At 70.0% G+C, this 111286-nt stretch carries 105 protein-coding genes and 2 tRNA genes (1 of these 107 cut by a window edge); 40 read left to right on the forward strand and 67 right to left on the reverse strand.

Features of this window, described 5'->3' with window-relative positions; all coding sequences use genetic code 11:
• The 5 genes from D9599_RS12870 to D9599_RS12890 all read right to left on the reverse strand — a co-directional run.
• The coding region (locus tag D9599_RS12870) for a hypothetical protein (RefSeq protein WP_198381641.1) at positions 1-309 on the reverse strand (309 nt) is incomplete at its 3' end.
• A 10-nt stretch (positions 310-319) separates the two neighbouring features.
• A complete protein-coding gene (locus tag D9599_RS12875; protein ID WP_198381642.1) occupies positions 320-1291 on the reverse strand; it encodes a tripartite tricarboxylate transporter substrate binding protein in 972 nt (323 codons plus the stop codon).
• Positions 1292-1495: 204 nt separating this feature from the next.
• Positions 1496-1819, reverse strand: a complete 324-nt coding sequence (locus tag D9599_RS12880; RefSeq protein ID WP_198381643.1) for a hypothetical protein — start codon at positions 1817-1819, stop codon at positions 1496-1498.
• 1 nt (position 1820) lies between these two features.
• Positions 1821-3152: an acyclic terpene utilization AtuA family protein gene (locus D9599_RS12885; RefSeq protein ID WP_198381644.1), complete on the reverse strand. Its 1332-nt coding sequence runs from the start codon at positions 3150-3152 to the stop codon at positions 1821-1823.
• Between the two features lie 4 nt (positions 3153-3156).
• Positions 3157-4155, reverse strand: coding sequence for a tripartite tricarboxylate transporter substrate binding protein (locus D9599_RS12890; RefSeq protein WP_232480461.1), 999 nt, complete (start codon positions 4153-4155; stop codon positions 3157-3159).
• Between the two features lie 93 nt (positions 4156-4248).
• Here D9599_RS12890 and D9599_RS12895 point away from each other — a divergent pair, with 93 nt between their 5' ends.
• From D9599_RS12895 to D9599_RS12905, 3 genes are all read left to right on the forward strand, one after another.
• Positions 4249-5151: a LysR family transcriptional regulator gene (locus D9599_RS12895; RefSeq protein WP_198381645.1), complete on the forward strand. Its 903-nt coding sequence runs from the start codon at positions 4249-4251 to the stop codon at positions 5149-5151.
• A gap of 128 nt (positions 5152-5279) precedes the next feature.
• Positions 5280-6524, forward strand: coding sequence for a hypothetical protein (locus D9599_RS12900; RefSeq protein ID WP_198381646.1), 1245 nt, complete (start codon positions 5280-5282; stop codon positions 6522-6524).
• Positions 6525-6579: 55 nt separating this feature from the next.
• Positions 6580-7005: a cupin domain-containing protein gene (locus D9599_RS12905; protein ID WP_198381647.1), complete on the forward strand. Its 426-nt coding sequence runs from the start codon at positions 6580-6582 to the stop codon at positions 7003-7005.
• Between the two features lie 40 nt (positions 7006-7045).
• Here the strand turns inward: D9599_RS12905 and D9599_RS12910 are convergent, their stop codons facing one another.
• A complete protein-coding gene (locus D9599_RS12910) occupies positions 7046-7546 on the reverse strand; it encodes a hypothetical protein (RefSeq protein WP_198381648.1) in 501 nt (166 codons plus the stop codon).
• Between the two features lie 147 nt (positions 7547-7693).
• Between D9599_RS12910 and D9599_RS12915 the strand changes: the two genes are divergently transcribed.
• Together D9599_RS12915 and D9599_RS12920 are read left to right on the forward strand one after the other, a co-directional pair.
• Complete coding sequence (locus tag D9599_RS12915) at positions 7694-8683, forward strand: aldo/keto reductase (protein WP_198381649.1); 990 nt, start codon at positions 7694-7696, stop codon at positions 8681-8683.
• A 132-nt stretch (positions 8684-8815) separates the two neighbouring features.
• Positions 8816-9781, forward strand: coding sequence for a tripartite tricarboxylate transporter substrate binding protein (locus D9599_RS12920; protein WP_198381650.1), 966 nt, complete (start codon positions 8816-8818; stop codon positions 9779-9781).
• 36 nt (positions 9782-9817) lie between these two features.
• On the opposite strand, the gene D9599_RS12925 is transcribed toward D9599_RS12920, so the two are convergent.
• The 4 genes from D9599_RS12925 to D9599_RS12940 all read right to left on the reverse strand — a co-directional run bounded on the left by D9599_RS12925 (position 9818) and on the right by D9599_RS12940 (position 13842).
• Positions 9818-10309, reverse strand: a complete 492-nt coding sequence (locus tag D9599_RS12925; protein ID WP_198381651.1) for a GNAT family N-acetyltransferase — start codon at positions 10307-10309, stop codon at positions 9818-9820.
• 61 nt (positions 10310-10370) lie between these two features.
• Positions 10371-11825: a phospholipase D family protein gene (locus tag D9599_RS12930; RefSeq protein WP_198381652.1), complete on the reverse strand. Its 1455-nt coding sequence runs from the start codon at positions 11823-11825 to the stop codon at positions 10371-10373.
• Positions 11826-11827: 2 nt separating this feature from the next.
• Positions 11828-12571, reverse strand: coding sequence for an endonuclease/exonuclease/phosphatase family protein (locus D9599_RS12935; RefSeq protein WP_232480462.1), 744 nt, complete (start codon positions 12569-12571; stop codon positions 11828-11830).
• Positions 12572-12936: 365 nt separating this feature from the next.
• On the reverse strand, positions 12937-13842 hold the full coding sequence (locus tag D9599_RS12940; protein ID WP_198381653.1) for a LysR substrate-binding domain-containing protein: 906 nt from the start codon (positions 13840-13842) through the stop codon (positions 12937-12939).
• Positions 13843-13942: 100 nt separating this feature from the next.
• Between D9599_RS12940 and D9599_RS12945 the strand changes: the two genes are divergently transcribed.
• Both D9599_RS12945 and D9599_RS12950 read left to right on the forward strand, forming a co-directional pair.
• Positions 13943-15646 carry an acyl-CoA dehydrogenase family protein gene (locus D9599_RS12945; protein WP_198381654.1) on the forward strand — a complete coding sequence of 568 codons (1704 nt, stop codon included), beginning with the start codon at positions 13943-13945 and terminating at the stop codon, positions 15644-15646.
• On the forward strand, positions 15643-16605 hold the full coding sequence (locus tag D9599_RS12950; RefSeq protein ID WP_198381655.1) for a tripartite tricarboxylate transporter substrate binding protein: 963 nt from the start codon (positions 15643-15645) through the stop codon (positions 16603-16605). The genes D9599_RS12945 and D9599_RS12950 overlap by 4 nt, the downstream gene beginning before the upstream one ends.
• A 208-nt stretch (positions 16606-16813) precedes the next feature.
• On the opposite strand, the gene D9599_RS12955 is transcribed toward D9599_RS12950, so the two are convergent.
• Positions 16814-16906, reverse strand: a tRNA-Ser gene (locus D9599_RS12955).
• 95 nt (positions 16907-17001) lie between these two features.
• A complete protein-coding gene (locus D9599_RS12960; protein ID WP_198381656.1) occupies positions 17002-17631 on the reverse strand; it encodes a glutathione S-transferase family protein in 630 nt (209 codons plus the stop codon).
• 102 nt (positions 17632-17733) lie between these two features.
• On the opposite strand from D9599_RS12960, the gene D9599_RS12965 reads away from it, so the two are divergent.
• The 3 genes from D9599_RS12965 (at position 17734) to D9599_RS12975 (ending at position 20620) form a co-directional block, all read left to right on the forward strand.
• Positions 17734-19185: a cytochrome P450 gene (locus D9599_RS12965; protein WP_198381657.1), complete on the forward strand. Its 1452-nt coding sequence runs from the start codon at positions 17734-17736 to the stop codon at positions 19183-19185.
• 4 nt (positions 19186-19189) lie between these two features.
• The gene (locus D9599_RS12970; protein ID WP_198381658.1) at positions 19190-19528 is read left to right on the forward strand and encodes a TM2 domain-containing protein; all 339 of its coding nucleotides are present in this window, start codon (positions 19190-19192) and stop codon (positions 19526-19528) included.
• An 81-nt stretch (positions 19529-19609) separates the two neighbouring features.
• Positions 19610-20620 carry an NAD(P)/FAD-dependent oxidoreductase gene (locus D9599_RS12975; RefSeq protein ID WP_198381659.1) on the forward strand — a complete coding sequence of 337 codons (1011 nt, stop codon included), beginning with the start codon at positions 19610-19612 and terminating at the stop codon, positions 20618-20620.
• On the opposite strand, the gene gatB is transcribed toward D9599_RS12975, so the two are convergent.
• The 3 genes from gatB to gatC are packed head-to-tail and all read right to left on the reverse strand — an operon-like array spanning position 20547 to position 23763.
• Positions 20547-21998, reverse strand: a complete 1452-nt coding sequence (gene gatB, locus D9599_RS12980; protein WP_198381660.1) for an Asp-tRNA(Asn)/Glu-tRNA(Gln) amidotransferase subunit GatB — start codon at positions 21996-21998, stop codon at positions 20547-20549. The two genes, D9599_RS12975 and gatB, sit on opposite strands and share 74 nt — an antisense overlap.
• Positions 21995-23476: an Asp-tRNA(Asn)/Glu-tRNA(Gln) amidotransferase subunit GatA gene (gatA, locus tag D9599_RS12985; RefSeq protein ID WP_198381661.1), complete on the reverse strand. Its 1482-nt coding sequence runs from the start codon at positions 23474-23476 to the stop codon at positions 21995-21997. Before gatA ends, gatB begins: the two co-directional genes overlap by 4 nt.
• Positions 23476-23763, reverse strand: coding sequence for an Asp-tRNA(Asn)/Glu-tRNA(Gln) amidotransferase subunit GatC (gene gatC / locus D9599_RS12990; protein WP_198381662.1), 288 nt, complete (start codon positions 23761-23763; stop codon positions 23476-23478). Before gatC ends, gatA begins: the two co-directional genes overlap by 1 nt.
• Before the next feature lie 128 nt (positions 23764-23891).
• On the opposite strand from gatC, the gene ruvX reads away from it, so the two are divergent.
• The 4 genes from ruvX to D9599_RS13010 all read left to right on the forward strand — a co-directional run bounded on the left by ruvX (position 23892) and on the right by D9599_RS13010 (position 28548).
• Positions 23892-24353, forward strand: a complete 462-nt coding sequence (ruvX, locus tag D9599_RS12995) for a Holliday junction resolvase RuvX (protein ID WP_198381663.1) — start codon at positions 23892-23894, stop codon at positions 24351-24353.
• A 225-nt stretch (positions 24354-24578) separates the two neighbouring features.
• Entirely contained in the window at positions 24579-26717 is a 2139-nt protein-coding gene (locus D9599_RS13000) for an acetate--CoA ligase family protein (RefSeq protein WP_198381664.1), read from the forward strand.
• A gap of 18 nt (positions 26718-26735) precedes the next feature.
• Entirely contained in the window at positions 26736-27536 is an 801-nt protein-coding gene (locus tag D9599_RS13005; RefSeq protein ID WP_198381665.1) for a crotonase/enoyl-CoA hydratase family protein, read from the forward strand.
• A gap of 31 nt (positions 27537-27567) precedes the next feature.
• On the forward strand, positions 27568-28548 hold the full coding sequence (locus D9599_RS13010; RefSeq protein WP_198381666.1) for an ABC transporter substrate-binding protein: 981 nt from the start codon (positions 27568-27570) through the stop codon (positions 28546-28548).
• On the opposite strand, the gene D9599_RS13015 is transcribed toward D9599_RS13010, so the two are convergent.
• Positions 28509-29480 carry a LysR family transcriptional regulator gene (locus tag D9599_RS13015; RefSeq protein ID WP_198381667.1) on the reverse strand — a complete coding sequence of 324 codons (972 nt, stop codon included), beginning with the start codon at positions 29478-29480 and terminating at the stop codon, positions 28509-28511. The two genes, D9599_RS13010 and D9599_RS13015, sit on opposite strands and share 40 nt — an antisense overlap.
• Before the next feature lie 252 nt (positions 29481-29732).
• Here D9599_RS13015 and D9599_RS13020 point away from each other — a divergent pair, with 252 nt between their 5' ends.
• Genes D9599_RS13020 through D9599_RS13045 form a run of 6 tightly spaced genes read left to right on the forward strand, consistent with a single transcriptional unit; the run spans position 29733 to position 35189 of the window.
• The gene (locus D9599_RS13020; RefSeq protein ID WP_198381668.1) at positions 29733-30572 is read left to right on the forward strand and encodes an ABC transporter permease; all 840 of its coding nucleotides are present in this window, start codon (positions 29733-29735) and stop codon (positions 30570-30572) included.
• The gene (locus D9599_RS13025) at positions 30572-31354 is read left to right on the forward strand and encodes an ABC transporter ATP-binding protein (RefSeq protein ID WP_198381669.1); all 783 of its coding nucleotides are present in this window, start codon (positions 30572-30574) and stop codon (positions 31352-31354) included. The genes D9599_RS13020 and D9599_RS13025 overlap by 1 nt, the downstream gene beginning before the upstream one ends.
• 55 nt (positions 31355-31409) lie before the next feature.
• The gene (locus D9599_RS13030; protein ID WP_198381670.1) at positions 31410-32576 is read left to right on the forward strand and encodes a thiolase family protein; all 1167 of its coding nucleotides are present in this window, start codon (positions 31410-31412) and stop codon (positions 32574-32576) included.
• Positions 32577-33020, forward strand: a complete 444-nt coding sequence (locus D9599_RS13035) for a Zn-ribbon domain-containing OB-fold protein (protein ID WP_198381671.1) — start codon at positions 32577-32579, stop codon at positions 33018-33020.
• The gene (locus tag D9599_RS13040) at positions 33007-34158 is read left to right on the forward strand and encodes an acyl-CoA dehydrogenase family protein (RefSeq protein ID WP_198381672.1); all 1152 of its coding nucleotides are present in this window, start codon (positions 33007-33009) and stop codon (positions 34156-34158) included. The genes D9599_RS13035 and D9599_RS13040 overlap by 14 nt, the downstream gene beginning before the upstream one ends.
• Positions 34158-35189 (forward strand): acyl-CoA dehydrogenase, encoded by a 1032-nt coding sequence (locus D9599_RS13045; RefSeq protein WP_198381673.1) that lies wholly within the window; start codon positions 34158-34160, stop codon positions 35187-35189. The genes D9599_RS13040 and D9599_RS13045 overlap by 1 nt, the downstream gene beginning before the upstream one ends.
• A 19-nt stretch (positions 35190-35208) precedes the next feature.
• Here the strand turns inward: D9599_RS13045 and D9599_RS13050 are convergent, their stop codons facing one another.
• Positions 35209-35820, reverse strand: coding sequence for a UbiX family flavin prenyltransferase (locus D9599_RS13050; RefSeq protein ID WP_198381674.1), 612 nt, complete (start codon positions 35818-35820; stop codon positions 35209-35211).
• A 14-nt stretch (positions 35821-35834) separates the two neighbouring features.
• Between D9599_RS13050 and D9599_RS13055 the strand changes: the two genes are divergently transcribed.
• The gene (locus D9599_RS13055; RefSeq protein WP_198381675.1) at positions 35835-36338 is read left to right on the forward strand and encodes a TIGR02444 family protein; all 504 of its coding nucleotides are present in this window, start codon (positions 35835-35837) and stop codon (positions 36336-36338) included.
• 5 nt (positions 36339-36343) lie between these two features.
• On the opposite strand, the gene D9599_RS13060 is transcribed toward D9599_RS13055, so the two are convergent.
• From D9599_RS13060 to D9599_RS13095, 8 genes are read right to left on the reverse strand one after another with little or no spacing between them, the layout of a single operon-like run.
• Positions 36344-37141, reverse strand: a complete 798-nt coding sequence (locus tag D9599_RS13060; protein ID WP_198381676.1) for an enoyl-CoA hydratase/isomerase family protein — start codon at positions 37139-37141, stop codon at positions 36344-36346.
• The gene (locus tag D9599_RS13065) at positions 37138-38694 is read right to left on the reverse strand and encodes an AMP-binding protein (protein WP_198381677.1); all 1557 of its coding nucleotides are present in this window, start codon (positions 38692-38694) and stop codon (positions 37138-37140) included. Before D9599_RS13065 ends, D9599_RS13060 begins: the two co-directional genes overlap by 4 nt.
• Positions 38687-39196, reverse strand: coding sequence for a (2Fe-2S)-binding protein (locus D9599_RS13070; protein ID WP_198381678.1), 510 nt, complete (start codon positions 39194-39196; stop codon positions 38687-38689). Before D9599_RS13070 ends, D9599_RS13065 begins: the two co-directional genes overlap by 8 nt.
• A complete protein-coding gene (locus tag D9599_RS13075; protein WP_198381679.1) occupies positions 39184-40011 on the reverse strand; it encodes a xanthine dehydrogenase family protein subunit M in 828 nt (275 codons plus the stop codon). The genes D9599_RS13070 and D9599_RS13075 overlap by 13 nt, the downstream gene beginning before the upstream one ends.
• On the reverse strand, positions 40008-43001 hold the full coding sequence (locus D9599_RS13080; RefSeq protein WP_198381680.1) for a molybdopterin cofactor-binding domain-containing protein: 2994 nt from the start codon (positions 42999-43001) through the stop codon (positions 40008-40010). Before D9599_RS13080 ends, D9599_RS13075 begins: the two co-directional genes overlap by 4 nt.
• Positions 42998-44320 (reverse strand): MFS transporter, encoded by a 1323-nt coding sequence (locus D9599_RS13085; protein WP_198381681.1) that lies wholly within the window; start codon positions 44318-44320, stop codon positions 42998-43000. Before D9599_RS13085 ends, D9599_RS13080 begins: the two co-directional genes overlap by 4 nt.
• 54 nt (positions 44321-44374) lie before the next feature.
• Positions 44375-46102 carry a thiamine pyrophosphate-requiring protein gene (locus D9599_RS13090; RefSeq protein WP_309228618.1) on the reverse strand — a complete coding sequence of 576 codons (1728 nt, stop codon included), beginning with the start codon at positions 46100-46102 and terminating at the stop codon, positions 44375-44377.
• A complete protein-coding gene (locus tag D9599_RS13095) occupies positions 46099-47505 on the reverse strand; it encodes a UbiD family decarboxylase (RefSeq protein WP_232480464.1) in 1407 nt (468 codons plus the stop codon). The genes D9599_RS13090 and D9599_RS13095 overlap by 4 nt, the downstream gene beginning before the upstream one ends.
• Before the next feature lie 126 nt (positions 47506-47631).
• Here D9599_RS13095 and D9599_RS13100 point away from each other — a divergent pair, with 126 nt between their 5' ends.
• The 10 genes from D9599_RS13100 (at position 47632) to rpmG (ending at position 60703) form a co-directional block, all read left to right on the forward strand.
• Positions 47632-48546, forward strand: a complete 915-nt coding sequence (locus D9599_RS13100; protein ID WP_198381682.1) for a LysR family transcriptional regulator — start codon at positions 47632-47634, stop codon at positions 48544-48546.
• A gap of 223 nt (positions 48547-48769) precedes the next feature.
• The gene (locus D9599_RS13105; protein ID WP_198381683.1) at positions 48770-49741 is read left to right on the forward strand and encodes a tripartite tricarboxylate transporter substrate binding protein; all 972 of its coding nucleotides are present in this window, start codon (positions 48770-48772) and stop codon (positions 49739-49741) included.
• A gap of 199 nt (positions 49742-49940) precedes the next feature.
• Entirely contained in the window at positions 49941-50882 is a 942-nt protein-coding gene (locus tag D9599_RS13110; RefSeq protein WP_198381684.1) for an aspartate carbamoyltransferase catalytic subunit, read from the forward strand.
• Positions 50879-52159 (forward strand): dihydroorotase family protein, encoded by a 1281-nt coding sequence (locus D9599_RS13115; RefSeq protein ID WP_198381685.1) that lies wholly within the window; start codon positions 50879-50881, stop codon positions 52157-52159. The genes D9599_RS13110 and D9599_RS13115 overlap by 4 nt, the downstream gene beginning before the upstream one ends.
• Complete coding sequence (gene plsY, locus D9599_RS13120; RefSeq protein ID WP_232480465.1) at positions 52156-52773, forward strand: glycerol-3-phosphate 1-O-acyltransferase PlsY; 618 nt, start codon at positions 52156-52158, stop codon at positions 52771-52773. Before D9599_RS13115 ends, plsY begins: the two co-directional genes overlap by 4 nt.
• A 23-nt stretch (positions 52774-52796) precedes the next feature.
• Entirely contained in the window at positions 52797-53918 is a 1122-nt protein-coding gene (dprA, locus tag D9599_RS13125) for a DNA-processing protein DprA (protein ID WP_198381686.1), read from the forward strand.
• Between the two features lie 23 nt (positions 53919-53941).
• Positions 53942-56683 (forward strand): type I DNA topoisomerase, encoded by a 2742-nt coding sequence (gene topA / locus D9599_RS13130; protein ID WP_198381687.1) that lies wholly within the window; start codon positions 53942-53944, stop codon positions 56681-56683.
• A gap of 1 nt (position 56684) precedes the next feature.
• Positions 56685-58940 carry a ribonuclease R gene (gene rnr / locus D9599_RS13135; RefSeq protein WP_198381688.1) on the forward strand — a complete coding sequence of 752 codons (2256 nt, stop codon included), beginning with the start codon at positions 56685-56687 and terminating at the stop codon, positions 58938-58940.
• An 80-nt stretch (positions 58941-59020) separates the two neighbouring features.
• Positions 59021-60418 (forward strand): S41 family peptidase, encoded by a 1398-nt coding sequence (locus D9599_RS13140; RefSeq protein ID WP_198381689.1) that lies wholly within the window; start codon positions 59021-59023, stop codon positions 60416-60418.
• Between the two features lie 117 nt (positions 60419-60535).
• Entirely contained in the window at positions 60536-60703 is a 168-nt protein-coding gene (rpmG, locus tag D9599_RS13145; protein WP_043831064.1) for a 50S ribosomal protein L33, read from the forward strand.
• Positions 60704-60806: 103 nt separating this feature from the next.
• Here the strand turns inward: rpmG and D9599_RS13150 are convergent, their stop codons facing one another.
• A complete protein-coding gene (locus D9599_RS13150) occupies positions 60807-61868 on the reverse strand; it encodes an alcohol dehydrogenase (protein WP_198381690.1) in 1062 nt (353 codons plus the stop codon).
• 118 nt (positions 61869-61986) lie between these two features.
• On the opposite strand from D9599_RS13150, the gene D9599_RS13155 reads away from it, so the two are divergent.
• Positions 61987-63096, forward strand: a complete 1110-nt coding sequence (locus D9599_RS13155) for a TRAP transporter substrate-binding protein (RefSeq protein ID WP_198381691.1) — start codon at positions 61987-61989, stop codon at positions 63094-63096.
• 57 nt (positions 63097-63153) lie between these two features.
• Here D9599_RS13155 and D9599_RS13160 read toward each other — a convergent pair whose 3' ends face one another.
• The 17 genes from D9599_RS13160 to D9599_RS13240 form a co-directional block, all read right to left on the reverse strand.
• Complete coding sequence (locus D9599_RS13160; RefSeq protein WP_198381692.1) at positions 63154-64209, reverse strand: toxic anion resistance protein; 1056 nt, start codon at positions 64207-64209, stop codon at positions 63154-63156.
• Positions 64206-64967: a hypothetical protein gene (locus D9599_RS13165; RefSeq protein WP_043831070.1), complete on the reverse strand. Its 762-nt coding sequence runs from the start codon at positions 64965-64967 to the stop codon at positions 64206-64208. The genes D9599_RS13160 and D9599_RS13165 overlap by 4 nt, the downstream gene beginning before the upstream one ends.
• Positions 64964-65110, reverse strand: a complete 147-nt coding sequence (locus D9599_RS13170; RefSeq protein WP_156963523.1) for a hypothetical protein — start codon at positions 65108-65110, stop codon at positions 64964-64966. The genes D9599_RS13165 and D9599_RS13170 overlap by 4 nt, the downstream gene beginning before the upstream one ends.
• 87 nt (positions 65111-65197) lie before the next feature.
• Positions 65198-66190: a branched-chain amino acid ABC transporter permease gene (locus D9599_RS13175; protein WP_198381693.1), complete on the reverse strand. Its 993-nt coding sequence runs from the start codon at positions 66188-66190 to the stop codon at positions 65198-65200.
• A 3-nt stretch (positions 66191-66193) separates the two neighbouring features.
• Entirely contained in the window at positions 66194-67051 is an 858-nt protein-coding gene (locus tag D9599_RS13180) for a branched-chain amino acid ABC transporter permease (RefSeq protein WP_043831417.1), read from the reverse strand.
• Between the two features lie 78 nt (positions 67052-67129).
• On the reverse strand, positions 67130-68368 hold the full coding sequence (locus D9599_RS13185) for an ABC transporter substrate-binding protein (protein WP_198381694.1): 1239 nt from the start codon (positions 68366-68368) through the stop codon (positions 67130-67132).
• Between the two features lie 33 nt (positions 68369-68401).
• Positions 68402-69130: an ABC transporter ATP-binding protein gene (locus D9599_RS13190; RefSeq protein ID WP_198381695.1), complete on the reverse strand. Its 729-nt coding sequence runs from the start codon at positions 69128-69130 to the stop codon at positions 68402-68404.
• Complete coding sequence (locus D9599_RS13195) at positions 69123-69905, reverse strand: ABC transporter ATP-binding protein (RefSeq protein WP_309228619.1); 783 nt, start codon at positions 69903-69905, stop codon at positions 69123-69125. The genes D9599_RS13190 and D9599_RS13195 overlap by 8 nt, the downstream gene beginning before the upstream one ends.
• Positions 69906-70007: 102 nt before the next feature.
• A complete protein-coding gene (locus D9599_RS13200) occupies positions 70008-70922 on the reverse strand; it encodes a transglycosylase SLT domain-containing protein (protein WP_198381697.1) in 915 nt (304 codons plus the stop codon).
• A 170-nt stretch (positions 70923-71092) separates the two neighbouring features.
• Positions 71093-71169 (reverse strand) — tRNA-Pro (locus D9599_RS13205).
• 75 nt (positions 71170-71244) lie between these two features.
• A complete protein-coding gene (locus D9599_RS13210) occupies positions 71245-71679 on the reverse strand; it encodes a MerR family transcriptional regulator (protein ID WP_198381791.1) in 435 nt (144 codons plus the stop codon).
• Positions 71680-71756: 77 nt separating this feature from the next.
• Positions 71757-72065 carry an integration host factor subunit alpha gene (locus D9599_RS13215; protein ID WP_198381698.1) on the reverse strand — a complete coding sequence of 103 codons (309 nt, stop codon included), beginning with the start codon at positions 72063-72065 and terminating at the stop codon, positions 71757-71759.
• A 159-nt stretch (positions 72066-72224) separates the two neighbouring features.
• Positions 72225-73169, reverse strand: a complete 945-nt coding sequence (locus D9599_RS13220) for a beta-ketoacyl-ACP synthase III (protein WP_198381699.1) — start codon at positions 73167-73169, stop codon at positions 72225-72227.
• Positions 73169-74203, reverse strand: coding sequence for a phosphate acyltransferase PlsX (gene plsX / locus D9599_RS13225; protein ID WP_232480478.1), 1035 nt, complete (start codon positions 74201-74203; stop codon positions 73169-73171). Before plsX ends, D9599_RS13220 begins: the two co-directional genes overlap by 1 nt.
• A gap of 200 nt (positions 74204-74403) precedes the next feature.
• Positions 74404-74607, reverse strand: a complete 204-nt coding sequence (gene rpmF / locus D9599_RS13230; RefSeq protein ID WP_043831083.1) for a 50S ribosomal protein L32 — start codon at positions 74605-74607, stop codon at positions 74404-74406.
• Between the two features lie 127 nt (positions 74608-74734).
• On the reverse strand, positions 74735-75241 hold the full coding sequence (locus tag D9599_RS13235; RefSeq protein ID WP_198381700.1) for a DUF177 domain-containing protein: 507 nt from the start codon (positions 75239-75241) through the stop codon (positions 74735-74737).
• Complete coding sequence (locus D9599_RS13240) at positions 75238-75774, reverse strand: ubiquinol-cytochrome C chaperone family protein (RefSeq protein WP_198381701.1); 537 nt, start codon at positions 75772-75774, stop codon at positions 75238-75240. The genes D9599_RS13235 and D9599_RS13240 overlap by 4 nt, the downstream gene beginning before the upstream one ends.
• A gap of 97 nt (positions 75775-75871) precedes the next feature.
• Here D9599_RS13240 and D9599_RS13245 point away from each other — a divergent pair, with 97 nt between their 5' ends.
• The gene (locus D9599_RS13245; protein ID WP_232480466.1) at positions 75872-76444 is read left to right on the forward strand and encodes an outer membrane protein assembly factor BamE; all 573 of its coding nucleotides are present in this window, start codon (positions 75872-75874) and stop codon (positions 76442-76444) included.
• A gap of 19 nt (positions 76445-76463) precedes the next feature.
• Here D9599_RS13245 and D9599_RS13250 read toward each other — a convergent pair whose 3' ends face one another.
• The 10 genes from D9599_RS13250 to rpiB form a co-directional block, all read right to left on the reverse strand.
• Positions 76464-77657 carry an MFS transporter gene (locus tag D9599_RS13250; RefSeq protein ID WP_198381702.1) on the reverse strand — a complete coding sequence of 398 codons (1194 nt, stop codon included), beginning with the start codon at positions 77655-77657 and terminating at the stop codon, positions 76464-76466.
• Positions 77657-78619 (reverse strand): thiamine-phosphate kinase, encoded by a 963-nt coding sequence (gene thiL, locus D9599_RS13255; RefSeq protein ID WP_198381703.1) that lies wholly within the window; start codon positions 78617-78619, stop codon positions 77657-77659. Before thiL ends, D9599_RS13250 begins: the two co-directional genes overlap by 1 nt.
• An 8-nt stretch (positions 78620-78627) precedes the next feature.
• Positions 78628-79152, reverse strand: a complete 525-nt coding sequence (gene nusB, locus D9599_RS13260; RefSeq protein WP_198381704.1) for a transcription antitermination factor NusB — start codon at positions 79150-79152, stop codon at positions 78628-78630.
• Entirely contained in the window at positions 79149-79634 is a 486-nt protein-coding gene (gene ribH, locus D9599_RS13265; protein WP_198381705.1) for a 6,7-dimethyl-8-ribityllumazine synthase, read from the reverse strand. The genes nusB and ribH overlap by 4 nt, the downstream gene beginning before the upstream one ends.
• Positions 79631-80746, reverse strand: coding sequence for a 3,4-dihydroxy-2-butanone-4-phosphate synthase (ribB, locus tag D9599_RS13270; protein WP_198381706.1), 1116 nt, complete (start codon positions 80744-80746; stop codon positions 79631-79633). The genes ribH and ribB overlap by 4 nt, the downstream gene beginning before the upstream one ends.
• Entirely contained in the window at positions 80743-81366 is a 624-nt protein-coding gene (locus D9599_RS13275; RefSeq protein ID WP_198381707.1) for a riboflavin synthase, read from the reverse strand. The genes ribB and D9599_RS13275 overlap by 4 nt, the downstream gene beginning before the upstream one ends.
• 112 nt (positions 81367-81478) lie before the next feature.
• Positions 81479-82588: a bifunctional diaminohydroxyphosphoribosylaminopyrimidine deaminase/5-amino-6-(5-phosphoribosylamino)uracil reductase RibD gene (gene ribD, locus D9599_RS13280; protein ID WP_375373049.1), complete on the reverse strand. Its 1110-nt coding sequence runs from the start codon at positions 82586-82588 to the stop codon at positions 81479-81481.
• A gap of 21 nt (positions 82589-82609) precedes the next feature.
• A complete protein-coding gene (gene nrdR / locus D9599_RS13285; RefSeq protein ID WP_198381709.1) occupies positions 82610-83062 on the reverse strand; it encodes a transcriptional regulator NrdR in 453 nt (150 codons plus the stop codon).
• A 13-nt stretch (positions 83063-83075) separates the two neighbouring features.
• Positions 83076-84380, reverse strand: coding sequence for a serine hydroxymethyltransferase (gene glyA, locus D9599_RS13290; protein ID WP_198381710.1), 1305 nt, complete (start codon positions 84378-84380; stop codon positions 83076-83078).
• A complete protein-coding gene (rpiB, locus tag D9599_RS13295) occupies positions 84377-84835 on the reverse strand; it encodes a ribose 5-phosphate isomerase B (RefSeq protein ID WP_198381711.1) in 459 nt (152 codons plus the stop codon). The genes glyA and rpiB overlap by 4 nt, the downstream gene beginning before the upstream one ends.
• A gap of 135 nt (positions 84836-84970) precedes the next feature.
• On the opposite strand from rpiB, the gene hemB reads away from it, so the two are divergent.
• The gene (hemB, locus tag D9599_RS13300) at positions 84971-85966 is read left to right on the forward strand and encodes a porphobilinogen synthase (protein WP_198381712.1); all 996 of its coding nucleotides are present in this window, start codon (positions 84971-84973) and stop codon (positions 85964-85966) included.
• A gap of 175 nt (positions 85967-86141) precedes the next feature.
• Here the strand turns inward: hemB and D9599_RS13305 are convergent, their stop codons facing one another.
• The 4 genes from D9599_RS13305 to D9599_RS13320 are packed head-to-tail and all read right to left on the reverse strand — an operon-like array spanning position 86142 to position 90819.
• Entirely contained in the window at positions 86142-87260 is a 1119-nt protein-coding gene (locus D9599_RS13305) for an alpha/beta hydrolase (protein WP_198381713.1), read from the reverse strand.
• Between the two features lie 43 nt (positions 87261-87303).
• Positions 87304-88197, reverse strand: coding sequence for an alpha/beta fold hydrolase (locus D9599_RS13310; protein ID WP_232480467.1), 894 nt, complete (start codon positions 88195-88197; stop codon positions 87304-87306).
• A complete protein-coding gene (locus D9599_RS13315; protein ID WP_198381714.1) occupies positions 88184-89392 on the reverse strand; it encodes a CaiB/BaiF CoA-transferase family protein in 1209 nt (402 codons plus the stop codon). The genes D9599_RS13310 and D9599_RS13315 overlap by 14 nt, the downstream gene beginning before the upstream one ends.
• A gap of 2 nt (positions 89393-89394) precedes the next feature.
• The gene (locus D9599_RS13320; protein WP_198381715.1) at positions 89395-90819 is read right to left on the reverse strand and encodes a malonyl-CoA decarboxylase; all 1425 of its coding nucleotides are present in this window, start codon (positions 90817-90819) and stop codon (positions 89395-89397) included.
• Between the two features lie 291 nt (positions 90820-91110).
• Here D9599_RS13320 and D9599_RS13325 point away from each other — a divergent pair, with 291 nt between their 5' ends.
• A complete protein-coding gene (locus D9599_RS13325) occupies positions 91111-92622 on the forward strand; it encodes an aldehyde dehydrogenase family protein (RefSeq protein WP_198381716.1) in 1512 nt (503 codons plus the stop codon).
• A gap of 46 nt (positions 92623-92668) precedes the next feature.
• Here the strand turns inward: D9599_RS13325 and D9599_RS13330 are convergent, their stop codons facing one another.
• The 8 genes from D9599_RS13330 to D9599_RS13365 form a co-directional block, all read right to left on the reverse strand.
• A complete protein-coding gene (locus tag D9599_RS13330) occupies positions 92669-93433 on the reverse strand; it encodes a hypothetical protein (protein ID WP_198381717.1) in 765 nt (254 codons plus the stop codon).
• Positions 93434-93515: 82 nt separating this feature from the next.
• Complete coding sequence (locus D9599_RS13335) at positions 93516-94688, reverse strand: CynX/NimT family MFS transporter (protein ID WP_198381718.1); 1173 nt, start codon at positions 94686-94688, stop codon at positions 93516-93518.
• Complete coding sequence (locus tag D9599_RS13340) at positions 94681-95472, reverse strand: ABC transporter permease (RefSeq protein WP_198381719.1); 792 nt, start codon at positions 95470-95472, stop codon at positions 94681-94683. The genes D9599_RS13335 and D9599_RS13340 overlap by 8 nt, the downstream gene beginning before the upstream one ends.
• A gap of 1 nt (position 95473) precedes the next feature.
• On the reverse strand, positions 95474-96442 hold the full coding sequence (locus D9599_RS13345) for an ABC transporter substrate-binding protein (protein ID WP_198381720.1): 969 nt from the start codon (positions 96440-96442) through the stop codon (positions 95474-95476).
• Between the two features lie 17 nt (positions 96443-96459).
• A complete protein-coding gene (locus D9599_RS13350) occupies positions 96460-97251 on the reverse strand; it encodes an ABC transporter permease (protein WP_198381721.1) in 792 nt (263 codons plus the stop codon).
• Positions 97217-98002, reverse strand: a complete 786-nt coding sequence (locus D9599_RS13355) for an ABC transporter ATP-binding protein (protein ID WP_198381722.1) — start codon at positions 98000-98002, stop codon at positions 97217-97219. Before D9599_RS13355 ends, D9599_RS13350 begins: the two co-directional genes overlap by 35 nt.
• A gap of 10 nt (positions 98003-98012) precedes the next feature.
• Positions 98013-99464, reverse strand: coding sequence for a glutamine synthetase family protein (locus D9599_RS13360; protein ID WP_198381723.1), 1452 nt, complete (start codon positions 99462-99464; stop codon positions 98013-98015).
• A complete protein-coding gene (locus tag D9599_RS13365) occupies positions 99461-100789 on the reverse strand; it encodes an aromatic ring-hydroxylating dioxygenase subunit alpha (protein ID WP_232480468.1) in 1329 nt (442 codons plus the stop codon). The genes D9599_RS13360 and D9599_RS13365 overlap by 4 nt, the downstream gene beginning before the upstream one ends.
• A gap of 135 nt (positions 100790-100924) precedes the next feature.
• Here D9599_RS13365 and D9599_RS13370 point away from each other — a divergent pair, with 135 nt between their 5' ends.
• From D9599_RS13370 to D9599_RS13385, 4 genes are all read left to right on the forward strand, one after another.
• A complete protein-coding gene (locus D9599_RS13370; protein ID WP_198381725.1) occupies positions 100925-101725 on the forward strand; it encodes an IclR family transcriptional regulator C-terminal domain-containing protein in 801 nt (266 codons plus the stop codon).
• Positions 101726-101887: 162 nt separating this feature from the next.
• Positions 101888-103768, forward strand: coding sequence for a PAS domain-containing hybrid sensor histidine kinase/response regulator (locus D9599_RS13375; RefSeq protein WP_198381726.1), 1881 nt, complete (start codon positions 101888-101890; stop codon positions 103766-103768).
• Positions 103769-103821: 53 nt separating this feature from the next.
• Positions 103822-106197, forward strand: coding sequence for a penicillin acylase family protein (locus tag D9599_RS13380; RefSeq protein WP_198381727.1), 2376 nt, complete (start codon positions 103822-103824; stop codon positions 106195-106197).
• 80 nt (positions 106198-106277) lie between these two features.
• Positions 106278-107042 (forward strand): arginyltransferase, encoded by a 765-nt coding sequence (locus D9599_RS13385; RefSeq protein WP_198381728.1) that lies wholly within the window; start codon positions 106278-106280, stop codon positions 107040-107042.
• Here D9599_RS13385 and D9599_RS13390 read toward each other — a convergent pair.
• Positions 107039-107857, reverse strand: a complete 819-nt coding sequence (locus tag D9599_RS13390) for an acyltransferase (protein WP_198381729.1) — start codon at positions 107855-107857, stop codon at positions 107039-107041. The two genes, D9599_RS13385 and D9599_RS13390, sit on opposite strands and share 4 nt — an antisense overlap.
• A 10-nt stretch (positions 107858-107867) precedes the next feature.
• Positions 107868-110099, reverse strand: coding sequence for a DNA topoisomerase IV subunit A (gene parC, locus D9599_RS13395; RefSeq protein WP_198381730.1), 2232 nt, complete (start codon positions 110097-110099; stop codon positions 107868-107870).
• Between the two features lie 155 nt (positions 110100-110254).
• Here parC and D9599_RS13400 point away from each other — a divergent pair, with 155 nt between their 5' ends.
• Positions 110255-111286, forward strand: partial view of a hypothetical protein gene (locus D9599_RS13400; RefSeq protein ID WP_198381731.1) — the 5' portion only. It continues 552 nt past the right edge of the window; 1032 of the gene's 1584 nt are visible here — the first part of the coding sequence; the start codon lies at positions 110255-110257; its stop codon lies off the right edge, out of view.

The raw sequence follows: 111286 nt of genomic DNA on the forward strand, positions 1-111286 counted from the left end.
TAGCCCGCTGCCCGGGCCGAAGAAGTTCACGATGCCCTGCGCCGTGCACCAGTCCCGCAAGCTGCGGTGTGTCTGATAATGGTGCGACCCCATGGCGGCGGAGGTGGAGTGGTCGATGACCATCACCGCCTTGTCCGGGCGGGGGATTCGGCCCACGCCGATCCGCTCCAGGTTGCGCTGGTGGCCGGGCCAGAAGAGTTCCTGACAGACCGTGTGGTCGGCCGAGACAGTGACGTACTCGCCCACCTCGACTGCGTCCCGCCGCAACGCGCGGGCGAGGATCTTCTGGGCAACCGATTGTCCGGCCATGCGGTCCCCTTCAGCCCGGCCGGGTGCCGGCAGCGCGGGAGACCTCGCCCCAGCGCGCGATCTCGCGACGGATGTGATCCATCAGCGCCTCGGGCGTGCCCGGCGCCGCGCTGGCGCCCTGGGTCGCGAAAACCCGCTGCACCTCCGGTTCCGCCAGCGCTTCCGTCACGGAACGGCGCAGCAGGTCCAGCCGGTCCGTGGGCACGGCCGCGGGGGCGAGGACGCAGTACCAGTTCATGAGCTCGATGTCGGGAACCCCGGCCTCCGCAAGGGTGGGCAGGTCCGGCAGAGCCGCGATGCGCTCGCGCGTCGTCACGGCCAGCGCGCGAAGCTGGCCGGATTGGATGAAGGGGAGCAGCGCCGGCCCCTCGCCGATCATCATTTGGATTTGTCCGGAGACGAGGTCGGTGGTGGCCGGTGCCGCGCCGCGGTAGGGCACGTGGACGATGTCGATCCCGCCATGCAGTCGCAGCAGCTCCCCGGCGAGGTGCGGCCCCGTGCCGTTGCCGCCGGACCCATAGGAGATCTTGCCAGGGTTGCGCTTCGCATAGGCGATCAGCTCCGCCACGCTGCGCGCAGGCAGGCCTGGATTCACGGCCAGGATTTCCGGCACCGCCGCCATCATGGAGATGGGCGCGAAATCCTTCAGCGGGTCATAGGGCATCTGCGGCATGAGGCTGAGCGCGCCGGCGAGCGAGCCCGTGCCGCCGATGCCGATGGTGTATCCGTCCGGCGGCGCCTTCGCCACGATCTCCATGCCGAGCACGCCTCCCGCGCCGCCGCGGCTGTCCACCACCACCGGCTGGCCCAGGCGTTCCGTCATCGCGCGCCCCATAGCGCGGCTGAAGGCATCGGCAGGACCGCCGGGCGCGTAGGGAAGCACGAGGCGGATCGGCCGGTTGGGGAAGGTTTCGGCACGGGCGGCGCCCGCGCGCACCAGGCTCAGCGCGACGCCCAGCTTCAGAAATTCGGCCCGACGCATCCATTCCTCCTGACATGCGCCCGTTGGCCGGGCTGTACCGGCCTTCATGGGCTGATCAGGAAGAAAAAAGCAATAGGTCAGTCCATAGAGCTTTATCAGCCCACCGCCTGCCCTTCTCCATGCAGAAACCCGCGACGGCTCGGCCTAGGGATGCCAGGGCGCGTCGCCATCCGGGGCCTCGCCTCCTCAGGCGGACCGGGTGCCCTACCCCGCTTCGCTTTCGTCTACCGGAACCTCAAGCTCCAGCATCCGTGAGGCGAGGCACTTGCCGTGCGCATCGAGGGCAAGCGATCGGGTGACGCCGCCGCCGAGCGCGCCCTCCAACACGAAGTTCAGCGCGCCGATGCCGGGAAGCGTGTAGCGGCGCACCTCTCCCTGCACGATGCCTGCGAAATGCGCGGCGACGCGCTCGGCCGTCACTTCGCGCTCCAGCCGCGTGTACTCGGCCGGATCGTAGGCGATGACGGAGATGCAGGAGATGTCACCCTTATCGCCCGCGCGGGCATGGGCGAGGTCGCGGAGGATCATCTCAGGCTTCCACCCAGGTCAGGCCGATGCGCGGCTCGGCCTCGGGAATGAGGCAGGAGCGGATGCCGATCACCTCTCGTACCGATTTCACCACTCCTCCCCCGCTCGCGGGGCCGTTGAGGTAGAGGCTGTCCACCTCATGCCCGATCCGCTCCGCCTCCTCGGGCGAGGCGCAGCGGCCGATGACGCGCACGCGCACCTCGCGCGGCTCGGGTGCACCGGCGGCGTGGCCGAGGATGGAATCCACCCCGATCAGCTCGAAGCGCAACTCCTCCGCCTCATGGCCGATCAGGCGCAGACGCTCCCGAACGATCTCAAGCGCCAGCCGTCCGCGGGCCGCGGCGCCGGGGCCGGCATAGGAGATCTGCCCCTCCCCAAACCAACCCTCGTGGCAGCCGACGGACACCTTGAGCGTGCCCGTCCGCGCCGTGCCATCGCCGCCGGAGACGCGCACCGCGTCCTCGCCCGCCGGCTCGATCCTGACGCCGGAGAAGTCGGCGACGACATCGGGCTGGAGGTAGCGCGCGGGGTCGTGCACCTCGTAGAGAAGCTGCTCCTTGACGGTCGCGGCCGTCACCCGCCCGCCAGAGCCCGGCACCTTCGTGATCGTCGCCGTCCCGTCCTCGGAAACCTCGGACAGCGGGAAGCCGAGGCGCGCGAGGTCCGGCACCTCCTTCAACCCTGGATCGGCGAAATAGCCGCCCGTCACCTGGCCCGCGCATTCAAGAAGATGACCGACGACCGTGCCGCGGCCGAGGCGGGTCCAGTCGTCCGCCGCCCAGCCGAACTCGTGCATCAGCGGGCCGAGGAACAGCGCCGGGTCGGCGACGCGGCCGGTGACCACCACCTCCGCCCCGGCCGCCAGCGCCTCCATGATCGGCTGCGCGCCGATATAGGCATTGGCGGAGACGAGGCGGTTGCCGAGGGCCGCGACGGTGCCGCCCTCGTCGAGCGCGGCGTCCGTCCCGCGCAAGCTGTCCGTCACGTCGTCACCCGTCACCGCGGCGATCCGCAGGCCGGAGAGACCCAGGCCGCGAGCCACTTCCGCCACGCGGCGGGCGGCCGCGAGCGGGTTGGCAGCGCCCATGTTCGTGACGATGCGGATGCCTTGTCGGCGGCAGGCCGGAAGCACCGCGCGCATGCGGGCCGCGAGCAGCGTGTCGTAGCCTGCCTCGGGGTCGCGCCGCCTTGCGAGCTGAGCGAGGGCGATGGTCCGCTCCGCCAGGCACTCGAAAACGAGGTAGCGAAGGCCGCCGTGCTCGGCCAGTTCCACCGCGGGCTCGATCCGGTCGCCGGAGAAGCCGGAGCCGGCGCCGATGCGGACCGTCTTCACCCGCTCAATCCGGCCTGATGTTGCCGGCGCGGACCACCTCACGCCACTTCGCGATGTCGGCCTCCAGCCAAGGGCGGAAGTCGGTGGGGGACATGCCGACGGGTTCCAACCCCTGCTCGTTCAGCTTCGGCCGCAGCTCGGGGTCGTTCAGCGCCACCGTCAGCGCGCGATAGAGGCGGTCGAGGATCGGCGCGGGCAGGTTCGCCGGTGCGAAGAGCCCGTGCCAGGCCGCGACATCGAAGGGTTTCACCCCCTGTTCCTCTACGGTCGGCACCTCGGGCGTCCATTCGAGGCGGCGCGAGGAGGTGGTGGCGAGCGCACGCATCTTGCCGTCGCGCACGAAGGGCAGCACGGCCGTCACCTGATAAACGGTCATCGCCACTTGGCCCGAGATAATGTCCGTGAGCGCCTGCGCGCCGCTGCGATAGGGCACGTGCTCCAGCGGCACGCCGGTCAGCTGCTTCAGAAGCTCCCCCGCAAGATGGCTGGAGGTGCCGTTGCCGGCCGAGGCATAGGAGGCGCCGCCCCGCTGCCCCTTCGCCCAGGTGAGGAATTCCTGCAGGTTCCGCGCGGGCACCCCGTTGCCGACGACCAGCAGGTTCGGCGCGTTCGTGACAAGGGAGACCGGCGTGAAGTCACGCAGCACGTCGTAAGGCAAACGCGGCATGAGCGAGACGTTCACGGAGTGGGAGGCGATGCTTCCCATGCAGAGGTTGTAGCCGTCGGGCGCGGACTTCGCGACGGCCTCGGAACCGACCACGCCGCCGGCGCCCGGCCGGTTCTCGACAACGATCGGCTGGCCCAGCTCCTGCGACATCCGCGGCGTCACGAGGCGTGTCATGATGTCGGTGCTCGTACCGGCACCGAAGGGAACGATGACGCGGATGGGCCGATCGGGCCAGCTGGCCTGGGCGAGGGCTGCGCGGGAGAGTGCGGGAAGCGCCAAGCCGCTGCCTGCGGCAGCCAGTATCCGACGCCGCGGGAACCCGGGTGACATGGCCATGCTGGCGTCTTCCTCCATCGTTGCGGGGAAGAGAGCCGGAAGGAGACGGATAATACAATTGAAAGTTCTTTAGGCCGCCCATAATGAACCTCTATGAGTGTTTCGCTGCGGCAGATGCGCGCCGTCGTCGCGGTGGCCCGGACAGGAAGCCTCGGCCGAGCGGCGGCGTTGCTCCACCTTTCCCAGCCTGCGCTCACCGTCCAGCTGCGCGAGGCCGAGACCGCGCTGGGGCTGCGGCTCTTTGACCGTGGCGCGCGGGGAGCGGTGCCGACCGATGCGGGGCAGGGACTGGTGGAGGCCTTCGCACGGGTACTGGAGGATCTCGACGCCGTGGTGGCCGGCGCGAAGGAGGCCGCTGCGGGGCGGGCCGGGCTTGTCCGCCTTGCCGTCCTGCCCTCGGTCGGGACGACGGTGCTGCCTGCTGTCCTCCTCCGCCTGCGCGCGGCCCATCCGGGCATCAGGGTCATCGTTCGCGACGCGGTGGCCGGAGGGGTCGTAGCGCTAGTGAGGAGCGGCACCGTCGAGCTTGGGATCGGCACCGAGATCGAGCGCGATCCCGAAATCGAGGTCACGCCACTTTTTGAGGACCAGATGGTCGCCGTGCTGCCCTCCGGTCACCGGTTCGAGACCCGCCGCGCAATCCCGGTGTCGGAGCTGGCGGGGGAGGCGCTCGTGCTGATGGACCCGGAGAGCAGCGTGCGCACTCTTTTCGACCGGGCCTGCCGCGCGGCGGGCACGATCCCGCTGCCCGCCTATGAGGTGACCTACATGAGCACCGCGGTCGCCCTCGTGCGGGCCGGCCTCGGCGTGGGTGTCCTGCCCTCCTCCGCCGTTGACCTCCGCGTCGCCCCGGTCCTCCACACCCGGCCGATCAGGGCGCCGGAGATCAGGCGCTCGATCAGCCTCATCCAGCGCGCCGGGCGCAGCCTTTCGCCCGCGGCCGAGGCGCTCAGGAGCAGCCTGCTCCCCAGGGAGGGCGACCCGAACCCGTCGTAAGGGAGCCCCGGGGCGTGCCCCTGGCTCCGGGTGGGTGCCTTTCCAGCCTGCTTCCCCTCATTCTACAAGGCGCCCGCCCGGCGTGGTGAAGGTGCGGCCCCGATGATCTCCAGACTTCCCCGTCGTCGATGAGGGCACCTCTCCGGCGCCGTTTCCGGCCCCTCCTGTGCCTGGCCCTGGCCTTCCTGGCCGCCGGATGCTCGCTCGGCGACACGATCGGGCGGCACGGCATCGCCTATAATGGCAGCGTGCAGACGGCGACGGATACCGTGCTCCTCCTGAACGTGCTGCGCGCGCGGGACCAGGCGCCGCTGCACTTTACCGAGGTGGGCGCCATCCACGGGTCGCTCAGCCTGTCGGCGGCGCTTGGTTACGACCTCTCGAACGTCAACGGCGGCACGGAACCGGCACTCATCGCCACCACCAGCCCGAGCTTCGACATCGCGCCGCTGGACCGGCAGGAATTCGCGCGCGGCCTGCTGCGGCCGATCGACCCGGCGCTGCTGCGGCTGCTCTCCGACCAGGGATGGCCGGCGCAGTTGCTGCTCCACCTGCTGGTGTCGCGCTTCGACGAGGGGCCGGGCGGGCGGATCGCGGTGAACGACCCTCGCCGCCGGCAGGACCTGGACCCGGCAACGCGCGCGGCCTGCGCCCGCGAGGGGCTCGCGGCCCGCGCACCCTGCGATCCCTTCCAGGCGATGGTGGACGCGATCACCGGCCACGGCCCACTGCAGTTCAACGGCTACACGCGCCTCGTGCCCGTCGGGCCCCGCCTGACGAGGGCCGAGGCGATCGCCCCGGAGAACCTCACCACGGCCCGGCAGCCGGGAATGACGATGCGGCAGGACGGCACGGGCTGGCAGCTCTACCGCGCCCTGCCCCAGCTCGTTGTCTGCGTGCCCGGCGGTGCCGGCAATGGGACGCCGGGGCGCTACACCGCGCTCGCCCTCGACAACGACGCCCCCCAGGCCTCCCCCATGTCGCAGGAGGGCTCTCCCTGCACGGCGGACGAGGTGGCGGACCGGCCCTCCGGCGCGGGCGAGGCGGCAACGCCCGGCGTTTCCTGGTACCTGCGCTCGGTGGACGAGGTGCTGCGCTACCTCGGCGAGGTGCAGCGGCGCGAGGAGGCGGGGATCCCCTACCGCATCAACATCGGCGCCGCGGGCACGCCCCGCCTCTTCCGCCTTTGGTCCGAGAGGCCGACCCGGCCGCGGCTCTCGGCCGAGTACCAGGGACGGCCCTGGTGGGTGGCCGAGTACGACGAGGGCGAGGACCTGACGCTGCGGGTGCTGGCCCTGACGACGCAATTGCTGAACCTGCAGAAATCCGCCTCCGAAATCCCATCGGCTGGAACCCTGCGGCTCGTTCGATAGGGGCGCTTGCGCGTTGCCGTCAGGCTTGCGCCGCCATGGCGCAAGGGAGCAGATCATGTCCGACGACCCCACCGCTTCCCACGGCCGCTTCAACATCATGGCGATCGCCGGGAGCTTTCCGGAAAGCGCCGACACGCTTCTCCTGGATCGCTACCTCACCAACGAGGCGGCCGCGAGCGCGCGCGTGTTCCGTGTCTATCGCCCGACGCCGCCGCACTACCACGCGACCTGCGACGAGTACCTTTACGTCGTCTCGGGGCGCGGCACCTTCTGGATGGAGAGCGCGGACACGCAGGAGGAATTTCGGCCGGGCCAGCTTCTCTTCTTCCGGCGCGGCACCGTGCACGCGATCCCGGACCTCCTGGAGGGGCCGGTGGTCTTCCTCTCGGTGGACACACCCCGGCGAGATCCGAAGGACATTATCTTCGTGAATCCCGCGGACGGCACGCCGGAGAGCTTCATCAGCCAGCACGGGGCTTGAAGGCTCTGGCCGTCGCGGCGCCAACGGCAGGCGACGGGTATCAGGTGAAGCGGCGCCGAATCATGTCGCCTACACCGGCACCGCCGGAGGATCGGCTCAACCCACGTAGGATGGCCACGGCACCGAGGATGACGAGGGCGTCCTCGACGAGACCGGTCGGCGTCTGGCCGTAGCGCGGCATGGTCGCGACCCGCGCGCGCCAGCCGAAATAGGAGGCGACGACGGCCGTGGAGCCGCCGAGCAGCGCGGCAGGCCAGCGCTGCCGAAACGGAGCGAGCGAGGCGCCCGCGATGGCGCAGGTGATGAACCGCGTCGCCAGGCCGATCGGCACGATACGATCGGGAGCGGATTTCAGCTTGTCACCGGCGAGCTCGGCCGCTGCGAGAGCCAGGGTGGCAGTGGCGACCGCCGGATGCCCCAGAAGACGGGGGGCGCCGTTGCCTGGGAGCAGGCCGCCGCGCGCTGCCGCCACGGAGACCGCTGCCAGCGGGGTCATTCCGCGCTGTCCGCCGACCAGGCCCATCAGGAAGGAGGCGAGCATGTCATCATCTCCGAACGATCAGCCGGGAGAACTCGTGCCGCGCGCGGGAGTTCCGGGCGCCTGATTGCCGATCAGGAGGCAACCGCGCCCGCGCTAGGTCCTTCTCCCCCCTGCACGCCGACGCTCCGGCGGAAGGAGACGCAACACATGCCAGCCAGCAAGCGCTTCGCGCCGCCGGGCCCCCTCGGCTTCGGCGGCGCCCCGCTCGGGAACATGTTCGAGGAGGTGACGGACGACGTCGCCGCGGCCACCCTCGGGGCCGCCTGGGACGCCGGCATCCGGTATTTCGACACTGCGCCGGAATACGGGCCAGGCATCTCCGAGCACCGCTTCGGCCATGCCCTTCGCGACCGCCCGCGCGACGACTTCGTTCTCTCCACCAAGGTGGGCCGCCTGCTGCGGGCGGACGCGAGCAAGGGCGGCAAGCACGGCCCCTTCGTGAAGGGCCTGCCCTTCCGGGTGGACTACGACTACACGGCCGATGGCGTGCGGCGCTCGATCGAGGACAGCCTCCAGCGCCTTGGGCTGGCCCGGATTGACGTCGCCTATATCCATGACTGCGCGGAGGACGCGCATGGCGAGCGCTGGCGTGAGGTGTTCGACATCGCCATGAAGGGCGCCGCCGTGGCGCTGACGAGGCTGCGGGAGGAGGGCGTCATCCGTGGATGGGGCCTGGGTGTGAACCGGGTGGAGCCCTGCGTGCTCGCGCTGGAGCGCGCGGACCCCGACGTCTTCCTGCTCGCAGGGCGCTACAGCCTGCTGGACCACCCGGCCCTCGACGTGTTCTTCCCGCGTTGCGCGGACCAGGGTGTCAACGTGGTGGTGGGCGGCCCCTACAACTCAGGCCTCATCGCGGGCGGCAGGACCTTCGAGTACCAGGAGGCCCCGCCCGAGAAGGTGGCGGCGCGCGACCGTCTTGCCGCGATCGCGAAGGATCACGGCGTGGACCTGCGTGCGGCTGCGCTGCAATTCTGTGCCGCCCACCCGGTGGTCGCCTCGGTCATCCCCGGCACCAAGAACCCGGCGCGCGTGCGGGAGAACGTCACCCTGATGAGCCAGCCGATCCCGGCTGCCTTCTGGCAGGAACTGAAGCGGACGGGCGTGCTGCCGGAGGGAGCGCCGACGCCGGCGGGGTAAGCCCCGCCCGCGTGCGGCCGCGGCTTGCGACACGCTTGCGCATCGGGAATGCTCCGTTTCCCAGGCGTGAGACGCGGCGCCGTCCGCCACCAGCGCGCCCCTCTCCCGGGCAAGCAAGCGAGGAAGCGTTCCATGACCACCATCCGCCGCTCCGAATTCATCGCGCTGGCTGCCGGGGCAGCTGGCCTCGGCCTCGCGCCGCGGGCACGCGCCGCCGACTATCCCACCCGCCCGATCGAGCTGATCGTCCCCGCCTCTGCCGGCGGCGGCACCGATGTGCTGGCCCGCGCCTTCGCCGAGGCCGCGAAGAACCACTCGCCCCAGCCCTTCATCACGGTGAACCGCCCCGGCGCGAGCGGCGCCATCGGCTTCGCCGAGACGCTGAATGCCCGGCCGGATGGCTATAAGGTCTGTGTCGTCTTCGTCGAGTTGGCGATCCTGCCCTTCCTGAACCAGATCAAGTTCACCGCCGACGACTTCCGCATGATCGCGCAGCTCAACGCTGATCCTGCCGCCATTATGGTGCGCACGGAAGCGCCCTGGCAGACGATCGAGGACTTCCTGGCCGAAGCCAAGCGCCGCCCGGGTGGGGTGACCCTCGGCGATTCCGGCGTGGGCTCCATCTGGCATCTCTCCGGCGCCGCCATGGCCGAGAAGACCGGCGTGCGCTTCCTTCACGTTCCTTATCCCGGTGCGGCGCCGGGCCTGACGGCGCTGCTCGGCGGCCACGTGGACGCCATGTGCTGCGGCCCCGGGGAGGCGAATGCCTTCGTGCAGGGCGGCAAGATGCGCGCCCTGACCGTAATGGCCGACTCCCGCGTTCCCGGCTTCGACACGGTACCGACGCTGAAGGAGCGCGGCGTGGACCTGACCATCGGCACGTGGCGCGGCCTGGGCGTGCCGCGCGCGACCCCCGCGCCGGTGGTGGAGGTGCTGGGCGACATTGCCCGCAAGGCCGCCGCCGAGCCGGGCTTCAAGGAGGCCCTGGCCAAGGTGAATCTCGGCTACAGCTACGCCGACGCGCGGACCTTCGACGCGCATATCGCGAAGGATCGGGAGTTCTTCCGCGAACTGGCAGGGCGCCTGCAACTGGGCTGAGGGCGCCAGGGCACCGCGGGCGTGATCCCTTCCGGCTCAGTCCGCAGCGTCGCTGAGGACCAGGTGGCGCTGCCCCGCGAAGGGGAACTCGCCCACCACGCGCATGCCCAGCTTTAGGTGCGCCTGAAGGGAGCGAGGGTTGTCCGCGCGAATGAACAGGACGGCCTCGCGCCCTGGGTAATACCGCCGCGCCTCAGCATGGAGGGCGGCCAGGAGGCCCCTGCCCCGCTCCCGCGCGTCGATGCAGACCGGGCCATAGACGTAGGCAGACGGACCTCCGGGATAGGCGTCGAGCATGGCGGCGACTGCCGGCCCTGCGGCTTGCGTCCCCTCGCTCGTGAGCAAGGCACCGACCAGCCGGTCCCCGTCGCTGGCCACGATGATGGCATCGCCGCGGGCGAACCATTGCTCGACCCGGTCCAGCGACCAGTCGCCGGTCAACGCCCCGCCATTTGCGGAGGAGTTTTCGACGATCAGCGCTGCAACGGCTTCAAGATCGCCAGTGCCGGCCAGCCTCGTCCGGATCATCAATCTCCCCTTCTTCGATGAGCTTCCGGTGCCCGATGCAACACGATCCGTCCGGCGGGATCTACAACTGGGATTCGACTGGGGCTTGGCGAGCAAGCCAGGCCAGCGCGCGCCGCGCTGTGGACGCATCGGGCTCGGTCCGGCAGGCCGCCTGCGCTCCGCCGATCGTCGCCGCCCACCGGAGGCTCCCCGCTCGGTCGATGGTCACCTGCCAGCTGCGGTCCGGGCGCGCCAGGCGCGCATGCTCCTCGCGCACTCCTTGCGCGACGACCACGTCGTCAACAAAGGTCCCCATCTCCGTGTTCAGCGCCCGCGAACGAGGATCGAGGTTGAACGAACCGACGAAGGCGCGCGCGCCATCGACGGCGAGCGCCTTCGTGTGCAGGCTCGCGCCACGCGAGCCAAGCATGCTCGTGCCCTCCCCGCCGGACGGCCGAAGTTCGTGCAGTTGCACGCCGGCACGCAGAAGCCGCTTGCGATAGCGTGCATATCCGCCATGAACGGCAACGACATCGGTTGCGGCGAGCGAGTTCGTCACGACCGACACATGCACTCCGCGCGCCGCGAGATCCTCCAGAAGCGCCGCGCCTTCCTCGCCCGGAACGAAGTAGGGGGAAATGAGCAGCGCCTCCTTCTTCGCCCCTTTGAGGAGCCGGACAACGTCCGTGACGAGCCATTCGGCCGCAGTCCCCTCGCGGGCTGCTTTATCCGGCGGGTCCGCAGTAACCCGTACATCCGCCGCTGGCGCCGAGACCAGGCGGGCCGGCTTGCCGTAACATTTCGACGTGGAGGCACTCTTGAGGATTTCCGCGAAGAAGGGCTCTGCCGCCGCCAGCTGGGTCGCCCGATCCAGCCGGTGGGAAAGCCTGCGCAGCCCGCCCCGGCGGTTGTGCGGTGCCCGGCTCACCTGCGCGACCGGGCGCGACAGGCGGTGGTGCCAGTAAGCCTCGAAGATCGATTTCGCATCGCGCGCCGCGGCGCCGGTCACGGCAAGGTCGAGGTCGCGGAAGTTGAACGTGTCTGAGGCGTCGAAGTACTCGTCGCCAACGTTGCGCCCACCGAGGATCGCCAAGCGCCCGTCGGCGACCCAGGCCTTGTTGTGCATCCGCCGGTTGAGATGCCATCCGCCGAAAAGCATCTCCAGCAGGAAACCGAGGTGCCCGAAGCGCCGCCACTGCGTCGCATTGAAAAGGCGGACCTCGATATGCCGGTGCGCGTCCAGGGTCGAGAGCAGCCTCTCCCGGCCGATCGCATACATGTCGTCGAGCAGTAGCCGCACGTGGACGCCTCGATTGGCGGCCTGCAATGCCTCGCGGGCGAGCAGCTTGCCGGTCAGGTCGTCCCGCCAGATGTAGTACTGCAGATCGAGCGTCTGCGTGGCGAGCCGTGCGGCACGTGCGCGCGCCGCGAAGGCCGTTCGCCCGCTGACAAGAAGCCCGAGGCCGGTTTGTCCCCACCCGGCCTCGGCGCGGATCGATGCCGGTTCATCGCTCCGGCCGGGTAGGGCAAGGACCATGGCTAGGCTACCTCCGGGATTGCATCCTCGGACAAGCGAGCTCTCGCGACCATGCCCAGGTTGAGCGTCGCGCTGAGTGGTAGATGGTCAGAGGCAATCCGCGCGAGCGCGGTGTTGTGCACCTCCACGGCCTGGATCAGGCCGCGGCGGTTCACAAGGATTCGGTCGAGCGGCAGCGTCGGGAGGCGGCTCGGGAACGTCGGAACAACAGGCCCCGTCTCACCGAAGCTTTTCTCCAACATGCAGAGCGAGGAGCGGCGGCCCAGGCGCCATTCGTTCAGGTCACCGATAACGACGCTGGGCGCGTCCGTTCCCTCGGACAAGGCGGCGAGAATGGCGGCGGCTTGTCCCTCGCGGTGCCGCTTGAGCAGGCCAAGGTGAGCGGCGACGAGGCGCAGGCGCCCCATAGGCAAGTCCAGATCAACCATCACCGCACCGCGGGGCTCGCCCCCGGGCAGTGCAAGGCGACGAACGGCGGCGACCCGGCCGACCCTGATCAGCAGAGCGTTACCGTGCCAGCCGTGGCCGCCCGGTGCGCTCGATATCGGCACCATCCGAAGGCCTGTGCGCCGCTCGATCGCCGTCATGTCCAGCAGGCCGATGCGGCGTCCGAAACGGCGATCCGCCTCCTGCAACGCAACGATGTCTGCGTCGAGTTCTGCGATGACATCAGCCACGCGCGAGGGATCGAAGCGCTTGTCCACGCCAATGCATTTGTGAACATTGTAGGACGCGATCGTGATCAAGCCATCTGCGTGCCGCCCTCTCGCCGGCTCCCTCGGTGTAGGCGCCGGCCGTCGACGAACCGTCATATGCACGCCATGTGGAAGCGAAACCCCTTCACGCGCGAGACGCGCGAGGAGCCGATCCATGCTGCGGTCGGCCCAGGTTGAGAGGTCCATCATGGGCCGCATGAGCTAGTCTTCCGTGCCATCACTGCCAAGGGGAATATGTGCCGGCATCAACCGGATGACCACCGCACCGGTTTCGCGCCGCCATGGCGGTAGCCGCGCATCGCCGGCCGCGCTTCAAAGGTGCACGGCTCACCGGACCTCTCGCTACCGAGGCGTCGGAGAGGCGGATCAGGTGCATGAGCGACGGTCCGCAAGCCTCACGGATGGGTTTGCCGCGGATCATCGATGCCCTCCCGCGCGGCCTCCGTCGCCAGCCAGGCGCGCAGCGCGGCGAAGGCCGGATCCGCCTTCCGCTCCGCGTCATGCAGCAGGGTGAAGCTGCGGGTGGTGCTGCGGATGAAGGGGTGTGGCGCGGCCACGCGACCGGCTGCGATATCCGCACCTACCAGGGCGCGTATGGCGAGCGCGACGCCGAGCCCCTCGGCGGCCGCGTCGAGCGCGAGGGCGATGCTTTCGAACCGGGGCCCGCGGGTGGGGTCCGGCACCTCGATTCCGGCGGCCGCGAGCCAGCGTGGCCAGTCATCCGGCCGCTGGCGTGAGTGCAGCAGCGTCGCGCGGTGCCAGTCGAAGCCGGGCAGGAGCGCGGGGGAGATCACCGGCATCGTCTCGATCGGCACGAGCGGCAGGGAGAAGAGGCCCAGCCGGGGACGGGCATCCGCCACGGCGATCACAGCGTCGAAGGCGCCGGGCAGGAGTTCCAGCGGATCGGCGCTGGTCTGCAGGTCCAACTCCAAGCCTGGATGGCTCTCCCGCAGGCGGTTCCAGCGAGGGATGAGCCACCGGCTGGCGAAAAGCGTGTAGGCACCGATCCGCAGCCTCCTTGGAGGCGCCGCCTGACGCATGGCGACAAGGCCGGCCGCAATGCGGTCCAGCCCCTCCTTCGAGGCGGCAAGGAGCGCCTCCCCGGCAGGGGTGAGAACGAGCCCGGCAGCGCTACGGGTGAAGAGAGCCGTGCCAACCTCCTCCTCCAATGCACGCACGCCGCGGCTGACGGCCCCGGGCGTGACGTGAAGCTCGCCGGCCGCGCGGGTGACGCTGCGGTGGCGCGCCGCAGCCTCGAAGTTGCGGAGTGCGACGAGGGAGGGAAGACGCCGGTAGGTCATGCTCCGTTGAGCCTAACTCAACGAAGATGCCAAACAAATCGATTGGAGCCCCGGGTCGCCGGTACCACCCTCGGGGCAACCAGGCATCGAGAAACGCTCCATGCACATCCGCCCTCCCGGCCCTCCGGCCGGTGCTGCCGCGATTCCCGATAGCCAGGGGCTGAACCTGTTCCGCGCCGACCCGGTGCTGGCGCGGATGGCCTCGCTCTACCTGCCGGAGGGGCTCGCCGCGCATCTGGCCCCGCATCTGGACCGACTGGGCGCGCTGGCGGGCGGCAGGCTGGACCGGCTGGCCATGGAAGCGGACGGGAACCCTCCGGTGCTGCACCACCGCAACCGGCGGGGCGAGGACGCGCAGTCCGTCGAGTACCACCCGGCCTATCGCGAGATGGAGCGGCTGGCTTTCGGGGAATTCGGCCTCGCGGCCCTGTCGCATCGAGGCGGGGTGCTGGGCTGGGATGCCCCTATGCCGCCGGCCGCGAAGTACCTACTGACCTATCTTTTCGTGCAGGCGGAATTCGGCCTTTGCTGCCCCGTCTCAATGACGGACAGCCTGACGCGAACGCTGCGAAAGTTCGGCGCGCCCGAGTTGGTGGCGCGCTACCTCCCGGCGCTGACGAGCCAAGACCTAGATGCCCTGCACCAGGGCGCGATGTTCATGACGGAGCAGGGCGCGGGATCGGACATCGCTGCCACCGTAGTCAGCGCGGCGCCCCGCGAGGATGGCACCTGGGCGCTGAGCGGGGACAAGTGGTTCTGCTCCAACCCGGATGCGGAGCTGGCGATGGTGCTGGCGCGGCGCGAGGGCGGCGCGCCGGGCTTGAAGGGTGTCTCCCTCTTTCTCCTGCCGCGCGAGTTGCCGGATGGCACGCCGAACAGCCATCGGATCGTTCGTCTGAAGCCGAAGCTCGGCACGCGCTCCATGGCCTCCGGCGAGGTGACGATGAACGGCGCCGTTGCCTGGCTGGTGGGGGAGCCGGAGGCCGGCTTCCGCCAGATGGCGGATATGGTGAACAACTCCCGACTTTCGAACGGCGTGCGCGCGGCGGGGATGATGCGACGCGCGGTGACGGAGGCGCTGTTCATCGCGCACCGGCGCGTTGCCTTCGGCCGGCGACTCGTCGAGATGCCGCTGATGCGGCGACAACTCCTGAAGATGTCCGTTCCGATGGAACAGGCGCGGACGATGGTATTCCAGACCGCCGATGCCCTGCGCCGAGCCGATGCCGGTGAGGAAGGCGCCTACGCGCTGCTGCGTATCCTGACGCCATTGCTCAAGTTCCGCGCCTGCCGCGACGCCCGCAAGGTGACGGGCGACGCGATGGAGGTACGCGGCGGCTGCGGTTACATCGAAGAGTGGTCCGACGCCCGGCTGCTGCGCGACGCCCATCTCGGAAGCATCTGGGAGGGCACGAGCAACATCGTCGCGCTGGACGTGCTGCGCGCCGCGACGCGAGAGGGATCGCTGCCTCTGCTGCGCGACCATGCCCGCGGGCTGCTGGGGAACAACGAAGCGCTGCCCGAGGCAGCGGCGGCGCTGGAACGCGCGATCGCCCTCGCGGAAGCGGCGCAGGACGATCCGGCGCTCGCGCGGCAAGCGGCCTCGGCGCTGTATCACGTGACCTCCGCCGCCGCGATGGCCTGGGAAGCGGGACGGCTGGGCCTGCCGGAACGGCTGGCGCTGGCACGGCTGGTGCTGCGGCACCGCGTGCTACCGCGCGACCCGCTGATGGCGGAAGAAAGGGATGAGGCCGACCGGGACCTGCTGAACGATCCCGGCGCAGGAATGGAGAGGAACGCATGATGGATCGTCGCACCCTTATGGCCGCGGCGTCGCTCGGCGCCCTGGCACGGCCCGCACGGGCGCAGCCGGGCGCAAGGCCCGTCACGCTCGTCGTCCCCTTCTCGCCCGGTGGGCCGACGGACCTTATCGCTCGGCGGCTTGCGGCAAGCCTCGGGGAAGGCCTGGGGCAGACAGTCGTGGTGGAGAACCGCGCGGGCGCAGGCGGGAACATCGGGGCGGAGTTCGTCGCGCGCTCCGCGCCGGACGGGCACACGATCCTCTTCGGCACCTCGGGGCCGCTTACGATCAACAGGATGCTCTATCCCGGGCAGTCCTACGATCCGGCCAAGGATTTCACGCCTGTCGCACCGCTCGGGCGCATCCCGAATGTGCTGGCGGTGAACGCGAACGTTCCTGCCGGGAACGTGCAGGATCTGATCGTTCTCTCGAAGCGCGAGCGGCTGGCCTTCGGCTCCTCGGGGAACGGGGCGTCCTCGCATCTCGCGGGGGCGCTATTCAACTCGATGGCGGGCACGAGCATCGAGCACATCCCCTATCGCGGCACGGGACCGGCGCTGAACGACCTGGTGGCCGGGCACGTGGCCATGGTGTTCACCGACGTGCTGACCGCGCTCCCTCACCTGCAGGGCGGCCGCGTGCGGGCGCTTGGCATCACGACAGCGGAACGCTCCGCCGTGTTGCCGGACCTGCCGACCGTGGCGGAGCAAGGACTGCCGGGCTACGATGCCTCAGTCTTCTTCGGCTTGGTATTGGCGGCAGGCACGCCGGAACCGGTGCGGGAGCGGCTTCGTGCGGTGTTTGCCACGACAATCGCTCAGCCCGAGATGCAACGCTTCCTCGAGAACCAGGGCATGCAGGTCGCGCCAGAGCTGACACCGGCGGCGCTGACCGCACTCATGGCGTCAGAGACCGCGCGCTGGGCGCGGGTCATCCGTGAGGCGAAGGTGAAAGCTGATTGAGGGCCAGTAGCGGCTGTCGGGAAGCCTTCCCAGCCCATACCTCTCCCTCCGCCGTCCCCGACGGGCCTCGCCTCTCCGGCGCAGGCCGCACCACCACCATGTTCCATAAGAAATTGCCCAGCCCTTACGAGGGCTGGTCAGACTCGGCGGCCGAGTGGCGGCGCACTCGCACACCAACCCACAACATCGACGATTAAAACGGAGAAAATGGCGGAGGGGATGGGATTCGAACCCACGATAGGACTTGACATCCTATAACGGTTTAGCAAACCGCCGCCTTCGGCCACTCGGCCACCCCTCCGCAGGAGTGGAAGTCACACGGCGTTGCAGAAGGCGCTTCTAGCGATCCCCTCGCGCCGCGTCAAATCCTCCCCGCAGGACATTCGGGCGTTCGCCTCAGGAAAGCGCCACCTCAAAGCCGCGCTGCACGGCGGGCCGCGCCATCATCCGCTCGTACCAGGCACCGACATTCGGCAGGTCGTCGAAGGGCACCATGTGCCGCTCGTGCCGCCACGCCCAGCCGAGGATGGCAAAATCCGCGATGCTCGGCTCTCCCTCGGTTGCCACGTAGTCGCGGCCCGCCAGGCGCTTGTCCAACACGCCGTAGAGGCGCCTCGTCTCCTTGCCGTAGCGGGCAAGCCCGTAGTCCCGCGCGGGCCCCTCGGGCTGCATGAGGAAGTGATGCACCTGGCCCGGCATCGGCCCGAAGCCGCCCATCTGCCACATCAGCCACTCCAGCACGGGCACTCGCGCGCGGAGATCACGGGGCATGAAGCGCCCCGTCTTCTCCGCCAGGTAAAGAAGGATCGCGCCGGACTCGAAAATGCTGATCGGCTGCCCGCCTGGTCCCTCGTCGTCCACGATGGCCGGGATGCGGTTGTTCGGGCTGATTGCCAGGAACTCGGGCCGGAACTGCTCGTCCTGCCCGATGTTCACGGTCTTCACCGTGTAGGGCAGCCCCATCTCCTCCAGCGCCACGCTGATCTTGCGGCCATTGGGCGTGTTCCAGCTGTGCAGGGTGATCATCGGTCTCTCCTCTGCCGGGAGCATCGCCTCCCCTCGTGCGCCTGGAAAGGGACCCCACCCGGGCCTGGAAGCACCGCGGCCGGCGAACGATATCCGGACCCCATGCCCGCCGCCCTCGAGCCACCCGCCGGCCTCGCACGCCCCTGCCCGCCCGAGGCGCCGCTGGTCGGCCTTGCCTATCTGCGGGCCATCATCCGCAACCCGCTAGACGCCATCCCGCAGGCCGCCTTCGAGCGGCCCATGCTCCACCGCCGCGTGCTTGGGCGGGAGCGGCTCCTCGTCATGGCGCCAGAGCTGATCGAGCGGGTCCTCCTCACCGACGCAGCTGCCTTCGCGAAGTCGGACACCATGCGCCGCGCCCTCAGCCCCGCGCTCGGCGAGGCGATCCTCACGGCCGATGGGGAGCGCTGGCGCCGGCAGCGCCGGGCCGTCGCGCCGATTTTCCGCCCGGAGCGCCAGCGCGCCTTCCTGGGCCCGATGCTGGAGGCCGCCGCCCGCACCTGCGACCGCTGGCTCGCCCTGCCCCCCGGCACCGAGGTCGAACTCGGCCACGAGATGATGCGAACCACCTTCGACATCATCGTGGAGACGATGCTCTCTGGCCAGGGCGCCATCGATGTGGCGCGAGTGGAAGCGGGCATCACCGAGTACCTGGCGAGCACCGGCTGGGCCATCGCCCTGGCCATTCTCGGCGCCCCGGCCTGGACGCCCCATCCGGGCCGCCGCCGCGCCGCCCGTGCGCGGGATCACCTCCGCGCCGAATTGCTGCGGCTGGTCGCCGAGCGCCGGCGCCTCGGCTCCGGCCGCGACGACCTGATCGCCCACCTCCTGGCCGCGCGCGATCCGGAGAGCGGGGCGGCGATGGACGACCGCGATATCGCCGATAACCTCCTCACCTTCATCACCGCCGGGCACGAGACCACGGCCCTCGCCCTCACCTGGGCCTTCCACCTCCTGGCTCACTATCCGGCGGAGGAAGCGCGCCTGCTGGACGAAATCGCCGCCGTGACGCGCGGCGCCCCGTTGAGGCCGGCCGATATCTCCTCTCTCACCCGTACGCGGCAGACCATCCAGGAAGTCCTGCGCCTCTACCCGCCCGCCCCGATCATCGCCCGCACGGCGCAGCGGGCGACGAACCTCGGCGGCGCGGCAGTGGAGGCGGGCACGACCGTGCTCATCCCTGTCATCGCCACCCATCGCCACCGGGCGCTCTGGGAGGAACCGGACCGCTTCGAGCCGGGCCGCTTCACGCCCGAGGCCGTGAAAGCCCGCCACCGCCACGCCTGGATTCCCTTCGGCGCCGGGCCGCGCACCTGCATCGGCGCCGGCTTCGCGATGGATGAGGCGACCGCCATCCTCGCCACACTCCTCCCTGCCGTCGCGCTGCGGCCAGAGCCGGGCTTCGATCCTGGCCTGTCCATGCGCATCACCTTGCGCCCTGCGCGCGGCATGCCGATGCGCGTTCTCCCCCGTCGCCCGGCGGCCGCGGGCGAAGCCCTGGCCCCGGCCGGCGCCACGCCCCATCATGCCGATGACCGCCGAGGATTCGCTTGACGCCATGCCAGTCCCCATCACCGGGCCCGGGCCGAGCCGCCCCGCAGGGCTCGACGACGCCACCGCCCTCATGCGCTACGATGCCAACAAGCGATCGACGCTGGTGGCCTATCTTCTCTGGTTCTTCCTCGGCTCCTTTGGCGCCCACCGCTTCTACGCGGGCCGCACGGGCAGCGGCGTCGCCCAACTCGTCATCACGCTGCTCTCGATGCTCATGACCTTCGTGCTGATCGGCTATGCGGGCCTCTTCGTCGTCGCCCTCTGGGTCCTTATAGATGCCTTCCTCATCCCCGGCATGATCCGGAATCACAACAACCGGCTCATCGCCTCGTTGGGGCGCTAGGCGGGCGACCATTCTGTCTGACTGAATGAAACGGTGACGATCCTCGTGCGTCCTCCTCTCAGACGGAGGGGTAGCAGCAACATGGCCGATGACGGCGTCCTCGATTGCCTGATCATCGGGGGTGGTCCCGCTGGCCTTACCGCGGCCCTCTATCTCGCCCGCTTCAACCGCCGCATCGCCCTGGTGGACGGCGGCGCCAGCCGGGCCGCCTGGATCCCCAACACCCACAACTTCCCCCTCTTCGCGGAGGGGATCGCCGGCCCTGCCCTGCTCGATCGCCAGCGGCAGAACCTCGCGCAGTACGGTGTCGAGCCCCGGCTCGTCCGGGTTGCGGCGATTGAGAAGCGGGAGGGCCACTTCGTCGCCGCGCTCGAGGACGGCGGCCCCCCGATCCTCGCCCGCCGTGTGCTGCTCGCCACCGGCGCCGTCGACGTCGAACCCGCCCTGCCCGACCACCCCGATGCCCTGCAGCGCGGCCTCATCCGATACTGCCCGATCTGCGATGGCTACGAGGCGCGCAACCGCCGCGTCGCCGTCCTCGGCCACGGCGCCCGGGGCCTGGGGGAGGCTGTCTTCGTGGCGCGCAGCTACACGAAGGACGTGACGCTGCTCACCCTCGGCCAGCCCCTCTCGAATGATGACGAAGCCCGTGCCCGCGAGCACGACATCACCGTCATCACCTCTCCTATCGAAACGCTGGAGGTGGAGGGCGACCGCATCGCCGCGCTGCGCGCCGGGGGCGACGAGTACCGCTTTGATACTCTCTACTCCGCGCTCGGCCTGAAGGTCCGCTCCGACCTCGCCCTCGCGCTGGGTGCGGAGCACGACGAGGTCGGCGCACTGATCGTAGACGATCACAACCGTACCAGCATCTCCGGCCTTTACGCTGCCGGGGACGTGGTGCGGGGTCTCAACCAAATCGTCGTGGCCATGGGCCACGCCGCCGTCGCCGCCACCGACATCCACAACCGCTGCGAGCTGCCGACCGAGGACGAGCCGGACAAGCCCGTCCGGCCGGTCAGGCTTCCAGCTTCGCCTTCAGCACCTCGTTCACCAGAGCCGGGTTGCCCTGCCCCTTCATCGCCTTCATGACCTGACCAACGAACCAGCCGAACAGCGTCGGCTTCTCCCGGTACTGGGCGATCTTGTCGGGATTGGCGGCCAGGATCGCGTCCACCGCAGCCTCAATGGCGCCGGTATCCGTCACCTGTCGCAGCCCGCGCTCCTCCACGATGGTGCCGGGCGGCTTGCCCGTTTCGCCCATCGCCTCCAGCACCTCCTTGGCCATCTTGCCCGAGAGGGTGCGGTCCGCGATCAGGTCCAGCAGCGCCCCAAGATGCTTGGCCGTAACCGGGCTATCCACGATCCCCTTGCCCATGCGGTTCAGCATGGCGAAGAAGTCGCCCATCACCCAGTTGGCCGCCACCTTCGGGTCGCGCCCCGCCGCCACCTCCTCGTAGAAGGCGGCCGTCTCCCGCTCGGCCACCAGCACCGAAGCGTCGTAGGCCGAGAGGCCGAACTCGTTCACGTAGCGCGCGCGCCGCGCGTCCGGCAGCTCCGGCAGGCCCTGGCGCAGCTGCTCGATCCAAGCAGGATCGATCACCAGCGGCGGCAGGTCCGGATCGGGGAAATAGCGATAGTCGTGCGCGTCCTCCTTGCTCCGCATGGAGCGCGTCTCGCCGCGCGTGGTATCGAAGAGCCGCGTTTCCTGCTCGACGGTGCCGCCCGACTCCCAGACCTCGATCTGCCGCCGCGCCTCCGCTTCCACCGCCTGCATGACGAAGCGGATGGAGTTGACGTTCTTCACCTCGCAGCGCGTGCGGAACTCCTCGCCCGCCTTTCGGACAGAAACATTCACGTCCGCCCGCAGCGACCCCTCCTCCATGTTCCCGTCGCAGGTGCCGAGATAGCGCAGGATCTGCCGCAGCTTCGTGACATATGCCCCCGCCTCCTCCGGCGAGCGCATGTCAGGCTCCGACACGATCTCCATCAGTGCGACGCCGGAGCGGTTGAGGTCGATATAGGACTTCGACGGATGCTGGTCGTGCAGCGACTTGCCCGCGTCCTGCTCCAGGTGCAGGCGCGTGATGCCGATCTCCTTCACACTGCCGTCCGACAGCTCGACCGTGATCACCCCCTTACCGACGATTGGGTGGGCGAACTGGCTGATCTGGTAGCCCTGCGGCAGGTCCGCGTAGAAGTAGTTCTTCCGGTCGAAGCGTGACCAGGGATGCACCTCGGCATTCAGCCCGAGCCCCGTGCGAACGGCCTGGGCCACGCATTCCCTGTTGATCACCGGCAGCATGCCCGGGAAGCCCGCGTCCACGAAGCTCACCTGGCTGTTCGGCGCGGCGCCGAAGGCGGTCGCCGCCCCGCTGAACAGCTTCGCGTTGCTGGTCACCTGGGCATGCACCTCAAGCCCGATCACCAGTTCCCAGGGGCCCGTCTCGCCCTCGATGGTGTAGCTCATGCGAAGGCCCTCACCTGCGGCAGCGCCGTGATTCCGGCCGCGCGCTCGATCGCCGTCCCCACCGCGAAGACGGTCTCCTCGTCGAAGTTCCGCCCCAACACCTGCAGGCCGAGCGGCAGGCCCTGGCGGTCGAAGCCCGCCGGCACCGCGAGGCCCGGGTTTCCCGCCAGGTTCGCCGTCACGGTGAACACGTCGTTCAGGTACATCGCCACCGGATCGTCCTGCTTCTCCCCGGCCGCGAAGGCGGCGGAGGGCGTCGCCGGCGTCACGATCGCGTCCACCTTGGCGAAGGCCTCGTCGAAGTCGCGCTTGATCAGCGCTCGCACGCGTTGGGCGCGGACGTAATAGGCGTCGTAGTAGCCGGCGCTCAGCACATAGGTGCCGATCATGATCCGGCGCTTCACCTCGTCCCCGAAGCCCGCCGCGCGGGTGCGCTCGTAGAGGTCCTTCAGGTCAGCGCCTTCCTGCCGCATGCCGTACCGCACGCCGTCGTAGCGCGCGAGGTTTGAGGAAGCCTCGGCCGGCGCCACGATGTAGTAGGTCGGCAGGGCGTATTTCGTGTGCGGCAGGGAGATGTCGACGATCTCCGCCCCCTCGGCGCGCAGCCAGTCCAGGCCCTGCTGCCAGAGCGCTTCGATTTCGTCCGGCATCCCCTCCAGGCGATACTCCCGCGGCACACCGATCCGAAGGCCCTTCACGCCGCGCGCGCAGGCGGCGGCGAAGTCCGGCACGGGCACATCCGCGCTCGTCGCGTCGCGCGGGTCATAACCCGCCATGCTCTCGAGCAGGAGCGCGCAGTCCTCCACCGTGCGGGCGACGGGGCCCGGCGTGTCCAGCGAGGAGGCGAAGGCCACCACGCCCCAGCGCGAGCAGCGCCCATAGGTCGGCTTGATCCCCGCGATCCCGCAGAAGGCCGCGGGCTGCCGGATGGAGCCGCCCGTATCGGTCGCCGTGGCGCCCATGGCAAGCCGCGCCGCCACCGCCGCCGCCGAGCCGCCAGAGGAGCCGCCGGGCACCAGTGTCGTGCCGTCGTCGTTCCCGCGCTTCCAGGGGTTCTCCACTCCCCCGAAGGCCGAAGTCGCGTTGGAGGAGCCCATCGCGAACTCGTCGAGATTAGCCTTGCCGAGGAACACCGCCCCGTCCCGTAGCAGGTGGGAGGTCACGGTGCTCTCATAGGGCGGCACGAACTCGCCAAGGATCCGGCTGGCGGCGGTGGTCCGCACCCCCTGCGTGCAGAAGAGGTCCTTGATGGCCAAGGGAATGCCCTCAAGCTTCCCGGCCACGCCATTTGCCCGCCGCGCGTCGGAGGCGCGCGCGGCCTCCAGGGCGCGCTCGGCCGTCACGGTGATAAAGGCGTTCAGGCGGGGGTTCAGCGCCCCGATCGCCTCCAGATGCGCCGCCGTCAACGCCTCCGAGGTGACAATCCCCTCCGCCAGAGCCTCCAGGGCGCCGCGGATCGTGAAATCAGTGGGATGCATCACTCGACAACCTTCGGAACGGAGAAGAACTCGCCGGCGCGGTCCGGGGCATTGGCGAGCACCGCCTCCGCCTGGCCACCATCGGTCACCACGTCGTCACGCATGGGCATGGCCGTGCCCCCGCCACCCGAGAGGGGTTCCACGCCCGAGACATCCACCGCCTGCAGCTGCTCGATCCAGCCGAGGATACCGTTCAGCTCCGTCTGCAGGCGCTGGTCCTCCCCTTCCTCCAGGTGCAGCCGGGCGAGCGAGGCCACGCGCCTCACGGTCTTCAGGTCGAGCGACATGGTCGGGCGAGTTTCCCAGGGTTATCCGAATTGGGGTCAGGAAGCCGCCACGCCCCCGCAAGTCAAGGGCCAGGAGCCGGCCCGCCCTACGACGGGCGCGGCGTGGCCGCTCGCGCTACACTCCGCCCATGCCCATTACCCCCCTTCCCGCCCTACGGGCCGCCTTGCCCCGCCACGCGCGCCTTATCGGCCTGGACCCCGGGAGCAAGATCATCGGTATCGCGTTGTCGGACGTTCTGCTGATGCTCGCCTCCCCCTATGCCGCCCTGCCCCGCGGCAAACTCGCGCCCACCGCCGCGGAGATCAGGCGCATTGCAGAAAAGGAGGGGGCGGCCGGTCTCGTCTGCGGCCTGCCGCTGGGGATGGACGGATCCTTCGGCCCCGCCGCCCAGGCCGCCAAGGACTGGGCCATGGCTGTCTCGGAGGCGGCGGGCCTTCCCGTCGCCCTCTGGGACGAGCGCCTCTCCTCCTCGGCCGTGAACCGCATGATGATCGAGGCGGACCTCACCCGCGCCAAGCGCGCCCGGGCCGTGGACGCGGCCGCCGCCGCCTACATGCTCCAAGCCGCGCTCGACGCCACGCGGCCGTGATGCCGGCACGGGCGGGGGCCGCCCGAACGCGGCCGCGCCTCGCTCGCTGATCCTCCTGTTGCCGAACTGGCCAGGCGGGGCCGGAGCGTCCCAGCTTTGGAACAACTCGGGACAAGACTGGGGTGCTTCCGCTTCCGAAGGGCCGTTGATACGCAAAGGGCAAGAACTTGCCGGCCCGCGGTCGCGTCCCAGCCGGCACCGACCAAGAATAGCGGGAGGAGCCTCATGGCCGACGGGTACACGCGCCTGGAAAATGGGCAGCCGCGAACGATCGGCCGGCTGCTGAACCCGCGATCCGTCGCGATCGTCGGCATGTCCTCGAAGCCGAACACCGCGGGCCATATCGTTCTGCAGAACCTCCAGGCGAACAGCTTTGCGGGAGACATCCACCTCATCGGCCGCAATGCCGGAGAGGTCTCGGGGCTTCCGATCAGGACCGACATCGCCTCCCTGCCCGCGGGCGTGGACCTCGCGGTTCTCACCGTCCCCGCCGCCGCCGTGGAGGAAGCGCTGGCCGGCTGCGCCTCCCGCGGCGTCGGCGCGGCCGTGGTCTTCGCCTCCGGCTTCGCCGAGACGGGCGAGGCGGCGCGGCAGGAGCAGGAGCGGCTGAGCCGCATGGTGCGGGCCAGCGGCATGTCGGTCGTCGGGCCCAACTGCATCGGCTACACGAACTTCGTCGAGGGCTTCAACGTCGCCTTCGTGAGCGTGAACGAGGTTCCCCGCCTCGCCCCCGGCACCACCGACGCGGTGGCGATCATCGCGCAGAGCGGCGGGCTCGGGAACCATATGCGGCTGGGCCTGAACGCCCGGAACGTGCCCGTCTCCTACAGCGTCTCGACAGGCAACGAGATGGACCTCGGCCTGGGCGACTTCGTCCTGCACCTCATCGACGATCCCGCCACGCGCGTGATCATGATCTATGCTGAGCACATCCGGCAGCCCGGCGCTTTCCTGCGCGCGGCCGCAAGGGCGCGGGAGGCCGGCAAGCCGATCGTGCTGATGCATCCCGGGCGCGGGCAGCGGGCGAAGGAGGCGGCCAAGTCCCACACCGGCGCCCTTGCCGGCGACCACGCGGTCATGCGGGTGATGGCGGAGCGCGCCGGCGTCGTGCTGGTGGATACACTTGACGAGGTGCTGGACACGGCCGAGATCCTCGCCCGCTACCCTCGGCCCTCGCCCGGCGGCGTCGGCATCCTGACGTTCTCCGGCGCCTTCTGCGGCATCGCGCACGACTTCTGCGACGATCTGGGCATCGCCATCCCGCCCCTCTCGACGGAAACGGAAGCAGCGCTGCGGCCCCAACTGCCCTCCTTTATCCCTCCCCGCAACCCGCTCGATCTCGGCACCGAGGCGGTGTGGCGGCCCGACCTAGTCGGGATGGGTGCGTCCGCCCTGCTCTCCGAACCCTCTGTCGGCGGGGTCGTGGTCTCGATCCCCGTGGTTTCGCCTAAGCTCTCCCTCGCTTACCTGAACAATATCCTCGAGGCACGGCGGGGCAGCCACAAGCCGGTGGCCCTCGCTCTCCTCGGCGATGGATCGCCGCTACCGCCCGAGTTGCTGGCGGCGGTGCGGGAACACGGCGTCGTTGTTTCCCGCTCCTCCGACCGGACGCTGCGGGCCATGGCGCATGTGCTGCGGCGCAGCCCGCCGCCAGCGCCATCGCAAGCTGATCGGCCGCGCGCCCCCGAACTGCCCGCGATGAGCGGCGCCGGGCCTCAACCGGAGTGGCTGGGCAAGGAAATCCTCGCGACCCTCGGCATCTCCGTGCCAGGTGGCCGGCTGGCCGGCACGCTCGAGCAAGCCATCCTGGTTGCCGGGGAGATCGGCTATCCCGTGGTGCTGAAGGCCCAGGCCGCAGCGCTGGCGCATAAGACGGAGGCGGGCGGCGTCATCCTCAACCTCAAGGATGAGGCGGCGCTACGTGCGGGCTGGGACCGGCTGATGGGCAATCTCCGCCAAGCCCAACCGGACCTGCGCCTCGACGGCGTGCTGGTGGAGGCGATGTCGCCGCCGGGGCTGGAACTCGTCATCGGTGGGCGGCGCGATCCCCAATGGGGACCGGTGCTGCTGGTGGGCCTGGGCGGCGTCCTCGTCGAAGCGCTCGGCGACGTGCGCCTCCTCCCGGCAGACTGTTCGGAAGGGGAGGTTCTCACTGCGTTAAACCAACTGAAGGCCGCGAAGCTGCTGCACGGCTTCCGCAACAGGCCGGCGGTGGATCTCGGCGCGGTGGCGCGCGCAGTGCGCGCAATCGGGCACCTTCTCCTCGACCACCCGGAGATCATCGAGATCGACGTTAATCCCCTGATGGTGCACGCGCAGGGCGAGGGTGCGGTGGCCCTCGACGCCCTTGTCGTCACCGCGTGAACAAGAGCGGAGAACGGCATGTCCTCGGATCTAGTGACCTACGAGCTTGACGGGAAGGTCGCCCTCATCGGCCTGAACAGGCCGGACAAGCGCAATGCGATGAACGACGCCGCGATCACCGCGCTGCGCGACGCCGTGCTCCGGGCCGGCGAGGAAGCAGATGCCGGCGTCATCTTCGGCCATGGCGGGAACTTCTCCGCCGGCCTGGATCTCGCGGAGTTGGCAACACGCCTGCAGCCGGACGCGCCGCGCCCGCGCAAGCGGCTGCCGCGGCACCTCTGGCACTCCACCTTCGACCTCATCGCCCGCGGCTCCATCCCCTTCGTCGCGGCCCTGCACGGCGCAACTATCGGCGGAGGACTGGAACTCGCCGCGGCTGCCCATATCCGGGTCGCGGATGAGACAACCTTTTTCGGCCTGCCGGAAGGCCAGCGTGGCATCTTCGTGGGCGGTGGCGGCTCGGTGCGCATTCAGCGGATCATCGGCTACGCCACCATGGCCGACATGATGCTGACCGGTCGCCTGCTCTCGACTGAGGAAGGGCGGGAGCACCGCCTGGCGCAGTACGTTGTCCCGCCGGGCGAGGCCCTCGGGAAGGCGAAAGAGCTCGCCGCCAAGATCGCCGGCAACACGGCGAATACGAACTGGATGATCACCAACGTCCTGCCCCGGGTGAACGACCTGTCTCACGACGACGGGTTGTTCATGGAGTACCTGAATTCCTCCATGGCGCGCCCGCCGGAATCCCTGCAGCGGCTTAACGACTTCCTGCAGAAACGCGCGACGCCGCTCGCGCGCCCGGCCAGCGCAGCGGAGTAGCGCTCAAGAACAAGATAAGGGAGAGAGGCGAATGTCCTGGAATCTGAACCGCAGGGGCTTTCTCGGTGGCGCCGCTGCTCTGGCTATGCCACCGCCACTCGCCCTGGCCCAGGAGGCACGGGCCACGCGCTGGGCCTATCTGGTCCCGGGCTTTACCGTCCTCATCGCCCGCACCATCGCCGCGAAGGGCTTACCAGGGCGCTTCGGCCTCAATCTCGCGTCGCCCACCGAGTATTCCACCGTCTCGACCTATTACAACGACTTCGCGGCCGGCAACTACGACGTCTGCATCGGCAGCTGGGATGTCTTTGCGGCGCGGCAACAGGCGGGCGTGCCCATCCGCCTTCTCTGCACCATCACCACGGCCGACATGATCCTCGTCCTCACCGGTGACAGGTCGGTTCGTGGCATCGAGGATCTCCGCGGGAAAACGCTGGCCGCGGCACAATCCACCGGCACCTACCGCATGGTCTCCGGCTTGATCCGCGAGCGCTACAACATGGAGGTCGGCAAGGACATCACCGTCCAGGGCGTGGATAACCCCGCCGCGGCCGTGACGCTTGTAATGGCCAACCGCGCCGAGGCCGGCCTCTCCTGGGAGCCGAATATCAGCGCTGGGCTGAAGCGCCGATCCGACCTTCGCGTGATCTTCAACGCGGGCGAGGCCTATCGCGAAATGAACCAGGCGACGCTGCCCTATTTTGGCGTGGCCGTTCGGAACGACTGGGCGGAGCGTAACCCGCAAGCCGTGGCACAGGTCCGCCAGGTCTTCGAAGCCTGCATCGCCGGCATCAACGCCGATCCACAGGAAGCCGTCCGGAGCGTCGGCAGCGCAACAGGCTTCCCGCCCGAGGTGATCACAGACTCCTTGACATCCAAGCGGCTGAGCTTCCGCTTCGGCCCTATGACGGACGCAAGCGAACGCGACGCCGTGGTGAAAGCCGGCGAATTCCTCAAGCGCAACGGCCTGGTTCAACGCTCCGTAGACCAAGACTTCTTTATCACCAGCTGAGCATCGGGACGGGCAGCGGGCAGATTGCGTTGCGAGGAGGCGTCCTCACGAGCCGGCCCGTCTGAGGCAAGGAACTCCGCCACATGGTCGAGGAAGACCTTTGTCTTCCTCGGCAGATAGCGACCCGAGAAGAACGTGGCTGACGCTTCAAGGGCGGGAACCTCGCGCTCCATCTCCAGCCGCACCAGCCGCCCGTTCCGCACGTCGGTGCGGCACATCACGTTGGGCAGGACACCGACGCCGATCCCGGAGAGCACAAGCTGCCGGGCAATGCCGATATTGTTCACCACAATTCTTCCTCGCCTTGCCTGCGATGGGCCTGCCACCGACCCCCAGATCCCCTCGGCCAACTGCTGCTCCGTAAAGATGCACTCCTGCTCCTCCAGTCGACGCGACATGACAGGGTGGCGCGCCAGGTACTCGGGGCTGGCGTAAACACCGCGGGTTAGGGCCGTCAGCCGACGGAAGGGCACCTGCGTGTTGAGCAGCGGGCCGAGATGGATGGCGACATCATAGGTCTCCTCGGAGACATCGACCCACCGCCCGTTCACGTGCAGCTCCAACTCAATGGACGTGTACTGCGCTGCAAAAGATGCGACGGCGCGGCTCAGCCAGCCCGTCCCGAAGTCGATAGGCATGCTCACGCGCAGCTTTCCCGTGAGACTGCCGCGCCGCTCGCTTGTCTGCAGCCCGGCATCCTCCACCTCCGCCGCGATCCGGGCGCAGTGGCCATGCAGGCGGTGTCCTTCTTCGGTGATGCGGATACAGCGGTTGGCGCGCTTCAGGAGCGGTGATCCGACCTGGCTCTCAAGGTGCATGATCTTTCGACTAACGGTTGATTTCGGAAGGCCGAGCGTTCGCGCAGCGCGGGTGATGCTCTGCGCATTCACCACCTCGTGAAAAACAAGCAGCGCATTCAGGTCGAGGTTCATTGGAACGCCTCCTCCTTCATTACGGCGATCCTATGATCGTCCCATATTTAGAACAAGGCGCGGCCGTACTCCGTGCTTTTGCGGAGGCTCTGCCGGTTGTTAGCCTCCACCCAGAATAGCGTCGAAGCGGTCGCATGAGCCGCGGACCGGGCTGTCCACAGCGCGGAAGAAGAGACGGGAGGTGAGAGTGGACGCGTTCCAGGACTACGCAGCCTCGCCCCTTTCAGTCACCAATAACAGGACGAGAGGCTGATGACCGACGACAAGGCCGCCACCCTCGCTCTTCCCGCTCCAGCGGCGCTGCGCCCTAGCGCCTTGCCGAAGCGCGGCAAGTTCAAGATGGGCCAAGCCGATGCCCTCTCCACAGCCGCCGTCGTAATCGTGCTGCTCGGGGCCATGCAGATCGCGAGCAACTTCGTTCCTGACTACATCATGCCACCGCCGGCCACCGTCCTCCGCGCCACCTGGGACATCGTGACAGCTGACGAATTGCACGTCCTGATCACGCTCGTGCGCCTCTTCGCCTCGGTCGCGTTCTCCATGCTTCTCGGCATCGTCATTGGCGGCGCCATGGGGATGTTCGGCACCATCCGCCCTGCGCTCAGGGCCGTCATCGTCATCGACACCGGCATTCCCGCGCTCTCGTGGATGCTGCTCGCTGTCTTCTGGTTCCGCGACCCAGAGACACGGATCTTCTTCATTCTGACGGTCATCCTGGTCCCCTTTTTCGCCCTGAGCATCTATGACGGTATCCGCGCGCTGCCGCGCGATCTGGTGGACGTGGTCGAGAGCTTCCGTCCCTCGCGTTGGCAAGTTCTGCGCTTCCTCGTGATTCCTCATGTCGTGCCCTACGTGTTCCTCACGATGAAATCGGTGATCGGCTACGCCATCCGAATGGTCGTCTTCGCGGAGCTCGTCGCCTCGGCCTCCGGGATCGGGTCGCGCATGAGCCTCGCGCAATCCACTTTCCGGATCGATCAGGTCTTCGCCTGGACCTTCCTTCTCGTGCTCCTGAACATCGGGCTTCAGACCGGCGTATCCATGTGCGAAAGGATTGCTCTGAAATGGCGCCCCGAGGTGGAGGTCCGTTGATGGCCGCGGCGGGAGCACCCCTGATCGAGCTGCGCGAGGTCACCAAGCGCTTCGCCAGCTTCCTGGCCGTGGACAAGCTCAGCTTCTCCGTCGGGGAGGGCGAGATCGTTGCCCTGCTTGGCCGCACCGGCGCCGGCAAGAGTACCGTCCTCAACCTCGTCATGGGCTCCATTGCCCCTGACAGCGGCTCCATCAGCGTTGCCGGCTGTGACCCGTCCAGACAGTTCAAGCAACTGCGCGGTCGCATCGCCGTGAGCTTCCAGACCGATCGACTGCTGCCCTGGCGCACGGCGGTCGAGAATGCAGAATTGGGCCTGCTGATCCTCAACGTTCCAAAGGACGAGGCGCGGCGCCGCGCGCTGGCATGGCTCGACCGCGTGAAGCTGCGAGGCGCCGAGCACAAGTATGTTCATGAGCTGTCAGGTGGCATGCGGCAACGCGTCTCCCTCGCCCGCGCACTGGCGGTCGATCCATCGATCATCTTCCTGGACGAGTCCTTCAGCCAGCTCGACCACGCCACCGCCCGCGCCCTACGCACCGACTTCAAGCGGATCGCCGCCGAGTTCGGCAAGACGTGTCTCTTCGTCACTCACCGGATTGAAGACGCGATTGAGATTGCGGACCGCGCGCTGATCCTGACCCAGGGTGCCCGGATCGCACTGGTGGAACACGTCACCGCAGCCACCCGCGCCGACCCAGCAGCCACCGCCGCGATGCACGAGCGCATCGCACAGGTCCTCGGCCACGAGGACGCGGACACGCTGGCGGACGCCGCGGAATGAGTTTGCACGAGGCAAATGCGGCTCCGCACCACATCCTCATTGCCAAGGCATTCTGATGACCCGCCCCGAAATCGTCATCACCGGATATGCGGAGACAAAGGTCGCCTTCCGGAGCGGCCGCAGTGCCTACGACATCGCAGGCGAGGTGCTCGCGGATCTGCTGGACCGCTACGGGCTGGAGAAGGCCGATATCGACGGCCTTTCCGTAACCCTCGCCTTGAGCGAGGCCTCGAACCCGTTCTTCGCGGTCTACATGGCCGATGCGCTCGGCCTGACGCCGACATGGCTCAACGCGGGGGGCATTGGCGGCTGTTCCGCATCCGGTGGCGTCGCGCGGGCCTGTTCAGCCATCCGGGACGGCATGTGCCGCATCGCCGTCGTGCTCTCCGCCGACGCGCCCAGCACCGCCTGGCGCTCAGATTATGGCGCCTATCGAAGCGAGTTTCAGGATCCTGTCGGCGTGCAGGGCCCGCCCGCCGCCTTCGGCCTGCTGATGAACCGCTACGACCACCAGTACGGCCTGGATCCCGAAGCGCTCGGCAAGATCGCCATCACTCAGCGATCCCACTCGCTTCAGAACCCGAACGCTCTCGACAAATTCCGTAAGCCGCTGACGATGGACGAGTATCTCAGCTCCCGCATGATCGCCGACCCTCTGCGTGTGCTGGATTGCGTGATGTTCTGCGACGGCGGCAACGCCTTTCTCGTGATGAGCGAAACCGAGGCGCGCGCGCGGGGCTTCGGAACCTACGTGCGTCCGGCTGCCTATGCCGAAGTGACGAACTATGCCGGCGATCAGTCCTGCCCCGACATGACGGAGAGCGGCTTCTGGAGGATCGCGCCGGAAGTTTATCGCCAATCGGGCCTGCGTCCCTCCGAAATCGCCATGTTCCAGCCCTATGACGACTTCACTATCGCCGTGCTGATGCAGATGGAAGCATTCGGCTTCTGCGGTCGCGGAGAGGGCTCCGCCTTCGTGCGCGACACAGACCTGTCGGTCCGTGGTTCGCTTCCCCTCAACACCGGCGGCGGACAGATCTCTGCCGGACAACCCGGACTGGCAAGCGGCGGCCTCAACCTAGCGGAAGCGGTGCGGCAGCTCTTCGGTGAGGCGGGCGAGCGTCAGATCGACGCGCCGCGCAACGCGCTCGTCACGGGCATCGGCACCATTCCCTACGGGCGGAACTGGGGAACGAGCGCCGCGATGATCCTGGAGGTCTGAATGCCCGATCATACGAGCCGCCCGGTCCCCAAGCCCGACATCTACGTACCGACGCAGCCTTTCTGGCAAGGCGCCCGGGAAGGCCGGCTGATGCTGCAGTACTGCCGTGACACAGGCCGCTTTCAGCATCACCCCAGGCCGGTGAGCATCCATAATGGGCGGCGCAACATTGAATGGCGCGAAGTCTCAGGCAACGGGTTTATCTATGCCTTTACAGTGCTGCGCGTGCCTGGGCCGGGCATCGGTGGCCGCCTACCGCTTCGCATTGCGCTCGTGGAGCTCGATGAGAAGGTCAGGATCCTCGGGAATGTCTTCGGCAAGGAGGAGGACTCGCCGCAGATCGGCCGGCGCGTCGCGCTCGCCTGGGATCATCTCGATGGTGGCATCCCCTACCCCGCATTCCGGCTCGTCGCGGAACAGGAGGCGGCCGGTGCTACGCCCTGAATCAGCAGCAGAATCCGCCTTCCGGGATGAGGTACGGACTTGGCTTGAGGCCGAGCTGCCGGCTGAGCTGCGCGATCTCACCTTCCGGCCGGCGCCGGCAGCAGCTCTTTCTTGGTACCGGAAACTCTCCGCGCGCGGCTGGATCGCACCACATTGGCCACGTGCCTTCGGCGGCATGGAGGCCAGCCCAGTGCAGCAGCTCATCCTGATGGAGGAGGCCGCACGGATTGGCGCGCCGGAACTACCGACACAGGGCCTGAATCAGATCGGCCCCATCTTGCAGCGCTTCGGATCGCCGGAGCAGAAGGCGCAACACCTCCAGGCGATCCTCTCAGGGGAGGTGATCTGGTGCCAAGGCTATTCGGAGCCGGGCGCCGGGTCGGACCTTGCCTCCCTGCGAACGCGCGGCCGTCTGGAGGAGGATGCGGTCGTCATCAGCGGGCACAAGATCTGGACGACCTGGGGCCATCACGCGGACTGGATGTACGCCCTTGTTCGCACCGATGAGGACGCGCCGAAACGCGAGGGGATCAGCTTCGTGCTGATCGATCTCACGAGCCCCGGGATAACGCGGCGCCCAATCCTCACACTTGCCGACGAGCGTGAGTTCTCCGAGATTTTTCTCGACGAGGTGCACGTGCCGAGGGCGAATATCGTCGGCCGACCTGGTAGTGGCTGGACGGTGGCAACGGCCCTCCTGGATCAGGAACGTGTCCTGATCGGCTCTCCCTCCAATGCACTCCGGGCGCTCGAGCGCCTGCGCCGCGTTGTCCGGGCGCTCGGTGAGGGGCTCGATGCCGATGGCCGGGCTCGGCTGGCCGAGGCGGAGACGGAGACAGAGGTGCTCGTTGCCGCCTATCTCCAGCTTGTCGAGGATCAAGGCTGCGGCCGCCCCGTCGATGCGGCCACCCTTAAGCTGCTCGGCTCCGAGACGACCCAGTTCATCCTGGACGTCGAGCAGGAGATCTGCGGTGCGGCGGCAGCGCTCAAATACCCGGAGGTGTCGGGCGGTGAAGTCATCGACTTCAGCGAGCTGTTCCTGCAGTCGCGCCGACTGTCGATCTACGGCGGATCGAACGAGATTCAGCGCGGCCTCGTCGCCACGCGCGTGCTCGACCTTCCGAAAGGGCGCGCCTGATGTCCGTAGGCAGCGACGGCTTGCATCTGATGGCGGACAGCCTGGCCAGGATGCTCGACACCGGCAGCCGGCGGGAGCGGGCGCGCGCCGCGGCCGACTTACCCGCCGCAAGTCGAGGTCTGGGCAACGAGCTGCTCGAGGCCGGCTGGCTCCGTCTTCTACTCGGGGAGGATTCCGGCGGATGGGGCGCCGATCCCGGTGAGTTCGCGATGCTCCTCGAGAACCTGGGTGGGATGCTCGCGCCGGAACCGCTTGGTCCGGCCATTGTGGCGGCGAGGTTGCTCTCTGACTGCGACACCAGCGCGACCAGCGCGCTCCTCTCAGATTTCGCAGAGGGCCGGGCAACGCTTCTCGTCGCCCAGCGCGCCGATTTCCCACTGGCGGATGCTCCGTCCCACGTGCTGGCGGATGCACAATGGGCCAGTCAGGTACTTTGCGCCCAATGGCAGGACGATCACTTCCACCTCCTTGCCGTTCCCATCACGCAGCAGGCGCGCGGCCGCTGGCCGATGCGGCGGGCCTTGGATGGCGGGGCACTCTGGTTCTTCAATCCCGCCGAGGCCGGGGGCACGAGGATCGCAGAAGGACCTGCGGCGGAGCGCGCGTTTGCCACAGCCCAGAACCTGCTGCGGCTTGCCGCCGCCGCCAGCCTCGTCGGCATCGGGCAGCGCGTGCTCGACCTGACCACCGAGTACCTGCGCCTGCGCCGCCAGTTCGGGGTTCCGATTGGCTCCTTTCAGGCGTTGCAGCACCGCGCCGCGTCAATGCACGTTACCATTCACGGCACGCGCAGCCTCGTCCGCGAGGCGGCGCAGGCCATTGGCACGGGCAAGGAGACGCGTGCCTGCGCCATGGCAAAGGCGAAGGCTTCGACCGCCGTTCGCGCGGTGCTGAAGGAGGGGGTGCAGATGCACGGCGCGGTAGGCTTCTCCGACGAGCTGGAGTTGGCCCTGCACTTCCGCCGCGGCGTGGTTCTGGCAAGCCTTTTCGGAAGCCCAGCCGAGTGCAGGCGGGACCTGGGTCAGCGCTGAAGCGGCTCTTTGGAAACGGTTACGCCGAGGGCCGCGACCGCTCCCCCGTCCATCGACGCACCGTGCCGAGGTCCACATCAAAGAGGTCGAGGACCCGCCCTAGCGTGTGGTCCACCATATCCTCGATGGACGCAGGGCGCGCGTAGAAGGCCGGCACGGGCGGATACACGATGGCGCCCGCCTCCGTCACAGCCGCCATCGAACGGATATGCCCGAGATGAAGTGGCGTCTCCCGAAGCATGAGAACCAGCCGACGGCGTTCCTTCAGTACGACATCGGCCGCGCGCGACAGGAGATTGCCCGTTACTCCCGTGGCAATCTCCGACATCGTCTTCACTGAGCAGGGAGCGACAACCATGCCCAGCGTGCGGAAGGATCCGCTGGAGCACGCCGCGCCGATGTCGCCGATCGGGTGCACGGTGCCCGCCAGCGCCTCAACGTCCGCGACCTTGAAGTTCGTCTCGTGAGCAAGTGTAATCCGTGCCGCCTGGGACATGATCAGGTGCGTATGGATCGAAGAACCGCGCAGAAGCTGAAGCAGCCGTATGCCGTAGAGCGCGCCCGAGGCGCCACTGATCCCGACGATCAGGCGCCGAGGCGTTTCCGGCGAGGCAGGGGAAGCGGAGGTCATGAGGTGCCACCAGGATGACAGGGCAAGGACTGAATATCAGTAATGATTTATGGCGCTTTTCCTGCACGGTCTACGCGGCACCCGGCGTTGCGGAGGCCTGTCTTTACCTCCAGGACCGATACGGCGCTGACGTAAACTTGCTCCTGCTGGCAGCTTGGCTCGGCTCGATGCGCGGCGTCCGGATGGAAATGCCGCTGCCAGACGCGATAGCGGATGCCTCCTGGCAAGAAGCGGTAATCAGGCCTCTCCGTGCTGTCCGCCGCAGGGTGAAGGCGGGGGGTCTCGATGATCCCTCGTTCAGAGAGTTCCACGCCCAGCTTCTCGCGACCGAGCTCGCGGCGGAGCGGATCAGGCAGGCCCAATTGTTCCACTGGGCAGAGCATCACTTTCCGCCGCGACCTGCGGTGGCGGGGCTGGCGCGCGCCAACCTCGCCCTGCTCACCGGCAGCCCGCCCGAAGCCGCCGCGGCGCTGGACCAGCTGGCCGAGGCCGCCGAGGCCCGCGGGCCGGAGAGCTGACCTGCTCACCGGCCGGTAAATTTCGGGTCGCGCTTCTCGTGGAAGGCCGCGACGCCCTCGCGAAAGTCCTCAGAGGTGCGAAGCCGACTATAGCAATGGCCCTCCAGCTCGATGGCGATGGACAGGCTCGCGTCCTCGGTATCGTTCAGCAGCTTCTTGGCGGTACGCTGCGCGAGCGGGGAGAAGGTCACCAGTTCCTTCACCAGCGCGCCCGTCGCCCTTTCCAACTCGCTATCCGCGACGACCTCTGTCGCGATTCCCCAGTCCAGCGCCTGCTTCGCCGGAATACGCCGGGAGCGCATAACGATGTCCTTCGTCCGCGTGATGCCGACGATCTTCTGGAGCCTGGCAGAGCCACCAGAGCCGGGGATCTGCCCCAGCTTCTGCTCCGGCAGCGCGTACTGCGTCGTCTCCGAGGCGAGGCGGAAGTCGCAGGCGAGCGAGATCTCGAAGCCGACCCCGAAGCAGTAGCCGCGGTTGGCGGCGATCACCGGCTTCGTGCAACGCGCGGGCGCGGCAATGTTCCAGGCAAGCTTCGAGACATGCTCGGGCGAGGCATCCATGAACCCCTTGATGTATCCACCGGAGGAGAAATGCTTGCCAAGCGAACGCAACACGATCACCCGCACCGCCTCGTTCTCGTCCAGCGCCTCGAAGGCGCGGCGAAGCTGGTCGCGCTGCGGCATTTCGATGACATTATAGGGCGGCCGATCGAGAATGATGTCGCCGCGCCCCGCGGCAGCATCGATCTCGACATGGAACCCGTCCAACCCGGTCAGGCGGGAATCGGTGGTATCGCTCATGCAGTCGGCTCCTCAGCCGGGTTTTTTGCAGGAAAGGGGGTGGCGGGAATGTAGTCACCCTCCACCAGCTTGCGGCGCAGCAGCTTCCCGACGGGCGAGCGCGGCAGCTCCCCGACGATGACGAAGCGCCGCGGGCGCTTGAAGTTGGCGAGGCCGGACTCGCGGCAGTGGCGGTCCAGCTCGTCCGGGCTCGCCTCTGCATTCAGCCGCACGAAGGCGACGACGATCCTGCCCCAGCGCTCATCGGGCAACCCGACGACCGCGACCTCCGACACGGCGGGATGCAGAGAGAGGCAGCTCTCGATCTCCACCGGCGAGACATTCTCGCCGCCGGTGATGATCATATCGTCTACCCGCCCCGTAACGAAGAGATCGCCCTCGGCGTCGAAGTATCCTGTGTCACCTGTTAGATACCATCCATCGCGCAGCGACTTCGCATCGGCGTCCGGCCGCCGCCAATAACCTTCGAAGGCTTCGTCGCCAGCCAGCGCGGCGGCAATTTGCCCCTCCTCACCGGGCGCGGCCGGTGTGTCGGGACTGCCGAGCTTCACGACCCGGATACGCTGGTTCAGCCCCGATTTCCCGGCGCTTCCCGGCTTGCGCACGGCATCCTGCTCGATGGTGCAGGTATAGACCTCCGAGGATCCGTAATGGTTGACGAATAGCTCCGGCCGGAAGGCCTCGGCGAGCCTGTTCAGCAGCCCGTCCGTCATCGACGCGCCGGCAAATCCCAGTTTGCGAACCGAGGAAACATCGCTGGCGGCGAAGCCCGGATGAGCGAGCATGTCGTGATAGAGAGTTGGGACGAGGTAGAGATTGGTGATCCGCTCCCCCTCGATGAGCTTCAGCGCCGCGGCGACGTCGAAGCGCGGAAGGCAAACGAAGGTTCCGCCGATCAGCGACATCGCGAGAAGCGAGCGCACGCCCATGGTGTGATAAAGCGGCATCACGCCGAGCGTCCGCTCGGCGCGGCGATAGAGGTTCTGAGCGACATGCGCGATCGCGCCAGCGCGCTCCGCCCGGTGCCGGCGCGGCACGCCCTTCGGCCGCGACGTGGTGCCGGAGGTGTAGAGCATCACGGACCAGTCTTCCGCTGTGGCGCGCGGCAGGGCATCGGGCGCGCCGCTCGCGCACAAGGCATCAAAGCCCATCTCCGCCGCGCCCGGCGCACCGAGGACGATGCGGGGCAAGCCGCCCACCCCCTCCGCTCCTGCAATGGCCGCGGCGGAGGATTCCTCGTAGACCACGGCACGAATCTCGGCGTCGGAAATGCAGTAGGTCACGTCCTCCGCAGTCGCGCGCCAATTAAGCGGCGTCATGATGATGCCGTTCATCTGGCAGGCCCAGTGCAGCGTCGCCGCCTGCCAGCGGTTCTGCAGCAAAGTGAGGAGATGGTCCCCTTTCCGAAGCCCAAGCGCCTCTAGCCCGGCCGACAATGAGGAGATGCGCCGGTACCATTCGGCATAGCTCAACCGCAGATCGGCATCCACGATCGCCACGGCGCCGGGATCGCGTTCCACGGCCGCCAGGAAGCTGGTGCCGAGATCAAGCATGGCTGACGTCCTCCCGAAGGCGTTCGGCCGCGGCCAGCGCGGCGCGCAGAATGGGGGCATAGCCGGTGCAGCGGCACAAATGGCCGGAGAGCACCTCGCGCAGTTCCCGCTCGTCCGGTGAGGGGTGGTCGCGCAGATAGGCATCCAGGGTCATCAGGATGCCCGGGGTGCAGAAGCCACATTGCAGTCCATGGTGCTCACGAAAGGCCTCCTGCAACACGGACAGCCGATCGGGCGCCGGCGCGAGCCCTTCGACCGTGCGGATCGATGCTCCTTCAACCTGCACAGCCAGCATGAGGCAGGCGCGCGCCATGCTGCCATCGACCTGGATGGTGCAGGCGCCGCAGACGCCGTGCTCGCAACCGGCATGGGTGCCGGTCGCCGCCAGCGGACCGCGCAGCGTGTCGAGCAGCGTCGTCCGCGGCTCGACCTCCGCCTCCACCGCGCGTCCATTGAGGGCAAAGCGGACGCGGTGCCTCGCACCGGCGCTCAGGCGCGGCATCGCGCGGCCTCCTCGATCGTGGCGCGCCCGAGGCGGCGTACCAGCTCCCGGCGATAACGGGCGGTGGCGTGCAGGTCGTCGCGGGCGCCAAGGTCCCAGGCGAAGGCGTCCAGCGCCTCTTCCAGCGTCGGATCCCCTGGCTGCGGCAGGCTGCGCATCATTGGCCGATCCGCGACGCCACCGACGGCCAGACGCAGTACCGCCCCGTCCGCCACCGCCGCGCAGGCGACGATGGCGTAGTCCCCATGGCGCCGGCCGATCTCGCGGAAGGCCTGCCCGACCCCGGGCTTCGCCGCAGGGATGAAGACAGAGTCAATCATCTCGTTCTCGGCCTTGGCCGTATTCATCAGCCCCGTGAAGAACTCGCCCGCCGGCAGGCTGCGCGCCCTGCGGTGCGAGCGCAGCCTTACCTCTCCACCGAGCGCCAGCAGCAGCAGCGGAATTTCCGCGCTCGGGTCCGCATGCGCGACCGAGCCGCAGACAGTTCCGCGCGACCGCGTTTGCGCGTGCCCGATCCAGGGCAAGGCGGCGGCTAGCATCGGATGGCGCTGGGCAAGGTCCGGAAGCGCGCCCAGCGCCGCTTGGCGGACGCCGGCGCCGATCGTGAGCCCTGCCGCGTCATCCGACAGAATCCGGAACTCCGGCACCCCCATCACGTCCACCAGCACGCCGGGCCGTGCAAGGCGCATGGCCAGCATGGGCATGAGCGACTGACCGCCCGCCAGGATGCGCGCCTCCGTTCCCTCGCGGCGCAGCACGTCCAGGACCTCCTTACGATCCTCCGCACGCACGTAGTCGAAGGACGCCGGCTTCATGCGCGCCCTCCGGTCCGCAGCAGCCGCCGCAGCCAGGCGAGCAGGCCTAGACGCTTTGCCCCACCGCCGCTCGCGTGGTTTGCAAGCGCGGTGAAGAACTGCCCGATCACCACGCGCGCCGCGCCATCCAGCAGCCGGCCGCCGACGGCCGCCACCTTGCCACCGACCGCCGCGTCGTAGTGGTAGCGGATGATCGTCCCGCCCTCCGGTGTCGGCTCCAGCGTCACCGTGCCGCTGCCCTGGCCGGAGCCAAGCCCGCCCTCGGCCGAGCCGGTGAGCACGACCGAACGGGGTGGCACCGGCTCCGCCAGTTCCAGCTCCACGACGTAGCGGCCCCGCACAGGTCCGACACCCAGCGTCACCTCCGCACGGAAATGGCTGTCAGTCAGCCGCTCCACACTGTGGGCGCCGGGAACGATTGCCTGCAATGTCGCGGGATTGAAGAGGATGTCCCACAACACCTGCGGCGGCGCGTCCACCACCGCCTCGCCCTCGCCCGAGAGGCCGCGCTGACCTGTGGCGGTCGGCCTTGTGGTGGGACGCACCCTCGCGGGAGGCTCGCTCTCCGGTGGGAATACATGCTCCGCCAGCCGCGCGGGCGTGACCGGCAAGGTAATGCTGGGGAGGCCCAGTGCGTCGGCCACCGCATTGGCGATGCAGACCGGCGTGGACATGCAGTTGCCCTCCCCCACCCCCTTCGCACCGAGCGGCGTGAAGGGCGAGGGCGTCTCGTGATGCAGGATGCGCAGGTCCGGCACCTCGGTCGCGGTCGGCACAAGGTAATCGGCGAAGGTGCCGGTCTGGAAGGAGCCGTCCGGGGCATAGGCGTGCTCCTCGTAAAGCGCCGCCCCAAGGGCGTGGGCAAAACCTCCCGTTACCTGTCCTGCAACCATGCCGGGGTGAAGCACGCGGCCGCAGTCGTGCATGGTCACGTAGCGGTCAATGCGGATACCGGCGGTCGCCGGATCGATCTCGACAGCACAGATATCGAAGATAAAGCCATGGCAGAGGGAGGAGTTCACCTCATCCGCCTCTGTCGGCGCGGTGAGTTCGGGCGGCGTCCAGAACACCGTTTCGCGGATGCCGCCCTCCATCTCCGGGGGCAGCGTACCGGGCGCCCAGTGGCTCGCCGAGGCGACGCGCGCGAACGGCAGCGCGTTGTCGGGATTGCCCCGTGCACGCACGCGCCCGCCAGCGAACTCCACCTCCTCTGGCAGCAGGTTCAGCCCGGAGGCGGCGATGCGGGCGAGCTTGTCGCGCAGCCGCGTGGCGGCCAGATGCGCGGCTCCCGCGACGGCCGGCGCGAAACGGCTGGCATAGTTCCCCGACGCGATGGACCAGGCGTCCTTTGCCGTATCCATCTCAGACGTCACACGGATCTCTTCCGGCCGCAGACCCAGCACGTCGGCGACAACCTGCGCCAGCACCGTGCGGTGGCCCTGGCCCTGCGGCACGGAGGCGACCTGTACGCTGATGGCACCCAGCGGATCTGCCGAGACGGTGGCCGTGGCCTGGGCGCCGTTCTTCGGCCCTGCGCGCTTGCGCTCCGCCGGCGTGAGGACGGCGCTGATGTATCCCATATTGGAAACGGAGGGTTCCACCACCGCGGCATAGCCGATGCCGTAGAACCGCCCCGCCGCACGCGCGGAGTCCCGGCGGCGCAAAAGCTCCTCATGCCCGCCGTCGCGCAGGGCGGCCTCCATGGCGGCGCCGTAGTCGCCGGAGTCCAACAGCGCGCCGGTCGCGCTGCGGTAGGGGAAGGCATCGGCCGGCACTAGGTTGCGGCGGATCACTTCGAGCGGGTCTAGTCCCAGTTCCAGCGCAATTCGCTGCACCAGCCGTTCCAAAGCAAAGTAGACTTGCGGCCCTCCGAAGCCGCGGTTGAGCCCCGTCGGCGTCTTGTTCGTCAGCACCACGCGGTTGCGGATGGACACGTTCCGCACGGCATAGGCGCCGGTCATGTTGCCGTGCATGCGGTAGAGCGTCGCGGGCTCCGGCGCCCGCAGATGCGCGCCGCAGTCCTCGATCTGGTCCCAGGCCAGGGCAGTGATGCGCCCATCCGCCTCTACCGCCGCGTCCAGCTGCGTCGCGCGGTTGGTGGCGCAGGTGGAGGCGGCGAGGTGTTCCAACCTGTCCTCGATCCACTTCACCGGCCGCCCGGTGATCCGCGAGGCCGCGGCCATCAGGACCATATAGGGGAAGACGCCCTGCTTGACGCCGAAACTACCGCCGGAATCACGGGGCGTCCGTAGGCGCAGGCGATTGCCCGGCACTTTCAGCGCGCGGGCGATCACGGCGTGGATGCTGAAGGGACCCTGGAAATTGGCGAGGATGTCGTAGGATTGGGTTCCGGGCTCGTATTCCGCCACCACGCCATAGGTCTCGATCGGCGTGCAGGCGTTGCGCGGATAGTCGATCACGACGGAGACACGATGCGGCGCCGCGGCGAAGGCGGCCTCCGGATCGCCATAGCGGAAGCTGCGGTCGCTTGCGAGATTGCCCCTCAGCCCCTCGTGCAAGACGGGCGCATCCGGCGCGAGCGCCGCGCGCGGGTCCAGCACGGGTGGCAGGGGCGCGTAGCGGACCGAGATGAGATCCATCGCGTCCTCGGCCAGGTAGCGGTCGCGCGCCACGACCACCGCCACCGGCTCGCCCATGTAGCGCACGCGGTCAGTAGCAATTGGCCAACATTCCACCGGCGCCTTCACGCCAACGACGAGGCTCGTGGTCAGCGCCTGGATATCGTCGCGCGTCAGCACCGCCTCTACGCCCGGGAGTGCCAAGGCCCTGGTGGCGTCGATCGATTCAATCCGCGCGTGGCCGTGTTGGGATCGCAGGATTGCAGCGTGAAGCGTGCCCGGCGGCGCGCCGAGATCGTCAATATAGCGCCCGCGCCCCGTGAGCAGCGCGGCATCCTCCACCCGCGGCAGGGATCGCCCCGTCCAGGGCGCCGTTCCGCCATTCGCTTGCAACGGTGCTTCGGCGTTCATTCGAAGCGCCCGCGCGTCTCGGGGGTCACCAACGCACCCACGAGGTAGAGGAGGAACAGCACGACCGCAAAGGCCGAAAGGGCCATTGGAATGCCCGCCGGTCCACCGGCGGTCAGAGAGACGAAGGTGGGCATCATGCCTCCAATGGCGAAGCCGATGTTCCAGGAAAGGCCGGTGCCGCTCGCGCGCAGCTCTGTCGGGAAGCGCTCGTTGAGGAAAATGAGCACGGGTGCGTAGCCCGCATTGCCGAGGAAGGCGAGCGCGAAGCCATAGGCAAAGATGGTGGAAGACGAGGTCGCGGCCGCCAAGCCGAGGAAGCAAAGAGGCAGCAGCACCAGCTCGCAAAGGCCGACGATGATGAAGGTTGGCTTGCGCCCGATCACGTCACTCATCCAGCCCACCACGAGGGCCGCGATCAGTGCCCCGACGCTCGCCACAATCAAAACCTCCGAGGCGAGCGCGTTCGGCACCTTGTTCACCAGCTTCAGGAAGGAGGGCAGGTAGCCCGAAGTCAGGTAATAGCCAGCGCCACCTCCTGTGGTGATCAGGAGATTCAGCAGCAAGACGTTACGGTACTCGCTTCCGAAGACCATCCGCAGAGGCGAGGCGACCGCCTTCGGCCGCGCCGCCTTCTCCGCCGCCAGGCGCTGGTAGAAGGGCGACTCCTCAAGGCTACGAAAGACGAAAAGCCCGAGCAACGAACTCATGATGCCGGAGAAGAACATCACTCGCCATCCCCAGCCCGCGAAGGCCTCGTCGGGAAAGACCGCGGAGGTGATGAGGAAAACTACCGAGGCCAGCAGCGCGCCGATTGCCGCACCGCCGCCGCCCACCAACCCCGACATCAATCCGCGATACCGCGCAGGCACCGATTCCGTCCCGATCGTGTGCGTGGAAGCGACCACACCACCGACGAAGATTCCCTGCACTAAGCGCAGCACGAGGAACATCACCGGCGCCAGTAGCCCGACCTGCGCCACCGTCGGCAAAAGCCCGAAGGCGGCCGTTGCCAGCCCGACGCCCGTTACCGCCACGACCATCGCGCCTTTCCGCCCATGGCTATCCGCGTAGGAGCCGAACAGCGCCGAGCCGAGCGGCCGCATCAGCAAGGTCACGGCAAAGGAACCGTAGACGGCCGCGAGGGAAAGCGTCGGGTAATCGGAGGGGAAGAACAGCGCCCCGACCACAGGCGCCACGTAGAGCAGGATGAATAGATCGAACAGGTCGAGCGACCAGCCGAGTACCGAGGCAAGCACGGCATAGATGGTCTGGCGCCGGCTTACTGTCGTCTCGCCGATCCCGAGGGTAGCGTCAGACATGCCCCTCTTCTCCCTGTGAGCCCCGTGGCGCGCGTGTGCTTTCCGCCACGCGCCTCAATAGTTGCAAATTACGTTCAGCAGAGCCTGCCGCCCGTCCCGCACGGCCGCGACGGCGCGAGCCAGCGCGGCCGGCAGATCCGCCGCGCGCTCGACTCGTTCGCCGTGCCCGCCGCTCGCCCCGACCAGCGCTTCGAAGGCTGGGGCTGGGCCGAGCTCCGCCAGGATCCGCCCACCGTCGCGCGCGGCAGCTCCTTCGCGGTACATGGCAAGGGTGGAGTTCCGCACGGCGCCGTAGAGCGCGTTGTTGAACACCACTGCCAGCACGGGCAAGCCGTGCGCCTGCGCGACCCAGTGGCAGGCCGTGGGATTGGCGAAGATGTAGGCGCCGTCCCCGAGGGTCGCGACCACCAGCCGCTCCGGCGCGGCCAGCTTCGCGCCCAGGGCTGCGCCCAATCCCCAGCCGAGCCCGCCCGCCGGGCTGAGCCCGAAGAAGGTGCCCGCTTTCTGCCGTGGGCAATGCTCCTGTCGCAGCGGATACTCGTTGACGATGATCGCGTCCTCGCCCACCGCATCGCCGATGCAGCGGCTGAGGTATTCCGGCGAGATCGTGGAACCCGGCACGGCCTTGGCGCGCACCACGCTCCGCCGAGCCGTGGATTGTGCCGCCAGCCTTGAGCGGCGGACCTCGATTTGGCCGACGTCCACTCCGACAGCATCGAGCGCGGCTTCGAGCGCCACGAGTCCGGATGCCACCTCCGATGTGACAGCCAGATCCATGCGGAAGGAGCGCATGGGGTAGCGCTGGAAGGCCGGGTCTTCCGCCAGGTGCACCACGCGGCAGGCTGCCGGCGGCGCCTCCTGGTGCGGGATCCACGGCACGTCGCAATCCACCACCAACACCAGGTCCGCCTCGTCCAGCAACGGGCGCGGCAGGAAACCCATATGCATGGGGTGGTCGCCAGGGAGGTTGGCGTAGCGCGGGTGGAACTCCACCACAGGCAGGGCGAAGCGCTCCGCGAGCCGCGTTAATGCGGTGAAACCCTCGGGCGTGCGGCCAGCTGAGGCGGTCACGACCAGCGGACGCTCGGCCGCCGCGATCCATTCCGCGGCCTGCCGGATCGAGGCCGGGTCAGGATAGGGCGAGGCCGGCGCAACGCGCTCCCGACCTTCCACCAGCGGCGCCTCCGTCGCCGCGGCGAGGATGTCGCGCGGCAGCGTGGCGTAGACAGGGCCGCGCGGGGAGGACATCGCCACCTGCATGGCGCGCGCCACAAGGTCGCCGGCCTGCTCGGGCAGCCGCAGCTCGCCATCCCACTTCACGGCCTCGCGCAGCATGCCGGCCTGGTCGAACATCTCCTGCGCCCAGTGAATGTAGCGCGTGCGAGCACCCTGGCGGCCACCTTCGCTATAAGGCGTCTTGCCGGCGAAGAGGAGCAGCGGCACCTCGTCGCGCCCTGCATCCATCAGGGCGTTGATCGTGTTGGCGGTGCCGACGTTCACATGCACCATCACCGCCTGCGGCCGCCCGGACACCATGTACACGCCGTGCGCCATGGCCACCGCCGCGTTCTCGTGCGGCACCACCATCGGCACGGGCACGGGCCGGTTGCTCTCCGCCGCGCGCGCGAAGGCCTCGGCGATGGGCGGGAAGTCCGTGCCGCCGTTGGCGAAGAAGTAATCCACACCACAGGCGCCAAGCTGATGAAGGAACAGCTCCGCCGCGCTTTGCCCGCCTGGCGCCCCCGCCGGTTGACCCACGGTCATGTCCTGCCCCTCGCTCACGCCAGCTCCTCTCGCCAGGAAACTCCGTCCTGCAGGACATCCTCCAGCACCACCTCGCGCTCGCCCGGCACCGCGATCCGCTTGAACCGCATCGGCGGCGCGTCCAGTGGCATGGTCGCGTCCAGCCCCATCTTCGCCCCCAGCCCGTCGCGCGTGGAGGGATCCAGCTTCGAGCATTGGGAGTCTCCGATCACCACGAGGTCCCGGTCCGCCTGGAACCGCGTCGCAACGGCCCATTCCACCTCGCGCGGGTCGTGGATGTTCACGTCCGCATCCACGACGATCACCTGCTTGATGTCGTAATGCCCGCCGAAGGCGCCGAGGATAACGTTCTTCGCCTCGCCCTCGGAACGCTTCTCCATCTGCACGTAGAGATGATACCGGCAGACCCCGCCCTTCGAGAGATGCACGTCGCGCACGGAGGGAAAGGAGCGCTTCAGATGGGAAAGCAGCGTCGCCTCGCGCGGGATGCCGCCCAGCAGCAGGTGCTCCAGCCCACCGCCGACGATGGTGTGGAAGATTGGCGCCTTCCGGTGCGTCACCGCGTCCACCTGGATCACGTGGCGCGGGGCGCGCTCCCCGTAATATTGCGGGAACTCGCCGAAAGGCCCCTCTTCCTCGCGAACCTCGCGCAAGACGCGCCCCTCGATCACGATCTCCGCCTCGGCCGGCACGCGAACCCCGTTGGTGCGGCAGCGGACCACCGGCAGTGGCGCGCCGTGCAGGGCGCCCGCGATCTCCAGCTCGTCGGTGTCGATCGGTGCGATCGCCTGCGAAGCGAGCAGGCTCATCGGGTCGACCCCGACTACCACCGCGACCTCGAGGTCCGTTCCTGCCTCCTCGGCCATCTGGAGGTAAGACATGGTGTGCCGTGGCAGCAGCAGCACGCCCAGCCGATCCGGCGCGTTGAGCTGCAGGCGGTGGATCGAGACGTTCTGGATGCCGTTGCGCGGATTACGGGAGATGAGCAGCCCCGCGGTGATATAGGGCCCGCTGTCGTGCTCGTTATGCGTCGGCAGCGGCAGGATGCGCCGCAGATCCACCTCTGTGTGCACGACTTCCTGAACCGGCGCCTCCGCCACCTCCTCGCAGGGGATGGGATTGGCCGCAGCGTGCTGGAAGCGCGGCAGCAGCCCCGATGGCGGCACGCCCATCGCTTCCGCCATCCAATCACGATCGGAGGTAAGGCCGGAAACGACGCGCACCGGGTGGCCACCAGGGCGCGGGAAGAGACTCGCCTTGCGCCCGTCCAGCCGGTTCGCCACCGCCGCCAGCTCGTATTCGAGGGCTATTCCCGGCCGGGCCACGGCCAGCCGATCCGTAGCCGCCAGCCGGTCGAGCCAGGCGCGCAGGGTCCGGCAGGGCGCAGCGGCAGTTTCGGCGGCGTTCGGCGCCATCGGCATGAGTTTCCCTCCCGGTTCTCGTCTCACGCGAGCCCCGACGGGAACGCTACCCGCCGCCCCCATAGCGGAAAAATACAGATTAATGATAACCCCATCGCCAGACGCGATCACGAAGGAACGCGCCCGGTGGACCTGCGCCAAATCGAATGTTTTCTGCGCCTCTACGAGGAGGGCTCCGTCACACGGGCCGCGCGGCGCCTGCACATCGTCCAGCCCGCGCTGAGCGCCCGCATCGCGCGGATGGAAGCCGATCTCGGCGAGCAGCTCTTCGAGCGAAGCCCTCAGGGCATGCGCGCGACCCTTGCCGGCCATCGCGCCTACGAGGTCTTCTCGCCGGTGCTGGCAAGCTTCCGGGAAGCCCAACGAAGCTTCGAGCAGCGCAGCGACAGCACCAGCGGACGGCTGACGACCGGCTTCGTAGCCACCGTCGCCAACAGCGCCCTCGCTCCCTCCGTCTCGGCCTTCGTCGCACGCTTCCCCTCCGTGGAGCTCACGGTCTTTGAAGGCTACAGCAGCCTTCTCTACGACTGGGTAAGAGCGCAGCTGCTCGACTTTGCGGTGATCAATGACGTCGTGGACGATCCAGAACTGAAGACCTTGCCGCTGCTCGAGGAGCCCTTCCTCCTCATCGGCGCGGCGGGCGCCGATCTGCCGGCGGGCCCTGCCCTGCCGCAGCAACTTGAGGGCCGCCGCCTTGTGCTGCCCACCAAGCGCCACGGCCTGCGTCTGAGCATCGACCGCATGACAGAGCGGGAGAAGCTCTCCCTCAATGTCGCGCTGGAGATGGACGCGATGCCCGCGATTGGCCGCCTGGTCGAAGACCCCAGCTGGTTTACCATCCTGCCCCCGACCGCCCTTGGGGACCTCCTCGGCACAGGCCGCCTCCGCGCGGTCAGGGTGGCAGCCAGCGGCTTACAGCGCCGCCTCGTCTGCGCCCATGGTGGCCGCCGCCCCCTGAGCCTCGCCGGCCACTGCTTCGCCGAGATCCTGGGCGAGGAACTGCGCCGCAAGTCGGAGGACCTGCTGCGGCGGAGCACATGAAAGGGCATCGCGCCGCATGATGGCTTCGATCATGCGGAACGATTTGAAGTGATGGGGCCTGGCCCATAGCCTTCATGTCAAAGGCACGACCCGCTCGTGCCAGGGAGCAGGAGACGTCCGGCAACACGAGGGAGGAGCGGCCACCGGCACGCCGTCTCGCTCGCGCCAGGTCTTCCGCCCCCGACATCGGCGCCCACGCGCCGCAGGCAGGAAGGCCGCAGGAATGCTTCATCGTCGCACCCTTTCCGCCGGTCTCCTGGCGGCGCCGCTGATTGGTCGGGCCTGGGCACAGGAAGCCTTCCCGAGCCGCCCCGTCCGCCTCATGTGCGGCTACCTGCCGGGCGGCACGACCGACATTATCTGCCGCATCGTGGCTGAGCGCCTGAGCGCCGTCTTCGGCACGAACGTCGTGGTCGAGAACCGCTCCGGCGCGTCCGGCCTCATCGCCGCCGACGCGACGGCAAAGTCGCCGCCCGACGGCTACACCGTTTTCCAGAACTCGCTCGCCATGCACGCGATCATGCCGCAGCTTCCCGGCCAGATCATGCCGATCGACACCAACCGCGACCTGCTGCCGCTGTCGAACGTGGCCGGCGTGTACAACACCCTCGTTGTCTCCGCCCGCAGCCCGGTGCGCAGCGTCGCCGAGCTGATCGACCTGGCGAAGCGCCGCAGGAACGAGCTCACCTTCGGCTCAGCCGGCCTCGGCACCACGCACCACCTGGCGGGGGAGCTTTTCATGAAGCTCGCCGGGGTGGAGATGGTGCACGTGCCCTACCGGGGCGGCCCGGCCGCGATCCTCGACATCATCGGCGGCCGCTGCGACATGATGTTCGGCAACCTGCCGGAGTTGATCGGCTACATGCGCGACGGCACGCTCCGCCCCCTCGCCTTCGGCTCCGCCCGCGTCAGCCCCCTCTTCCCGGATGTGCCGCTGATGTCCGCGACGCTGCCGGGCTTCACCTTCACCAACTGGTTCGGCTTGGCCGGACCTGTCGGCCTGCCGCAAGAGGTGCAGCGGGCCTGGAGCCGTGCCCTGCTCCAGGTGGCCAAGGACCCCGATCTCGACCGCCGCTTCACCGAGGCAGGAATTGAGAACCTCATCGGCACGCAGGAAGCCATCCGGGACAGGATCCGCGAGGATATCGGCTTCTGGGGCGAGTTGATCCGCAGTTCGGGCATCCGCGCGACCTGAAGGCCGCCACCAGCTTCGGCCCTGGCCGGAACGAGCGGTCCTTCACCTTCCCCGGGGCATGACCAGAGGGCCATGCCGGGGGCGGCCCTGCTCCTGGCCCTGCCGGCGGCATCTTCCCCACCACCGCGCCCTCCCCTAAACAGCCTCGGAGGTCCCGCGCCGCCCGCCGAAGGACCGGCCCCCGCAGCCCAGAGGCCCCATGCCCCTCTACCCGCACCGGCACCTCCTCGCGCTGCAAGGGCTGGAGCCGCCCTATATCGCGGAGCTGCTGGACCTCGCCGAGTCCTACGCCCTGCTGAACCGCGGCGGGAAAGCCCAGCGGGACCTGCTGCGCGGCCGCACCCTCATTAATCTCTTCTTCGAGGATAGCACCCGCACCCGAACAAGCTTTGAACTAGCCGGCAAGCGCCTTGGCGCTGATGTCATCAACATGTCTGTCAGCACGAGCAGCGTGAACAAGGGCGAGACGCTTCTCGACACCGCCGCCACGCTGAATGCAATGCAGACGGACCTGCTGGTCATCCGGCACTCCCAGTCCGGTGCCCCCGCTCTCCTCTCCCAGAAGGTCGATGCCGGCGTCATCAACGCGGGCGATGGCACGCACGAGCACCCGACCCAGGCCCTGCTGGATGCCCTCACCATCCGCCGCCGCAAGGGAAGGTTGGAGAACCTGACCGTCGCCATCTGCGGCGACGTGCTCCACAGCCGCGTCGCCCGGAGCAACATCCACCTCCTGCTGGCCATGAACTGCCGCGTCCGCATCGTCGGGCCGCCCACCCTCATCCCGGCGGAGGCGGAGTCGCTGGGCGTCGAGGTATTCCACGACATGCGCGCCGGCCTGAAGGACGCGGACGTCGTCATGATGCTGCGGCTCCAGAAAGAGCGCATGCAGGGCGGCCTCGTCCCCTCCGCGCGCGAGTTCTTCCGCTTCTACGGGCTGGACGCTGCGAAGCTCCGCCTCGCGAAGCCGGACGCCATTGTCATGCATCCAGGCCCGATGAACCGCGGCGTGGAGATCGACAGCGCCATCGCCGACGACCCCGCCCGCAGCGTGATCGGGGAGCAGGTGGAGATGGGCGTCGCCGTCCGCATGGCCGTGCTCGATATCCTCTCCCAGAACCAGCGGCGGAACGCCCGATGAGCCCCGGCACCAGCACGGTTTTCCGCAACGCCCGCCTCCTCTGCCCCGCCACGGGCCGCGACGCCGCCGGCAGCCTGCTGGTCGAGGGCGGCCGCATCGTCTCCCTCGATGGAACCGGCGCTCCCGAGGGCGCCGAGGTCATCGACTGCGGCGGCGCCATCCTCGCTCCCGGCCTCATCGACATCCGTGCCTCCCTTGGGGAGCCCGGCCACGAGCACCGCGAGACCATCGAGAGTGCGGCGGAAGCGGCGGCGGCCGGCGGCATCACCACCCTCTGTGCCCTGCCAGACAGCACCCCTGCGCTCGACGACCCCGCCCTGGTGGGCTTCATCCTCCGCCGCGGCGAGTCCACCGGCAGCCTCACCATCCTCCCGTACGGCGCCGCCACGCGCGGCTGCCTGGGCACGGAGCTCACCGAGTTCGGCCTGCTGAGCGAGGCTGGCGCCATTGCCTTTACGGACGGCGCGCGGGCCATCGAGAGCGCCCGCACCATGCGCCTCGCCCTTTCCTACGCCCGCGCCTTCGGCAGCTTCATCGTCCAGCACCCGGAGGAGCCCTCCCTCTCCCGTAACGCCGCCGCCACCGAGGGCGAGATGGCGACCCGCATGGGCCTTCCCTCCGCCCCAGCCGCCGCCGAGGCCATGATGGTCGCCCGCGACATCGCCCTCGCTCGCCTCACCCGCGGCCATGTCCACTTCGCTCATGTTTCAACCGCGGCGGCGCTGGACCTCATCCGGGCCGCAAAGGAGGAGGGCCTGCGCGTCACCTGCGACACGGCGCCCCCCTATTTCGACCTCAACGAGACGGCGATCGGCGACTTCCGCACCTATGCAAAGCTCTCCCCGCCGCTTCGCCGCGAGGAGGATCGCCGCGCCGTCGTCGCGGCTCTGGCCGACGGCACGATCGACGCCATCGCCTCCGACCACCAGCCGCGCGACGCCGACGACAAGCGCGTGCCCTTCGCCCAGGCCGAGCCTGGCGGCGCGGGGCTGGCCACCCTTCTCGGCGTCACCCTCGCCCGCCACCACGCCGGCGACCTGCCGCTGATGCGCTCCCTCGAACTCCTGACCGCCGCCCCCGCGAAGCTCCTCGACCTCGAATCCGGCCGCCTCGCCCCGGGCGCCCCGGCGGACCTCGTCCTCATCGACCTCGACCGAGCCTGGAAGGTCGAGGCCGGTCGCTTGCCGGGCAAAGCCCAGAACTCCCCCTTCGACGGCCGCGCCCTGGAAGGCCGTGTCCTCGGCACCTGGAAGGCGGGAGCGCGCGTCCACGGATGACCCCCTACACAGCCGCCACCATCAGCATGGCCATGCTCGCCGCCGCTTTCGTCGCGGGCTTTCTCCTTGGCTCCATCCCCTTCGGTCTGATCCTCACCCGTGCGGCGGGGCTCGGTGATATCCGCGCCATCGGCTCCGGTAACATCGGCGCCACGAACGTTCTCCGCACGGGCAACAAGAAACTTGCCGCCGCCACCCTTGCACTCGATTTCCTCAAGGGCGCCGCCGCCGTCTGGATCGTCGCCGCGGCCATTGGCCCAGGTGCGGCCGGCCTCGCGGCCGTCGGGGCCGTGCTCGGCCACTGTCATCCGCCCTGGCTCCGCTTCCGCGGCGGCAAGGGGGTTGCCACGGCCCTCGGCGTCTTCCTCGGCCTTGCCTGGCCCGTTTTCCTCGCCGCAGCCCTCACCTGGCTCGCCATGGCGAAGCTCGTGAAGATCTCCTCCGCCAGTGCCCTCACCGGCCTCGCGGTCGCAGTGGTCGTCGCGGCCTTCTGGGGCGGCTGGGCCCTCTTCTGGCCGGTGGCCCTCATCACCGCCTATGTCTATGCGCGCCACCACGCGAATATCCGCCGCCTGATCGCCGGCATGGAGCCCCGGATCGGCCAGGGGAAGTGACCCCCGGAAGTGACGCCCCGTCCATGACCCCGGCCGAGTCCCTCGCCCGCCTGCGCCTTGCCCGCACCGAGGGGATCGGCCCGCAGAACTTCCGCCGCCTGCTGGTCCAGCACGGCAGCCCTGTCGCCGCCCTGCGCGCCCTTGCTGCCGATCCCTCTCGCCGCTTCGCTCCTCCCAGCCTTGGCGCGGTCGAGCGCGAGTACGACGCCGTCCTCGAACTCGGCGGCGCCTGGCTGCACCTGGGCACCCCGGCCTACCCGCCCCTCCTCGCGCAGTTGGAGGACGCCCCGCCGGTCCTCGCCGCCCTCGGCAACCTCGCCCTCCTCCCCACCCGGCAGGTCGCGCTCGTCGGTGCCCGCAACGCCTCGGCCGCCGGGCGGCGCATCGCGGAGGACATAGCGGAGGCGCTCGCGGAGGCCGGCGTCACCGTCACTTCGGGCCTTGCCCGCGGCATCGACGCCACCGCGCACGAGGGCGCGCTCCGCTATCGCCGCACCATCGCCGCCGTCGCTGGCGGGCTCGACATCGCCTACCCGCCTGAGAACCGTGACCTGCAGGACCGCATCGCCGAGGGCGGCCTCCTCCTCGCCGAGGCCCCGCTGGGCACCGCCCCGCTCGCCCGCCATTTCCCCCGGCGCAACCGGATCGTCGCGGGCCTTTCGCTCGGCGTCGTGGTGGTGGAGGCCGCGCCGCGCTCCGGCACGCTGATCACCGCCCGGATGGGCGCGGAGGCGGGGCGGGAGATCTACGCCGTCCCCGGCTCTCCGCTCGATCCCCGCTGCCGCGGCTCGAACGACCTTCTCCGCCAGGGCGCCCACTTCTGCGAGACGGCCGCCGACATCCTGGAGACCCTGCCCGCGACCGCCGAGGCGGTGCCGGTCTTCACCCCGCCCAGCGGCCGGCAGGCGCCGCGCGCCCCCTCGCGTGTGCCCGCGCCACGCGAGGAAGGCGCTCCCTCCGACCTCCTCTCGCTGATCGGCCAAACACCCGTCACGGTTGACGAGGTGCTTCGCCGCTGCCACCTAACCGCGTCAACCGCCCGCGCCGCGCTTCTCGAACTGGAGCTGGAGGGCCTGATCGAAGCGCTTCCCGGAAACCGCGTCGTGCGTTCCGGCATTCAGCGCGCAGATGAACCGGAGGCCTGAGCGCCCCAAATGACTGACGCCCAATGACCGATGTCGTCGTCGTCGAATCGCCCGCCAAGGCGAAGACCATCAACAAGTACCTGGGCGACGGCTACACCGTCCTGGCCTCCTTCGGCCATGTCCGCGACCTCCCTCCCAAGGACGGCTCCGTCCGTCCGGAGGAGGACTTCGCGATGGACTGGTCCTCGGAAGAGCGGGGCGAGAAGCAGGTCCGCGAGATCGCCCAGGCCCTGAAGGCCGGCCACTCCAAGCGCCTCTATCTCGCCACCGACCCCGACCGGGAGGGCGAGGCCATCTCCTGGCACGTGCGCCAGATGCTCGAGGGCCGCCGCGCCCTGAAGGGCATCGAGGTCCACCGCATCACCTTCAACGAGATTACCAAGCGCGCCATCCAGCACGCGATCGAGCACCCGCGCGACCTCGACGTCCCGCTCATCGACGCCTATCTCGCCCGCCGCGCGCTCGACTACCTCGTCGGCTTCACCCTCTCCCCCGTCCTCTGGCGCAAGCTGCCGGGCAGCCGCTCCGCCGGCCGCGTTCAGTCGGTCGCGCTCCGCCTCATCACCGACCGAGAGGCGGAGATCGAGGTCTTCAAGCCGCGCGAGTACTGGTCGATCGAGGCCGCCTTCCGCACCCCGACCGGCGCCCCTTTCACCGCCCGCCTGACTCACCTCGACGGCAAGCGCCTCGACCAGTTCGACCTTCCGGACGAAGCGACGGCCACCCGCGCGAAGGGGACTGTCGAGGCCGGTAGCTTCACCGTCTCGGCCGTCGAGAAGAAGCGCACTCGCCGCAACCCGCCGCCGCCCTTCACCACCTCTACCCTCCAGCAGGAGAGCAGCCGCAAGCTCGGCTTCGGCGCCCAGGCGACCATGCGCCTCGCCCAGCAGCTCTATGAGGGCGTGGATATCGGCGGCGAGACCGTCGGCCTCATTACCTATATGCGAACCGACGGCGTGCAGATGTCGCGCGAGGCCATCGGCGAGATCCGCGAGCACGTGAAGTCCGCCTTCGGCGACCCCTACCTGCCCTCCGCCGCCCGGGAATACGCGACGAAGGCGAAGAACGCCCAGGAGGCTCACGAGGCCATCCGCCCAACCGACGTGCGGCGCACGCCAGGGGACGTCGCGCGCTATCTGAACCCCGAGCAGCGCCGCCTCTACGACCTCGTCTGGAAGCGCGCCGTCGCCTCCCAGATGCAGTCGGCCGAGATGGACCAGACGGCGGTCGACATCGACGACAAGGCCGGCAAGGCACGCCTGCGCGCCACCGGCCAGGTCATCGCCTTCGACGGCTACCTCAAGCTCTACCGCGAGGACATCGACGACCCCAAGCAGGCCGCCGATGACGAGAACCGCACCCTTCCCCCCATTGCCCAGGGCGAGGAGCCGAAGCGTGACACTGTCACTGCTTCACAGCACTTCACCCAACCCCCGCCCCGCTACTCCGAGGCGTCGCTGGTGAAGAAGATGGAGGAGCTCGGCATCGGCCGCCCCTCCACCTACGCCTCCATCCTGCAGACCCTGCAGGACCGCGAGTACGTCCGCCTCGACCAGCGCCGTTTCGTGCCCGAGGACCGCGGCCGCCTCGTCACCGCCTTCCTCGTCTCCTTCTTCGAGCGCTACGTCGACACGAACTTCACGGCGGCGCTGGAGGAGAAGCTCGACGACATCTCCGGCGGCCGCGCCGACTGGCGCCAGGTCATGCGCGACTTCTGGGACCAGTTCCGCGCCGCCGTGGACGCCACGAAGGATCTCAAGATCAGCGACGTCATCGACGCGCTGGACGAGGATCTCGGCCCCCATTTCTTCCCGGCCAAGGAGGGCGGCACCGACCCCCGCGCCTGCCCGAACTGCATCAACGAGCACCGGATGGGCGGCCGCCTGGGCTTGCGCCTTGGCCGCACCGGCGCCTTCATCGGCTGCTCGAACTATCCGGAATGCCGATACACCCGCCCCCTCGTCGTCCCCACCGGCGACAGCGAGGACAGCGGCAACGAGGGCCCGCGCGCCATTGGCACCGACCCCGATTCGGGCCAGGAGATTTCGCTGCGCCGCGGCCCTTACGGCCTCTACGTCCAACTCGGCGAGCCCGGCACCGACGCCAAGGGCAAGCCGACGAAACCAAGGCGCGCTTCCCTCCCCCGCGGCATGGACCCGGAGACGCTGACGCTCGACCGCGCCATCACCCTCCTGAACATGCCCCGTATCATCGGCCTGCACCCGGAAACGGGCGAGGAGATCACCGCCAATCTCGGCCGCTTCGGCCCCTATCTGAAGATGGGCGCCCTCTCGCAGAGCGTGCAGGCGGACGACGACATCCTCTCGCTCGGCATGAACCGCGCGATGGAGCTGCTGGCCAACGCCAAGCCGCGCGGCATCCTTCTCGGCAACCACCCGAAGGACAGCGCCCCGGTGGAGGTGAAACGCGGCCGCTTCGGCCCCTATGCCCAGCATGGCACCACCGTCGCCTCCCTGCCGCGCGGCGTGCAGATGGAGGACTTCACCCTCGATCAGGCCGTCGCCCTGCTCGCGGAGAAGGGCAAGCCCCTTCCCCCGAAGAAGGGCGCGGGCGGCCGCAAGGCCCCGGCGAAGAAGGCGGCCAAGCCCAAGGAGGCGGCGGCCGAGGCAGCCCCCGCCGCGAAGGCTCCAGCCAAGGCCGCGCCGAAGCCCGCCGCGAAGAAGGCGCCCATGAAGGGGACGGCCAAGAAGCCGGTTGCCGGTAAGGCCGCGCCGAAGAAGGCTGCGGCCAAGGGCGGCGCCTGACATGGCGGCGCCCCCCGAGAAACCGGAGCCGGAGAGCGCCCCGAACCCCCTCCCAAACCGTGAAGCGCTTCTCGCCTATCTCCGCGCCGCGCCCGGCCGCGTGGGCAAGACCGAGATCAGCCGGCATTTCGGCCTCACCAGCGACCAGCGGCCGGCGCTGCGCGAGCTGATGGCAAGCCTGAAGGACGAGGGCCGCATCGCCCCCGTCGGCCGCCGCACGATCCGCCACAGCGCCACCCTGCCCGACATGGCCGCGCTGGAGGTCATCGGAACCGACCCCGACGGCGACCCCATCGCCCGCCCCATCAACTGGGAGGGCGCGGAGAAGCCGGTCGTCTACATGCGCCCCGAGCGCAGCGGCCAGCCCGCCCTGGCCCCGGGGGACCGGGTTCTGGCCCGCATTACCCGGATCGGCGGCAACAAGTACGAGGGCCGCACCTTCAAGCGCATCGGCACCGGCACGCCCTCGCGCGTGCTGGGCATCTACACGAACGGCATGGTCGAGCCCGTGGACCGCCGCTCCCGCGCGAATTGGATCATCCCCGCCGGCGAGGCGAACGGCGCGCAGGAGGGCGAGCTGGTGCAGGCCGAGCCCATCCCCGGCGCCGGGCGCGAGCGCCTGATGGGCCCCCGCCCCGCCCGCATCGTCGAGCGCCTGGGCTCCATGGACGACCCGCGCGGCGTCTCCCGCCTCTGCATCGCCGCCCACGGCATCCCCGACGAGTTCCTGGACGAGGTCATCCAGGCCGCCGCCCGCGCCGAGGCAACCCCGCTCGGAAAGCGAGACGACCTCCGCGACATCCCCCTCGTCACCATCGATGGCGAGGACGCCCGCGACTTCGACGACGCCGTCTTCGCGGAGCCCCGCGAGGGCGGCTGGCGCATCCTCGTCGCCATCGCCGACGTCGCCCACTACGTCCGCCCGAACGCCCCCCTTGACCGGGAAGCGAAGCACCGCGGCAACTCCGTCTACTTTCCGGACCACGTCGTGCCGATGCTGCCCGAGGCCCTCTCCAACGGCTGGTGCAGCCTCAAGCCCGATGAGGACCGCGGCTGCCTCTACGTCGAGATGCTCTTCGACTCCGGCGGCACGAAGACGTCGCACCGCTTCGGCCGCGCCCTCATGCGCTCCGCCGCGCGCCTCACCTACGAAAAGGTCCAGGCCGCCCGCGACGCCGGCGAGGATGCCGGCTTAGCGGAGGGCCACATCGCCCGCCTCTACGGCGCCTTTGAGGCCCTGCTCGCCGCCCGGCTGCGCCGCGGCACGCTCGACCTCGACCTACCTGAGCGCCGAGTCGTTCTCGATGCGAGCGGCAAGGTCCTCTCCATCGCCCCGCGCGCCCGCCTCGACAGCCACCGGCTGATCGAGGAGTTCATGATTGCCGCCAATGTTTGCGCGGCGGAGGAGCTTGAGCGCCTCCACCTCCCGCCCATGTACCGCATCCACGACCGGCCCTCGGACGAGAAGATGGAGACGCTGCGCTCCTTCCTCTCCGGCCTAGGCATCTCGCTGCCGGCCTCGAACGCGGTGAAGCCGCGCGATTTCGCCCATATCTTGGAGACGATGCAGGAGCGGCCCGAATCGCGCCTGGTGAGCGAGACGATCCTCCGCGGCCAGTCCCAGGCCGAGTACAACCCGGAGAATATCGGCCATTTCGGCCTTGCCCTGCCGCGCTACGCGCACTTCACCAGCCCAATCCGCCGCTACGCCGACCTGCTGGTCCACCGCGCCCTCATCCGCGGCCTGCATCTCGGCGAGGACGGCCTGACTGACGCCGAGATCGGCACCATGGCTGAAACCGGCGAGCACATCACCAAGACCGAGCGCCGCGCGGCGCTGGCCGAACGCGACGCCGTGGACCGCTACCTCGCGGCCTACATGGCCGATCGTGTCGGCGCGGACTTCCCGGCACGCGTTTCGGGGGTGACACGCTTCGGCCTCTTCGTGACACTGGAGGAGAACGGCGCCAGCGGAATCGTCCCGATGGCGGCCCTGCCGGACGACCAATGGTTCCACGAGGAAGCGGCGATGCGCCTGATCGGCCGCCGCACGGGTCTGACCTTCACCCTGGGCCAGGAGGTCGAGGTGCGGCTGTCCGAGGCCGTGCCCCGCACTGGGAGCCTCACCTTCCAGCTTCTCCAGGGCACGCCTCAGGCAGCGCCGCGCAAGGCGGGCGGCACACCGCCGCGCGGCCGCCAGAAGATTACCGCCCGCAAGGGGAAGCAGGGCCGCGGCGCCGCCCCACGGGCGCGCTGACCCGTCAGCTCCTCCTCGCTGCGCTCTTTGCCTGGGGCCTGTTCCGCCCCGCACCGGCCCTCGCGCAGGACTACGCCCCGGTGCTGCGCGCCGCCTTCGCCGCCATCGCCGAGCGCCACCTCGAGGCCACCGACCCGCCGCTCCTCGGCCTCTGGGCGCTGCGCGGGGTGGAGGCGATCGACGCCACGCTGTCCTCCGCCCGCCGCGGTCCCGCGCTCGTCCTCGGCTTCTCGGAAACCTTGGCTGCCGACCGGCTCGCCGGCACCACGCCCGCCTCCGTAGCGGATGCCGTCGCGGCCCTGCTGAACGAGGCGGAACGGCAGTCCCCTGCCCTCCGCCGCGCCGGGCGGCAGGCGGTCCTGCAAGCGGTCTTCGAGGAAATCTTCAACCACCTCGACCCCTACAGCCGCTACACGACACCCGACGAAACCCGCCAGGGCCGGGAGCGGCGGCTCGGCATCACCGATCTCGGCATCGTCCTCTCCCCTGGGGCGCGGCGTAGCGTGGCGGTCACGCAGGTCGTCCCGGACACCGCCGCCGCGCGCGCCGGCCTGCGCCCGGGCGACCGCATACTGGAGGCGGACGGCATCGCCCTCTCCGGCGCCAACCTGCCGGAGGCGCTGGACGTGCTGGAGGGCCCTGCCGGCAGCAGCATTGTCCTCAAGGTCCAGCGGGGCCGGCAGCACCTCACGCTCGTGATGACCCGCAACCCCGCCCCCTCGGTTTCCGTCTCCTCCGAGGTGCGCGACGGTATCCTCTGGCTGCGGGTTCCCTTCTTCGCGGCCGCTACCCCTTCGCAGCTGAACAACGCCATCGCCCGCGCCCCGGCCGCTGCCGCCCCGCTCGGCGTCGTGCTGGACCTCCGCGGCAACCGCGGCGGCCTGCTGCAACAGGCTGTCCAAGTGACGGATTCCTTCCTGCCGCCCGGCATGGTCATCGCTACCACCGAGGGCCGACACCCCGATTCCCGCCGCCGCCTCATCGCGGGTGAACCAGACCTGGCCGCCGGCCGCCGCGTGATCGTGCTCGTGGACGGCCGCACCGCCTCCGCCGCCGAGGTGGTCGCGGCCGCCATCGGCGATCTCGGCCGCGGCCTCGTCATCGGCAGCACGACCCTTGGAAAGGGCCTCATCCAGATCCTCGTGCCCCTGCCCGGAGGAGGGGAGCTGGCGCTCTCCTGGTCGCGCATTCTCGCGCCGCGCGGCTGGCCGCTGCAGATGCTGGGGGTGCTACCCACCCTTTGCACCAGCCTCGGCGCGGAGGAGACGGCGCGAGGTCTCGCCACCCTCGGCACCGTCGAGAACCCCATGGCCATCCCGCTCGCCCGCGCCCGCGCCGCCCGCACTCCCGTGCCAGCGAGCGAGATCGCAGCCCTGCGCAACGCCTGCCCACCCGCGGAGGGCCGCGACGCCGACCTCGCCACCGCCCGCGCCGTGCTGGAACGTCCCGAACTCTATGAGGCCGCCCTGGGCGGCTGAACGGTGGAACACCCACAGAAAGCTTGACGTGGCCGCTCCGGGCGCTAGGTTCCGGCCCCTTCGCGACCCGGCCCTGGCCGGCACCCGCCCACCTGGAATCGAGTCCCGAGCCCGAACATGGCCAAGTCCAACACCATCCAGATCCGCCTCGTCAGCTCCGCCGAGACCGGCTACTTCTACGTGACGAAGAAGAACACGCGGAATGCCACCGGCAAGATGGAGAAGAAGAAGTACGACCCCGTCGCCCGCAAGCACGTCGTCTTCCGTGAGGCCAAGATCAAGTAATCATCCATCGTTAGTCATTACTGGGCGCGAAGCCTGGCAGGATTGATCGGCAGGCGCCCGGGAACCGTTGGTTCCGCGGGCGTTTTGCCGTGGGCGGTGCCTCTCAGGCCGCCTCCGCCCGCAACACAACCCGGCCGGTCACCTTACCGTCCCGCAGGCGTTCCAGCACGGCTCCGGCCTGCTCCATCGGTGCGGTCGAGACCGGCAGGGGCGCCAGCTTGCCCGCCCTGGCGAGCGCCATGACATCCCGCAGGTCCGCGGGCGAGCCGACATAGGATCCCTGCACAGTCAGCGCGCGGATCGCCATGATCGGCAGGGGAAGGGTCATTTCGCCGCCGAACAGCCCCACCTGCACGAGCACGCCGCCCTTGCCGAGCGCGTCGAAGGCGAAGCGCGCTGTCGCGCTGCCGTTCACGAGGTCGATCACCGCCAGCGCGGGCCCGCCGCAGGCCGCCACGATCGCGGCGGTGACGTCGCCCTCCGCGAGCACCGTCTCCGTCGCGCCCGCCTCCCGCGCCGCCGCCAGCTTCTCGGCGGAGACATCGACCGAGACGATCCGCCGATGCCCGATGGCCTTCAGCATCTGGATGGCATTGAGGCCAAGCCCGCCCGCGCCCACCAGCACCACCGGCCGCTCGGGCGGCAGGCTGCCGAGCTTGCGGATGGCGGAATAGACGGTGATTCCCGAGCAGGCATAGGTCGCCGCCACCGCCGGGTCCACGTCGTCCACCGGCACGAGGTACTTCGCGTCGGGCACCAGCACATGCGTCGCGTAGCCGCCGTTGCGGTAGATGCCGAGGGTGCGCGCCTGGTTCGGGCACATGTTGTCCTCGCCCGCCGCGCAGCGCTCGCACTTTCCGCAGCCGATCCAGGGGAAGACGACCTTCGCCTCCCCCAATGACACGCCTGTCGCCTCCGGCCCTATCGCCGCCACGCGCCCCGCAATCTCATGCCCCATGGCCAGCGGCAGCACGACACCACGATCCTTCAGCGAGAGCCGCCCGCGGCTGCCGAGGTCGTAGCCACCCTCCCAAATGTGGAGGTCCGAATGGCAGACGCCGCAATGCGTCACCTCGATCAGGACTTCCGAGCCCTTCGGCTCCGGCGTCGGCCAGTCCATCGCCTGCAAGGGCTCGCCCGTCTCAACAACCGCCCAGGCGCGCATCGCATCCTCCCGTTCGTTCGGCGCCGATGGCACACCGCCTCCGCCGCGCGGTCAAGCAGGCCCCTGGAAAGAGGGGACGGATCGCAGTAGTCCGTGCAGCAACACGGAGGAAACCGCCATGGATCGCCGCGCCCTTCTCGGCCGCGCCGGCACCGCCGCCACGCTGGCCGCGACAGCCACCGCACCCGCCCTCGCCCAGCCCGCTGTCACGCAATCGGCGCAGCCGACCCTCCGCTGGCGCCTGACCTCGTCCTACCCACGCTCGCTCGACTGCATCTACGGCGCGGGCGAGGTCTTCGCGCGCGTGGTCTCCGAATTGACGGACGACCGCTTCCAGATCCGCGTCTTCTCCGCCGGGGAGATCACTCCGCCGCTCCAGGCGCTCGACGCCGTGCAGTCCGGCAGCATCGAGTGCTGCCACACCACGAGCTTCCTCTACACCGGCAAGAACGAGGCCTTCGCCTTCGCAACCGGCTTGCCCTTCGGCCTCAACACGCGCCAGCAGAATGCCTGGATGTACGAGGGCGGCGGCATCGACCTGATGAACGAGGTCCACCGCAAGTTCAACGTCCTCGGCATGCCGCTCGGCGCCACCGGCGCGCAGATGGGCGGCTGGTTCCGCAAGGCCCTCGGCCCGGCGACCGACCTCAACGGCCTGAAAATGCGCATCGGCGGCCTCGCGGGCCAGGTGCTCTCGAAGCTCGGCGGCGTGCCCCAGCAGCTCGGCGCTGGCGACCTCTACCCCTCGCTCGAGCGCGGGACGATCGACGCTGCGGAATGGCTCGGCCCCTATGACGACGAGAAGCTCGGCTTCGTCCGCGTCGCGCCCTTCTACCACTATCCCGCCTGGTGGGAGGGCGGCGCCTCCACCTACTTCTACGTCAACCTCGACCAGTGGAACGCCCTGCCCAAGTCCTACCAGGCCGCCATCCGCGCCGGCTGCGCCGAGGCGACGCACTGGATGGTCGCGCGCTACGACATCCGCAACCCGGACAGCCTCCGCCGCCTCGTCGCCCAGGGCGCGAAGCTCACGCCCTTCTCGCGCGATATGATGGACGGCTGCCTCCGCACCTGGCTCGACATCGAGAAGGACCTGGTGGCGAAGAACCCCGACTTCGCGAAGATCCACGAGAGCTGGTCGAAGCACCGCGACGACATGCGGATCTGGCATCGGGTCTCGGAGTTGAGCTTCGACAACTACGTCGCGCAGGCTTCCGCGCGCCGGTAAGCGAAAGGCCGGGGAAGGCATCCCTCCCCCAGCCCGTTCATTCTGCCGAGGCGGCGCTCAGCCCCGCTTCGGTGGCGTCGCGCGCGCGGCGGTCAGCGCGCGCCGGATCTCCGCCTCCGCCTCGCCCAGCGCCTTCGTCGCGGCGACCCGCCGCTCGCGCCCCTCCTGCGCGATACGAAGCGAATCCTCGATGGTTGAGACGAGCGCCACATTCGCCTTCTGCACCGCGTCCAGGTCCACGACGCCGCGCTCGATCTCCGTCCGCACCTCCACATTGGCCCGGCGGAGCCCCTCGGCATTGGCGGTCAGCAACTCGTTCGTCAGGTCGGTCGCAGCCTTCACTGCCGCCCCTGCCTCCCGCATCCGCTGCAGCGCCAGTGCCTGGGCAAGCTGCGTGCGCCACAGCGGCACCGTATTGGCCAGCACCGAGTGGATCCGCCCGGCGAGCGCCTTGTCGTTCTCCTGTATCAGCCGGATCGAGGGCAGCGCCTGCATCGCCACTTGCCGCGTCAGCCGGAGGTCGTGCACGCGGCGATCGAGATCTTCCCGTGCCGCGCGCAGGTCGCGCAGCCGCTGGGGCGCGATGGGATCGGCGGGATCCATCGCGGCCTTCTCCGCGGCGGGGATCGCCTCCTGGTCCGTACGCGCCAGCACCGCCTCGCCGGCCGCCACATGGTCAGCCAGGGCATGGAACCATGTCAGCGTCGCCTCATAGAGGCGCTCAAGCCGCTCCACATCCTCCATCAGCCGCGTGCGATGAGTGTCGAGCTTGTCGCCGATCGCCTCCACCTGCCCGCGCACGCTCTCGTAGCGCTGCAGGATGGCCGTCGTCTCACTGCCGGCCCGGCCGATCAGCCGCGCGAGCAGGCCCGGCTTGGTGTCCAGCTTCGTCACGTCGAAGCCGCGCAGCGTGCCGAGCAGGCGGGAGAGCGAATCGCCGGCTTCACCGACCGCGTCGCTACGCGCGGCACCCAGCATGGCGTCCGCCGCCGCGGCCGCGCGCCCCTGCGCCTCCTGCCCGAAGCGGGTGATGCTGCCGGGGTCGTTGAGGTTGATCCGCGCCGCAAGTTCCTGGACGCCGGGCGCGGCGGGCTCCACCGAGTTGTCGCTCACGAGATGCCCTCCTGGTGCAGACGGTCCTGCAACACCTTCACCTGGATCGCCAGCGCCTCCGTCTCGGCACCGCGCAGGTCGGCGGCGGATTGCCGCGCCGCCCGCGTGAGGTCGTCCAGCAGCTTCGGAAGCGTCTCCGGCGGTGTCGCGCCCTGCTCCAGCCGCTCCCCGATCCGCTCCAGCCCGTCGAGGCCCACCACCAGCACGCGCCGTGCCTGCCCGGCCGCGTCGGGACGCTGGGCCAGCTCCTCCAACAGCCCGCCCAGCTCCTGCGCCGGCGGAAGCAGCCGCGGATCGCTTGCGCGCAGCTTGGCCAACCGCGCCCGCATGGGGTCCAGCGCGTCCGGCGGCGGGGCGGGCCTCGGCGGCGGTGGCGGCGCGACCTCGGTCACTCCGTCGAACAGCAGGCGCGCCCCGGCCCAGGCCATCAGCGCGAGCGCCACCGCGCCGATCGGCGCCGTATCGCCAGCAAAGCGCGCGGCGAGCCCGATTCCCACGGCCAGGATCACGCCCGCCCGGCGGGCATCGCCCCGCCGCGCCCGGGCGAGGCGGGACATCGCGAGCCCGACACCGGCCAGCCCCGCGATGCAGCCGCCGATAAGCCGCCCTTCCCCGCCGATCAGCGCGAGGAAGAAGGCGGGCACGAAGGGGATGGCGAAGAGGGCGATCGGAACGCCGCGCAGCCCCGTCCACCACCCGGGCAGCCGGTCATGCCCCCGATAGGGGCCGGCGGGCCTCTCGAAAGGGGGCAGGCTCAATCGAAAAGCTCCACCAGCACGTGGATGAAGGAGAGCAGCCCCGTAAAGCCGACGCCGGCCGCGAGGAGCGCGAAGCCGGCCAGGCGCCGCATCGGCGCCGGAAGGGTGGCGAGGGGGCCAGCAGGGCGTGGGGATGGGATCATGTCGGGCCGAAGATCGTCCCGCGATGCCCCTGCTTCAAGCGCCTCCCGCGCGCGCCGTTCCCGCCGCCTGCGGCCCATGGTGCCCCGCTAGAGCTTCACCCGCAGCCACTTCGCCAGCTCCCCCACGATCCCCGCCCGGAAGGCGAGGACGCAGGCGACGAAGATGATGCCCTGGCTGATGGTCACCCAGGCGCCGAAGGGGGCGAGGTAGGTCTCCATCGCCATGACCACGCCCGCGCCGACGACGGGCCCGAAGAGGGTGCCCAGGCCGCCAAGGAGGGTCATCAGCACCACCTCGCCCGACATCGGCCAGTTCACGTCGATAAGGGTGGCGATGTGCACCGTCAGCGCCTTCGTGCCGCCCGCGACCCCCGCAAGCCCGGCCGAGAGCACGAAGGCAAGGAGTTTGTAGTCATCGACCCGGTAGCCGAGCGAGACGGCCCGCGGCTCGTTCTCCCGGATAGCCGTCAGCACCTGGCCGAAGGGGGAATGGATGACACGGTGGATCAGCAGGAAGCCGACGAGGAAGACGGCGGCCACGAACCAGTACATCCGCATGTCCGGCCCGAGATCGACCATCCCCAGCAGGGCGTGGCGGGGGATGCCCTGAATTCCATCCTCGCCGCGGGTGAAGGGCACCTGCACGCAGAAGAAGTAGACCATCTGCGCGAGCGCCAGCGTGATCATGGCGAAATAGATCCCGGCGCGGCGGATGGCGATCCAGCCGAACACCAGCCCCAGCCCGGCGCCCACCCCGCCGCCGATCAGCACGCAGAGTTCCGGCGAGAGCCCCCAAGTCTGCGAGGCGTAGGCCGAGGCGTAGCTGCCCATCCCGAAATAGGCCGCGTGCCCGAAGGAGAGCAGCCCGACATAGCCGATCAGCAGGTTGAAGGCGCAGGCAAACAGCGCGAAGCAGAGCAGCTTCATCAGGAACTGCGGGTAGACGAAGAAGGGCAGCACCACAATCGCCGCCAGCATCACCACCAGCGCGATGCCCTGCGCCCGGGTGAAGCCGAAGAGCCCCGATCGCGGCGCGGTGGGCGGCAGGACGTCGAGAGGGGCAGTTGTGGCGGAAGCCATGGCTCAGGCCCTTCCGAAAAGGCCGGCGGGACGTGCCAGCAGCACGATCGCCATGATGACGAAGATCACGGTGGCCGAGGCCTCGGGGTAGATCACCCGCGTCAGCCCCTCGACCAGCCCAAGGGCGAAGCCCGTGATGACCGAGCCGAGGATGGAGCCCATCCCGCCGATCACCACCACCGCGAAGACTGTGATGATGAAGTTCGATCCCATGGCAGGGTTCACCGAGTAGATCGGCGCCGCCAGCACGCCGGCCAGTGCCGCCAGGGCCACCCCCGCGGCATAGGTCAGCGTCACCATCCGCGGCACGTTCACGCCGAAGGCCTGCACCAGCGGCGCGTTCTCCGTCGCCGCCCGCAGGTAGGCGCCCAGCCGCGTCTTCTCGATCACCAGCCAGGTGGCAATGCAGACGAAGAAGGCCGCCACCACGACCCAGAGGCGGTACTTCGGCAGCATCATGAAGCCGAGGTCCACCGGCGCCCCGGTCAGCGCCGCCGGCGGCGCATAGGGCAGGCCGGAGGAACCGAAGCTGTTGCGGAACACGCCCTCGATGATCAGGGCCAGCCCGAAGGTCAGCAGCAGCCCGTAGAGGTGGTCCATCTTGTAGAGCCGCGAGATCATCAGACGCTCCAGCACCACGCCGAAGACGCCGACGATCAGCGGAGAGAGGATCAGCGCCCCCCAGTAGGGGATGCCCGCCCAGTTGAGCAGCATCCAGGCCACGAAGGCGCCCATCATGAACTGCGCCCCATGGGCGAAGTTGATGACGTTCAGCATGCCGAAGATCACGGCCAGGCCCAGCGAGAGCAGCGCATAGAAGGCGCCGTTCACCAGCCCGAGCACGATCTGGGGGGCGGCCATCTCAAGCTGGGAAAGGAAGTCTTCGAGCAAGGCGGGTCACCCGTTGCTGGCGGGGGGCCGAAGCCCCCCGCGCGGTGGTCATGTACGGACGAGGGAGCAGCCGCCCTCGGCCATCGGGCGGAAGGCCTCCTCAACTGGGACGGTGCGGACGAGCTTGTAGTAGTCCCAGGGCCCCTTGCTCTCGGCCGGGGTCTTCACCTCGAAGAGGTAGGAGGGGTGTAGCTTGCGCCCGTCCTGGCGGATGGAGCCGGCACCGAAGGCGTCGTCCTCGGTCGGCATGGCCTTCATCCGCACCACCGTCTCGGCGCCGCTGGCCTTGGCCTTCTCCACGCCCATGTCGGCCACGGCCTTCAGGTAGTGCAGCGCGGCGCTGTAGCAGCCGGCCTGCCACATGGTCGGCATGGCCCCGCCCATGTCGCCCTTCACCTTGTTGGCCAGGCGCCGGGTGCGGTCGTTGAGGTCCCAGTAGTAGGTCTCGGAGAGCGAGAGGCCCTGGGCGGTCTGCAGCCCGAGGCTGTGCACGTCGCTCGCGATCATCAGCAGCACGGCCAGCTTCTGGCGCCGCGTCAGCCCGAACTCCGCCGCCTGCTTCACGCAGTTGATCGTGTCCACGCCCGCATTCGCCAGCCCCACCACCTTCGCGCGCGACTGCTGCGCCTGGAGGAGGAAGGATGAGAAGTCGGTGGTGCCCGGGAAGGGGTGCTTCACGGAGCCGAGCACGCGCCCGCCCTGCTTGTTGATCAGTCCCGTCGTGTCGCGCTCCAGCGCGTGGCCGAAGGCGTAGTCCGCGGTGATGAAGAACCAGGTATCCCCGCCAGCCTTCACCATCGCGCCGCCGGTGGAGTTCGCCAGCATCCAGGTGTCGTAGGTCCAATGGATGGTGTTCGGGTTGCAGGCCGAGCCCGTCAGGTCCGCCGTCGCGCCGGTGGAGTTCAGCATGATGCTGTTCTTCTCCTTCACCACGCCGTGGACGGCGAGCGCGCAGGAGGAGGTGGCGACGTCGATGATGACGTTCACGCCGTCCCGGTCGATCCACTGCCGGGCGATGGTGGAGGCGAGGTCGGGCTTGTTCTGGTGGTCGCCCTGCAGCACCTCGACATTGATGCCGCGGCCGGTCACGCCGCTGTCCTGCACCGCCTGCCGCACGCAGGTGACGGAACCCGGGCCGCAGCCGTCGCGGTAGGTGCCGGACATATCCGTCAGCACGCCGATCTTGACCGTGTTGTTCGCCTGGGCGCGGGCGCTGCGGAAGGGCATCGCGCCGAGGATGGGCAGGGCTGCGGCGCCACCCAGGATGGCGCGGCGGTCGAGGGTCATTCTCTTCTGTCTCCCGGTTTGGATTCTTGGTCTTTAGACTCCGAGATAGGCGTGCAGCCGGTCCAGGCTGCTTGCCATCTCGTGGTTGGCCACCGCGTCCACCACACGCCCGTGCTCCATCACGTAGTGACGGTCGGCGACGGTCTGGGCGAAGCGGAAGTTCTGCTCGACGAGCAGCACGGTGAAGCCGCGCTGCTTGATCTCGCGGATCATGGCGCCGATCTGCTGCACGATGACGGGGGCCAGGCCCTCCGTGGGCTCATCCAGCAGCAGCAGCGGCGCGCCGGTGCGAAGGATGCGGGCGATGGCCAACATCTGCTGCTCGCCGCCCGAGAGCTTCGTGCCAGGGCTGTTCGCCCTCTCCTTCAGGTTTGGGAAGAGCTGGTGGATGGTCGGCACGTCCAGCCCGCCGTCCCGCACCTTGGGCGGCAGCATGAGGTTCTCAGTGACGTTGAGGCTCGCGAAGATCCCCCGCTCCTCCGGGCAGTAGCCGATGCCGGCGCGCCCGATCGCGTCCGGGCTCATCCGGATGGTCTCGCGCCCCTCGAACATGACCGAGCCCGTGCGGCGGCCGGTGAGGCCCATGATGGCCCGCAGCGTACTCGTCTTGCCCGCGCCGTTGCGCCCCAGCAGCGTCACGACCTCTCCGGGCCGGATGTCGATGGAGACGCCGTGCAGCACGTGGCTCTCGCCGTACCAGGCCTGCAGGTCGCGGATCGCCAGCAGCGCGTCGGTCTTGGTGGGCGGCAGCGCGTCAGGCATGGGCGGCCTCCGCGGCGCCGGAGATGCCGGGATCGGTGCCGAGATAGGCGGCGATCACCTCGGGGTTGCGCGAGACCTGCGCGTAGGGCCCCTCCGCCAGCACGCGCCCGCGCGTCAGCACGGTGATGGCGTCGCAGAGGCCCTCCACCACCTTTAGGTTGTGCTCCACCATCAGCACCGTCCGCCCCTGGGCGACGCGGCGCACCAGCGCCACGATCCTGTCCACGTCCTCATGCGTCATGCCGGCCGTCGGCTCGTCCAGCAGCATCAGCGTGGGGTCGAGCGCGAGGGTCGTCGCGATCTCCAGCGCCCGCTTGCGGCCATAGGGCAGCGTGCCCGCGGCCGCTTCGGCATAGGTGGTCAGGCCGACATCGGCCAGCAGCTCGCGCGCGCGGTCGTCATAGCGGCGCAGCACGGCGTCGCTCCGCCAAAAGTCGAAGGAGCCGCCGCGCTGGCGCTGCAGCGCCACCCGCACGTTCTCCAGCACGGTGAGGTGCGGGAAGACCGCCGAGATCTGGAAGGAGCGCACGAGGCCGAGCCGCGCGACCTCCGCCGGCTTCATCCGCGTGATCTCCCGCCCATCGTAGCGGATGGTGCCGCGGCTAGGCTGGAGGAACTTCGTCAGGAGATTGAAGCAGGTCGTCTTGCCGGCCCCGTTCGGGCCGATCAGCCCGTGGATGGTGCCGCGCCGGATGCGCAGGGAAACATCGGAGACCGCGACGAAACCGCGGAACTCCTTGGTCAGCCCTTCCGTCTCCAGGATGTAGTCCTGCACCCGGCCTTCCCCTCCCAATTCGCCGTCTGTTGCGGCGTAGGAAAGCATGACTGCGCCGACGATTCGGCGCAAGCGCTTAGCGGAACGGCCCTGGCGGCCGGGTCAGCCCGGCGCTTCGCCAACCTCCTGGCGCGCCGTCCGGCCGGGAAGCGCCTGCGCCGCCATCGGCGCCTGCCTGGAGCCGCGGCGCTGTGCGGTCGCCCGGCCCTGCCTGTTCCCCTGACCCGCACCCTGCGAACCTGCGCGGTCCTGGTCCATGCGGCGCACGGCGGCGGCGAATTCGGGCGTATAGACGCTGTAGTCCATGTTGAGGCCCGGCGTCGTGTTGGCGGCGCCGATCCCGCTCCGCAGCGAGGTGCCGAGCGCGGTCGTCTGCAAGGCCGGGCTGGGCAGGGAGCCGTAGCGCGCGGAGCCTGGCCAGATCTCCATCACCTTGCGCGCATAGGCGACGCCGATGTCCGCGGTGCGAGAATGGTAGCCGGCAGCCGCCATAGGCCAACTGCCGGTCGCGCGGCGCAGGTCCGTCAGGAAGCGTGCGGCATAGGCCGTATTCGTCTGCGGGTCGAAGGCGCTGTCGAGCGAGGCGAAGGCCGCCGCGTGGTGCATGAGGTTGATCTGCGCGCAGCCAACATCGATGGAGCGGATGCCGCGCGCCTGGAAGGTCTGCACGGCGGCGATCGCCTGCTCCTTGCTCTCGTAGAAATAGCCGGTGCCGCCGACATTGATCGCCCAGGGCCAGGGTACCGCCCGCCCTGTCGCCGGGTCCACCCGCCCGCTCTCCACATAGGCGATGCTGCGCAGGAGGTGCTGCGGAAGGTTGTTGGCGCGCTCCGCGGCGGCGATGGCGGGCAGGCAGAGATCGCCGTTCGAGGGCGGCGGACCGGCCGGCCGGTCCGCCCTGGCGAGGGCGGGGAGCAGCAGCAGGACGGTGGCGATCGCGGAGACGGCGCGGATGGCGGGCCTGCCCTCGGCACGCGCCGCGCGAAGGTTAAGGGGGAAGCGAAGTCGATGAGGCAACGGTCGTCCCTTCGGCCAAGGCCGGCCCTGGTAACAGTCGGCGTCGTCGGGAGACCAATCAAGTTAGGGTGGGGCGTGCCCGCGGAAGGCAGCGAAAGCCCGAAGGATTCGACTTCGTAGCGAAATTGGGCCTTGCCGGCAGCGCCGCTGGGGATGCGACGGTGAGATAGTGGTCGGAGCGGCGGGATTTGAACCCACGACCCCTTGTCCCCCAGACAAGTGCGCTACCAGGCTGCGCCACGCTCCGATGCGGCGGGGTCTAGCACCCGCCCGCCCGGCCCTCAACCCCGCCTGGGCCGTTTCCTGGCGGCGCACCGCACGCTCAACGGCCGCCCAGTGCCCGGAGGTCGCGCGCGATGGCCTCCAGCTCGTCAAGGCAGGCGCGCAGCTCGCCACCCTCCGGCACCTCCAGGCCCTCGGCGGCATAGCCGGCCTCCGCGGAGAGGTCCTCAGCGCCGGCCGCGGCCTCCACGCCCTCCAGCCCGCCTTCGCGCAGCAGGCGCTGGACGCCCTTGATCGTGTAGCCCTGGGTGTAGAGCAGATCGCCGATGCGGCGGAGAAGGCTGATATCCTCCGGCCGGTAGTAGCGGCGCCCCCCGCCGCGCTTCAGCGGCTTCAGCTGCGGGAACTTCGTCTCCCAGAAGCGCAGGACGTGCTGCGGGATGTGCAGGTCCTCCGCCACCTCGCTGATGGTGCGGAAGGCGGTCGGCGATTTGCGTGCGCGCGTCGGTGACTCCGCGCCGGACCCGTCGCCCATGCCGCCCTCGCTGACACCCCGCGGAGCGGCGGGGGTAATGCCGCCAAGCACGCTCATGCCGCTCATCGCACCTCTGCTCAATCCTCGCCCCGCGGCGGGGTTTCGCCGTTGATGCGAGCCTTCAGCACCTGGCTGGCGCGGAAGGACAGGACTCGGCGCGGGGTGATCGGCACCTCCACGCCCGTCTTCGGGTTCCGCCCGATCCGCTGGGCCTTCTGTCGCACGGAAAAGGTGCCGAATGCCGAAAGCTTCACGGGTTCGCCCGCCTCCAGTGTCGCGGACAGCCGGTTGAGCACATCTTCCAGGAGCGCCGCACTCTCATTTCTTGAGAGTCCGACCTGCATGTAGATTGCCTCGGCCAACTGCGCGCGGGTGATGGTGTTCACGTGTCCATACCCCCTCTCGCCCCGTCTTGCCGGGCTGAGGGATTGGACCGCTGGGGCGGGGCCCCGTCAATCGAGGCGGAACAAAAGTGTGGACTCTCGCACGCAGTGTTGCCGAAATGCCGTGGTGAGTCGCGGGGCCGCCAAGGGCTGGCGATGGTCTCAGAAGCGCGCCAGCGCCGCGCCCCAGGTAAGCCCGCCGCCGATCGCTTCCATCAGCACCAGGTCGCCCTTTCGGACGCGTCCGTCACGGGTAGCCTCGGCCAGTGCGAGGGGAATCGACGCGGCGGAGGTGTTCGCGTGGCGGTCGACCGTCACCACGACCCGTTCCGAGGGAAGGCCGAGCTTGCGGCCCATCGCGTCGATAATTCGCAGATTCGCCTGGTGCGGCACGAGCCACTGCACATCGGACTTATCGAGGTTGTTCGCAGCCAGGGCTTCGTCCACGGCGGAGGCGAGCTTTGAGACAGCGTGGCGGAAAACCTCCCGTCCGGCCATGCGAACCAGCCCGCCCTCAACCTGCAGGATGTCGCCGTGCCGCCCGTCCGAGTGCAGGTGGGTGGAGAGGACGCCTTGATCGCCAGCCTCCTCCGAAGCCCGCATCAGCACCGCCCCCGCGCCATCTCCGAAGAGCACGCAGGTGCCGCGGTCGGTCCAGTCGAGGATTCGCGTGAAGGCCTCCGCCCCCACGACGAGGGCGCTGCGGCAGGCGCCGGTGCGCAGCATCGAATCGGCCACGCCCACGGCGTAGATGAAGCCCGTGCAGGCCGCCGAGATGTCGAAAGCGAAGCCCTGGTGGATGCCAAGCTTCTCCTGCACCCGCGCCGCGGTGGAGGGAAAGGCCGAATCGGGGGTGGCCGTCGCCAGGATAACCGCATCCACCTCGGAGGCATCGGCACCGGCCTGGGCGAGTGCCTCGCGGCAGGCGGCGGCCCCCATGTCGGCCGTCGATTCGCCGGGCGCGGCAAGATGGCGGCGCCGAATGCCCGTGCGCTCGGTGATCCAGGCGTCGGAGGTGTCGAGGTTGAAGGCCGCGGCCAGCTCGTCGTTTGTCAGGCTGCGCGCCGGCAGGTAGCCGCCGGTGCCAACGATCACGGAACGGGTCATCAGCGCGCCACGGCCTGCGGGGCCTGGTCCAGCCCTTCCCCGCCGCCCGCCGCGCGCTGCCCGAGCAGCGCGACGCCGGTGCGGATGCGCTCGTTGAAGCCGTGCGTCACCATGTCCATCGCCACGTCCAGGGCATGAGCGAAACCGAGCGCGTCGGTGCCGCCATGGCTTTTCACCACCACGCCGTTCAGTCCGATCAGCACGGCGCCGTTGTAGCGCCGCGGGTCCATCCATTCGCGCAGCCGGTCCAGCGCCGGCCGCGCCAGCAGGTAGCCGAGCCGCGCGGGAATCGAGGAGTTGAAGACCTGGCGCAGCAGCGTGCCGACCAGCTTCAGCGCCCCCTCCCCCGTCTTGAGCGCCACGTTGCCCGTGAAGCCGTCCGTCACCACCACGTCCACCGTGCCCGCGGTGATGTCGTGCCCCTCCACGAAGCCGTGGAAGCCGGCGCCGATATGGCTCTCGCGCAGGATCTCCGCCGCCTGGCGGATGCGCTCGTCGCCCTTCAGCTCCTCCGAACCCACGTTCAGCAGGCCGATCGTGGGCGCGGTCAGGCCGAGCACGGCGCGGGCGAAGGCATCGCCCATCACCGCGAACTCCACGAGGTTGCGCACCTCGTAGGTGATGTTCGCCCCGAGATCGAGCAGCACCACATCACCGCGCGCCGAGGGGCCGATGGCCGCCAGCGCCGGCCGGTCGATCTCGGGCATGGTGCGGAGCACGATCTTGGCCAGCGCCATCAGCGCGCCGGTGTTGCCGGCGGAGATAACACCCTCCGCCTCCCCTGCCGCCACGGCGTCGATCGCCACGCGCATGGAGGCCCGCCGCAGGCGCAGCGCCGCGGTGGGTTTCATGTCGCCGGAAATCACGTCGGGCGCGTGCCGGACGGTGCAGATGGCCGCGGCCTTCGGACGGGTGGAAAGCCCCGCCCGCAGCCGCGCCTCATCGCCCACCAGCAGGAAGCGGACGGCGCGGTGCCGGTCCGCCGCCCGCTCGATCCCGTCGAGCACGACATCGGGCGCGTGGTCGCCCCCCATGGCATCAATGGCGAGCGAGTAGCGCTCCGCCTGGAGACCGCTCGAGGAGGAGGCGCCGGACGCGACCGCCCCGGGGCCGGACGTGCCCCGAATGCGGGCGCCCGAAACGGGTGCGCCGGCCGCGGGGGCCCCGGATGCAGCCACTTCCGGCGCTCCTTACGATCGCAGAGAGGAGGGCAAAGGCCGCTGCGCGCGCCGGATCAGGCGCGGACGGCGCCCTTCAGGGCCTTGCCGGCCGCAACGACCTCGCGGCCGTCGTAGAAGCCGCAGGAGACACAGACGTTGTGCGGACGGCGCAGCTCACCGCAGTTCGGGCAGTCGGCATGCGCCTCCCGCGGGAGGGCCTCATGGCTGCGACGCATGCCGCGGCGGGAGGGCGACACTTTTCTCTTCGGAACGGCCATCGGTGCCGGGCCTTTCTATGATGCTACACGTCGCGCGAAGGGACGGGATTCTCGGGAGGCGCGCGCCATACCACCCGGCCCCCCCGGGAGCAAGTCCAAGGAAAGCCCAAGCAAGTCGGCCCGGCGGTCAGCCAGGCTTCGGAATGCCGCGTAAAGCACGAAGCGCGTCGAAGGGCGAGGGCTTTCGATCCGCGGCCTCGGATGGCAGCTCTGCGCCCGGCGCCCTCGGATAGGGATCGAGCGAGAGGGAGAGGTCCTGAACCAGGGCCTCGCCGAGGTCGAAGGAGCCGTCGGCCTCAGCCTCAATCTCGTCCGGCCCGTCATCCAGCTCGTCGGAGGGCTCCTCGCCCGGCGGCAGCAGGCGCCAATCGATCGGCGCCTCCACCGTCTGCGGCACGGGCTCCAGCGTGACGACACATTCCTGCACCACCGCCGCGCGCAGCGTGCCCCGGGCACGGATCGCGCCGCCCGGCGCGGGTTGGAGGTCGATCTCGGCGGTCAGCGAATCCAGCCCGAGCAGCCCGAGCCGCCCGACCAACACCGCGCGCTCCTCCGGCGTCGCCTCAAGCCGCTCGTGCCGACCCTCGGGACCGACCGCGGCGGGGCGGAGGGGACGGAACATCTCGCGGGTCATGCCGGCACTCCCCACTCCACGCGCCCCTGCACAAATCCCTCGAAGGGCTGCGCGGCCAGGGCGCCGTCCAATGCCGCGGCATGCGCCGCCAGCCGCCCGGCCGCCCCCTCGGGCGCACCGTCAGGCCAAACGTTCCGGCTCAGCGCCGCTTCCAGCGCGGGAAGATCGCTGGCGGCCAGCGCGCTCTCATAAGCTAGGGCCCGGCCGTGGAAGGCCTCCCACATGCGCCGCACGCGCTTGCCAATGGACATATCGCCCACCCCCATCTCCCGGAGGTTGAGGTCCATGTCCGCGAACATCGCGTCGAACACCGCCTGGGCAAGCGCAGGGCCGCGCGGGTCGGGGTCGCGGTGCAGACGGCGCACCAGGAGAGCGGCATGAAGCGCGACGAGGTCGAAGCGCCCTTCCAGCGTGTCGGGCACAGCGTCCTCCCCGAAGAGGGCCGGGTCGCGCGCGGCTTCGACGGCCGCCGTGTAGAGGGTAAAGCCGGCCCGCTCGTGCGGGCGGCGCCGGAAGAGGCCGAACAGGGCCATGGGGTTTCTCGCGGTTCCATCCGTCGGCCCTCTCGGGCGCGCCGGCAAAGCCGCTCTGTTGACCGGGCGGCAGGGCGGTGGCAATCGAACCGGCGAGATGGCCCTCCCTCCCCGCCCCGTCAATCCGCCCTGCCCATTCCGCGCGATGTCGCCGCAGCGATCCGGGTCGGCTGGCTGGCGCGCGGCGCTCGCCCTCTCCGCCGCGCTCGCCGCCGCGCCGCTCGCCGGCTGCGGCGTCTTCTCCGCGCCGGAGCAGCTTCGCGGCAACCGCGCGGACGCCGAGCTTCTGCAGCAGCTCACCCCCGGCGTCTCCAGCAAGGCGGACGTGACGGCCGTGCTCGGCTCGCCCAGCGCCACCTCCACCTTCGACGACCGCGAGTGGTACTACATCAGCGCGATGAGCCACACGCGCCCGGCGCGGGTGCCGGCGATCGAGAACCAGCGCGTGGTGGTCGTGCGCTTCAACGACCAGGGCATCGTCGAGGGCATCGTCCAGAAGGGCGAGGACCAGATGCGCAACGTGTCGGCGGTGGAACGCACCACGCCGGTGCCTGGCAACGACCGCTCCCTGCTCCAGGCGCTCTTCGGCAATATTGGCCGGTTCGGACCGACCACGACGCAGGAAACGGTCCCCGGCGCCAACGCCGGCTCCGGCGCCCCGCCCCGCTGACGGGGCGGGGAAACCCGCCTCAGGCCGCGAAGCGCACCGGCCGCCGCATGATCCGGAGTAGCGCGAGGCCGAGCGCCGGCAGGACGAGGATGTTCAGCAGGTTCCACCCGCTGGCGGCGTGAAGCAGGCCGGAGCCGAAGGCGGTGCAGGCCACGGTGCCGAAGACGATGAAGTCGTTGGCCGTCTGCGCCCGGACGCGTTCGGCAGGGGTGTGCGCCTCGGCCAGCAGGGTCGTGGCCCCCGTGAACATGAAGTTCCAGCCCACCCCGAGCGCCGCGAGCGCGAGGGTGAAGTGCAGGAAATCCTTCCCCAGCAGCGCCAGGCACACGCAGATCGCGTTGAGCACCACCCCCGCCACGATCACCGGGCGCGTGCCGAAGCGCGCGATCAGCCGCCCCGTCACGAAGCCCGGCGCGTACATCGAGATAGCGTGCGCCTGGATCACGGTGGCGCTCGCCGAGATGCCGAAGCCGCAGAGCATCATCTCGAGCGGCGTCGAGGTCATCAGCAGGTTCATCGTGCCGTAGGCCACGGCGCCGGTCAGCGCCGCCGTCAGGAAGGCGGGCCGGGCGACGATCTCCATCACTGGCGTGGCGACCGTCGCCCGCGGCGGTGCAGGCGGCAGGGCGATCTGCGTCAGCAGCGCCATGCAGGCGAGCGGCATGAGCGCGAGGATGAGGTAGGTGCCGAGGAAGAGCGCGGGCGCGAAGAGGTCCCGCGTGTGCTTAACCAGCTCCGGCCCGAGGGCCGCCGCGATCACGCCGCCGGCCATGACGAGGGAGATCGCGCGCGGCCGGTAGTCCGGTGAGGCCACCTCGGCCGCCGCGAAGCGGTAGTGCTGGGCGATGCCGAAGCCCATCCCCGCCGGGATGGCGCCGAGGCAGTAGAGTGGGAAGCTCCCCTGCCAGACCCCGAAAGCGAAGACGAGACTGCCGAGAAGGCTGCCCGCCGCCCCCAGGATGAAGCCGGGCCGCCGCCCGAGCCGGGCGAAGACCATGCCGGCGGGGATGGAGGCTGTCATGGTCGCCAGCATCTGGAGGGCCATGGGCAGGGTCGCGAGCGCCTTGTTCTCCGCCAGGCTGTAGCCGATCAGCGCGCCCATGGTGGCCTGGCCGACGACAGCGGAGTTCATCAGCGCCTGGCAGAGGAAAAGGAGCCGGACGTTGCGCCGCATCGCCGTCTGGGCCGGAAGGTCCATGGTCGTCGCTGACATCAGAAGTGGCTCCATCCCCCCTGCGCGGGGGTAAGGGTCCCTCCGTCGCGGCCAAGCAGCGTGACCTCCGCCGCTCCTTCCGTGAAGCGTCCGATCCGCGTAACGGCCGTGCCGGCGACGCGGGACGCCTCGTGGACACGCGCCGCATCCTCGGGGGCGGCAGCGAAAAGCAGCTCGTAGTCGTCACCCCCGGTGGCCAGGCGGGGGAGCCAGGAGGGATCCCTCTCCACCGCCGCCGCGGCCGAGGGCGAGAGCGGCAGGGCCGCCAACTCCAGCACGGCCCCGACCTGGCCGGCCCGGCAGAGATGCCCGAGGTCCTGCGCCAGCCCGTCCGACACGTCCATCGCCGCCCGTGCCAACCCGCGCAGGGCGATACCCAAGGCGAGGCGCGGTTCCGGCAGCCGGTAGCGGCGGGCGAGGTGCGGATCGGCCGGGAGCCGCCGCTGGAGCACCGCGAGGCCGAGCGCGCCGTCGCCGATCGTGCCGGAAACCCAGAGGTCATCCCCTGGCCGCGCCCCGGCCCGGCGCAGCGCCCTCTCGGGCGGCACGGTGCCGATGATCGTCAGCGACAGGCAGGCAGGCCCAGGAATGGAAACGGTATCCCCGCCGAGCACCTGAAGGCCGAAATCTCGCTGGTCCTGCGCCAACCCGGCGGCAAACCCCTCCAGCCATTCGGCGGAGGTGCCGCGCGGCAGGGCCGTGGTCATGAGATAGGCGAGCGGCTCCGCCCCCATGGCCGCGAGATCGGAGAGGTTCACCCGCAGCAGCTTCCGACCGATAGTCTCCGGCGGGTCTTCGGGCAGGTAGTGCACGCCCTCCACCATGGCGTCGGCCGCGAGCACGAGCTGCTGGCCCGGCGGAGGCGAGAGGAGGGCGGCGTCGTCCGACAGGTCCAGCGCCCCCTCCCCCGCGAGCGGCCGGAAGTGCCGCGCGATGAGCGCGAACTCGGGAGGAAGGGCCACGGGAGGCGTCAGGCGCGGGGCTGGAACTCGTTCCCACGCATCTGGCGGGCGAGCGCGTCGAGCACGCCATTGGCGAAGCGCGGCTCCTCGGCGTCGAAGAAGCCGTGGGCGATGTCCATATACTCGTTGATCACGACCTTGGCCGGCGTGTCGTTGGCGCCGCCCCAGAGCTCGGAGGCGGCCGCCCGGAGAAGGGCGCGCAGCACCGGGTCCAGCCGCTCCAACGTCCAGTTGCCCGAGAGATGGGCGGAGATCGCGGCGTCGATCGTCTCGGAATCCTTGGCCGCGCCGCGGACGATGCGGCTGAACAGCGGCACGTCCGCCTGCGGCACGCGCCCGTCCTCGAAGCCATCCTCAGAACCGAGAGTGCCGATGCGGTGGCGCACGAACTGGTCAATGACCGTTTCCGCGCTTTCCCCTCCGGCCTCGGACTGGAAGAGGGCCTGCACGGCGGCCACGCGGGCGCCGGTCCGCGGCCGGCCCGGGTTGGGGCGCGGGCGGCGCGGGGCGGTGGTCTTCGGGGCCTGGGTCATTCGGCCACCTCCGTGAACTTTCGGGCGAGGGCGATCTGGCCGATCACGGCATTCGCTGCCTCCACCCCCTTGTTGTGCCGATCCGGCGAGGAGCGGGCGATGGCCTGCTGGATGCTGTGCACCGTGAGCAGACCGAAGCCGATGGGCGCCCGGGTAGCGACCGAGATGTCCATCACGCCCCGGCAGGCCTCCCGGCAGATGTGGTCGTAGTGGTCGGTCTCGCCCTTCACCACGCAGCCGAAGACGAGATAGCCGTCATGCCCGCCCGCCTGGATCGCCATGGAGAGTGCCGCCGGCAGCTCGAAGGCGCCGGCCACGTCCACCACCTCGGCCTCGGCGCCGATACCCGCGAGGACCGCCATCGCGCCGTCCACCATGCCGCCGACGACATCAGCGTAGTAGGGCGCCTGGATCACGAGCACGCGCGGCGGCGGCCCCGCCAACTCGGGAGGGGCGCGGAGCGGGGCGTCGATGGTGCTCAAGGGGCGTCTCCGATCGGGCGGGTGTCGTGCAGGGTGATGCCGTAGCCCTCGAGGCCGACAATGGGACGGGGGTGGTTAGAGAGAAGGATCATTTCGCGTACCCCGAGGTCGGCGAGGATCTGCGCGCCGATGCCGTAGTCGCGCAGCTCCGGTGAGACCTTCTCCCGCCCCGCGCGCACGCGCTCCGAAAGCGCGGTGGGCTTCACGTCCCGGATGAGGACGACGACGCCCCTGCCCTCGCGCGCGATCTCGTCCATCGCGTGGTGCAGGTCCTTGGGGCCGTGCCGGCCGGTGATGTCGGAGAGAAGGTTCACGGCGTGCATGCGCACCGGCACCGGGCCAGGGCGGGAGATGTCACCCTTCACCAGGGCGACGTGCTCCCCGTACTCGAGGTTGTTGGCATAGATCACGATCCGCCAGGGCCCGCCCGGCGCATCCTCCAGCGTGCCCTCCTCCACGCGCCGGATCAGGCGCTCGGTCCGACGGCGATGGGCGATCAGGTCGGCGATGGTGCCGAGCTTGAGCCCGTGGTGCTGGGCGAAGGCGACGAGGTCCGGCATCCGGGCCATCGTGCCGTCGTCGTTCATGATCTCGCAGATCACGCCCGCGGGGTTCAGGCCGGCCAGGCGCGCGAAATCCACCGCGGCTTCGGTATGGCCGGCGCGGACCAGCACGCCCCCCTCCCGCGCGACGAGCGGAAAGACGTGGCCGGGGGTGACGATGTGCTCGCGGTTCAGTTCGGGGTTGATCGCCACCGCCACCGTGCGCGCCCGGTCGGCCGCCGAGATGCCCGTGGTGACGCCGTCCCGCGCCTCGATGGAGACGGTGAAGTTCGTCTGGTGCCGCGTGCCGTTGCTCTGCGCCATCAGCGGCAGGCCGAGCTGCTCCACCCGGTTGCGGGTCATGGCCAGGCAGATCAGGCCACGGGCGAAACGGGCCATGAAATTGATCGCGTCCGGCGTCGCGAACTGCGCGGGGATCACCAGGTCGCCCTCGTTCTCCCGGTCCTCGTCGTCCACCAGGACGAACATGCGGCCGCGCCGTGCCTCCTCCAGCAGCTCATCGGTCGGGGAGATGAAGTCGGCGAAGGTGGTGGTGGTCCGGACGGTCATGCGGCCGCGCCCCCGATCTGAGCATCAAACTGCCTGAGCCGGGCGACGTAGCGCGCCAGCATGTCGATCTCGATGTTCACCCGCCCGCCCGGACGCAGCGCGCCCAGCGCCGTGACCTCTGTGGTGTGGGGGATGAGGTTCACCCCGAAGGTGTCGCCCTCGGCCGCGTTCACGGTCAGCGACACGCCATCCACGGTAATGCTGCCCTTCTCCGCCACGAAGCGAGCGAGGCCGGGTGGCAGGCGGAAGAGCCAGCGGTGCGATCCGTTCTCCGGCGTGACCGAGAGGATCTCGGCGACGCCATCCACATGGCCGGAGACGACGTGCCCGCCCATCTCGTCGCCCATGCGTAGGGAACGCTCGAGGTTGATCCGCGTCCCCTCCGCCCAGGCGCCGAGCGTGGTGCGGGAAAGGCTCTCGGCGGAGATCTCCACCTCGAAAAGGTCCTCGGCGAGGGTCACGACCGTCAGGCAGCAGCCGGAGCAGCAGATGGAGGCGCCGATAGCCACGCCCTCCAGCCAGCCGGGCGGCGTGGCGATGGCGACGCGCATGTCCTGGCCCGCCCCGATGGGGGTCAGGCGTCGGATCGTGCCGATGGCGGTGACGATGCCGGTGAACACGGGAGCGGTTCCGTTCTATCGGAAGGGGGCCTGGGGCCCGCCGGGGAAGGCTGTGGTCGGGACCAGGGGATGGCGCGGGGGGCGCCCGATGACAAGGGGCAAGGGGCGCGGGTCAGTCCGGCGCAAGCTTCGCTGGAATTACATCGGCCTCAACCAGCCAGCAGTCGCCGGCGGGTCGGCGGGCGGTCACGGACAGGCGCGGCATCTGTGCGAGGCGTTCCACCCCAAGGGCTTCCAGGCCCGACCGGCCATCGCCGCCCATCAGCGCGGGCGCGGTGAACCAGGCCAGACGGTCCACCAGCCCGGCCCGCAGCAGGGAGGCGCCGAGCCGCGCGCCGCCCTCCACCATGAGCCGGGTGATGCCCTTGGCCGCCAGGGCGCGCAGCAGGGCGGCCGGGTCCAGCCCGCCGCCGGGCGCGGGGGGCACGTCGATCAGCTCGGCGCCCCGCTGTTCTAGCGCGGCCATGGCGGCGCGGTCGCCACCGGGCGCGGTCGCGATCCAGGCGGGGGCCTCGCTGTTGAACAGCCGGGCGGCGAGCGGGGTGCGCAGGCGCGCATCGGCCACCACGCGCACCGTGGGAAGGGCGGCGTAACCCGGCAGGCGGCAGGTCAGCTCAGGGTCGTCCGCGAGGAGGGTGCCGCTGCCGGCCATGACGGCGTCGTGCGCGCCGCGCAGGGCATGGGCAAGTCGCCGCGCCTCGGGGCCGGTGATCCACTGACTCTCGCCCGTGCGGGTCGCGATGCGGCCGTCCAACGTGGTGGCGAGCTTGAGCGTCACCATCGGCAGCCCCTGGGAGAGGCGCTTGACGAAGCCCGCGTTCACGCGCCGGGCCTCTTCCTCCAGTAGCCCGACCGCGACCTCGATGCCGGCGTCCCGCAGCCGCTGCAGCCCCTCCCCGTCCACCCGCGGGTCAGGATCGCGCAGCGCCACCACCACGCGGGCGATGCCGGAGGCGATCAGCGCGTCGGTGCAGGGTGGCGTGCGGCCCCAGTGGCAGCAGGGCTCGAGGGTAACATAGGCCGTGGCTCCCCGCGTGTGCCCGGCGGCGGCGCGGATCGCCTCGGTTTCGGCATGGGGGCGGCCGCCCGGCCGGGTATGGCCACGCCCCACGACCCGCCCATCCCGGACGATGACGCAGCCGACGGAGGGATTGGGCCAGGTGCTCCCCAGGCCTCTCGCCGCCAGCGCGAGGGCCGCCCGCATATGCTGCTCATCAGACACGAGCCGGATGTGCGCGCGGGATCAGGAGTTGTCCAGGGAGCCAAGGAAGGCGTGGAAGTCCTTCGCGTCCCGGAAGTTCTCGTAGACGCTGGCAAAACGCACGTAGGCGACGGGATCGAGCTCCCGCAGGACCTCCATCACGCGCTGGCCGATGGCCTTGGAGGTCAGCTCCTCCGCCCCCTCCGACTCCAGGCGGCGCTGGATGCCGGTGACGATCCTCTCCACCTGGTCCTCGTTCACGGGCCGCTTGCGGAGGGCGACGCGGATGGAGCGGGCAAGCTTCTCCCGGTCGAAGGCCACTCGGCGGCCATCGCTTTTCAGCACCGTCAGCTCCCGCAGCTGCACCCGCTCGAAGGTGGTGAAGCGGGCGCCGCAGGCGTTGCAGGAGCGGCGGCGGCGGATGCTCGCGCCGTCCTCGGCCGGACGGCTGTCCTTCACCTGCGTGTCCTCGGACTGGCAGAAAGGGCAGCGCATCCGGCGGGCGGCCTCAGCCGCGGTAGATCGGGAAGCGGGCGCAGAGGGCGTGGACCGCCTCCCCGGCCGCCGCTTCGGCCGCCGCGTTCCCCTCGGGCGAGTTGGCGCGGGAAAGGCCGTCCAGCACGTTGCCGATCAACCGCCCCACCTCCCGGAACTCCGCCTCGCCGAAGCCGCGGGAGGTGGCGGCGGGGGAGCCCAGCCGCACGCCCGAGGTGACGAAGGGCTTCGCAGGGTCGAAGGGGATGGCGTTCTTGTTCACCGTCAGGTGGGCGCGGCCCAGCGCGGCCTCGGCAGCCTTGCCCGTCAGGTTCTTCGGGCGAAGATCGACCAGCACGAGGTGGTTGTCCGTGCCGCCGGTGACGAGGCCAAAGCCCCCCTCGCGCAGCGTGTCCGCCAGCGCGCGGGCATTGTCCACGACAGCGCGGGCATAGGCGCGGAACTCGGGGCGCAGCGCCTCGGCCAGCGCCACCGCCTTGGCGGCGATGACGTGCATCAGCGGCCCGCCCTGGGTGCCCGGGAAGACGGCCGAATTCAACTTCTTGGCCAGCGCCTCGTCATCCGAGAGGATGAGGCCGCCGCGGGGGCCGCGGAGCGTCTTGTGGGTGGTGGTGGTCACCACATGCGCGTGGGGGAAGGGCGAGGGGTGCGCGCCACCGGCCACGAGGCCCGCGAAATGGGCCATGTCCACCATGAAGATGGCGCCCACCTCGTCCGCGATCTCGCGGAACTTCGCGAAGTCCCAGGTGCGGGCATAGGCGGAGCCGCCGGCCAAGATCAGCTTGGGGCGGCTCTCCCGCGCGATGCGGGCGACCTCCTCCATGTCGATCATCTGGTCCTCCTGCCGCACCGTATAGGGCGCGACCTTGAACCACTTGCCGGAGAGATTGACCGGCGAGCCGTGCGAGAGGTGCCCGCCGGCTGCCAGGTCCAGGCCCATGAAGGTATCGCCGGGCTGGAGCAGAGCGAAGAACACCGCCGCGTTGGCCGAGGCGCCCGAATGGGGCTGCACATTGGCGTAGCCGCAGCCGAAAAGCTTCTTCGCCCGTTCGATCGCGAGCGTCTCTGCCACGTCCACGACCTCACAGCCGCCGTAGTAGCGCTTCCCGGGAAGGCCTTCCGCGTACTTGTTCGTCAACACCGAGCCCTGGGCCTCCAGCACGGCGCGGGAGACGATGTTCTCGGAGGCGATCAGCTCGATCCCGTCCTGCTGGCGCACCAGCTCGCGCGCAAGGACGTCGGCGATCTCGGGATCGATCTCCGAGAGGGGAGCGTTGAAGAAGCGGTCGGTGCTGGCGGCGGGCGAGAGGTCGTTCATGGGGTACGGGTCCAGTCCGGCGAGAGCTTCAGGACCCGGCGGTCGTGGCGGCCGCCGGCATAGGGAGTGGCGAGGAAGGCGCGCAGCGCCTCGAGCGCAGGTTCGACCCCGATCATGCGGGCGCCGAAAGCGATGACATTGGCATCGTTATGCTCTCGCGAAAGGCGGGCACCCGTCGCATCATGCACGAGGGCGCAACGGATCCCCGGCAGGCGATTGGCCGCGATCGAGATACCAATGCCGGTGCCGCAGACGAGCACGCCGTAGCGCGCCCGTCCCGCCTGCACGGCCTCGGCCACCGCCATGCCGAAGTCGGGGTAGTCCACGCTCTCGGGGCCTTGGGTGCCCATGTCGAGCACGGAATGGCCGGCCTCCTCCAGCGCTTGGCGGAGGGTGGATTTCATGGCGACGCCGGCATGGTCGGCGCCGACCGCGATGGTGAGCGGGGCTGACATGGCCGCGCTCTACCATGGCTTGCGCCGCCGGTGGAACGGGCAGGCCAGACCTGGGGGGCGGGTCGGCCATGCAGCGGGACGGGCCCGGCACCGCCTATCTTGGCGGGGGCGCCTTCCGGCGCGAGAAAGGTCCGCATGACCCACGCCCCCTTCCCCATCGCCCGTCCGCGCCGAAACCGGCTGGACGATCCGACCCGGCGCCTGGTGGCCCAGAACCGCCTCTCGGTGGACGATCTGATCTGGCCGATCTTCGTGGTTGAGGGAGAAGGGCAGCAGCAGCCGGTGCCCTCCATGCCCGGGGTGTTCCGCGTCTCGCTCGACCGTCTGTCGGACCATGTCGGCCCCGCCGCGGCACTGGGCATCCCGGCCGTCGCCCTCTTTCCTGCGACCCCCGCCGACAAGAAGGACGCCGAAGGGACGGAGGCGAAGAACCCCGACAACCTCATGTGCCGGGCGGCGCGGCAGCTCACGCGGGACTTCCCGGGCGTGGTCCTGGTCGGGGACGTGGCGCTCGATCCCTATACCGACCACGGACATGACGGCGTGATCCGCGACGGCTACGTCCACAACGACGAATCGCTGGAGGTGCTGGTCGCCCAGGCATTGGTCCAGGCGGAGGCCGGGATCGGCATCATCGCCCCCTCCGACATGATGGACGGCCGCGTCGGCGCCATCCGCTCGGCGCTCGATGCCCGGGGGCTGATCCACACGCGGATCATGTCCTACTCGGCGAAATACGCCTCCGCATTCTACGGCCCCTTCCGCGACGCCGTGGGCTCCGGCGGCTCGCTCAAGGGCGACAAGAAGACCTATCAGATGGACCCCGCCAATTCCGACGAGGCGATCCGCGAGGTGGCCGCCGACCTCGCGGAGGGCGCGGACATGGTGATGGTGAAGCCCGGCATGCCCTATCTCGACATCGTCCGGAGGGTGAAGGAGAGGTTCTCGGTGCCGACCTTCGCCTATCAGGTCAGCGGCGAGTACGCGATGATCGCCGCCGCCGCCGAGAACGGTTGGATCGACCGTGAACGCGCGATGATGGAGAGCCTGATGTCCTTCCGCCGTGCCGGGGCGGACGGGGTGCTCACCTATTTCGCGGTGGACGCGGCGAAGCGCCTGCGGGCGGGGTAGAAGGTTCCCGGGCCGGAGTCATGGAGAGGGCCCTGCCCTCTCCAGACCTCTCCCGCCAGGGGCCCCGAGGCGCACCGGCCGCTCAGAACTTCCAACTTGAAAACGAAGATGATGGAGAGAGGTCCGGGGAGAGGAAGAATTCCTTCTTCTCCCCGGAGTCACGGGGGCCGCCCGGTCACACCCCTCGCCGACGCCGCGCCGGCGTCGCGGCCGGGGGCGCCGCCGCGAAGGCTGCGGTCAGTTGCTCGCCCACCTGCCGCTGGGCCTGGCGGGCCTTCGTCACCACAGCGTCGGTGCCGAAGAACTCGTGGGTCACGCCGGGGTAGAGGGTCCGGGTGACCTGCCCGCCGGAGGCGCGGATCTTCTCCTCCAGCCGTGCGCCGTCGGTCGCCAGGGGGTCGATCTCGGCGTTCACGATGAAGACCGGCGGCAGACCGCGCAGATCGGCGCGGCCAACGAGGTCGAGGCGCGGGTCCTGCAGGTTCTGCGGTCCGGTTGTGTAGTTGGACACAAACCACTGGATGCCCGCCTTGTTCAGCGGCTTGGCGTTGGCGAACTCACGGTAGGAGGGCGTCTCGAGGTCCACGCCGCCCACGGGATAGATGGCGACCACGGCTCGGGGCGAGCCCATCCGGCGGTCGCGGGCAAAGATGGCGGTGTTGATCGCGAGGTTGCCGCCCGCGCTCTCGCCGACGATGGCGATGCGGTTCGGATCGCCGCCGATCGCGCCGGCATTCGTCACCACCCAGGCATAGGCGAGGTTGGCGTCGTCATGCGCGGTGGGGAAGCGGAACTCGGGCCCCTGGCGGTAGTGCACGGAGACGACGATCGCCTGGGCATCGGCGCAGAGCGCGCGGGCCGAGGCGTCGTAGGTATCGATCCCCGCGATCACCCATCCCCCGCCATGGAAATAGAGGATCACCGGCAGCGGGCCGGCGCTGGCGGAGATGGGGCGATAGATGCGCGCCTGCAGCGCGTTCGGCACCGTCGTCAGCGTGGTGTCGTTGTAGCTGTTGATGGGACGCTGCGTATTGGTGATCTGCTTCTCGAGCGCGCGGGTGCGGACGGCATCGGCCATGCTCGGCTGGCGGCGGGCCTCGGCGGAGGTCAGGCCCTCGATCGGCATCGGGTTGAGGCGGGCGTAGCTCTCGAGTAGCGCCAGCATCTCCGGGTCAGCGCGGCCGGAGGGATCGGCGGTCATCGCCATCTGGCGGGCAGCAGGGGCGCAGGCGGCGGCAAGGCCGGCCAGACCGAGGGGCAGCATCATCGCCCCGCGGCGGGACAGGTTCGTCATCGGGTTCTCCAGCAGCCCCTGTTGGGCACTGCCGGCGTGAACGTCAGCCTTCCGACCCGGTTGCTTGCCCGGAATGGGAGAGGAACTCGGCGATAACCGCCGTTTGGGCATGCTCCATGAGCGCCGGCGCGTGGCCGCAGCCCGCGACATTGACCAGCAGGGTCTTCGGGCGGGTGGCCATCCGGGCAGCCGTCGCCTCGTCCAGCAGGTCGCTCTCGGCCCCGCGCAGGACAAGGACGGGCGGGGTCAGCGCATCCCAGACCGGCCAGAGATCGACATCCGCGATCGGGGCGTTCCGCATCGGCGCGGCGATCGCGGGGTCGTAGTGCAGCACGACGCGCCCGGCCGGGGTGCGGCGCGCGCTCGTCTCCGCAAGGTGCCGCCAGGCAGCGTCGGACAGCCCACCGAAGGGGGCGTGGATAAGGCGGAGATGGGTCTCGACCTCCTCGATGCTGGCGAAGTCGTGGCTGAGGGCGAGGTAGTCCGCGATGCGCTGCAGGGCCCCGGCGGGGATGAAGGGCCCGATGTCGTTCAGCACCATCCGCCGCGGCGTCGTGCCCGGCAGAGCCGCCAGCGCCATGCCGATCAGCCCGCCCATCGAGGTGCCGACCCAATCATAGGGCCGGCCGAGCGCGTCCAGGAACTGCTGGAAGGCGGCGGCATAGGTCGGCACGGCGTAGAGCGAGCCGTCGGGCAGCCAGTCGCTGAAGCCGCGGCCGAAGACGTCGGGGCAGATGACGCGGCGGCCGCGCTCCGCGAGGCGCGTGGCCAGCACATCGAAGTCGCGCCCCGTACGGGTCAGGCCGTGGACGCAAACCACCGGCTCGCCCTCCACAGGGCCCCATTCGACCCAGCGGAGCGTCGGCTCCAGCGGTCCGAGGCGCGCGCGGAAGGCGCCGACCCGCGGCGTCATACGGCGGTTCTCAGGCAGCGCCATCGGACCGGAGCTTCGCGATCGCCTCGGCATCCAGCCCGAGCCCGGCCAGGATCTCCTCCGTGTGCTGGCCGAGCACCGGGGCGGCGCTGCGGTAGCTCGGCGGTGTGGCCGAGAGGCGGACGGGGTTGGCGATGACCTGCACCCGCTCCCCGCTCGCGTGGTCCATCTCCACTACCACCCCGCGCGCCTGGACATGGGGGTCCTCGAAGACATCCTTGAGGGTATTGATCGGACCGCAGCCGATCTTCGCCTCCTCCAGCGCCGCCACCCACTCCTTCGTAGTGCGGGAGCGCATGACGGGGGTCAGCGTATCGGTCACAAGTTGCCGGTTCCCGACGCGCGCCGCGTTGGTCGCGAAGCGCGGATCAGCAAGCAGCGCCTCCTGGCCGACGAGCTTGCAGAAGCGCTCGAAGGTCGGGTCGTTGCCGACCGAGAGGACGATGTAGCCGTCGCTGCTCGGGAAGACTTGGTAAGGCACGATATTGGGATGCTGGTTGCCCAGCCGCGGCGGGTTCTCGCCTGTGGCGAGATAGTTCATGCCCTGGTTGGCGAGCCAGGCGACATGGGTGTCGAGCATGCCGATATCGATCCGCTGCCCCTGGCCGGTGCTGTTGCGGTGGTTCACCGCCGCCAGCACGCCGATGCAGCCGTAAAGGCCGGCGAAGAGATCGGCGACGGGGATGCCGACCTTCTGCGGCTCGCCCTCGATATCCCCAGTCAGGGACATGACGCCGCCCATGGCCTGGATCAGCGCGTCGTAGCCTGGGCGCGGCGCGTAGGGACCGGTCTGCCCGAAGCCCGTGATGGAGCAGTAGATAAGGCGCGGGTAGCGGCCCTTCAGGTCATCCCAGCCGAGGCCGTACTTGGCGAGCGCGCCGACCTTGAAGTTCTCCACGAGGATGTCGCACTCGGCGAGCAGCCGGTGGACGATCTCCTGCCCCTCGGGCTTCGCGATATCGAGGGTGACCGACTTCTTGTTGCGGTTCACGCCGACAAAATAGGCGCTCTCCTTCGTGCGGGGCACGTAGGGGGGGGCGAAGCCGCGGGTGTCGTCGCCGGCGCCGGGGCGCTCGATCTTGATCACCTCTGCGCCGAGGTCACCCAGCATCTGCGTGCAGGTCGGGCCCGCGAGGACGCGGGTGAGGTCGAGCACCTTCAGCCCGGCCAGGGCGCCGGGCGCGAAGTTCGGCACCATGCTCAGGACGCCTTGGCTGGGCGGGGCTTGTCCTTGCGGACGGCAACCGCGCGGGAGGGTGCGAGCAGCGCATCGACGCCGCCCGAGCGCACGACCGTGCCGCCGCGCGCGAAGGCCTCGTGGTTCCGCTCGATCTCGTCGCGTTCGTAGAGGTAGTTGACCATCAGTCCGTAGGATTCCTGCATGCCGCGGGGCGCGGTGTTGCCCAGCCAGTTGATGCGTTCGAGCCGCGCGCCGTTCCCGAGATGGAAGCGCGCCACCGGGTCCATCCGCCCGCCCGGCTCGGTCAGGTACTCGGCGCAGAGGCGCAGAAGCGGAATGCGCAACGCCTCCACACGGACGGGATCACGCCACCATTCGGGCTCGGAGAGCGGCAGAGCCAGCTCGGAATCCGCCAGCCCGTCTGCCATCCGCTTGTCCAGCCAGCGGCGGAAGCCGGGGATGGGGGAAAGCGTGGAGAAGCGGGTGAGCTGGGGCAGCTCCGCCTTCAGGTCCTCCACCACCTGCTTGATGAGGAAGTTGCCGAAGGAGATGCCGCGCAGCCCGTCCTGGCAGTTCGAGATGGAGTAGAAGATGGCCGTGTCGGCCTCTGCCGCCCGCGCCTCCGCCCCCGCCTCGTGCTCGGTGTCGAGCAGCGGCTGGATCGAGGCCGCGAGACCCTGGACGAGCGCGACTTCGACGAAGATCAGCGGCTCGTCCGGCAGCGCCGGGTGGAAGAAGCCGTAGCAGCGGCGGTCGGCGGCCAGGCGCCGGCGCAGGTCGTGCCAGCCGGCGATCTCGTGCACGGCCTCGTAGCGGATGATCTTCTCCAGCACCGCCGCCGGCGTCTGCCAGTCGATGCGCCGGAGCTGAAGGAAGCCGCGGTTGAACCAGGAGACGAAGAGGTGGTGGAGGTCCTCCTCCAGCGGCTTCAGCGCGGGTTCGGCGCGCATCTCGTGCAGAAGCTGGCGGCGCAACTCCACCAGCGCCGCGGTACCGCCCGGCGACATGTTCATCCGCCGCAGCAACTCCTGCCGCGGCGGCTCGGCGCAGCGGGAGAGATGGGCAGCGTTGGCCGGGGTGGGGTCCGAAAGATAGGCCAGCGCCGCTTCGCGGAGGGCATCGGGCTTTGGGCCGAAGCTGGTGGCCATGAAGAGGTGGAAGGCGGCGCGGTCGGCCGGGGCAAGGTCGCGCAGCGCCGCCATCACCTCTCGTGCGACAGCGGCGCCCGAAGCCTCGCCGCGCTCGGTCAGGAGTGCCTCCACGAGCCCCCTGGCGCGCTCCAGCGGCGGGGTGGAATCGCTGGGAACGGAGGCAAAGAGGCGCCCGCGATCGGCGATGGAGGACCAGAGCCGCTCGATCCAGGACCGGGCGGCGGCGGGGGCGGCCTCGGCCGGGGCGTCCTGGTCGGACGCCTCCCGGTCCACGGTCGTCACAGCCTCGGACATGCGTCTCCTCCGGATCGGACGACGCCGGCCAGCGGCGCCGCCATGGCTTGGGCGCCGGCCGGCGCAGGGTTATGGGTGTGGCGCGGCACCCCGGCCGGCGCCGTACCCTCGGGCAGCCGGCCTGGCCAGGGCGCCGCGTCGCGCCGTGACCGCCAGATTGGCCGCCCGCGCCCTCCCCGGCAAGGCACGCTTCCGCCAGCGGGGTCCAAGCTTGCGGCAAGAGACCGGCGGGGGCACCCTCCCCCGCCTTTGTCCCTATCTTCGCCAAGGCCGATGCCGGAGGAACGCAGAATGCTCGACAGCCCCCACCCCACGCCCGAGGCCCCCAGCACGGATCCCTTCGCCCTCGCCAAGGCGCTTTCCGGGCTGCATTTCATCGGCGGCCGCTACGTGCCGGCCCGCTCCGGCAAGACCTTCGCCGTGGTGAACCCCGCGACCGGCCAGGAGGTCGCGCGCGCCGCCGACGGCGATGCGGCGGACGTTGACGCGGCGGTGGAGGACGCGGCGCGCGCCCAGAAGGAATGGGCGCGCATGCCCGCCCGCAAGCGCGGCGCCCTCGTCGCGCAATGCGCCGCGCTGATGCGCACCCATGTCGAGGAACTCGGCCGCCTCATCGCGCTCGAGACGGGCAAGGCGCTGCGGACCGAGAGCCGGGTGGAGGCGAACACCGTCGCCGATATCCTCGAGTTCTTCGGCGGCCTCGGCGGCGAGCTGAAGGGCGAGACCGTACCCTTCGCGCCCGATGTCCTCTCGGTCACGGTGCGCGAGCCGCTGGGGGTGGTCGGCGCGATCATCCCCTGGAACGTGCCGATGCTGCTGATGGCGCTCAAGGTGGCGCCCGCGCTCGTCGCCGGCAATTCCGTGGTGGTGAAGAGCGCGGAGGAGGCGCCCCTCGCGGTGCTGCGCATCTGCGAGCTGATGAATCGCGTGCTGCCGGCCGGCGTGTTCAACATGGTCTCGGGCTTCGGCCCCGAATGCGGCGCGCCGCTGGTGGCCCACCCGAAGGTGCGGAAGGTCACCTTCACCGGCTCCGTCGAGACGGGGAAGATCGTCTCCAAGGCGGCTGCCGAGAAGCTGATTCCCGTCACGCTGGAGCTCGGCGGCAAGTCGCCGATGATCGTCTTCGCCGATTGCGACTTCGAGAAGACGCTGGCGGGCGCCATCACCTCCATGCGCTTCACGCGCCAGGGGCAGAGCTGCACCGCCGCCAGCCGCATCTATGTCGAGCGCCCCATCTTCCAGCGCTTCGTGGATGCCATGGCCGAGAAGGTCGACCAGATGGTGATGGGCGACCCGCTGGACGAGAAGACGGACATTGGCACCATCATCTCCGAAGGCCAGTTCGAGAAGGTGAAGTCCTTCATCGACGAAGGGGTCGCGACCGCGGGTGCCACCGGCCGCGCCTGCTCCGCCATGCCCTCCGACCCCGCGCTGAAGAAGGGGCTGTTCATCCGCCCCTACATCTTCACCGGCCTCGGCAAGGAGAGCCGCTTGGTGCAGGAGGAGATCTTCGGCCCCGTCACCTGCGCGATGCCCTTCGACGATCCAGAGGCCGTTCTGGCGGAGGCGAACGACAGCGAGTACGGCCTCGCGGCCAGCCTCTGGACGAACAACCTCAAGGTCGGCCTCACGCTCGCGCACCGGCTTGAGGCGGGGCTGGTGCAGATCAACCAGAACCTCGTCGTGCAGGCGAACCTCTCTTACGGTGGGGTGAAGTCCTCCGGCCTCGGTAAGGAAGCCTCGCTGGAGGCGATGCTGGAGCACTTCACCCACAAGAAGACGATTATGGTGAACATGGGGTAAGCCGATCCCCCGGGTTCCGCCGCCAGCGCGGAACCCGGGCGCGCGCCTACCCTCGCCGGACGAGGAGCGTCTTCGGCCGGCGCTTCGCCGCACGCTCGAAGAGCGCGTAGGTGCGGTTCACGTAGTTCGTCACGCCGCCGATCGAATCGATGTAGTGGCGCAGCTCGGGCGTCAGCTCTGCCTCCACCAGCCGCACGGCGGTGGAGGGGTCCTCAGGCTCGAAGCGCAGGTAGAACCAGGGCTGGCCGCGCTTCAGCACGAGTTCCTTAGAGGTGTCGAACCACTCGAAGGCCCACATCAGGTGGCGCGGCCAGATATGCACGGGGAAGCGCCCCGAAACCTGCACCCCCGGCCAGGGCGGGTCGGTGTAGCCGAGGAAGGGCGGCAACTGGTTGAGGAAGACCGGGTCATCCGCCACGAAGACGTAGGGCGTGCTGAACTGCAGGATCGGCCGGTCCGGGTGGCGCCATTCCGAGCGGCTGACGATCGTCACCATGTTGCCCAGCGCCTTGTTGCGGATGGAGCTCTGCGCGCCGTCGGCATTCTCGATCACCGGCGGCTTGCCGGCTTCCAGCCGCAGCCTCAGGCGCACGTCGATCGGGCAGGGTACGGCGAAGTGCCGGGCCTCGAAGTCGATCGCGGCCGGGCAAGCCTGCACCGACTTTGCGGAGGCCGGGCGCGGCACCTTGCGCCGGACCGGTTCGGGATCATCCCAGATGAGGGATGCCTTGGGCTCGGTGATCACCCAGCCCACGTCCACCGCGGCGCGCCGCGGGCGGCGGCCCAGAAGCTTCGTCAGTTCCCCGAGCATCGTTCGTCCTCTCCGCGCGGGTCATCACCGGCACGCGATCGTTCCGTCCCTATTCGCCACCCTCCGGCGGCCGGCGCAAGGGCTATTGCACTCGGCGGAGCGGGCGCGCGAAGAGCAGCAGCGCGCCCCCCGCCGCCAGCAGCGGCAGCGCCGCCAGCGACCAGTCGATCCGTGCTGCCGCGGCCACCACGAGCGGCGAGAGCACCGCGCCGACATTGTTGCACTGCGCCAGCAGGCCGAGCGCCGGGCTGGTGAGCGACGAATCCGGCACCGCGCGCGGCGCCAGCACGAAGAGCGAGGCGGGAACCGCGCCTCCGATGCCCGAGGCGACCAGCGCCGTCGCGAGGGTCAGCGGCAGGGAGGCCGGCAATGCGAAGGCGCCGGCCGAGAGCAGCGCCATGGCCGATCCCGCCGCCATCACCAGCACCGCGGGCCGCCGCCCGCGCCGCATCAGCCAGCCCGCGGAAAGATTGCCCGCAACATTCACCAGGGCCGCCACCGCACCCGCGATCCCGGCGAGTGAGAGCGGCAGGCCGAAGCCCTCGATCAGTCGGGTCGGCAGGAAATTGGCGATGCCGTAGTAGATGACGGAATAGCAGGCGAAGGCGAGCGCCACGAAGACCGGCAACCGCGCGCGCCACAGCGCAGCCAGGCGGCTGCCGAGCCCGCCGGAGGCCGGCGCCGGAAGCCCGGCCATCGCGGCGGGCAGCGTCGCCGCCACCAGCAGCGCCGCGCCCCAGGGCAGGAGGGCCGCGACGGCCCAGGCGATGCGCCAGCCGAAAACCTCCACCAGCGGGGCTGCCAGCAGGCCGAGCGCGATCCCCGCCGGCAGCACGGCGCTCCAGAGGGTCATGGCAAGCGGACGGTCCCGCCCGGCGGCGCAGGCCGCAACGAGGGTCGGGGCCGAGACGACGATCGCGAGGAAGGCGGCTCCCTCCAGCGCGCGCAGCGCATAGAGGGTACCAATACCCGGCGCGAGGCTGGCGCTCAGCCCCGCCGCACCGAGTACCCAGAGTGCGCCCAGCAACACGCGCCGCACACCCGCCCGCGCGGCCAGCAGCCCCGCTGGAAGGCCGATTGCGGCCGCGACGAGCGCGAAGACCGAGATGAGGCCGGCCGCGCCCGTCAGCCCGACGCCGAAGCCCTGGCCGATCGCGAGCAGGGAGGGCGCGACCTTGCCGAACTGCACGGCGGCGGCGATGCCGGCCGCGGCGAGCGCACCGACCTGCGCCCAGCGCGTGGGCGCCTCAGCCATCCCTGCCGGTCGCGAAGTACCAGGCGATGGAGCGCCGCTCCACCCAGAGGAAGCCGCGGTTCAGCGCGTAGCCGAGGAGGGCAAGCACGAGGACGGCGGCGTACATCTCCTCCGCCCGCCCCGCGAACTGCATCAGCACGAGGTAGTGGCCCACCCCCTGCTCCCCCGCGATCATCTCAGCGACCACGGTGGTGACGAGCGCGAGCGCGAGAGCGACGCGCAGCCCCGCCATGACATAGGGCAGGATGGCCGGTAGCGTGACGCGGAACAGCCGCCGCCAGGCGGGCACGCCGAAAGTGCGGGCCATGGCGATCTGGTCCGCCTCCACCGCGCGCAACCCCTGGGCGGTGTTGGTCAGCAGCGGGAAGAAGGCGGAGACCGCGGCCACCGTGATCTTCATCCCGTTGTCGAGCCCGAGGAAGAGCACCAGCGGCGGGATCACGGCCGGGATCGGGATGGGACGGATCAGCTCCACCGTCGGGCCGAGGACCCGCTGGGCCATCGTGCTGGCGCCGAAGAGAAGCCCCACCGCGATGCCGGCGATCGTGCCGGCCGCCAATCCCGCGAACATGCGAGCGAGCGTGGAGCCAACCAGCATCGGGATCTCGCCCGAAGCCGTGTCCCGCACCAGCGCGACCAGCACGCGCGACAGCGGCGGCCAGTTCGGGCTGTCCACCATGCCGGTCCTCGCCGAGGCCTCCCAGAGGAGGAAAAGGCCGAGGACCAGCAGCAGGCCGGAGGTGGGGCGGAACCCTCGGGGCGCCGCGACGGTGCCGCCCGCCAAGTCAGGCCTTCGCCGTGCGGAAGATGAGGTCGGCCGGCGCGGGGTAGCGGCCGCCGAGGCCGAACTTCGTCATCGTCGCGATCATCTCGGCGATCTCAGGCTGCGACACCTCCTTCGGATAGGCGGTGAAGGCCACCTTCTGCAGCCGCTCCAGCGGCACACGCGTGAAGTTGGCGACGAGCTGCAGCAGCTCCGGCTTGCCGGCATGGGCGTTCACCCAGTCCGTGCCCTTGTGCAGCGCGCGGACGAAGCGGTCGAATAGCTCGCCATTCCTCTCCAGGTCCTCCTTCATGGCGACATATTGCGCGATCGAGGAGGCAGGCGCGGTCTCCTGGATGATCCAGCCGATGCGCTCCAGCTTGTCGCCATGCGTCTCCAGGGCGGAGGTCACGAAGGGCTCGCTGAACAGGCCGGCATCGATCTGCCCGCCGGCCAAGGCATCGGCCATCTGCGGGAAGGGCACCTCCACCGTGGTCACGCGCTTCCAATCGCCGCCGGTCTTGTCGATCCAGGCCATGCCGCGCAGCCAGACGATGTTGTTGCGCGTGTTGGAGGCGACGCGCTTGCCCTCCAGCCCCTTGCCGCTGGTGATGCCCGAGCCCTTCCGCACGAGGATCGCCATCGTGTCCGGCGGCTGCGGCTGCGAGCGCGCGGCGCCGGAGATGAAGCGGAAGTCCAGCCCCTCGCGGATGCCGAGCAGGGTGGAGACAGTGTTGGAGAAGGTGACGCGGTACTGGCCCGCGACTAGCCCTGGCAGGCCCGTCGCCCCGCCTGTGGTGGATGAGGTATCCACCTCGATCCCCTCCCCCGCGAAGAAGTTCTGCGCGATGGCAGCGTGCACCGGGGCGGTGTCCAGCACGGGCAGGACGCTCACGCGCATCTTCGTCAGGGACTGCGCCCGCAGGGCCGGCGCCACCAGCGGCATGGCCAGGGCCGCGCCGAGCGCGGCGCGCCGGGTGATCTCGTTCATCTCTTCTGTCTCCTCTTTTATCCGTTGCGCGTCTGCCAGTGCAGCGCCCGCGCCTCCGCCCAGGCAAAGAGGGCGTTAAGCGCGAGACCGACCAGCGCCAGGATCACCAGCCAGGCGTACATCTGGCGGATCAGGAAGCTCCGCTGCATGTCGAGGATGAGGAAGCCCAATCCCCCCTGCCCCGTCAGCATCTCCGACAGCACGGCGATGATGAGCGCAAGGCCGAGGCTGGTCCGCATTCCCGCGAGGATGAAGGGCAGCGCCGCCGGCAACACCACGTGCCACAGCGCACGGCCTGTGCCCCAGCCATGGGTGCGCGCGGAGTCGAGCAGCACGCGATCCACCCCGCGCACGCCCTGCAAGGTGTTCACCAGCACCGGAAAGACGACGGCGAGCGCGACCGAGGTGATCTTCATCGCGTCGCCGATCCCGAGAAAGAGCATCAACGGCGGCACGAGAGCGGATTTCGGCAGCGGCCGCACCATCTCCACCAGCGGCTCCAGCAGCCGATAGGCCGGCGCCCACCAAGCCATGGCGGTGCCGACGGCGATGCCGATCACCGAGCCGATGCCGAAACCGATGAAGACGAGGCGCAGCGTGGCGGTGAGCGGACCGAGCACCTCGCCCGAGGTGACCAGGTCCTGCAACACCTCCCAGATGGCGGAGGGCGGCGGCATCAGCGCGCGCCGTATCAGCCCCGTGGTAACCGCCCATTCAAGGGCAACGAGAAGCAGCGCGAGGAAGATCAGGCCTGGGACGAGGCGGAGCAGGCGCTCAGGCCGCATGGCCGCCCCGGGAGAGTAGGGCATCCAACAATTCGTGCCGCAATTCGAGGAAGCGCGGCGTCTCGCGCACCTCCACTGCGTCGCGCGGGCGGGGCAGGCCGGTTTCGACGATCCGTGCGATGGTGGAGGGGCGCTTGGTCAGCAGGGCCACGCGGTCTGACAGCGCGACCGCCTCCTCCACGTCATGCGTCACCAGCACGACGGTCAGCCCCCGCTTCTCCCACAGCTCCAGCATCAGCCGGTGCAGGTCGAGGCGGGTGAGCGCATCTACGGCGCTGAAAGGCTCATCCAGCAGCATGATCTTCGGCTCGGCCGCGAGAGCACGGGCCAGAGCCACTCGCTGCTGCATGCCGCCCGAGAGCTGCCACGGGAAATGATCCCCGAAGCCCGTGAGATTGACGGCGGCAAGCTGGACATCCGCTGCCTCCCGCGCCTGCCCCTTCGAGACGCCGGGCCGGTGCTCCACCGCGAAGGCCACGTTGTCGCGCACGCTGCGCCAGGGCAGCAGGGAGCGGCCGTACTGCTGGAAGACATAGACGGCCTCCGGCGGCGGCGCCGTGACGGGGCGCCCGGCCACGCGCACGGTGCCGGCGGTAGGGGGCATCAACCCGGCCGCAATCTGCAACAGGGTGGACTTGCCGCAGCCGGAGGGGCCGAGGATCGAGAGGAACTCCCCGTCCCGCACGGCTAGGCTGATCCTATCCATGGCAAGGGTGGGCGGCCCGCCCCGGCCGGGGAAGGACTTTTCCACCGCCTCCAGCTCCAGGATCGCCATCAGCCGTCCCCTAGAAAAGTTCGAAGTACTCGCGCTGCTCCCATTCCGAGACCTCGGCCTCGAAACGAGCGATTTCCGCGCGTTTGAGGCGCAGGAACCAGTCGATCACCCCCGTACCGAAAGCCTCGCGCGCCGTTTCGTTCCTGTCCAGGGCGTCGAGGGCCTCGGACAGATTTCGGGGCAGTAACGGCGCCTCCGTGTCGTAGGGGGCGTCGGCAGGGGGGCCGGGTTCGCGGCCGCGCTCGATTCCATCGAGGCCGAAATGCAGCTGCGAGGCCATGTAGAGGTACGGATTCGCCGCCGGTTCCCCCACGCGGTTCTCCAGCCGTGTCGCGCGGTCCCCAGGGCGCCCGAGCGCGCGGACCATCACCCCGCGGTTGTCGATTCCCCAGACCGCGCGGTCCGGTGCCAGCGAGAGCGGGCGATAGCGCCGATAGCCGTTGATCGTCGGCGTGGAGAAGGCCGCCGCCGCCCGCGCGTGGTGCAGTAGCCCGCCGAGATAGTGGCGCGCCGTGTCCGAGAGCAGCGCGCCTCCCTCTCCCACGAAGGCGTTGCGGCCGCTCGTCGCCTCGGTGAGCGATTGATGCAGGTGCCAACCAGAGGACATGACGTTGGGAATGCGCGGCCGGCACATGAAGCTTGCGTGGTAGCCGTGCCGCCGCGCCACCTGCTTCACTGTGGAGCGGAACAGGATCGCCGCATCGGCCGAGGCCATGGCGTCCTGGGCGTCGAAGGTGAACTCCACCTGGCTTGGCCCGTACTCCACCTCCATGGAGCGCAGCGGCAGCTCCAGCGCCTCGATCGCGTGGCGCAGCACCTCCAGCACGGGGTCCAGCGCGTCGTAGCGGCTCTCGGTAAGGTAGTTGTAGCCCTGGGTCAGCAGCGCGACTTCGGGCGGCGTGCCGGGCTGGCCGGCATCCCCGGGCGCCAATTTAGGGTCGAGCAGGCGGAAGAGGTGGAATTCCATCTCCACGCCGGTCGTGAAGCCGAAGCCCATGTCGGCGGCGCGAAGGAGCGCGCGGCGAAGCTGGTGGCGGGAGGAGAGCGCGACGGGCCGCCCATCCGCGAAATAGGCGTCGCAGAGCATCCAGCCCGTGTGCGGCGCCCAGGGCAGCACGTGGAAGCTGGCAGGATCGGGCAGCAGCAGGAAATCGGCCGCCCCCTCCATCTCCTTCATGCCCAGCGCGCCGCCCGCGTTGAAAACCGGCCAGGCGGTACGGTGGGCACTGTCCTTCAGCAGCATCGTCGTGGTCATGGCGATACCGTCGCGCAGCGCCCGTGCCGCGTCGGCCGCGACCACGGTCTTGCCGCGCAGGATCCCGTGCTGGTCGGCCCAGGAGAGGCGGAGGACGCCGATGCCCTCCGCTTCGAAGCGGCGGAGCACGTCCTGCGCCTGGCGGCGGGCATTGTCGCTGTGCAGCCCGTGCTGCTCGGCGAAGCTCATGCGGGGATGGGCGTTCACTCGGCGGCCCTGGCTGGGGCGAGGGACAGCTCGGGTGGGGCCCAGGGGGCGCCGGCCCGGCGGCGGGCGACGGCGGCGCGCCAATGGGCCTCCCACCCCTCTGTCGGCGCCATGCCGTCGATGGTGGCGGGGCCGGTCAGCCGCGCCGCCTCCTCCTCGCCGATCGCGAGCAGGGGCGCGCGTCCCTCCTCCATCGCCTCCATGGCGCGCAGCAGCAGCCGGCGATTGGCCGCGATGGCCTTGTCGGTCGAGGCCAGGTGCTCCCGCGTGCGGTCCTGGATGGCGCCCTGGCTCTCCACCGCCCATTGGTCATGCGTGTTGATGTCGTGCCCCATGCCCGTATAGGTCTGGCCCATCTGCTCCTGCGGGTCGAAGCCGTACTCGTTCGTGCGGTTGCGGCGCGCGACGTAGTCCGGCAGCGCGTAGGTCTCCAGCCGCTGTGCGCGCATCCGGGCGCGGTCCACCGGGGCCGCGAAGCTCGTGAAGATCGCGACCCAGTAGCAGCGCGTGTCGTCCACCGGCAGGTGCCACTGGGTGATCGTCATCTCCGCGCTCATCGGGATGACGAAGGCCTGGGGGAAGTAGAGGTTGGTGACGCGCACATGGGTGGTGGCGTCGCTGATGCGGCGGAGAGCGGTCAGGCGCAGTCCGTAATCCGTGCCCTCGACCTCGATGCGCGGGCGGGGGAACTCGCGCAGCACATAGGTCATCGGCAGGTCGGAGCCGTCCGAGGCGCCGCGGAACTGCTTGCCGTAGCCGGCGCTCGCGTCCTCGTCCTCGAAGAAGCGGTGCAGGAAGGAGGCATGGGCGGGGTCGATGCCAACCTCCAGCGCCTGCAGCCAGTTGCACTCGATCAGCCCCTTGAAGGCGAAGGTATGGGTGTCCGGCGCCACGAAGCAGTCGAAGGCGGGCAGCGCGGGCGCCTCTCCCTCGCCGAGATAGGCAAAGATGATCCCGGCACGAACCTGCAAGGGATAGGAGCGGGTGCGGATCCGCTGGCAAAGGGTGCTGCCCTCGGGCTCCGCCGGCGTTTCCAGGCACCGCCCGTCGGTTGCAAAGAGCCAGCCGTGGAAGGGGCAGCGCAATCCGCCATCCTCCAGCCGGCCATAGGCGAGGTCTACGCCCCGGTGCGGGCAGTCCCGGTCGATCAGACCAAGTCGTCCGGCTTCGTCGCGGAAAAGCACGAAGTCCTGACCCAACGCCCGGACGGCACGGACCGGCCGCGGCCCCTCCAGCTCCTCGATCAGCGCCACCGGCTGCCAGTAGCGGCGCAGCAGTGCCCCGCCCGGCGTGCCCGGCCCCACCCGCGTGAGCCGTTGGTTCATTTCCGCGCTCATCATGGCCAGGCCCTCCGTGAAGCGTCCACTGACCGAACACCTGTTCGCTCGCTGCGATGAGCGTAGATTGTTCCCCGCTCGCAGCGCAACGACCGTTGCCGCGCCGGACGAAAGGGATTGACCATGCCGCGACTGGGCGCCGAGGCAGCGCTCCGCCGGGAGGCGGAGGCCCATGGGCCCGAGCACTCCGAAGCCCTGGCGCGGGGAATCGCCGTTCTCTCGGCCTTCGGCGCGGCGCGGCGGGCGATGACGCTCGCCGAGGCGGCCCGCGCCACCGGCCTGCCCCGCGCGACGGCCCGCCGGGCGCTGGCCACCCTCCTGAACCTCGGCCTGCTGGAGAGTGAGGGGCGACAGTTCCGGCTTACCCCGCGGGTGCTGCGGCTGGCCACGGGCTATCTCGCCTCCAACGGCGTCTCCTTCCTCCTGCAACCTCGTTGCGAGCGGATTGCGGCCGAACGGGGCACCACCTGCTCCGTCGCCATGCTGGAAGGGGCTGAGATCGTCTTCGTCGCCCACGCCCAGGCGGCGCGGCTCTCGCCCTTCAGCGCCATGGTGGGCACGCGCCTGCCTGCCCACTGCACCGCGCTGGGCCGGGTGCTGCTCGCCGCCCTGCCCGACCCGGTGCTGGACGGGGTGCTCGCCACCCTGCGGCCCGAGCCGGTGACGCCGCGGACGGAGATGGACCCGGCGCGGATCCGGGCCGCTGTCCTGGACGCCCGTGCCGCCGGCCACGCCCTGGTGGAGGACGAGGCGGAGTTGGGCTTCCGCTCTCTCGCCGTGCCGCTGCGCCGCTACGATGGCCGCGTGGTGGCGGCCCTCAACATGGGCGCCTCCCTGGCCCTTCATCCGGCCGGAGAAATGGTAGCTCACCTGCTGCCGCTGCTGCTGGCCGAGGCCGAGGAGATCGGAGCGCAGCTCGTCTGAGCGCCCTCTCGACGCCCCCGCATTCCACCCAACGCCGCCCCCTCGTTGCGAGGTAGTGTCTTGGCGGGCGAACTCGCGGGCGGCTCGGCCGTTCTTCCCAGCCAGCATCCTGGCGGTGGAGGACCGGTGCAGCAGCACGTGCCGACAAGGAACGGGCCGCCGATGGCCAGGGCCGGGGCGAGACCCGCTGAGGCGGGCACGGACCCCGCTGCCCTGCGTGCCGCCCTGGCCGAGGCGCGGGCCGAGGCCGCGCGCTTGGCGGCAAGGCTGCGCACGGCCGAGCGGCAGGTCTCCGCCGGCCGCGCCCTCGCTTCCGCTCGCCGCGCGGCCGCGGAGGAGGACGACGCCGCCCTCGGCGCCGCGCTGGAGGAACTCTCCGCCTTCTCGGCCGAGCTGGAGGACGCCAATGCCGCCCTGGCACGCGAGGTGGCGGAGCGACGGGCGGAACTGGTCGCGATCGATGCTGCCCTGCGAGAGAGCGAGGAGCGGGTCCGCCTAGCCCACCGCTACGCCGGTGCCGGCGCCTGGGACTGGCACATCCCCCACGGCACAATGACGTGGTCCGACGAGTACCGCGAGCTGCTCGGCCTGCCCGCAGAGGCTGCCGCCTCCTACGACGCCTGGCTGGCCGGGGTTCACGCCGAGGACCGCGCGGCGGTGGAGCGCGAGCTGCGCGGCTTCCTCAGCACCACGGCCTCCGAATGCGAGATCGAGTACCGGGTGCGCCACCCCCACCGCGGCATCCTCTGGCTCTCCGGCCGCGGCCGGCTGCACCGCGACGACTGGGGCACGCCGCTGCGGCTGGTCGGGCTCTGCATCGACATCACGGCCCGCAAGCGCGCCGAGATCGCGCTGCGCGACGCGAACGAGAACCTGCGGCGAGAGGTGGAGCGCGAGGTGGCGGCGCGCGAGGCCGCGCAGGCACGGCTGACGCAGACCCTGAAGCTGGAGGCGCTCGGGCGGCTCACCGGCGGCGTCGCGCACGACTTCAACAATCTTCTGGCGGTGGTCACGGCCGGCGCCTCGCTGCTCGCACGTGCGGAGGACCCGGCGCGGCGGGCGAAGCTGACCGCGAACATCTCGGCGGCAGCGGCGCGCGGCGCGGACCTCACGCGGCGCCTGCTCACCTTCGCCCGCCGCCAGGCCCTGCGGCCCGAGCGCGTCGCCCTCGCCCCCTGGCTGCGTGAGATCGGCGCCCTGCTCTCGCGCTCGCTCCGCGCCGACATCGCGGTGGAGGTGGATGCGCCGGACACGCTCTGGCCCGTGCTGGCCGACCCTTCGGAGATGGAGCTCGCGGTCACCAACCTCGCCCTCAACGCGCAGGACGCCATGCCGCGTGCGGGGGTGCTACGGATCGCCGCCCGCAACGTGACCCTTGCCGGCACGGAGGAGCCGGAGGGGCTGCACGGCGACTTCCTGCGCCTCGAGGTTTCCGACACAGGCACGGGCATGTCGCCGGAAGCGCTCGCCCGTGCCTTCGAGCCCTTCTTTACCACGAAGTCCGGCGGCGGCGGCGGGCTTGGGTTGCCGCAGGTCTACGGCTTCGCGCGGCAGAGCGGCGGTGCGGCGCGGGTGGGCAGCCGCCTGGGCCAGGGCACCTGCGTGACCCTGCTGCTTCCCCGTGCCGAGACGGTGCCGGACGCGGCGGGCAGCGCCGGCGCCGCGCGACGGGGCGTAAGAGAGAGGACGCTCCGCGTGCTGGTGGTGGAGGACGACGAGGCCGTAGCCTCGCTCGTGCTCGACATGATGCAGCATCTCGGCCACTCGGCCCTGCGCGCGAGCAGCGCGGCGGATGCGCTTCACCAGATCGCCGCCGGCATCGAGGTGGACCTCGTCTTCACGGACGTGCTGATGCCTGGCGAGATGGACGGCCTGGATCTCGCCCGCACCGTGGCGAAGGCCAGGCCCGGCCTGCCGGTGTTGCTCACCAGCGGCTATGGCGGCGCCCCCGCGCGGGTGGCTGAGGCCGGGCTGCCGCTGCTGCGCAAGCCCTATGACCTCGGCGCACTTCGCCGCGCCCTGGCGGAAGCCGCCGCCGACTGACACCGCCCTTGGCCAAGTCCGGGGGCGGGGACCATATGGCGGCCATGGTGCCCATGACCCCTACGAGCCCACAAGGAACGCTCCCGCCCGGGAGCGCGGGCAGGCCGGCGCGCCCGAGGCGTCGCTGGCGCTGGCTGGGCCGGGCGCTGCTCCTCCTCGTCGCCATTCCCCTCCTTGCCCTGGCGGGGGCGGCCGCGCTCGTCTGGGCGACCTTGCCGGGCGAGTCGGAAGCGCTGCGCGTCGCGGGCCTCTCGGCCCCCGTAGAGATCGAGTTCGACCCGCGCGGCGTGCCCCGCCTGCGCGCCCGCACCGAGCGGGACGCGGCGGTGGCCATGGGCGTGCTCCACGCGCGCGACCGGCTTTTCCAGATGGAACTGATGCGCCGCAACGGCGCCGGGCGTCTGAGTGAGATAGCCGGCCCGGCGACGCTGCGCCTCGACCGCTACATGCGCACGCTGAACCTGCGCGCGCGGGCGGAGGCGGACCTCGCCGCCCTGCCGCCGGACGCGCGGGACCTGCTGGAGGCCTATGCCGCCGGGGTGAACGCCTGGATCGCGACCCGCGGCCGCTTCGCCGCGCCCGAGTTCATCGCCCTCGGCCAGCCCGAGCCCTGGCGCGCCTCGGAAAGCCTTCTCTGGGGCAAGATCATGGGGCTCTGGCTCTCCGGCAACTGGCGGACGGAGACGGAGCGGGCAAGGCTGGCCTCGGTGCTGCCGCCGGAGCGGCTGGCCCAGCTCTGGCCAGCTGATGAAAGCCCCGGCCGGCCGGACCTCGCGGCCCTTCCCGCCCCCACTCGCCTCGCCGCCCTGCTTGGCGCCGTGCCGCGCTGGGGGGAGGACGCGCCGCTGCCGGAATCGGCCTCCAATGCCTGGGCCATCGCTCCCTCGCGCTCGGCGACCGGCGGGGCGCTCCTCGCCTCCGACCCGCATCTCGCGCTCCAGGCGCCGGCACTCTGGTATCTCGCGCGGATCGAGCTACCCAACGGCCGCTTCCTCGCGGGGGCGACGGCGCCGGGGGTGCCGATGATGGTGATCGGGCGCAACGAGCGCCTCGCCTGGGGCTTCACCACCACCCATTCCGACACGCAGGACGTCTTTATTGAGCGCCTCGCGGGTCCCGAGACCTACGATACACCCTCCGGCCCACGCCGCTTCACCGTGCGGGAGGAGCGGATCGCCGTGCGCGGCGCCCCGGACGTGGTGATGCGCGTGCGGGAGACGCGGCACGGGCCGGTGATCTCCGACCTCGACGAAGGGCCGCCGGCGGACCGGATACTCGCGGTTTCGATGGCCAGCCTCGCCCCCTCCGATACGCAGGCGGCGGGCCTTCTCGCGCTCAACCGCGCGGGTTCGGTCGCGGAAGCGCGGGCGGCCGCGGCGATGATCGCCTCCCCCGCGCAGAACCTGATGGTGGCGGACGCCGCGGGCGGCATCGCGATGTTCCTGACCGGCCGCACGCCGGTGCGCGCCGCGGGTGACGGCGCCCTGCCCGTTCGCGGCTGGGACGGCGCGCATGACTGGACGGGCTGGGTGCCCTTCGACGCCATGCCGCATGTCGTGACGCCCGCGAGCGGCGTGGTGGTCAACGCGAATAACCGCGTGCAGCCGCCGGGCGCGGAGCCCTATCTCGGCCGCGACTGGTACGGCGACTGGCGCTTCCGCCGCATCGGGGAGCTTCTGCACGCCCAGTCGCGCCATGCCCCCGCCGATCTCGGCACGATCCAGGCCGATGCCGTGAGCCTCCACGCGCGGGAAATGCTGACGCTGCTGAAGGCCCCGCCCCGCTCCCTCGGCGCGCCCGGCGTGGCGTACGACCTGATGGGGGGGTGGGACGGCGCGATGTTGCCCGGCCTGCCCCAGCCCCTGATCTTCAACGCCTGGGCGCGGGAACTCGGCCGGCTGGCCCTGACCCAGGGCGGCGTGCCCGAGGGTGCCTTTTCGTCCGGCCCGGAATTCCTGCGCCTGCTGCTCACCCCGGTTGGCGCTAGCTGGTGCGGGGCGGTGGGCTGTGAGGCGCTCTCGGCCCGTGCGCTGGAGAACGCTGTGGCGGAGCTCGCGGCGCGCTTCGGATCCGATCCTGCCACTTGGCGATGGGGTGCCGCCCACCGGGTGCGGCTGGAGCACCCGCTGCTCCGTTTCGTGCCGCTTCTCTCCGATTGGCTGCGGATCGAGGCGCCGACGCCCGGCGACGGGGAGACCGTGAACCGCGGCGGCATGGCACGCGACTTCTCCCACATCCACGGGCCGGGCCTGCGGATCGTCATGGACCTCGCCTCGCCGGACGGCGTGCTGGCGGCGATCGCCACGGGCCAGTCGGGCAATCCCTTCTCCCGCCACTGGGGCGACATGAACGCGGGCTGGGTGACCGGCCAGCTGGAGCCTCTGCCCGCGCGCGCGCCGGTTGCCGCCCGCCTGAGGCTCGCGCCGTGACAGGACGTGACCGAAACCCTGCCGCAGACAGTGCGCTAGCCATGGACGGCGGCATCGGTTCCGCCGAAACTGGCCCCCGAATGCTTCACCGCGCTCAACGCCGACCGCAGTTCTTCTACACCACGGCCCCCCTGCCCTGCCCCTACCTGGCTGGCAGGACCGAGAGGAAAGTCGTGACCGAACTCTCCGGCCCGGAGGGGGAGGCGCTGCACGACCGCCTTTCCCGCGCGGGGTTCCGGCGCAGCCACAACATCGCCTATGCCCCGGTCTGCCCGGGCTGCCAGTCCTGCATCCCCATCCGCATCGTGGTGGACGACTTCAAGCCTTCCCGCACGCATCGCCGGGTGCTGCGGGCCAATGCGGAGGTGGTGGCGCAGGAGGTGCCTGCGCGGGCGACGGCGGAGCAGTTCGCCCTTTTCCAGCGCTACCAGCGGGCGCGGCACCGGGACGGCGACATGGCCGCCATGGGCTTCTACGACTATCGCGCGATGGTTGAGGACACGCCGATCACGACGATGCTGATCGAGTTCCGCGAGGCCCCGGACCGGCTGATCGGCGCCTGCCTGACGGACTGGCTGAAGGACGGGCTCTCGGCCGTCTATTCCTATTTCGAGCCGGACCATGCCGGGCGCTCGCTCGGCACGCTGGCCATCCTGCACCTCGTGGAGCGGGCGCGGGCGCTGGGGCTACCCTACGTCTATCTCGGCTACTGGGTGCCGCAGAGCGCCAAGATGGCCTACAAGGCCGGCTTCCGGCCGAGCGAGATCCTCACCCAGGGCGCCTGGCATCCGCTCCGCGACGGGGTGCCGCCGATGGCGGCCCTGGTGCCGGAGAGCGTGGGCTAGCCCTCCGGCCTCTCGGCCGATGCGAAGGCGACCGCGGCCTCCGCCTCCTCCCGGCTCGGCTGAGAGGCGCGGGTCCAGGTCACGCGCTCCTTCAGCACGCGCATCGGCACGCCACCGACAAGGGTGCAGGGGGCTACGTCCTTCGTCACGATGGTGCCGAGCCCGACGATGGCGCCGCGACCGATGCTGACGCCGCGCCCGACGACCGTATCCGCCCCGATCCAGACATGCGGGGCCACCCTGATGCTGGCAGGCGGGTTCAGTGCCGCCGAGAGGTCGTCCAGGGAGACGATCCCATGGCTGTCGCTGGTGCGGATCTGTACCCTGTAGGAGACCATCGCGTCGTCCCCGACGACGATGCTGCGGCGCGGCCCCTCCACGAGGAAGTCGGCGCCGTTCACGGTGACGTGCCGGCCAAGGAAGAGCGCGCCCTCGTGTTGGCGAAAGGTGGCGTTCAGGTGCAGCGTGCCGCGGCCGTTGCATAGGAGGAGATGGCCGTCCCCCTCGAAGCCGATGTTGCCGGCAAGGAGGCATTCGGCGCCGAGCGCCACCACGCCATCCGCACGGCCGCCGAAGCGAAGGCGAAGGTTGTGCCCGCCCCGGGGGGCCGACAGCAGCACGAGATTGCCCTGCCCTCCACCACCCTCGACATGGATGCCGAGCGCGGCCAGCGCTGCCACGTCCTCCGCGCCCGTGCCATAGACCACGGCGGCATGGAGGTCGGGAAAGTCGTGGTCGGGCCGCGGGCGGGCGAAGAAGCCATTCCAGGCCGGATGCCCGGTGATGGCCTCGATCAGCACCCTGCGGTCCTGCATCGCGGCAGGCTTACCCGTCGAAGCGGTTGGACTTCGGGAAGCCATTCGGCGGCATCTTGCCGGCCCCGCCCCGGTTGCCGCGCCAGGGCGCGAGCGCGGTTTCCGTGCGCGTCCGGTCGCCGAGCCGCCAGGTGAGGCCATCCGCCTTGGCGAAGACCTTCACGTCCGACAGCTTGCCGTCCCGATAGCCCTGCAGTGCTACGCCGCGGCCCCGCGTCATCTCGGGCACCTGCTCCAACGGGAAAACGAGGAGCTTCCGGTTCTCGCCGATCACCGCGACCGTGTCGCCCTCGACCGGCGCGCAGGCGACGAGCGTATCGGGCGCGTCCACCACCAGGATCTGCTTGCCCGTGCGCTTCTCAGACAGCAGGTCCTCCGCCTTGCAGACGAAGCCGCGGCCGGTGGCGGAGGCGAGGAGAAAGCGCTGCCCCTCCTTGAAGACGAAAGCCGAGAGGATGTTGTCCTCGTTGCCCAACTCCACCATCAGCCGCACCGGCTGCCCGTCGCCCCGCCCGCGCGGCACGGCATCGGCCTTGATCGTGTAGGCGCGGCCGTTTGAGGCGAGCAGGCCGATCCGGTCCGTCGTTTCGGCGTGGAGGTGCATGGCGAGGCTGTCGCCCTCCTTGAACTTCAGCGCCGCCGTGTCCTCGATGTGACCCTTCACCGCGCGCAGCCATCCCTTCTCGGAGAGGATGACGGTGATGGGCTCCCGCTCGACGAACTGCGCCTCGTCGAAGGCGATGGCCACGGCCTCGGTCTGCGTCGTCCGGCGGTCTCCCAGCGCGCCGGAGCCGAACTTCTGGCGAGCCTCCTCGATCTCCTCGGCGATGCGGCCCCACTGCGCCTTCTCGCTGCCGAGCAGGCGCTGCAGGCCCTTGAGTTCCTTCGTGAGCTTCGTGTGCTCGCGGCGGATCTCCATCTCCTCGAGCTTGCGCAGCGCCCGCAGGCGCATGTTCAGCACGGCCTCGGCTTGCGTGTCCGTCAGGCCGAAGGTGCGGATCAGCGCCTCCTTCGGGTGGTCCTCCTCTCGGACGATGCGGATGACCTCATCAAGGTTGAGATAGACGATGAGGTAGCCGTCGAGGATCTCCAGCCGCCGCTCGATGGCCGCCAGCCGGTGGGAGGAGCGCCGCACCAGCACGACCTGCCGGTGGTCCAGCCAGGAGCGCAGCACCTCGCGCAGGCCCATGACGCGCGGCGTGCGCGTCGCGTCCAGCACGTTCATGTTCAGCGGGATGCGGGATTCGAGCTGCGTCGCGCGGAAGAGGCTCTCCATCAGCATCGCCGGCTCGATGCTGCGCGTCTTCGGCTCCAGCACCATCCGCACCTTGTCCGTGCTCTCGTCGCGCACGTCGGCCAGGAGCGGCAGCTTCTTCGCCTCCAGCAGCTCCGCGATTCCCTCGATCAGGCGGGACTTGCCCACCTGGTAGGGGATCTCCGTGACCACGACCTGCCAGGTGCCGTTCTTGAGCTTTTCCACCTCCCAGCGGGCGCGCAGCCGGAAGCCGCCGCGGCCGGTCCCGTAGGCCTGGAGGATGCTGTCGGCGGGCTCCACCATGATGCCGCCCGTGGGGAAGTCCGGGCCGGGCATATGGGCCAGCAGCTCGGCCGTGGTCGCCTCGGGGTTGCGGATCAGCTCCAGCGCCGCGGCGCAGGCCTCGCCCGCGTTGTGCGGCGGGATGGAGGTCGCCATGCCCACCGCGATGCCGTTGGAGCCGTTGGCGAGCAGGTTCGGGAAGGCCGCCGGCAGCACCACCGGCTCCTGCTCCTCCCCGTCATAGGTGGGGCGGAAATCGACAGCGTCCTCGTCGATGCCGTCGAGCAGCGCCTTGGCGACCTCGGTGAGCTTCGCCTCGGTGTATCGCATGGCGGCGGCGTTATCGCCGTCGATGTTGCCGAAGTTCCCCTGCCCCTCCACCAGCGGGTAGCGGGCGGCGAATTCCTGGGCCAGCCGCACCAGCGCCTCGTAGACGGAGGCGTCGCCGTGCGGGTGGTACTTACCGATGACGTCGCCCACGACGCGCGCGCATTTCTTGAAGCCGCCGGCGGGGTCCAGCTTCAGCTGCTGCATGGCCCAGAGCAGCCGGCGGTGCACCGGCTTCAGCCCGTCCCGCACGTCCGGCAGCGAGCGGGACATGATCGTGGACATGGCATAGGCGAGGTAGCGCTCGGACAGGGCGCCCGCGAGCGGGGTCTCGTTGATCCGGCCGCCTTCGGGAATGGTCTTTACGTCGTCGGGCATGGTCGTCGGGGGCCCTGTTCTCTCTTCGTTCCAGCGTTCACTATTTAGCAGCCTGGGGCGCCCGGCGCCAGGGTGAGCGCGCCCGGCCACGGATGTGTTGGTTGCCGCGCGCGGCTGGGGCCGTATAGCAGAGGCGGAACAAAGCGGAGGACCCCATGGCTCAGCGTCGATCGATCCGGCCGCCTGTGGCCTCGCGGGCCGGGGGCGCGATCCTCCTGCTCGCCCTCGGGGCGCTGGTGCCGCCAGGGGCCTTCGCGCAGCCGGCGGAAGCTCTCCGGCCCGTGCAGGGCGGACCGCTCAAGAACCCCGCGCCCCCCGCGCCCGCACAGCCCGCCCGGCCCGCGGCACCGAACACGCCTGCCTACGCGCTGAGCGCGGCCGATGCCGCCCGCACGCCGCCGCTCGCGCCGGACCGGCCCGTGCGGGTCAGCCTCCCCCGCGGGCAGAGCGCCTTCTTCCGCATCGCGCCCGAAGCGGGCGAGGCCTGGGCCGTGGCCACCCGCCGCCTGTCGCGCAACGCCGACACGATCGTGGCCGCCCTCGACGACGCCGGGGAGGTGGTGGCGGAGGACGACGACGGCGGGGAGGAGAGCCTCGCCTCCCGCCTCGAGATCCAGCCCGGCGACGGCGCGCGGCTGCTTCGCGTGGGCACGCTCGAGAACACGGGCGGGCGCTTCGAGGTGGTGCTCACCCGCGTTCCCGTCCAGCCGCCCTCCGACCTCGCGGCAAGCCAGGCGGAGGCAGCCAGCCGTCCGCCGCTGGCGGTGGACCAGCCCGTCCGCGTCCGCCTCCGGCGCAACCAGCAGGCCTTCTTCGCCCTTCCCGCCGATCGCTCGAACCTCACCGCCCGCACGCGCGGCCTCTCCTCCGGAACGGACACCGCCCTCGCGCTGCTCGACGCCGACGGCACGGTGCTGGCCGAGGACGATGACGGCGGGGACGGGCTTGCCTCCCTCTTGCCGATCGGTCGCGCGGCCAACGAGCCGCTCACGCTGCGCGCCTCGCTCGTCGGCGGTACAGGCAGCTTCGAGCTCGTGCTGGAGCGCGAGGATCCCCTCGCCGCCGACTTCCCGACCAGCCTGGAGGCCGCCCGCGCCCGGCCGCCGCTTACCTCCGGCGAGGTCGTCCACGTGGAGCTGGACCGCGGGGGCGAGGCCTTCTTCGCGCTGCCGGAGGGGCAGCCGCTC

Source organism: Roseomonas sp. KE2513 (assembly GCF_016107305.1).
Lineage (GTDB): Bacteria > Pseudomonadota > Alphaproteobacteria > Acetobacterales > Acetobacteraceae > Roseomonas.

What these genes read in the sequence shown, in the direction of transcription:
- D9599_RS12875 (WP_198381642.1), bottom strand. Translation starts at nt 1,291, where the DNA reads ATGCGTCGGGCCGAATTTCTGAAGCTGGGCGTCGCGCTGAGCCTGGTG.
- D9599_RS12880 (WP_198381643.1), bottom strand. Translation starts at nt 1,819, where the DNA reads ATGATCCTCCGCGACCTCGCCCATGCCCGCGCGGGCGATAAGGGTGAC.
- D9599_RS12890 (WP_232480461.1), bottom strand. Translation starts at nt 4,155, where the DNA reads ATGGCCATGTCACCCGGGTTCCCGCGGCGTCGGATACTGGCTGCCGCA.
- D9599_RS12895 (WP_198381645.1), top strand. Translation starts at nt 4,249, where the DNA reads ATGAGTGTTTCGCTGCGGCAGATGCGCGCCGTCGTCGCGGTGGCCCGG.
- D9599_RS12900 (WP_198381646.1), top strand. Translation starts at nt 5,280, where the DNA reads ATGAGGGCACCTCTCCGGCGCCGTTTCCGGCCCCTCCTGTGCCTGGCC.
- D9599_RS12905 (WP_198381647.1), top strand. Translation starts at nt 6,580, where the DNA reads ATGTCCGACGACCCCACCGCTTCCCACGGCCGCTTCAACATCATGGCG.
- D9599_RS12910 (WP_198381648.1), bottom strand. Translation starts at nt 7,546, where the DNA reads ATGCTCGCCTCCTTCCTGATGGGCCTGGTCGGCGGACAGCGCGGAATG.
- D9599_RS12915 (WP_198381649.1), top strand. Translation starts at nt 7,694, where the DNA reads ATGCCAGCCAGCAAGCGCTTCGCGCCGCCGGGCCCCCTCGGCTTCGGC.
- D9599_RS12920 (WP_198381650.1), top strand. Translation starts at nt 8,816, where the DNA reads ATGACCACCATCCGCCGCTCCGAATTCATCGCGCTGGCTGCCGGGGCA.
- D9599_RS12925 (WP_198381651.1), bottom strand. Translation starts at nt 10,309, where the DNA reads ATGATCCGGACGAGGCTGGCCGGCACTGGCGATCTTGAAGCCGTTGCA.
- D9599_RS12930 (WP_198381652.1), bottom strand. Translation starts at nt 11,825, where the DNA reads ATGGTCCTTGCCCTACCCGGCCGGAGCGATGAACCGGCATCGATCCGC.
- D9599_RS12940 (WP_198381653.1), bottom strand. Translation starts at nt 13,842, where the DNA reads ATGACCTACCGGCGTCTTCCCTCCCTCGTCGCACTCCGCAACTTCGAG.
- D9599_RS12945 (WP_198381654.1), top strand. Translation starts at nt 13,943, where the DNA reads ATGCACATCCGCCCTCCCGGCCCTCCGGCCGGTGCTGCCGCGATTCCC.
- D9599_RS12950 (WP_198381655.1), top strand. Translation starts at nt 15,643, where the DNA reads ATGATGGATCGTCGCACCCTTATGGCCGCGGCGTCGCTCGGCGCCCTG.
- D9599_RS12960 (WP_198381656.1), bottom strand. Translation starts at nt 17,631, where the DNA reads ATGATCACCCTGCACAGCTGGAACACGCCCAATGGCCGCAAGATCAGC.
- D9599_RS12965 (WP_198381657.1), top strand. Translation starts at nt 17,734, where the DNA reads ATGCCCGCCGCCCTCGAGCCACCCGCCGGCCTCGCACGCCCCTGCCCG.
- D9599_RS12970 (WP_198381658.1), top strand. Translation starts at nt 19,190, where the DNA reads ATGCCAGTCCCCATCACCGGGCCCGGGCCGAGCCGCCCCGCAGGGCTC.
- D9599_RS12975 (WP_198381659.1), top strand. Translation starts at nt 19,610, where the DNA reads ATGGCCGATGACGGCGTCCTCGATTGCCTGATCATCGGGGGTGGTCCC.
- gatB (WP_198381660.1), bottom strand. Translation starts at nt 21,998, where the DNA reads ATGAGCTACACCATCGAGGGCGAGACGGGCCCCTGGGAACTGGTGATC.
- gatA (WP_198381661.1), bottom strand. Translation starts at nt 23,476, where the DNA reads ATGCATCCCACTGATTTCACGATCCGCGGCGCCCTGGAGGCTCTGGCG.
- gatC (WP_198381662.1), bottom strand. Translation starts at nt 23,763, where the DNA reads ATGTCGCTCGACCTGAAGACCGTGAGGCGCGTGGCCTCGCTCGCCCGG.
- ruvX (WP_198381663.1), top strand. Translation starts at nt 23,892, where the DNA reads ATGCCCATTACCCCCCTTCCCGCCCTACGGGCCGCCTTGCCCCGCCAC.
- D9599_RS13000 (WP_198381664.1), top strand. Translation starts at nt 24,579, where the DNA reads ATGGCCGACGGGTACACGCGCCTGGAAAATGGGCAGCCGCGAACGATC.
- D9599_RS13005 (WP_198381665.1), top strand. Translation starts at nt 26,736, where the DNA reads ATGTCCTCGGATCTAGTGACCTACGAGCTTGACGGGAAGGTCGCCCTC.
- D9599_RS13010 (WP_198381666.1), top strand. Translation starts at nt 27,568, where the DNA reads ATGTCCTGGAATCTGAACCGCAGGGGCTTTCTCGGTGGCGCCGCTGCT.
- D9599_RS13015 (WP_198381667.1), bottom strand. Translation starts at nt 29,480, where the DNA reads ATGAACCTCGACCTGAATGCGCTGCTTGTTTTTCACGAGGTGGTGAAT.
- D9599_RS13020 (WP_198381668.1), top strand. Translation starts at nt 29,733, where the DNA reads ATGACCGACGACAAGGCCGCCACCCTCGCTCTTCCCGCTCCAGCGGCG.
- D9599_RS13025 (WP_198381669.1), top strand. Translation starts at nt 30,572, where the DNA reads ATGGCCGCGGCGGGAGCACCCCTGATCGAGCTGCGCGAGGTCACCAAG.
- D9599_RS13030 (WP_198381670.1), top strand. Translation starts at nt 31,410, where the DNA reads ATGACCCGCCCCGAAATCGTCATCACCGGATATGCGGAGACAAAGGTC.
- D9599_RS13035 (WP_198381671.1), top strand. Translation starts at nt 32,577, where the DNA reads ATGCCCGATCATACGAGCCGCCCGGTCCCCAAGCCCGACATCTACGTA.
- D9599_RS13045 (WP_198381673.1), top strand. Translation starts at nt 34,158, where the DNA reads ATGTCCGTAGGCAGCGACGGCTTGCATCTGATGGCGGACAGCCTGGCC.
- D9599_RS13050 (WP_198381674.1), bottom strand. Translation starts at nt 35,820, where the DNA reads ATGACCTCCGCTTCCCCTGCCTCGCCGGAAACGCCTCGGCGCCTGATC.
- D9599_RS13055 (WP_198381675.1), top strand. Translation starts at nt 35,835, where the DNA reads ATGACAGGGCAAGGACTGAATATCAGTAATGATTTATGGCGCTTTTCC.
- D9599_RS13060 (WP_198381676.1), bottom strand. Translation starts at nt 37,141, where the DNA reads ATGAGCGATACCACCGATTCCCGCCTGACCGGGTTGGACGGGTTCCAT.
- D9599_RS13065 (WP_198381677.1), bottom strand. Translation starts at nt 38,694, where the DNA reads ATGCTTGATCTCGGCACCAGCTTCCTGGCGGCCGTGGAACGCGATCCC.
- D9599_RS13070 (WP_198381678.1), bottom strand. Translation starts at nt 39,196, where the DNA reads ATGCCGCGCCTGAGCGCCGGTGCGAGGCACCGCGTCCGCTTTGCCCTC.
- D9599_RS13075 (WP_198381679.1), bottom strand. Translation starts at nt 40,011, where the DNA reads ATGAAGCCGGCGTCCTTCGACTACGTGCGTGCGGAGGATCGTAAGGAG.
- D9599_RS13080 (WP_198381680.1), bottom strand. Translation starts at nt 43,001, where the DNA reads ATGAACGCCGAAGCACCGTTGCAAGCGAATGGCGGAACGGCGCCCTGG.
- D9599_RS13085 (WP_198381681.1), bottom strand. Translation starts at nt 44,320, where the DNA reads ATGTCTGACGCTACCCTCGGGATCGGCGAGACGACAGTAAGCCGGCGC.
- D9599_RS13095 (WP_232480464.1), bottom strand. Translation starts at nt 47,505, where the DNA reads ATGCCGATGGCGCCGAACGCCGCCGAAACTGCCGCTGCGCCCTGCCGG.
- D9599_RS13105 (WP_198381683.1), top strand. Translation starts at nt 48,770, where the DNA reads ATGCTTCATCGTCGCACCCTTTCCGCCGGTCTCCTGGCGGCGCCGCTG.
- D9599_RS13110 (WP_198381684.1), top strand. Translation starts at nt 49,941, where the DNA reads ATGCCCCTCTACCCGCACCGGCACCTCCTCGCGCTGCAAGGGCTGGAG.
- D9599_RS13115 (WP_198381685.1), top strand. Translation starts at nt 50,879, where the DNA reads ATGAGCCCCGGCACCAGCACGGTTTTCCGCAACGCCCGCCTCCTCTGC.
- plsY (WP_232480465.1), top strand. Translation starts at nt 52,156, where the DNA reads ATGACCCCCTACACAGCCGCCACCATCAGCATGGCCATGCTCGCCGCC.
- dprA (WP_198381686.1), top strand. Translation starts at nt 52,797, where the DNA reads ATGACCCCGGCCGAGTCCCTCGCCCGCCTGCGCCTTGCCCGCACCGAG.
- topA (WP_198381687.1), top strand. Translation starts at nt 53,942, where the DNA reads ATGACCGATGTCGTCGTCGTCGAATCGCCCGCCAAGGCGAAGACCATC.
- rnr (WP_198381688.1), top strand. Translation starts at nt 56,685, where the DNA reads ATGGCGGCGCCCCCCGAGAAACCGGAGCCGGAGAGCGCCCCGAACCCC.
- rpmG (WP_043831064.1), top strand. Translation starts at nt 60,536, where the DNA reads ATGGCCAAGTCCAACACCATCCAGATCCGCCTCGTCAGCTCCGCCGAG.
- D9599_RS13150 (WP_198381690.1), bottom strand. Translation starts at nt 61,868, where the DNA reads ATGCGCGCCTGGGCGGTTGTTGAGACGGGCGAGCCCTTGCAGGCGATG.
- D9599_RS13155 (WP_198381691.1), top strand. Translation starts at nt 61,987, where the DNA reads ATGGATCGCCGCGCCCTTCTCGGCCGCGCCGGCACCGCCGCCACGCTG.
- D9599_RS13170 (WP_156963523.1), bottom strand. Translation starts at nt 65,110, where the DNA reads ATGATCCCATCCCCACGCCCTGCTGGCCCCCTCGCCACCCTTCCGGCG.
- D9599_RS13175 (WP_198381693.1), bottom strand. Translation starts at nt 66,190, where the DNA reads ATGGCTTCCGCCACAACTGCCCCTCTCGACGTCCTGCCGCCCACCGCG.
- D9599_RS13180 (WP_043831417.1), bottom strand. Translation starts at nt 67,051, where the DNA reads ATGGCCGCCCCCCAGATCGTGCTCGGGCTGGTGAACGGCGCCTTCTAT.
- D9599_RS13185 (WP_198381694.1), bottom strand. Translation starts at nt 68,368, where the DNA reads ATGACCCTCGACCGCCGCGCCATCCTGGGTGGCGCCGCAGCCCTGCCC.
- D9599_RS13190 (WP_198381695.1), bottom strand. Translation starts at nt 69,130, where the DNA reads ATGCCTGACGCGCTGCCGCCCACCAAGACCGACGCGCTGCTGGCGATC.
- D9599_RS13210 (WP_198381791.1), bottom strand. Translation starts at nt 71,679, where the DNA reads ATGGGCGACGGGTCCGGCGCGGAGTCACCGACGCGCGCACGCAAATCG.
- D9599_RS13220 (WP_198381699.1), bottom strand. Translation starts at nt 73,169, where the DNA reads ATGACCCGTTCCGTGATCGTTGGCACCGGCGGCTACCTGCCGGCGCGC.
- plsX (WP_232480478.1), bottom strand. Translation starts at nt 74,203, where the DNA reads ATGGGGGGCGACCACGCGCCCGATGTCGTGCTCGACGGGATCGAGCGG.
- rpmF (WP_043831083.1), bottom strand. Translation starts at nt 74,607, where the DNA reads ATGGCCGTTCCGAAGAGAAAAGTGTCGCCCTCCCGCCGCGGCATGCGT.
- D9599_RS13235 (WP_198381700.1), bottom strand. Translation starts at nt 75,241, where the DNA reads ATGACCCGCGAGATGTTCCGTCCCCTCCGCCCCGCCGCGGTCGGTCCC.
- D9599_RS13240 (WP_198381701.1), bottom strand. Translation starts at nt 75,774, where the DNA reads ATGGCCCTGTTCGGCCTCTTCCGGCGCCGCCCGCACGAGCGGGCCGGC.
- D9599_RS13245 (WP_232480466.1), top strand. Translation starts at nt 75,872, where the DNA reads ATGGCCCTCCCTCCCCGCCCCGTCAATCCGCCCTGCCCATTCCGCGCG.
- D9599_RS13250 (WP_198381702.1), bottom strand. Translation starts at nt 77,657, where the DNA reads ATGTCAGCGACGACCATGGACCTTCCGGCCCAGACGGCGATGCGGCGC.
- nusB (WP_198381704.1), bottom strand. Translation starts at nt 79,152, where the DNA reads ATGACCCAGGCCCCGAAGACCACCGCCCCGCGCCGCCCGCGCCCCAAC.
- ribB (WP_198381706.1), bottom strand. Translation starts at nt 80,746, where the DNA reads ATGACCGTCCGGACCACCACCACCTTCGCCGACTTCATCTCCCCGACC.
- nrdR (WP_198381709.1), bottom strand. Translation starts at nt 83,062, where the DNA reads ATGCGCTGCCCTTTCTGCCAGTCCGAGGACACGCAGGTGAAGGACAGC.
- glyA (WP_198381710.1), bottom strand. Translation starts at nt 84,380, where the DNA reads ATGAACGACCTCTCGCCCGCCGCCAGCACCGACCGCTTCTTCAACGCT.
- rpiB (WP_198381711.1), bottom strand. Translation starts at nt 84,835, where the DNA reads ATGTCAGCCCCGCTCACCATCGCGGTCGGCGCCGACCATGCCGGCGTC.
- hemB (WP_198381712.1), top strand. Translation starts at nt 84,971, where the DNA reads ATGACCCACGCCCCCTTCCCCATCGCCCGTCCGCGCCGAAACCGGCTG.
- D9599_RS13305 (WP_198381713.1), bottom strand. Translation starts at nt 87,260, where the DNA reads ATGACGAACCTGTCCCGCCGCGGGGCGATGATGCTGCCCCTCGGTCTG.
- D9599_RS13310 (WP_232480467.1), bottom strand. Translation starts at nt 88,197, where the DNA reads ATGGCGCTGCCTGAGAACCGCCGTATGACGCCGCGGGTCGGCGCCTTC.
- D9599_RS13315 (WP_198381714.1), bottom strand. Translation starts at nt 89,392, where the DNA reads ATGGTGCCGAACTTCGCGCCCGGCGCCCTGGCCGGGCTGAAGGTGCTC.
- D9599_RS13320 (WP_198381715.1), bottom strand. Translation starts at nt 90,819, where the DNA reads ATGTCCGAGGCTGTGACGACCGTGGACCGGGAGGCGTCCGACCAGGAC.
- D9599_RS13325 (WP_198381716.1), top strand. Translation starts at nt 91,111, where the DNA reads ATGCTCGACAGCCCCCACCCCACGCCCGAGGCCCCCAGCACGGATCCC.
- D9599_RS13330 (WP_198381717.1), bottom strand. Translation starts at nt 93,433, where the DNA reads ATGCTCGGGGAACTGACGAAGCTTCTGGGCCGCCGCCCGCGGCGCGCC.
- D9599_RS13335 (WP_198381718.1), bottom strand. Translation starts at nt 94,688, where the DNA reads ATGGCTGAGGCGCCCACGCGCTGGGCGCAGGTCGGTGCGCTCGCCGCG.
- D9599_RS13345 (WP_198381720.1), bottom strand. Translation starts at nt 96,442, where the DNA reads ATGAACGAGATCACCCGGCGCGCCGCGCTCGGCGCGGCCCTGGCCATG.
- D9599_RS13350 (WP_198381721.1), bottom strand. Translation starts at nt 97,251, where the DNA reads ATGCCCTACTCTCCCGGGGCGGCCATGCGGCCTGAGCGCCTGCTCCGC.
- D9599_RS13355 (WP_198381722.1), bottom strand. Translation starts at nt 98,002, where the DNA reads ATGGCGATCCTGGAGCTGGAGGCGGTGGAAAAGTCCTTCCCCGGCCGG.
- D9599_RS13365 (WP_232480468.1), bottom strand. Translation starts at nt 100,789, where the DNA reads ATGAACCAACGGCTCACGCGGGTGGGGCCGGGCACGCCGGGCGGGGCA.
- D9599_RS13370 (WP_198381725.1), top strand. Translation starts at nt 100,925, where the DNA reads ATGCCGCGACTGGGCGCCGAGGCAGCGCTCCGCCGGGAGGCGGAGGCC.
- D9599_RS13375 (WP_198381726.1), top strand. Translation starts at nt 101,888, where the DNA reads ATGGCCAGGGCCGGGGCGAGACCCGCTGAGGCGGGCACGGACCCCGCT.
- D9599_RS13380 (WP_198381727.1), top strand. Translation starts at nt 103,822, where the DNA reads ATGACCCCTACGAGCCCACAAGGAACGCTCCCGCCCGGGAGCGCGGGC.
- D9599_RS13385 (WP_198381728.1), top strand. Translation starts at nt 106,278, where the DNA reads ATGCTTCACCGCGCTCAACGCCGACCGCAGTTCTTCTACACCACGGCC.
- D9599_RS13390 (WP_198381729.1), bottom strand. Translation starts at nt 107,857, where the DNA reads ATGCAGGACCGCAGGGTGCTGATCGAGGCCATCACCGGGCATCCGGCC.
- parC (WP_198381730.1), bottom strand. Translation starts at nt 110,099, where the DNA reads ATGCCCGACGACGTAAAGACCATTCCCGAAGGCGGCCGGATCAACGAG.